Here is a 111,294-nt window from a genome sequence, read left to right as displayed (position 1 = left end):
CTCCTGATACACACCTTCATAGGCACGCGGCCAGGCGAAATCGGGCTTGGCTTCGCCGGCCCGCACCGCCGCCTGCAAGCCGCTGCGGAATCCCTGCAGGCTGGCGCCGCTGGCGATTTCGACTTTCCACGGCTGCGCATTGCACCAGGATGGCACGCGCTGGGCCATGGCCAGGATCCGCTCGATCACCGGGCGCGGCACCGGATCGGGCTTGAATGCGCGGCAGGAAAACCGCTCCGCCAGAATATCCTGCAATATGTCGGCCTTTGGCTGGCTGCTCACCGCGTTGCTCCCATTCGCATGTCTCTTCTTTCGGCCTAACCTATAGTGGTTTGCCCGCTGCTCGGAAGCCATGCGGATGTGGTGAATTTTTGTGCGGATTCTGCCGATTGAATGCATGGCACTTAACGAAATCAAGACTTTGCCCCTGGCACGCCGCTTGCTGATCCAATGACGGAAAAACACCGGATAGGTAAGCCATGCCGAGTATCGTAGCCGCGCCTTATGATTACAGCTTTCCGGCCGGCAAGCTGGCGCTGATCGTGATCGACATGCAGCGCGATTTCGTTGAGGAAGGCGGCTTCGGCTCTGCCTTGGGCAACGATGTGCGGCCCTTGCAGGCCATCGTGCCCACGGTGGCCAGGCTGATCGCCGGGTTTCGCGCCGCCGGCCTGCCGGTGATCCATACCCGCGAAGGCCACAAGCCCGACCTGTCGGATTGCCCGCCCTCCAAACGCGCGCGGGGGCAAATGCCGGGCAGCGGCAGCCTGACTATCGGCGATGCCGGGCCGATGGGACGCATCCTGGTGGATGGCGAGCCGGGCAACGACCTGGTGCCCGAACTGGCGGCCCTGCCCGGCGAGATCGTGTTGCTGAAGCCCGGCAAGGGCGCGTTCTATGCCACGCCGTTGCAGGAGATTCTGCAAAAGCTGGGCATCGGCCACCTGATCTTCGCCGGCGTGACCACTGAGGTCTGCGTGCAGACCACCATGCGCGAAGCCAATGATCGCGGCTATGAATGCCTGCTGGCGGAAGACGCCACCGAAAGCTATTTCCCGGAATTCAAGGCCGCCACGATTGCCATGATCCGCGCGCAAGGCGGCATCGTGGGCTGGACCGCGCCGGTGGAGGCCGTGCTGCGCGGGCTTGCTTAAGCCGCCGCCGCCTCACCGCGCGGCACCGGCCGCAACAGCGTTATGCGGGCCCGATCTGCCTGGCCCCGATCTGCCTGGCCCCGATCTGCGTGATCCCGATCTGCGTGGCGGGCATCCAATTGCCGCTCCAGATCGGCCATGGTGGCCTGCAATTCGGCGATGCCGGATTCAATCTCGTCGCGCTGCTTTTCCAGCGCCTGCAGCTTCTCGCGGCCCAATTGCAGCGACAGGCGCAACTGATGCCCAGCCCCAGGACCAGGCCCAGGACCAGGTCTGGAACCGGCTTCGTCCTGCGCTTCCAGCAGGGCGTGAATCTCGGTCAAGGTGAAACCCCAGCGCTTGCAGCGCAGGATCAGCCGCAACCGGGCGCGATCGGGCTTGGTATAGAGCCGTTCCAGCCCCTGACGAAACGGCGTCAGCAGGCCCTTTTCCTCGTAGAAACGCAAAGCACGGGGCGTGATGCCGAATTCCTCGGCCAGGGCCGCGATGGAATAGGTTTTCTGCCGCATGAAGAGTTCACGGGGGGTCGGAGCCCGGGTCATGGCCGCCTCAGATTGGTTTCCGATACGGCAAAGCTAAGGGCGGGCTTCCAATCAATCAAATGAATGTTTAGAATTATTAATATGAATAAGACTAATATACGACGTATCGATCTCAACCTTTTCACGGTGTTGCAGGCCATCCATGCCGAGGGCGGTGTAAGCCGCGCCGCCGCCCGGCTGAACCTGACCCAGCCGGCCATCAGCCATGCCCTGGCCCGGTTGCGCGATATCTACAACGATCCGCTTTTCGTGCGGCGTGGCCACCGGCTGGAGCCGACGCCGCTGACCCGCACCATCATCGAACCGGTGCAACGCTCGCTGCGGCTGCTGGAATTCACCTTGAGCGAGACGGCGCATTTCGATCCCGGCCAGACCCGCAAACGCTTCACCCTGGGCCTGCGCGACATCCTGGAATCCACCGTGCTGCCGCCCTTGCTGCATGGCCTGGAAGAAACCGCGCCGGGCATCGACATCGCGTCCATCCGGGTGGACCGTCGCGCGGTGGAATCCGGCCTCGCCGCAGGCAGCATCGATCTGGCCATCGACATCCTGCTGCCGCTATCGGAGGAGATTCAGCGCCAGCGCGTGGAGGCCGGGCGCCTGGCCGTGGTGGCGCGGCGCGATCATCCCACCGTGGGCCCCGATCTCGATCTCGCCACCTATCTGCGCCAGGACCATATCCTGGTTTCCTCGCGGCGCGGCGGCCCCGGCCTGGAAGACGTGGAACTCAACCGCCTCGGCCTGGAGCGCCGCATCCGCCTGCGCTGCCAGCATTACTTCGCCGCCACCCGCGTGGTGAGCCATAGCGACATGATCCTGACCATGCCGGAACGCTATGCCCGCCTGCTCAGCCGCAGTTTTGAAACCCAGGTGCTGCCGCTGCCGATCGATGCGCCCACGCTCGATCTCTATCTCTATTGGCATGCATCCATGCGCGAGGATCCGGCCAATCGCTGGCTGCGCACCCAGATGCTGCAAATCTTCGCGGAATAAAAAACCCGAGCAGCGGTCTCCCGATGCGCGGGTTTTCTGGACGTGAAGTTAAATCAGGCCGCCTGCTTCTTCAGGAAGCGGGCCGCTAGAACTTCGGCGATCTGCACGGCATTGAGCGCCGCGCCCTTGCGCAGGTTGTCGGAGACCACCCACAGCGACAGGCCGTTTTCAACGGTGATGTCCTCGCGGATGCGCGACACGAAGGTGTTGTAATCGCCGGCGCATTCAAGCGGCGTGATATAGCCGCCGTTTTCGCGGCGATCCAGCACCTGCACGCCCGGTGCTTCCGACAGGATTTCGCGCGCCTCATCGGCCGAAAGCGGCTGCTCGAATTCGATATTCACCGCTTCGGAATGGCCGATGAAAACCGGCACGCGCACGCAGGTGGCGGTCAGCTTGATCTTCGGGTCGAGAATCTTCTTGGTCTCCGCCATCATCTTCCATTCCTCCTTGGTGTAACCGTCGTCCATGAAGACGTCGATATGAGGAATGACGTTGAAGGCGATCTGCTTGGTGAACTTCTGCTTCTCCACCGGATCGTTGACGAAGATCGCCTTGGTCTGGCGTTCGAGTTCGGTCACGCCATCGTTGCCGGCGCCCGACACCGATTGATAGGTATCCACCACCACGCGCTTGATGCCGGCGCGGTCATGCAGCGGCTTCAAGGCCACCACCAGCTGCGCGGTCGAACAATTCGGATTGGCGATGATGCCCTTCTTGGTATAGCCGGCCACGGCATCGGCATTCACTTCCGGCACGATCAGCGGCACATCGGGGTCCATGCGCCATTGGCTGGAATTGTCGATCACCACCGCGCCGGCCGCCGCAACCTTGGGCGCCCATTCCTTCGAGGTGGCACCGCCGGCCGAAAACAGCGCGATATCCACGCCGCGGAAATCGTAATCGTCGAGCGCCTTCACCTTGATCTTCTGGTCGCCGAAATGGGCGTCCTTGCCCAGGCTGCGGCGCGAGGCCAGCGCGACGATCTCGGAAACCGGGAACTTGCGCTCATGCAGGATGTTGAGCATTTCGCGGCCCACCACACCGGTGGCGCCGACCACAGCTACCTTGTAGCCCATCTTTGTATGCCTTTCCAAAACACCCGGCGGATCGACATCCGGCAGGCCGATTGAGGGACTTCTGTTGCCCGGCAGGTCAGCACCCGGCGGACGGCGCGGAAATTAGGGCGGAATTTTACGCCCGTAAAGGGCTGAATTGTCGCGGTGCATTGCCTTGGGTTATGGATTGCGCTATTGTACCGTTCGGTACAATAAACCGGAGAAATCCCATGAGCCGCCCACCCCTGCCGCCCTTCACCGCCGAGACCGCCGCCCAGAAGGCCCGCCTGGCCGAAGATGCCTGGAACAGCCGCGATCCGGCCCGGGTGGCCCTGGCCTATACCGAGGATAGCCTTTGGCGGAATCGCGCCGAATTCTTCTCCGGCCGGGCGCTGATCGAAGAGTTTCTGGCGCGCAAATGGCAGCGCGAGCTGGATTACCGGCTGATCAAGGAGGTCTGGGCCTTTACCGAGAACCGCATCGCCGTGCGTTTCGCCTATGAATGGCACGACGATAGCGGCAACTGGTATCGCAGCCATGGCAACGAGCAATGGGAATTCGACGCCCACGGCCTGATGCGCCGCCGCGAGGCCAGCATCAACGATGTGCGCATCCCGGAAGGCGCGCGCAAATTCCACTGGCCCAGGCAGCAGGCCGGGGGCCGGCGCCCGGACGATCATCCGGGCTTGTCCGAACTCGGCTTGTAATGCCCGCCGCCAAACTCAGCCGTGCGGAGCTGATCCGCAAGCTGGCGGAAGTGTTCCGCCAGCATGGCTATGCCGGCGCCTCGCTGGAACGCATCACGGCTGCCACCGGCCTGGGCAAGGGCAGCCTGTATAATCACTTCCCCGGCGGCAAACAGCAGATGGCAGCCTGTGTGCTGGAGGAGATCGACGGCTGGTTCGAGCGCGAGATTTACGCGCCGTTGCGGCAAGCGCCAGATTGGCCCACGTTACATTGGCGCAGTGGCGTGGATGCCATGCTGGCGGCGACGGATGCGTATTTCCAAAGCGGCGGCCGTATCTGCCTGATGGGCGCTTTCGCGCTGGACGATACCCGCGACCTGTTCGCCGAACGCCTGCGCGGCTATTTCGCCGCCTGGATCGAAGCCCTGGCCGGCCTGCTGGCGCGCGGCGGCCTGCCGGATGCGCAAGTCAGGGCGGAAAGCCTGGTGGCCGGCATTCAGGGCGCACTCACCCTGGCGCGCGCGCTGCAAGACGACACGGCGTTTCCCCGGCTGTTGCGCAAACTGCGCGACCAACTAACATGATAAAAAACACCAGGAGGAAACCATGACAGCCAGCCAGCCCCGCATCGAAATGTTCTACGACGTATCGAGCCCCTGGACCTATCTGGGTTTCCACAATCTCCAGCCCCTGGCCAAGCGCCTGGGCGAACCGATCCAATGGCGGCCGATCCTGGTGGGCGGCGTGTTCAACGCGGCCAATCCCAGCATGTACATCATGCGGCAGAATCCAGTGCCCGCGAAGGATGCCTATATGCTGAAGGATCTGGGCGATTGGGCGCGCCAGGCCGGATTGAAGATCAAGTTTCCGCCCAGCGTGTTTCCGGTGAACAGCGTGAAGGCGATGCGCGGCTGCATCTGGGCCGACAGCCAGGCGCCCGACAGCGCCAAGCAGGTAGAGCTGGCCCGCGCGCTGTTCGAACTCTATTGGGGCGAAGACAAGGATATCAGCCAGGAAGCCGTGCTGCGCGAGGCCTGCGCCCGCACCGGCCTGGATGCCGATGCCATGCTGGCGGCCTGCAACGATCCCGCAATCAAGGCCGAATTGAAAACCAATACCGACGAACTGGTGCAGCGCGGCGGTTTCGGCAGCCCGACGATTTTCGTCGATGGCCACGACATGTATTTCGGCAACGACCGGCTGAGCCTGGTGGAAGCCGCGCTCAAAGCCTGACAGGAAAAGCCATGCAGATCGCCCAAATCCTGATCGTCGCGCTGATCGCGCTGCTGCATGTCTATATCCTGGTGCTGGAGATGTTTTTCTGGACCAAGCCGCTCGGCCTGCGCGCCTTCGGCCAGAAGCTGGAACAGGCCCAGGCCTCCGCCGTGCTGGCGGCCAATCAAGGTTTGTATAACGGCTTCCTCGCTGCCGGGCTGATCTTCGGCCTGCTCTATCCCGAGCCACTGGCCGGCAAGCATATCCAGAGCTTCTTCCTGGCCTGCATCCTGGTGGCCGGCCTCTATGGCGGCTTCACCGCCAATCGCCGGATCATCCGCATCCAGGCTGTGCCGGCGGCGTTTGCGCTGGGATTGCTGTGGCTGGTCTAGCCGCGCCTGAACAGCAAACTGCTGCCCGATTGCCATAAAGCCTGCAGGCCGAAGCCGATGAATAGCAGGCCTGAGGCGCGGGTGATGGCGAGTTGGTGCCGCATATAGATGCGCCGCACCGGGCCGGAGCCGATCAGCGCCACCAGAACGATATCGGCCAGCACGAAACCCACGAAGGCGGCGGCCAGCAATTGCGGAAACAGGCTCCAGCCCAATTCCTGCGCATGGCTGGCCAGCAAAGCGGTGAACATCGCCACACTGACCGGATAGCCTTTGGGATTGGTCAGCCCGAAAGCCAGGCCGCGCCGCAGCGGATGCTTCACCGCGTTATCCAGCCCGCCATCGGCGGCCGGCTTCGCCCGCAGCGCCTTCCAGCCCAGCCAGCCGAGATAGCAGCCGCAGACCAGGCCGAGCAGATCGAATACCAATGTGCCCAAGCTGGCCGAACCCACGATGGCGGTGATCGCCAGGCTGGCCCAGACCAGATCGCCGGCCAGGTGCCCGATCACGAAGCCCGCGCCGGCCCGGCGGCCCTGCGCCGCGCCGATGCCGAGCAAAGCCAGAAAGGCCGGGCCGGGCAGGATCACATAGGCAGCGCCCGCCAGCATGGTGGCGATGAAAAGCGAAATATCCATGGATTGAAGCTATGCATAGCGCATGGCCGGCTGCAAGCTGCGGCCATGCAGATCGCCATCATCCTCACCTTCGCCTGGGCCGAGAATGCCGCAAGCTGGCTTGATGCCATCCGCGCCCAGCACGATCCGCAGCATAAGGCCGTGCCGCCCCATGTGACCCTGCTGTTTCCCACCGATGCCGTGACGCCACAGGATGCCGCGGCGCGAGCGGAAAGGCTGTCTGCGATGACGCCAGCTTTCGCCGCGCATTTCGACCGGCTGGAGATTTTTTCGGTGCCGGGCGGCGGCAAATATCCGCATCTCGTCTATCTGCTGCCCGATGCGCAAACCGCCGCGCATTGCACGGCCTTGCATGACGCTTTGCCAGGCCCAAGCGCGCCAGACGGTGATCGCGCGCCGTTCGAACCGCATGTCACCATCGCCCGCTTCGGCGCGGTGTTTTCCGCCAAGGCGCTGCTGCGCCAGCATGGCCGCGATGTAACGCCGCCGCTGCAGGCCCGCTGCGATGGCCTGCGCCTGATCCATATCGAACAGGGCGCGATCCGGCTGGCTGCGGCATATCAGTTGGCCCCGCCCGATATATCGGATTCGCAATAGGCGCGGCGATAGACCGGATCAGCTTTCGGATTGGCGGGATCGCGCCAGATCAGCACGCATTTATTCACCAGCCCGGGAATGTCGACATACAGATCGGGCGCTCCACGATAGATGCAGAGCAGCCGAATCTTGCGTTGACGATCTGCAACATACCCCCCGACGCGATAGTCAAGCGCGCTATAATAATCGCCATTCTCAAGCCGATATTCTATTTCCGGCGCGAAATGTGTTTCCCCATCTTCCTGCCATTGCGCGCCGATCAATCGTGCATCGGAATTGAACGGGTGAAGGAGAGAACATTCTGTCTCAATGAATTGTGCATGCGCGGTTTTACCGCTTATGCCAAACAGCAACAGAACCAAAGAAAATTGCAATAATGATGGACGCATTCTCTACCACCCTATTTTTGAGGTAGAATAACGCTGAATGCTGGCCAGTGGATTTACTGAGTATAACTTCATGGCTATTGAGCGGCCCCGGAGATTTCGGATTCGCAATAAGCCGACAGGTAAATCGGATCGGCCTTCGGATTGGAGGGCTCGCGCCAGCGCATTTCGCATCGCTTTAATTGCCCGGGGACGGGTAAAGACAGATTAGGCCCCATACTGTACCGACATAGAAGTTTTGCATTTCGGAATATCGGCTCTCCCGGCAAGCCGTATTCATATACAGCGATCGATACTTCGCCCGGCGCATGAGGCGGATATTCCGGTAAATCATTCGACATGTCGCCTGTTTCATGCGGAACAGCCGTCTTCAATCGTCCTCCGGAAGCATCCGGGTGCTGCAAAGGACAGCGCGTTATCTTGATCTCCGCCGAAGCTTGTGTCGCAAAAACAATAATAAGAAACACAACACTCCGGCATAAAAGCGCGACACGCATATAATTCAGCCTTATTTCTGGGTTGAAATTTCACTGAAGGCTTCCGCGCGTCTCGATGCAGAGACTGACGCAGCAGGACGGCCAAAGGGAATAAATGTCTCTTTTGGCATGAAATCTCTTGCCTGATCCAACACCCGGATGCCGCCCTGACCTTCGGCATTCTTCCCATAGCCCAGGAAGATCGCAGTCTTTTACTCAGCCGCCCCAGAAACATCGGACTCGCAATAGGCACGGCGATAGATGGGATCAGCCTTCGGATCGGCTGGATCATGCCAGATCAAGACGCATTTATTCACCAGTCCAGGAATGTCGATGTAGAGATCGGGCGCGCCACGATAGCGGCACCAGAGGCGAACCCCGTATTTCCGGAAATCTCTGTAGTACTCTGGGTACCTGTAATCCAGCGCGGCATAGTAATTCCCATTTTCAAGCCTATACTCTATCTCGGGTACGAAATGTGTTTCCTGCCCCTCCTGCCATTGTGCAGAGTTGAGTTTGCCATTCGGAAACTGTGGATGTAAAAGCGGGCATTCCGTTTCAACAAACTGCGCTTTTGCCGGCAATGCCGGGATACATGCGGATATCATCTCGCACATGAACAAAACGCCTCTGCCAATAGCTCGCCTCATTTCCGAGTCTCGACCACGCTAAAAGCATTTCCTGTATTGGACGGGCTTGCTCCTACTGGTGGATTGAATTCGATCACTCGCTCACGCGGCTTGTTGTTTTTATCCTGGTCAAGCACGCGAATCCCATCCTTACCTCGGAGGCTCTTGCCATAACCCAGGAAGATCGCGGCATGATTGCCAGTGGGTTTATTGGGATAGCGGCCTTCCTTGTCGAAGGTGGCGATCGGCGTGCCAGGCTGCAAGGGCGGATCGTTCGGTCCCTTGATATCGGCCCCGCGACGCCAGTTGCGGGTGGGGCCGAGTTGCGGCAGCGCATGCTTGACCAACGCCACGCATTCGCGGCTTTCGCCCACCCATGTGCCGGCCTTGGCTATGGCATCGAGCTTTTCCTGGCTGGCGCGCGGCGCCTGTTGGCCCTGCCCTGGCAATGCACGCGTGTGATCGGATACTTGGACAAGCTGGCCATCCTGATGACGGCTATAGGCATCCACCTGCACACGACCGTCTGGCACGCGACCGCTTGAAGAATTCTCCTGTTGCAAACGTCCTTCGCGCGGCGGCATGCGGATCAGCCTGCCGGTCGCATCGCGCCGGGATTCGGGGTAGAGCAGGCGGAAACCCTGCTCGACGGTTTTCTGAAAAGCCGGGTCGCGCTGGGTAGGATGCCAATAGCGGCGGTCGCGCATCATGGCGGTGAGGCTGGCTTCGGTGAGCGGGTCAGGAAGCTGGGTCATGCTGCTGTATTCCTTGATCATGGTTTACTGAACATAACATGAACAATTCGACCCATCAAGAGCATAAAATTTAATACTACAACTTTTGCGTATTTTCAGGGGGTTTCCACCGGATGCGCCTTGAAAGCCGCCATGGCCTCGCAGGCATTGGTAAGTTTTTCCAGATGCGGATAAGCGCCATCGGCCAGCAGATCGGGCTGCATCACGCGCAGGAAGCTGATCGTCACCGCCAGGGTGATATCCGCCAGGCTGAATTCTTCGCCCAGCAGCCAGGGATGGGCCGGGCCGATCTGCGCGGCTGCGGCTTCCAGCGCCTTCAAGCCGCCATTGGCCTGATTGAGCAGATGCTGCCGCCAGGGTTCGTGCACTTTCTCGGCCGGGCGGCGGCGCACTTCGTAGACCGCGCCCACCGCCTTATCCAGCACGCCGCTGGCAATCGCCATCAGGCGCTGGCAATCGCGCCGCGCCTTGCCGCGCGCCGGGATCAGGCTTTTCGGCCCGGCCAGTTCCATCAGGTAATCCAGGATGGCGGCGGATTCGATCAGGGTTTCGTCCGGCGACAATTGCAAGGCCGGCACCCGGCCCACCGGGTTGATCTGCAGCCCACGCGCCGGATCGGTGGTGACGGAGAGATAGTCGCGCTCATGGGGGATATCGAGCAGCGTCATCGCGATGGCGACGCGCCGCGTATAGGGGGAGAGATTGCGACCGAACAATTTCAGGCTTGTCATGGCAATCTCTCCCGATCCCTTACGTCGGGAAGAGTGTAGCGGGAAGCGGTTTAGGCTGCCAGCTTGTCGAGTTCCCCGATCAGGGCATCGCCCATGCCCTTTGTGCCCACCTTGGCCGAGCCGCCGCCCAGATCGGCGGTGCGCACGCCGCTCTTCAGCACGTTTTCCGCCGCCTTGTCGATCAAGTCCGCATCGGCACCCAGATCATAGGCATAGCGCAGGGCCATGGAGAAGCTCTGGATGGTGGCCAACGGATTGGCCACGCCCTTGCCGGCGATATCCGGCGCCGAGCCATGCACCGGCTCGAACAGCGCCATGCGGCGGCCGGTGGCGGGATCGGCGGCGCCGATCGAGGCCGACGGCAGCATGCCCAGCGAACCGGTGAGCATGGCGGCTTCGTCGGACAGGATATCGCCGAACAGGTTGTCGGTCACCATCACGTCGAACTGCTTCGGGTTGCGCACCAGCTGCATGGCGCCGTTATCGGCATACATATGCTCGAGCTGCACATCCTTATACTTTTCCTGATGCAGCTTGGTGACTTCCTCGCGCCACAGCACGCCGGATTCCATCACATTGGCCTTCTCAAGCGAGGTGACCTTGTTGCCGCGCTTTTGCGCCAGCTCGAAGGCCACGGCGGCCACACGGCGGATTTCGCTGGTGGTATAGACTTGCGTGTTCACGCCGCGGCGCTCGCCATTCGGCAGCGTCTCGATGCCACGCGGCGAACCGAAATACACGCCGCCGGTGAGTTCGCGCACGATCATGATGTCGAGGCCGCGCACCAGTTCCGGCTTCAAGCTGCTGGCTTCCACCAGGGCATCGAAGCATTTCGCCGGGCGCAGATTGGCGAACAGGTCCATCTCCTTGCGCAGGCGCAGCAGGCCGCGCTCGGGCTTCTTGTCGAAAGGCAGGTTATCCCATTGCGGGCCGCCCACGGCGCCCAGCAGCACCACGCCGCAATCCAGCGCATCCTGCATGGTCTTGTCGGCCAGCGGCGCGCCATGCTTTTCATAGGCGCAGCCGCCCACCAGATCTTCCTTCACGTTGAAGGACACATGGCGGCGCTTGTCCATCCATTCGATGACTCGGCGAACCTCGCCCATCACTTCCGGGCCGATCCCGTCGCCGGGCAACATCAACATGGTACGATTAGACATGATTGCTCCTAACGCATCGTCATGCCCGGACTTGTTCCGGGCATCCACGCGCCGATAAAACGCGTGGAAAGTTGGCATGGACCCCCGGAACAAATCCGGGGGTGACGGATAATCGATTCAGCTCACGCGGCCTGCCTGGGCATAGCGCCAGGGCTGGGCGGCGCGCTGGCGGGTTTCGAAATCGTCGATGGATTTCTTCTTCTCCAGCGTGAGGCCGATATTGTCGAGCCCGTTGAGCAGGCAATGCTTCTTGTGCGGATCGATCTCGAACTTGATCGTGCCGCCATCCGGGCCGGTGATTTCCTGCTTTTCCAGATCGACGGTGATGCGAGCATTCTGGCCGCGCTTGGCATCGTCCATCAGCTTGTCCACATCGGCCTGCGGCAGCTTGATCGGCAGGATGCCGTTCTGGAAACAGTTATTGTAGAAGATGTCGGCGAAGCTGGTGGAGATCACGCATTTGATGCCGTAATCCAGCAGCGCCCAGGGGGCGTGCTCGCGCGACGAGCCGCAGCCGAAATTGTCGCCGGCCACCAGAATCTGCGCGCCTTTATATTGCGCCTGGTTCATGAAGAATTCCGGCACCGGCGCGCCATCCGGGGTCTGCCGCAATTCGAAGAACAGGCCGCGCGCCAGGCCGGTGCGCTCCACGGTTTTCAGAAACTGCTTGGGAATGATCATGTCGGTATCGACATTCAGCAGCGGCAGCGGAGCGGCGACGGCGGTCAGCGTGGTGAACTTATCCATGGCTTGCTTTCCTTATCTTCGCTTACGGGCGCTTACAGGCTGCGCACATCGGCCAGCTTGCCGGTGACGGCAGCGGCCACGGCCATGGCCGGGCTCATCAGATGGGTGCGGCCGCGCGGACCCTGGCGGCCCTCGAAATTGCGGTTCGAGGTGGAGGCGCAGCGCTCGCCGGGGCTGAGCCGGTCGGCATTCATCGCCAGGCACATCGAACAGCCCGGTTCGCGCCATTCGAAGCCGGCTTCGAGGAACACCTTGTCCAAGCCTTCTTCCTCGGCCTGATGCTTCACCAGGCCCGAGCCCGGCACCACGATGGCATTCACGCCGGCAGCCACCTTGCGGCCCTTGGCCACGGCGGCGGCGGCGCGCAGATCCTCGATGCGGCCATTGGTGCAAGACCCGATGAACACCCGCTGCACCGGCACGGTATCCAGCTTCTCGCCGGGCTTCAGGCCCATGTAATCCAGCGCGCGGATCAAAGCTGCGCGCTTGGCTTCGTCGGCCATATCGGCCGGGTTGGGTACAACGCCGGTGATCGGCGCCACATCCTGCGGGCTGGTGCCCCAGGTGATATGCGGCACGATATCCTCGGCCTTGAGGAATACTTCGGCGTCATACTTGGCGCCCGGATCGGACGGCAGGGTCTTCCACCAGGCCAGAGCCTGTTCCCAGGCCGCGCCCTTGGGGGCATGCGGGCGGCCCTTGAGATAGTCGAAGGTGATATCGTCCGGCGCGATCAGGCCGGCGCGGGCGCCCGCCTCGATGGTCATGTTGCAGACCGTCATGCGGCCTTCCATCGAAAGCCCACGGATGGCGCTGCCGGTATATTCGATCACATAGCCGGTGCCGCCGGCGGTGCCGATCTTGCCGATCACCGCCAGGATGATGTCTTTCGCGGTCACGCCCGGGCCGAGTTTGCCTTCCACGTCGATACGCATGTTCTTGGCGTATTTCTGCTGCAGGGTCTGGGTGGCCAGCACATGCTCCACTTCCGAGGTGCCAATGCCGAAGGCCAGGCTGCCGAAAGCGCCATGGGTGGCGGTGTGGCTGTCGCCGCAAACGATGGTCATGCCCGGCTGGGTATAGCCCTGTTCCGGCCCCACGATATGCACGATACCCTGGTTGATATCGTTCATCGGGTAGTAATTGACGCCGAATTCCTTGGCATTCCGATCCAGGGTTTCCACCTGGATGCGGGATTCCTCGTCGGCGATGATGCCCTTCAGGCGATCCGGCGTGGTGGGCACGTTATGATCGGGTACCGCCACGGTTGCATCCGGGCGATGCACCTTGCGACCGGCCGCGCGCAAGCCGGCAAAGGCTTGCGGGCTGGTCACTTCATGCACCAGATGCAGGTCGATATAGATCAGATCCTCGGCAACCAGATGGCTATCCCAGATCTTGTCGTAGAGCGTGCGGGGCGCGGTCATAGGGCGATATCCGTTGACTATCGTTGGAGCGTTTCCGAAAGTGGGGCCGGATTCTAGGGCGGATGCCCGCCACCGCAAGGGCTTAAACAGCCCCGAGGGCCGGAATCCGGTGGAATTAACATCAAGCGGAAATCGAGGAAAATTCATGGCCGCCGCCCCCACAGCCAGTGCCTTCAGCCGCCGGTTGCTGCCGCTGAACGCACTCAAGGCCTTCGAAGTGGCCGGCCGGCACCTGAATTTCACCGCCGCCGCCGAGGAGCTTTCGGTCACGCTTTCGGCCATCAGCCACCAGATCCGCCAGTTGGAGGAGATGCTGGGGGTGCCGCTGTTCCACCGCACGCGGCGCGGCCTGGTGCTGTCGCCCGAGGGCCAGGCCATCCTGCCCGATGTGCAGCGCGGCTTCGATTATCTGGCCCAGGCCCTGGCTAAGCTGGAAGCCCGGCGCACCGAGGGCACGCTCACCATCAGCATGTTCTCCACCGTGGCGATGCGCTGGTTCATCCCCCGGCTTTCCCGCTTCCAGGCCAAGCATCCCGATATCGACGTGCGCATCACCACCTCGATGAAACCCATCGACCTGGAGCGCGAGGGGCTGGATTGCGCCATCCGCTATGGCAATGGCGACTGGCCGGGCCTCACCGCCACCAAGCTGTTCACCGAAGAACTGGCGGTGGTGGCGCATCCCGACCTGGCCGGCAAGATCCATAAACCCGCCGATCTGGCCGGGCTGCGCCTGCTGCATTCGCAAAATCGCATCGAACATTGGCGGATCTGGCTGCAGGCGATGGGCGCCAATGATATAGATCCCACCGTGGGCCCGGTTTTCGAGACCCGCAGCTTCACCATCCAGGCCGCCCTGCAGGGCCTGGGCGTGGCGGTGATGGACCCGGCCTTCGTGGCCGAGGAGATCAAGGCCGGCCGGCTGGTGCGGTTGTTCGACCGCAGCTTTCCGGTGAGCGGGGCTTATTGGCTTGTCTGCCTCGACCATATGGCCGAGGCCCCGCGCATCAAGGCGATGCGCGATTGGTTGTTGGAGGAAACCGCGTCGTGAGTGGCTTACCCAAGGCAATATTGTTCGATCTGGACGACACCATCCTGTCCGCCTATGGCCAGCCGCATCTGGCCTGGACACGCATCGCCGCCGAACAGGCCGATAATCTGGGCGGACTGGATGTGCCGGCATTGATCGCCATGCTGGCGCAGGTGGGCCGCCGGTTCTGGAATGAAAGCACGCCGGAGGTGCAGAAATACTGGCGCCTGAACCTGCCCGAAGCGCGCCGCGCCGTGGTGCGCCGGGCTTTCGAGCATATGGCGGAAGCCGGCCATGCCATGCCCGCGCTGGAAGCCGCCGATGCCATGGCCGACCGTTTCACCGAAATGCGCCGCGAGGAGATGCATCTTTTTCCCGGCGCGCTGGAAACCATCGACGCGTTGCGCCAGACCGATGTGAAGCTGGCGCTGATCACCAATGGCGCGGCGCTGACCCAGCGCGCCAAGGTGGAGCGCTTCGATCTCGCGCATCGCTTCCACCATATCCAGATCGAAGGCGAGCATGGCTTCGGCAAACCCGAAGAGCAGGCCTACCGCCATGCCATGGAGGTTCTGGAAGTCTCTCCCGCACAGACATGGATGGTCGGCGACAATCTGGAATGGGAAGTGGTGGTACCGCAACGTTTGGGGATTCACGCCATCTGGTGCGATCCCTACCGCCAGGGCCTGCCCGCCGATTGCGGCATCCAGCCCGACCGCATCATCAACAGCCTGCCGGAATTGCTGGCCGGTGTGAAAAAAGCCGCATAGGCTGATGCCATGACGCATGACCATGACCATGACCACCACCACGATCACGATCACGATCATCATCACGACCATGATCATGGGCATGATCATGGGCATTCCGATATCCCGCCGGATCCCGCCCTGCGGGTGAAGGCGCTGGAAACCTTGCTCACCCGCAAGGGGCTGGTGGATGCGGCGGCCCTGGACGCCTATATCGACACCTACGAAACCAAGATCGGCCCGCGCAACGGCGCCCGTGTGGTGGCCCGCGCCTGGAGCGATCCTGATTATCTGGCCCGCCTGCGCCAGGATGCCACGGCAGCGATTGCCGAGCTTGGCTATGGCGGTCGCCAGGGCGAGCATATGGTGATCGTGGAGAATGCGCCGGGCAAGCATAACCTTGTCGTCTGCACGCTATGCTCCTGCTATCCGTGGAGCGTGCTGGGCCTGCCGCCGGTCTGGTATAAATCCGATGCCTATCGCGCGCGCGCGGTGATCGATCCGCGCGGCGTGCTGGCGGATTTCGGCGTGACGTTGCCGGAGAGCACCGAAATCAGCGTGTGGGATTCCACCGCCGAAGTGCGCTATCTGGTAATTCCCGAACGCCCCGCCGGCAGCGCAGGCCTGAGCGAGGAGCAGCTCGCCGATCTGGTGACGCGCGACAGCATGATCGGCACCGGTTTGGCGGCGCGCGCGCCCGGGACATCGCCATGAACGGCATCCACGATATGGGCGGCATGGATGGCTTCGGCCCGGTGAAGCCCGAAGCCGACGAACCGCTTTTCCATGCCGATTGGGAAAAGCGCGCGCTGGCCATCACGCTGGCCACCGGCAGCCTGGGGCAATGGAATATCGATGCCAGCCGCCATGCCCGCGAATTGACGCCGCCGGCGCTGTATCTGAATTCCAGCTATTACGAACGCTGGATGAGCGGCCTGGAGCGCCTGCTGGTGCAGCGCGGATTGCTGACCGAGGCGGAGCTGCAAAGCGGCGAGCCGAACGGCCAAGCACCGATCATGGCACCGATCAAGCCCGCCGTGACCGCCGATCAGGTGCCGGCCATCCTGGCGCGCGGCGGCCCCACCACGCGCAGCGAAGGCAAACCTGCCGGCCTGCGCATCGGCCAGCGCGTGCGTGCGATCAACATCAATCCGGCCGGCCATACCCGCCTGCCCCGCTATCTGCGCGGCAAGACCGGCGTGGTGATGATGGATCACGGCCTGCATGTCTTTGCCGACAGCAACGCGCATTTCAAAGGCGAGCAGCCGCAGCATCTCTACAATGTGGTATTCGAGGCCGATGAAGTCTGGGGCGCGGATGCGCGCTTCAAAGGCACGGTCCGCGCCGATCTGTGGGAGGCGCATCTTGAAGCCGTCTGACCTGCCGCTCGATCGGCTGGGTCCGCTGCCGCTGGACCAGGATGGCACACCGGTTTTCGCCGAGCCCTGGCAGGCCAGCGCCTTCGCCCTCACCCTGCGTCTGCATGAACTGGGCGCCTTCACCTGGGCCGAATGGGCCGACAGCCTGGGCGCGGAGCTTTCCTCGCAGCGTGCCGATTGCGGACCGAATGACGGCTCTGTGTATTACGAACGCTGGCTGGCGGCCTTGCAAACCCTGCTGGCCCGCAAGGGCATCGTTGCCGCCGACGAACTCTTGCAGATGCGCGATGCCTGGGCCGAGGCTTATGCCCATACGCCCCATGGCCAGCCGGTGAAGCTGCGCGCCTGAATCGCGCGCGTGAAATCGCACGCCTGAAACAAAAAAAAGCCACCCGGGTTTCGCCCGGATGGCCTTTTTCGCAACGATGCGGAAGTGTTACGCCTTGGCGCGGTTATCCAGCGCATAGGCGCCGGCGCCGAAGCCGACAAAGGCCAGCAGACCGCCGACAACCGCCAGGTTCTTGAAGAACAGCAGCTGCTGCATGAACGCCATCTGCGCATCCGGCACCGCCCAGAAGGCATGGAAGAAGAAGCTGGCCACCAGGGTGAACACCGCCAGGCCGAGCGCGGCATAGCGGGTCTTGAAACCGGCCAGCAAGGCCAGGCCGAGGCCCAGTTCGATCACGATGGCCAGCACGGCGCCAACCTGCGGCAGCGGCAGGCCCACCGAGGTGATATAGCCCACCGTGCCGCCGAAGCCGGTGATCTTGCTGATGCCGGCCGGCACGAACAGCAGAGCGATCAGGATGCGACCCAGCAGCGGGCCGAATTTTTCGAGAGCAGGCATTTTCTTTGTATCCCAAGTCTAGGGTTGATATCTGGGGTTGGTTGCAAAAATTGCATTGGTTACTTTATGGAACCAATGTCAAAAGAAAAGGGGGCCTAGGCAGGAAAAATGCCCAGACCCCCCGATTTTCACGCGGCTGTGACCACGATCACCTGCAAGCACACCCCCAGACGGGAGAAATGCTGGAGCAACCGCTCAGGCCGCCTTTTCGATTTCCGCCTGCGCCGCCTGCTCGCGCGCCATCGCCCGCTGCACGCTGGGCCGCGCCAGCATGCGCTCGAAATGCTTGGCGTAATTCGGATAGGCCGAGACATCCAGCTTGTGAAACTGCGCCCAGCGCCAGAACACGAAGAGATAGCCATCGGCGGCCGAAAAATCGCCGAACAGCCAATCCTTGCCAGCCTGCACCGTGTTAGCCAGCATCTTTTCGATCAGCGCGAAATTCTGCGCCGTGGGGCCGACAGCCAGCTTCTTCACATTGTCGGCGCTGTCGGGCAGGTCGCAGAAACGCTGCGGGCCGAACATGCGGGAAAACACCGGATGGATGCCGGCCGTGCACCAGGCCAGGAAAGACAGCACCTCGGCTTCCTGCAGCGCATCGCCGGTGGGCAGCAGCTTGGCCTGCGGAAAGGTTTTCGCCAGATAGCTGAGGATCGCCACGTTTTCGGTGAGCGGCTTGCCGTCGATCACCAGCAGCGGCACCTTGCCCTTGGGATTCATCGCCAGGTATTCCGGGGCCTGCTGTTCGCCCTTGCGCAGCGCCACCGCCTTGGCGGTGAACGGCGCGCCGGTTTCCTCCAGCGCGATATGGCTGGCCAGCGAGCAAGCGCCCGGACCAAAGAAGAAATTGAGCTGCGGCATGATTTCTCTCCCGGATGTTTTGCGTGGTGTTCAGGCTAACGGTGGTGTTTAGGCAAACGGTGGTGTTCAGACAAACGAAAGCCGCCCGCGATGCTGCCATCGCCGGCGGCTTGAAACTGGGCAGGCTGGCAAGCCAGCCAAGGCGATTACGCCTTGGCTTCGGCCGCGTGATCGCTGCGCTTCTCGGTGATACGGGCAGACTTGCCGGTACGGCCGCGCAGGTAATACAGCTTGGCGCGACGCACATCGCCGCGGCGCACCACCACGATGGATTCGATGCGCGGGCTGTAGAGCGGGAAGATACGCTCCACGCCTTCGCCATACGAAATCTTGCGCACGGTGAAATTGGAATTCACGCCGCGGTTGGAGCGCGCGATGCACACGCCCTCATAGGCCTGCACGCGTTCGCGGCCGCCTTCCGAAACCTTCACGTTCACGCGGAGCGTGTCGCCGGGGCCGAATTCGGGCACCGCGCGGGCCGCCGCCAGGGCTTGAATCTGCTCGGCTTCGAGCTGCTGCAGAATGTTCATGGCACTTCGCCTTTCCTCGTCAGAACCTAAAAACCATCAATCCGTTTTGCCGCGCCGGCCGCGCCGATCCTGGCTGGGCCGGGCGCGACGATACGCGTCCCACAGATCCGGTCGGCGCTCGGCGGTGATCGCCTCCGCCATGGCACGCCGCCAATCCGCAATCCTGGCGTGGTGGCCAGAGAGCAAAATCTCGGGGATGCTCCGGCCTTCCCACTCCATCGGCCGCGTATACTGGGGATATTCCAGCAACCCGGCCGAAAAACTTTCCTCGATGGCCGATTCCGCCTCGCCCATCACACCGGGCAGCAGCCGCACCACCGCATCCATCAAAGCCAGCGCCGCGATCTCGCCGCCCGAAAGCACGAAATCGCCGAGACTGACCTGCTCGATCGGGCGTGCTTCGAGCAACCGCTCGTCCACGCCCTCGAAGCGTCCGCACAGCATCACGGCGCCGCCGGCATCGGCCAGCTGCCGCACCAGCCCCTGATCCATCCGCCGCCCGCGCGGCGAAAAATAGATCAGCGGCTTGCCCGGCAAAGCAGCCACCGCATCGTCCACCGCCGCCGCCAGCACGTCGGCCCGCATCACCATGCCAGGCCCGCCGCCTGCGGGGGTGTCGTCCACGGAGCGGTGTTTATCGCGCGCGTAATCGCGAATGTCCACCGCCTGCAACGCCCACACACCGCGCTCCAACGCACGCCCGGCCAAACTCTGGCCAAGCGGCCCTGGAAACATTGCCGGATACAGGGTCAGAACCCTTGCCTGCCAGCAGGCATTGGGCCCCGCCGCATCCGGCATTACTCTTCCTTCGCCCGTTCGGCGGCGTCCCCGGCTTCCGACACGAGCCAGAAGCCCGGCGCCACCGTGAGCCGCCCAGCGGCAACATCCACCTCGGGCACCGCGTCGTCGTTGAACGGCACATAGACCGTGTCGCGTCCGCCGCGCCCGCCGACAGGCAATACTTCCAGCATGTCGCCGCCGCCGAAATTGCGCACCGCGACAACGCTGCCCAGGATCTGGCCACCCAGACCCTGACCATCGCCAGCAGCATGCACCGCCAGGCCGATCAGGTCTTCGTGGTAATACTCGCCATCCGCCTCCGCCGCCGGCGGCAAGGCCGCGCGATCGACGAAAAGCTGGATGCCGCGCAACGCTTCAGCCGCATTGCGATCCGTCACGCCCTGCACCGCCGCCACCAGCATCTCGCCCTTCGGCTGGCCACGCAGGCGCAGCTTGTAGACGCGGCCGGATTGGTCGGTCAGCGGGCCGTAATCCACAACGGCGCGCGGATCGGCAGTGAAGCTGCGCAGCTTCACTTCGCCCTTGATGCCATGCGCCGAAACGATCATGCCCAGACAGACCTTGCGTGTCATTGCGTGCGGATACGCAGCCTAGACCCTACCGATCAGCCGGCCGGCTGTTCGGCAGCGGCAGCGGCGGCTTCAGCAGCCTTCTGCGCTTCCATCTTGATGCGCTCTTGCGCCTTGGCCTTCGGCTTGGCCTTTTCCGGATTGTTGCCGTGTTCCCATTTCATCAGGCCGGCCTGAGTGAAAAAGCGGGCCACGCGATCAGACGGCTGCGCGCCCTGGCTCAGCCAATACTGCACGCGCTCGACATTGAGCTGCACGCGCTCGCGGTCCTTCGGCAGCATCGGATCGTAGGAACCGATCTTCTCGATGAAACGGCCATCGCGCGGGCTGCGGGAATCGGCCACCACGATGCGGTAATAGGGCCGCTTCTTGGCGCCGCCGCGGGTCATGCGGATCTTAACAGACATACCATTCGTCCTTTCACAGGTTGATCTTCAAATACGCGAATTACATTTTCGGCAGGCCGGGGAAACCCCCGCCCATGCCCGCCATGATGCTGCGCGCGAAGCCCTTCTGGCCCAGCTTCGACATGCGCTTCATCATGTCCGACATCTGCAGATGCTGTTTCAGCAGCTTGTTCACATCCTGCACGCTGGTGCCCGAGCCGGCGGCAATGCGCTTCTTGCGCGATGCATGGATGATCTTGGGATTCTTGCGTTCCTGGCGCGTCATGGAAGAGATGATGGCTTCCTGACGCTTGATCACGCTTTCATCGATATTGGCATTCGCCATCTGCTGCTTGATCTTGCCCACGCCGGGCAGCAGGTTCATCACGCCCGACATGCCGCCCATCTTGCGCAGTTGCTTGAGCTGGCTGGCCATGTCGTCGAGATCGAACTGGCCCTTCTGCACGCGGGCAGCCAGGCGCTCGGCCTCTTCCTTCTCGATGGTCTCGGCGGCTTTTTCCACCAGCGAGACGATGTCGCCCATGCCGAGGATGCGCTGGGCGATACGCTGCGGATGGAACGGCTCGATGGCATCGATCTTTTCGCCGACACCGATCAGCTTGATCGGCTTGCCGGTAACCGCGCGCATGCTCAGCGCGGCGCCGCCGCGGCCATCGCCATCCACGCGGGTGAGCACGATGCCGGTAACGCCCAGGCGCTCGTTGAAGGCCTTGGCAACGGTAACGGCATCCTGGCCGGTGAGGCTGTCGGCCACCAGCAGCACTTCATGCGGCTGGGCGACTTCGCGCACCGCGGCCACTTCCAGCATCAGCGCTTCATCCACATGCAGGCGGCCGGCGGTATCCAGCAGCAGCACATCGAAACCGCCCAGCTTGGCGGCCTGCACGGCGCGCTTGGCGATATCCACCGGCATCTGGCCGGGCACGATCGGCAGGCAGGCCACGCCGGTCTGCTCGCCGAGAATCTTCAACTGCTCTTGCGCGGCAGGGCGATGCACGTCGAGCGACGCCATCAACACCTTCTTGCGCTCCTTGTTGGTGAGGCGCAGCGCGATCTTGGCGGTGGAGGTGGTCTTGCCCGAACCCTGCAGACCCACCATCAGGATCGGCACCGGCGCCACGGCGGCGAGATCGATACCGGTGGCATCCTCGCCGGCTTCCACATTGCCGCCCAGCATGTCCACCAGGTGATCGAACACGATCTTGATCACCATCTGGCCCGGGGTTACCGAGCGCAGCACATCCTGGCCGACCGCCTTGGCGCGGACGGAATCGATGAAGCTCTTTACAACCGGCAAGGCCACGTCGGCCTCGAGCAAGGCCACGCGCACTTCGCGCAGGGCCTCGTTCACATCGCTTTCGCTCAGTGCGCCGCGCCGTTTCAGGCGCTCGAACACATCGCTTAGCTTGCCGCTCAGATTCTCGAACATGCGTCCGAAAGCTCCATCTACCGCTTCCCGGAACAGAACAACGAAAAACGCGCCCGTGCGCGACACTCGCGGACGGACGTCGATCCACGGATCTCAGGGTTGATCAACCGCAAGGGGGGTTGGTCAACCGCAAGGATCTTGGGACCGGGCGTTTTCCTTAAAAACCGGAAAGCGGGCGCAATAAACCCCCTCCGCCCCCCAAAGTCAAGCCACCTTGCCGCCAAGTCCATTTGGCCTTATATTAAGGTTCAAATGGAGATGCGTGATGGAGTTTCTTCAGGAAACTGTTGATATTCTGGGAGGGCGGACGGTGTTTCACCGCCGCTTCGACACCCCCCGGCAATTCGATCAAGCGGTGCGCCAGGGCCTGCCCGCCACCAGCATCGCCAGCCTGCAACTCGGTTATGGCATCCGGCCGCAATCCATTCTGCCGGATTCCACCTGGAAACGGCGGCAGAAAGCCGGCCGGCTAAGCCCCGATGAAAGCGACAAGGCGGTACGGATCGGCCATGTACTGGCGCTGGCTCGCCATGTGCTGGGCGACGATGCCATGGTGCGCAGCTTTCTAAACCACCCGCATCCCGAACTGGCTGGGGACCAGCCAGTGAATGCCATCCTGAGCGAGATCGGCGCCCGCGAGGTGGAAGCCATCCTCTGGCGTATCTTCTACGGATTGCCCGCCTGAAAGCCTATCGCATCGGCGACCGGCGGCACCCATTGCTGGATGGCACCGGCGCGGCGTTGCGTGGCGGGCGCTGGAACAGCCCCGGCCGGCGCATTATCTATGCCGCCGCCAGCTTGGCCGTGGCACGGCTGGAATTGCTGGTGCATCTGCCGTTCGGCGGCGTGCCGGCCAGTCAGGTATGGATCGAAATCGTCCTGCCCGATGCATCGGTCGAAAGCCTCGACGAACGGGCGCTGCCCGGCTGGAACGGCCATGATTATGCCGTTGCGCGCCGGGCCGGCGATGCCTGGGCCGATGAGCGGCGCAGCCTCTGCCTTTCCGTTCCTTCAGTGCCGGCAGGCGGCGAACGCAATCTGCTGATCAACCAGGATCACCCGGATTTTGCGCAAATCACCAGCACACAGCCGCAACCGCTGATTTGGGACGAGCGGCTGTTCCGGCGCTAATTGCTGCTGCTCTCGGGCGGATTCCAGGCCAGGCCTTCGATGGGGCGCAGCAGGGTGCGGCCATCCAGGGCAGCAGCCGAAATGAAACCATCCACCTCGCCCAGCATCCACTGGCTGCGCAGGCGCACCGGCAGCCAAATCCCTTCTGCCGGCAGCCGGGCCAGCCAGAATTCGGTCACCTCGTTTTCCAGCTTGCGGGTGTTTTCCATGTATTTGCGGGCATAGCCGGCAATCGGCTCCACTTTCACCGTGCATTTCAGGGCATCGCCGCTATAAGCCGAGCGGCGATAGGCCGGCAGCGCCTCCCAGCGCACCGGGCTGTAATGCAGGTTATAGCGCCGGCGGCCATCGAAGATCGGGTCGCTGCCCTGGCAGGGTTGGTCGCCGGCCACCAGGCTGCGGGCCAGGATGGCGGTGGTGGGGTCCAGCGTGTTGCGGGTGAGGTCCACCGGCACCGGGTCGCGGTCGTCCTGATCGGCGGGCGGCAGCAATTCGGTGCGCGGCAGGCCATCGGGGCCCCATACCATGGTGATCGAGCGGCGATTGAAACTGCCATCGCTTTCGCTGGCATACCGCAGCGGCTTGAGGCCATCCTGGCCCAGCCGCAAATCCAGATCGGCCTGCATCTGAAAGCGCAGGAAAACATTGGCCGCGCCGGTGCTGCGCATGGCCGAACTCACCGATAGCCGATGCGGCCCGGCGGCATTGCCCAGCCGGCCCGTATCGGGCCGCAGCGACAGATCCACATCGAAAACCTGGCCGCCAAGGGCATAGACGCCGAACTTCACATCGGCCTGCCTGGGGGCAGGCTGATCGGAAGCGGCGGCTGGCGCTGCCGGCAGCAGGGATGTTGGCAAGAGCAGAAATGCCAACAGCGCGACAGCGGAATAACGCGGAGCGTTCGGCATGGCCCTTAGTTTTGGCCATTCCGGCAGGATTTCAAGGGGTTTTTTACGGATGCGCCCAGAAGTGATCAGAAAACGCCGTTGAACTGGCGGCGCGCCGCAACCCGCAGGGCGTGCAGCAATTCGGCGCTGGAATCCACCTGGTCGATGCCGAGGCGGAACATCGCCCGGGCCGCCTCCAGCTCCAGGCTGAGCAGCTCCATATGGGCGGAATTGAGCGGTTCGGTGCGCTGCAATGTGGCCGACAACAGCGCCAGCAGATCGGCAATGCTGCGCAGGTTCAGCCGCAGGCAACCATCGCGCAGAACCTGCACGCCGCGCTCCACATCGGCCAGCACCATCAGGGCCGATAATGGTTCCTGGCGAGCTATCTCGAATGTCTCGCGCAGGGTTTCCAGCGCCCGCAGCAATTCGCCGCGATCCGGCGGCAGCGGGGCGCAAGGCGGTTCGTCCAAACCCGGAGGGGTGCCAGGAAGCGCATCGGGCAGGGCATCAGGCAGGGCATCGGAAGCCAGCGGACGTTCGATAAACGCCTCGGGCGGCGGCGGCGGCGGGGCGTCGGGCAATGCCATGCCCATATCGCCCATCATCGCCTGTAGCCGTTTTTCGCGCTTCTCGCGATCTAACGCATACAGATTCATGGATGCCTATCCATTGGACCAACCCCGCGAACGAAAGCACAGGGTGATTCGTTTCCGGAGAATCTTCTCATCCCAGGTTGAATCGGTCAAGCGCCCTTTGCCAGCGCCAGGCCGCCCGCACGATGCTGGCCAGTCCCGCAAGGCTTGGGTAAGGTCTGGCAATGGCAACTGAATCCGGCTTGCAGGTGAAACAGGAAGACTTGGCCGCGGGGGTGCTGGCCGGCAACCGCCGGGCCCTGGCGCGCGCCATCACCCTGGTTGAATCGCGCAACCCCGCGCACCAGCCGGCGGCCGATGCGCTGCTATCCAGCCTGCTGCCGGCTTCGGGCCGGGCGATCCGGCTGGGCATCACCGGCACGCCGGGCGTGGGCAAATCCAGCTTCATCGAACGGTTCGGCATGTTTCTGCTGGACCAGGGGCTGCGGGTGGCGGTGCTGGCCATCGACCCCTCCTCCAGTCTCTCGGGCGGTTCGATCCTGGGCGACAAGACCCGGATGGAAACGCTTTCCCGCGATATCCGCGCCTTCATCCGCCCCTCGCCCTCGGCCGGCTCGCTGGGCGGCGTGGCGCGCCGCACCCGCGAGGCGATGGTGCTGGTGGAGGCCGCCGGTTTCGACGTTGTGCTGGTGGAAACCGTGGGCGTGGGCCAATCGGAAACCACCGTGGCCGAGATGGTGGACATGTTCCTGCTGCTGCTGGCGCCGGGCGGCGGCGACGATCTGCAGGGCATCAAGCGCGGCATCATGGAACTGGCCGACCTGGTGATCGTGAACAAGGCCGATGGCGATCTGCTGAAAGCCGCCCGCCTGGCGCAATCGGATTACCGTGCGGCATTGCATCTGATGCGTCCGCGTCATCCGGAATGGCGGGCGCGGGTGGAGCTGGTATCGTCGTTGCGCGGCGAGGGCATTGCCGAAACCTGGGCCGCGATCAGCGAATTCCGCGCAGCGCTGGAGGCCACCGGCGCATTGGCGGCGCAGCGCCAGAAGCAGGCGCGCGGCTGGCTGAATCGCGAATTGCAGGATGGGCTGTGGGATTGGCTGCGCGCCGATGCGGCAGTGGCCCGCGCATTGCCCGAACTGGAAACCGCCGTGGGGGCGGGCGCAATCACCCCGGCAGCGGCCGCACGCCGTTTGCTCGCGGAGCGTTTCGGGCGTAGCCTGTAGGGCATTTCCCCTGTAGGGAATTTCCATTGGCCGGGTGGGCCATTGGCAGGGTGGGCATGGATAGTGTCGTTGCGGAACTGCCATTGATCCTGCGCGCGGCAGCCTTGCTGCTGCTGTTCCTTTTGCTGCTGTCGCAACATCGGCAGGTGGGCGCCGATCCCGGCTATGTGATGCTCTGTTCGGGCGTGGCCATCGTTGCCGCGGCCTCCTGGCTGGAAGTGCTGGCCAGCCTGCGCCAAGCGGAAAGCCATTGGCATATCGGCGCGGTAGCGCTTTACGTGCCCGGCCTGGGATTGGTGCTGGCCGGCGTGGCACGCTGGGCCGGATGGATGACCGCGCTGCGCCAGCGCGCCGATGAACGCGACAGCCTCTACGCCAAACTGGAACAGCAGCGCCTGCAATTGCTGCAAAGCCACCGCGTGGGCCGGCTGAGCTATTGGGTGGTGGATCCGATCCGCCGCGAAGTGCTGTCTTGGGGCGGCATGGCCGAGGGCGCGCCCGGCGAGGAGGAGCGCATCACCTGGGATGCCGCGCTGGATCTGCTGCATCCCGATGAACGCGCCGCCCACGAAGCCAAGGCCATCGAGGTGCTGCAAAGCGGCGAGCGCTATGAAAACCAGATCCGCCTGCGTGGGCGCGACGGGGAGTATCGCTGGTTCGATGTGGTGCTGATGGCCCAGCGCGATGCCGATGGCCATCCCCGGCTGTTTGGCGTGATGCGCAACGTAGACGCCGCCAAACGCGCCGAAATGGCCCTGGCGGAAATGGCCCAACTGATGCAGAACGTGATCGATGCGATCCCCTGCATGATCGTGGTGAAGGATGCCGACCTGCGCTATCGCTTCACCAATTCCTATGCACGCAAGCTGTTTCTGCCGCCCGACCATGCGCCCGGAGCCGATCTGGTGGGCAAGCGTTTCAGCGAAATCCGCCCCGGCCCGCTGGCGGAAGATACCGACGCCGAGGATGCCGCCGTGATGGCGGGCAAGGCATTGCCCTTCACCGAGGTGCACCGCACCTATGTCGATGGCGGGCCGCAGCATTGGTGGATTGCCAAGCTGCCGCTGCCCAACAACAGCGGCAGCAAGCCGGAATACATGCTCACCGTGGCCTTCGACATCAGCGCGCTGAAGGAAGTGGAGGCCGTGGCGCGGGCCGCGCAAACCGAAGTGAGCCAGCAGGCCCGCCAGCTAGAGAAACTGGCCGAACGCTATCGCCTGGAAAGCGAGCGCGCCATGGAGGCCAGCCGCGCCAAGTCGGATTTCCTCGCCTCGATGAGTCATGAATTGCGCACGCCGCTCAACGCGGTGATCGGGTTTTCGGAGATCATCACCAGCAAGCTGTTCGGCGAGATCGATGCCCGCTATCTGGAATGCGGCGAGGATATCCTGGCCAGCGGCCGCCATCTGCTCAGCCTGATCAACGACATTCTCGACATGGCCAAGATCGAGGCCGGACGCTACGACCTGGATATCCGCCATGCCGATGCCGCCGCGATCCTGGATGGCGCGATCCGCCTGGTGCGCGGCCGTGCGCTTACCCGCGGCCTCAGCCTGGAAAGCGAGATCGACGAAAGGCTCGACGACGTGGCGGTGGATGCCCAGGCACTCAAGCAGATTGCCATCAACCTGCTCACCAACGCCATCAAGTTCACCCCCAACGGCGGCAAGGTGACTCTCACCGCAGCCCCCGAAGCCGATGGCCTGCGCCTGATCGTGCGCGATACCGGCATCGGCATCCTGCCCGAACACCAGGAACGCATCTTCGAACCGTTCTGGCAGGTTGAAGGCCCGATGGCGCGGCGCCATGAAGGCAGCGGCCTGGGCCTGGCGATCACCCGCCAATTGGTGGAATTGCACCACGGCCGCATCATTGTGCGCAGCGCGCCCGATCAAGGCACAGAGATGATCGTGACGCTGTTTCCCGGCGCCTCGGCCATTGCATTATCCTCGCTCACCCGCGACGGCGAAACCGGCAGTGATATCTGAGCCACAGGCGACAGTGCTGCACGTGGTCCTCTGCAAGTGCGAATATAATCGCCTTTTTCATTTCCGCCGCCTTTGACTTTCCTATCGCGCCCCCAAAGGCTGGAAACACGTATCGTCCCAAAGCGAGATACGCGGATCGCCTTCACCCTTGGTGATGAGAAAAAGGCATTGTTTCCCGCGCGTGTAATTGAACCGGCAGTAAACCTGCCCTTGTGAGCATTTCTGCACTTCGATGATTCCGGCGCGATAATGAACATCCTCCATGCCGGCGCTGCGATTATATGGCGAGCCCGTTGGGTCCAGCTCATGCGACTCAAAAGGCTTCCATCCTTGCTTCAGCAAATCGCGCCGCGCATCCAGAAACGGCCGCCCTTCCCACAGGGCAGAGTTTGCCGGCTATGTTTCCGCCTCGGCCCCGATGCTGCTTGAATGCATCGCCATGAAAGCAAGAAGCAGCAGCATTCGAATTTTTAGATATCGCGCGCCGATCATTTTCGTCACTGCCTCTCCAAACCATCCAAACGCCTTCGATAGTCTTCCAGGATTGGATCCATCGAGCGTTTCTTGCCCCCAAGGCTTATTCCCGCGTCATCTTAAGGCTTATTCCCGCGTCATCTTTTGGAAAAAACATCCCATTTTTTCCAGCGGCCATGATGGCTGCTTTCAAGTTATTTTTATACAAAAAATCTATAACGCCCAGCTTACTCAACACATGCGCCGCAGCCGATCTTGCGAATCCTTTGATAAATCGTTCACATCAACTTCTTTGGCATTTCGATTCCATGTTTTATCTATAAATTGAAAGGCGCCAGCTGCAACATTTTTACTTGGATTGGCAATGAAAATCTCGGCTTGCATTCCCCCCTGCATCTGCCGCAGATTTGCATGAATCCATGAGGGAGAGCTTTATGCGTCGGCCTATCGGGTTATGCATCGGATTGTTGGTAATGTTGGCGGCGGGCGCGCTCTCAGCACAAGTAAAGCCGGGGCGAGTCACCGGTCCGGCGGCAAATATTGATCCAGAGAGTCTCATCAATAGCTGTGTAAACAAATACCGCCAGGAACTGGATAGCGGCGTTACCGGGCGAATGCGGGCCGGCTCCGCCGATATCATAGATTGTTTGAACGCTTTGATCCTGGATCAAGTGCGCGCAACGATGCCCAATCCGAATGAAGCCGCACAACGCTATCAGGCATATCTTCAACAACTCAGCCATTCTCACCAGAGAATCTGGTGGGAATTTTATAATGAGAATACATTCTGCCAGACCAACAGATGCGGCACCGATCTACATGTATTCCATCTCGGCCAGCATATTGGGTTGCTGAAAGATATTCTGCGCGGCATCATTACTCACCGCCAACGAGAAGGCTTCTGATCGAGGATCATATCCGAGGGCTATTGTCTCGCGTATTTCCCGAAATGCGCCACGCGATTGGCCCAACCATTACGATACTCTTCCTTTTTTGGTTCTGCCGCAATAACAGCTTCATAATGGCGCATGCGCTTCAACATCAAGTCGTTATGCACCTTGGCACGATCCCGCGGTGAAAGTGCATTGAGGGCCGCAATCGTTTTACTACCCATCACACCATCCTCGCCCAGCTTTTTCTGAGAGATGGTGTTTATCGATTGTTGCGCCCATAATGCCGCGCGTGCTGGGCCTGGATTCACCGTGATATCCAAAATATGCTCGGCCAGCCCCTCATCGATTATTTCGCCTGTGCGATATCGATCGAAAAACATTGTTCGGTAAATTTGCCTTGCATCTTTCTTTGATATTTTATCAACGTCTTTAGAAATGGTTTGATCTTTATATGCCGCGTGGTAGGCGGCCAATGTATCCGCCGTAATGCCGTAATTGGTCTCACCGCCTGTATCGCTTGCTCGATTTACATAACCTCCTTCATGCGCGAATAATTGGCCAAGGGCCCGATCAAACCGCCGATCCGCCTCTTGCTTCTCCAACCACGCTTTTGAAGTGTTGGGCGTATAGTTGGGCCGTTCCGCGCTTTCAGGCTCTTTTGCGTCGGCAGCTGATTGTGCATCTGTCTGTTGTCCAGCTTGCTCTTCCGGCTGCGCTGCCTGCTGTTCGTAGAAATTGCGCTCGCGTTCATCCATCTTGTCCCAGAGGGCCCAGGTTTTCGGATCGAACAGGTTGAGGCTGTAATCCTTCCTGGGGAGTTGCGGCTGCGGTTGCTGCGGTTGGTTCTTCACCGGGGCGTAGAGGGTCTGGAAAGCCTTGATGCTTTCGCCGCCAGGGCCGAGCCAGCCATCCTGCTTGAGGCCGTTTTCCTTCTGGAATTTTTCGATGGCCTCGTGGTCGTAGATGCCGAGGAAGCCGGTGGGGCCATCGGTCTTGTCGGCATCCAGCAAGCCTTCGCGATGCAGCAGGCTTTGCACCTTGAACACATCGCCGGGGCGGTTCTTGCCATTCTTGCCGACGGTATCTTCCAGCGTGAAGGCGCCACCGGGGCCGAACAGCGAATGCAGCGAGGCATCATTGCGCCAATCGGCGCGGGCGGCTTCCAGCTTGCCGTTCAGATCGGGCTGTTCCTCTTCCTGGTCCCAGAGATAGCTATCCCGGCCCAGAGGATCGCGGATGGCTTCGGACTCAGACGGATTGGCTTTCATGCGGCGGGGGCCGAACAGGGAGGCGTAGGGAGACGTTTTATATATTCTTGTGTTATAATTCCCCTTATAAGAGCATATCGGAACAAAATGTCAATATAATATTCCTATTATTTTCTATTATGTTCTTAATCGACTCTCCCAATCCTGCAAAATCAATCCCTTGCCCAGCCGCCATGGAACCTTGCTTGCGCGGCAGGACAGCGGCCGCGTGGTGGCGGTCGCTGCATGCCTTGCGGATACGGCTCTGCCTGCCGCCGCGTCATACCCCTGGCAGCGATTGACTTGCGCCGGGCGGGCCATCACCCTTGTTGCCAGCCTTTAAAAATCACATTGAGGAAACCGCCATGACCGCCTGCATCGTCGGCTGGAGCCACAGCAAATTCGGCAAGCTGGATGACAAGACCCAGGAAGACCTGATCACCGAAGTGGCCGCCCAGGCCATCAAGGATGCCGGCATCGAGGCCAAGGATGTGGATGCGATCTATCTGGGCACCTTCAATGGCGGCCTGGTGGATCAGGATTTTCCGGCCTCCCTGGTGCTGCAAGCCGATCCGGCTTTGCGCTTCAAGCCGGCCACCCGGCTGGAAAATGCCTGCGCCACCGGCACGGCGGCGGTGTTTCAGGGCCTGAACGCGATTGCCGCCCGCAAGGCGCGCTTCGTGCTGTGCGTGGGCGTGGAGAAAATGACCTCGGCGCCCAACGACGTGGTGGGCAACATCCTGCTCAAAGCCAGCTATCGCAAGGAAGAGCATTTCGGCCAGGGCGGTTTCGCCGCCGTGTTCGACAGCATCCAAAGCAAGTATTTCCAGAAATACGGCGACCAGTCGGATGCCACCGCGATGATCGCGGCGAAGAACCATAAAAACGGTTCGGTGAATCCGCTGGCGCATATGCAGCGCGATTTCGGCTATGATTTCTGCCGCACGGTATCGGACAAGAACCCCTATGTGGTGGGCGGCCTGAAGCGCACCGATTGTTCGATGGTTTCCGATGGCGCGGCCGCCCTGGTGCTCACCGATGTGCAGACCGCCTTGGGCATGAAGAAGGCCATCGCCTTCCGCGCCGCCCAGCATGTGCAGGATTTCCTGCCGATGTCGAAGCGCGACGTGATCGCCTTCGAAGGCCCGGCCAAGGCCTGGGCCGATGCGCTGGCGGAAGCCGGGTTGAATGTGTGGGATCTGTCGTTTGCCGAAAGCCACGATTGCTTCACCATCGCCGAATTGATCGAATACGAAGCGATGGGCCTGGTGCCGCCGGGTCAGGGCGCCCGCGCCATCAAGGAAGGCTGGACCCAGAAGGACGGCAAGCTGCCGATCAATCCTTCCGGCGGCCTGAAGGCGAAGGGCCATCCGATCGGCGCCACTGGCGTGTCGATGCATGTGATGGCGGCGATGCAGCTCAACAATTCGGCTGGCGCCTTGCAGGTGAAGGATGCCAAGATCGGCGGCGTGTTCAACATGGGCGGCGTCGCTGTCGCCAATTACGTGTCGATCCTCGAACCGATCCGGTGAAATAGATGAGCGGCGATTCCCAGTCAAAAACGTTCAGGGCCGTGCTGATAGAGGAGGTGGACGGCAAACCCAAAGCCGCCTTCAAGCAGATCGGCTTCGATGCCCTGCCCAAGCATGACGTGCTGGTGGAAATCGCCTATTCCACGCTGAACTACAAGGACGGCCTGGCGCTGACCGGCGGCCGCATCGCACGCAAGCTGCCCATGGTGGCGGGCATCGATCTGGCCGGCACGGTTGTGGAATCCACCGATCCGGAATGGAAAGTTGGCGACAAGGTGCTGGTGAACGGCCATGGCCTGTCGGAAACCCAATGGGGCGGCTACAGCAAATACCAGCGCCTGAAAGGCGAATGGCTGACCGCCGTGCCATCCGCTTTCACGCTGAGCCAGGCCATGGCGATCGGCACGGCGGGCTACACCGCCATGCTCTGCGTGATGGCGCTGGAAGACGCCGGGCTGGTGCCCGATGCGCGGCCCGAGGCCCTGCCCGTGCTGGTGACCGGCGCGGCCGGCGGCGTGGGCTCAGTGGCGGTGGCCTTGCTGGCCAAGCGCGGCTATCGCGTGCAGGCTTGCACCGGCCGCGCCGAGACCCATGATTATCTGAAAGACCTGGGCGCCGAGAGCTGCATCGACCGCGCCGAACTGACGCAGAAAACCCCGCCGCTGGCCAAGGAACGCTGGATCGCCGCCATCGACAGCGTGGGCAGCAGCACCCTGGCCAACCTGCTCAGCCAGATCAAATATGGCGGCTGGGTCGCGGCTTGTGGGCTTGCCGGGGGCGCCGATCTGCCGGCCAGCGTGCTGCCCTTCATCCTGCGCAATGTCAGCCTGCTGGGCATCGACAGCGTGATGGCCGAAGCCCATCGCCGCCGCCGCGCCTGGTGGCAGCTGGCCAAAGAATTGCCCATCGACAAACTGGATGCGATGACGGAACTCCGCCCGCTCTCCGATGTGTTCGCGCTGGCGCCGCAAATCCTGGCCGGCAAACAGCGCGGCCGCCTGGTGCTGGATGTAAACGCTTAAGGCGCGCGCCTAGCGGATCACTTTTTCCAGCACATCGACCACTTCGTTGTTGCGCTGGCGCAGCAGGATCACATCGTGGCCCACCACGGCGCGCACCAGGCCTTGCGGCAGGCGCGGCAGGTCGCGCAACAGCGGCGCGGGCAATTCATTGAGTTCGAAAGCCGGCAGCAGATCGCCCTTCTTGGGCGGTTCGCTGAGCCCGTTGGGCAGATCGCGCGGCATCATCGAGCGGCTGGCGCGGGCCCGAATCTGCTTGTCGCGGCGCAGTTCGAAATAGCGCGGGATGATCCATTTATCCGGCGACGTGAAACCCTGCACAGCCTCCGGATTGGCGGCATACTGGCCTTCATCGGGGGCATAGCGCAGCCGCGCCGGCATATTGATCGGCGGCGGTTCCTGCGGCGCGGCCTGCAGGGCCGGATCGGGCGCGAACACGAAATTGCTCTGCGCAGAGGCCGGCGCCGGAGCCGATACCGCCACCAGCAATGCAACGGCCGATGCTTTCGCCAGGCCGCTCATGCGCTCAGCCCCGCGGCCTGGGCCTGGGCCAGCGCGGTTTCCTTTGCCGCCTGCTCGCGCAGGATATCGGCCTTGCTGCGCTTCACGCTGGCGGATTTCAGCTGCCCGCAAGCGGCCATGATGTCGCGTCCGCGCGGCGTGCGCACCGGCGAGGAATAGCCGGCATTGAACACGATCTCGGAAAAATCGCGAATCGCCTTGTCGGATGAGCATTCGTAAGGCGCATCGGGCCAGGCGTTGAACGGGATCAGATTCACCTTGGCCGGAATGCCCTTCAGCAGCCGCACCAATTCGCGCGCGTCGGCCGGCGTATCGTTCACGCCCTTCAGCATCACATACTCGAACGTGATGCGCCGGGCATTCGACAGGCCGGGATAATTGGCGCAGGCGGCCAGCAGATCCTTGATCGGATATTTGCGGTTCAGCGGCACGATCACATCGCGGATATCGTCGCGCACCGCATGCAGCGAGATTGCGAGATTAACCCCCAGCTCGGCGCCGCAGCGCTCGATCATCGGCACCACGCCGGCGGTGGACAAGGTGATGCGGCGCTTGGAAATCGCAATGCCTTCGCCATCCATCACGATCTTCAAGGCTTTCGCCACATGATCGAAATTATACAGCGGCTCGCCCATGCCCATCATCACGATGTTGGACAGCATGCGACCATCGGGCGGCGAAGGCCATTCGCCCAGCGCATCGCGCGCCAGCATCACCTGGCCGACAATCTCGGCCGCATTCAGGTTGCGCACCAGCTTCATGGTGCCGGTATGGCAGAAGCGGCAGGTGAGCGTGCAGCCGACCTGCGAGGAAACGCACAGCGCGCCGCGATCCTCTTCGGGGATATGCACGCTTTCGGCTTCCTCGCCATCAGCGAAGCGCAGCAGCCATTTGCGGGTACCGTCGCTGCTTTGCAGATCGCGCGCCGCCAACGGCCGGCCGATATGGAAACGCTGCGCCAGGCGTTCGCGCAGATCCTTCGCCAAGGTGGTCATCTGGCTGAAATCGCGCTGGCCGCGATGATAGATCCAATGCCAGAGCTGGTTGGCGCGCATCTTGGCGCCTTTTTCAGCCTCGCCGGCAGCGATCAGCGCTTCGGCGATTTCGCCGCGCGTCAGGCCCAGCAATTCCACCCGGCCATCGGGCAGCGGCAGGGCCGGCTTGTCGGGCTTGGCGGCGATATCGGGAACGATTGCCTGCAAGGTCATGAGCTGGGCCCGCCGCAGGCTTTGTCGATGGTCTTCAAGGCATCGGAAAAACCGCTCAGATCGTAGGTATCGGTGGTCTTGGTGCCACGATCGGATTCGCCCTTCACCACCAGTTGGCGGCCGCGCTTGAAATTCTCCACCAGCTTGGCATCGGTTTCCGGGTCGCGCGCCCAGGCCGCCTGCTCATGGGTGAACAGCGACAGCGCATCCTTGTCGATCACCGCTTCCACGCTGGATTTGTCCTTCAGCGTATAGCCGAAGAAGATGCTCACCTCGTTGCGCACATTCTTCGCCGGCTTGTGGGTCACCAGCAGGTAGATTTCGCCGCGCCGCGCGCTGGCCGGTTCCTGCTTGGCGGGCAGGCCGTGCAGATAGCAGATGCGGCCATCCTTGCCATCCAGCTGATAGGCCTGCCAGGATTTGAAACTGCCCAGCCGCTTGGTTTCCGGCGGCGTGGCGGCGGCCTTCTTGGCCTGCGCCCAAGCTTGCGACCCGGCCAGCAGCCCGACCGGTGCCGCGACCAGCGCGAGCGACAAAACCGCACGCGGCGCTACAGCAGCGCAAAAGGATGTGAACTGTCGGATCATGGCCGGACCATAACCGCAAGCCCGGCCGATTTCCACCCCGTTGTTGGGCTGCCTGGCTTTAGTCATAAACATTTGATCCTACTTGCATAATCACCCGCATTGCCGCACCATGGCAAGGATCGCGGCAAGCCAACCGGCGACAGGATAATGGACAGGGCGCGGCAAGCCAGCCTGCTACATGCCATAGTCACGCAGAACGACCGCGAAGCCTTCGCGGCGCTCTACGATTATTTTGCGCCACGCCTGAAGGGCTTTCTGCAGCGCCAGGGCGTGGCCGAAGACGTGGCCGAGGATATCGCCCAGGACAGCCTGATCACCCTGTGGCGCCGGGCCGAAACCTTCGATCCGGCCCAGGCCAGCGTGGCCACCTGGCTGTTCACCATCGCCCGCAACAAGCGGATCGACCGTATCCGCCGCGAGGCGCGCCCGGAATTCGATCCGGCCGACCCGGCCTTCCAGCCCGATCCGGAACCCGCCCCCGACACTGGCATCGACCGCGCCCAGCAGGAAGACCGCCTGCGCGAGGCCCTGGCCGGGCTGCCGGCGGAACAGGCCAGCCTGCTGCGTCTGGCGTTTTTTCAGGATTTGTCTCACCGCGATATCGCCATGCGGGAAAACCTGCCGCTGGGTACGGTGAAATCCCGCATCCGGCTGGCACTGGCCAAGCTGAAAGCGCTGCTGGACACAAATTAGCGCGCGGCCACGCAAAATGGCCGCGGCGGTGGCCCAAATCCCCCATCTCGGCTATATTCTCCAATGACTTGCCATTATCTAGGAAAGCGCCCCGCATGCAGCGCGCCACCCGCATCGCCCCTTCCATCCTGTCGGCCGACTTCGCCAAGCTGGGCGAGGAAGTGGCCGCCATCGATGCCGCCGGGGCGGATTACATCCATATCGATGTGATGGACGGCCATTTCGTGCCCAACCTCACCATCGGCCCCGCCGTGGTGAAGGCGCTGCGCAAACACACCGCCAAGCCCTTCGATGTGCATCTGATGATTTCGCCGGTGGATGCCTTCGTGCCGCAATTCGCCGAGGCCGGCGCCGATATCATCACCGTGCATCCGGAAGCCGGCGCGCATGTGCACCGCACGCTGCAGCTGATCAAATCCCTGGGCAAGAAGGCCGGCCTGTCGCTCAATCCCGGCACCCCGGTGGAAACCGCGCTGGCGGTGCTGGACATGCTGGACCTGGTGCTGGTGATGAGCGTGAATCCCGGTTTCGGCGGCCAGGCCTTCATCCCCAGCCAGCTTGAGAAGGTGAAGCGCCTGCGCGCGGCGATCGATGCCACGGGCCGCGAGATCGACCTGGAAATCGACGGCGGCATCAATGCCGAAACCGCGAAACTGGCGGTGGCGGCCGGCGCCGATGTGCTGGTGGCCGGCACCGCCGGCTTTCAGGGCGGACCGCAGAATTATGCCGGCAATATCGCCAGGCTGAAGGCCTGAGGGTAAGGCCTTGCCCGACGGCCTGGCATATCGCCTGCACAAGCTGTTATTCGGCTCGCCGCTCTATGGCGCGCTGCTGCCGCGCCAGGCGCCGCTGGAATTTCCGCATCTGCCCGACAATCCCTGGCCGGGCCAGCCGGCGCGCGCCGACAAGCTGTTTCAGGGCCGCTTCGATTTCGCCGGGCTGGAAATCGTGTCGCCCCATGCAGCCCCCTGGGATATCGGCATCGAACGGCTGGATGCCGATGCCGAAAGCGCGGAAAGCTGGGCCGCCAATCTGCATGGCTTCACCTGGCTGGATGATTTTTTCGCCCAGGGCGGCGACATGGCGCGGCGGATGAGCCGCAGCCTGGTGCATAGCTGGATCAAGCATCATCATCACTGGGATGCCCGCGCCTGGGCGGCGCCGGTGCTGGGTCGCCGGCTGGTCAGCTGGCTGCGCAACGGGCATTTCCTGCTGGATGGCGCCGATGCGCATTTCGGCCACGACCTGCTGCTGAGCGTGGCGCGGCAAACCACCCATCTGGGCCGCGTGGCCAAGCTGGAACGCGATCCGCTGGCGCGCAGCGAGGCCTTGCTGGGCCTGGTGCATGCCGCCGCCAGCCTGCCTGAAGGCTGGAAAGCCTGGGGCGAACCCGCATTTCCGCTGCTGATCGAAGCCTGGCAGGCGCAGTTGCGCGGCGATGGCGGGCCGCGCGGCCGCAATCCCAGCCGGCTGCTGCGGCAATTCCGCGATATCGTGGGCCTGCATCAATATCTGGCGCTGCTGCAGGCGGAAACCTCAGGGCCCTTGCTGGCCTTGCAGGACCGCATGGCACCCATGCTGCGCTTCTTCCGCCACGGCGATGGCGGATTGGCGCTGTTCCATGGCGCCGAGGAAGAACCCCATGGCGCGGTGGATCGTGCGCTGGCACTGTCGGAAGCGCAATTGCAGGGCAAACATGGCAAGCCGCCGGCCAGCGCCGCCGCATCGGGTTTCGAACGCCTCACCGCCAAACGCGCCTTGCTGCTGCTGGATAGCGGCGCACCGCCTTTGAACGAACCCGGCAGCCGGCCCCATGCCGCACCGCTGGCGATGGAATTCTCCTGGGGCAAGGATCGCCTGCTGGTGAATTGCGGCGATACCCGCCGCGCCGGCGGCGATTGGCTGCGCGCCCTGGCCGGACCGGCCGCCCATAGCACGCTGTGTATCGACCAGGCGGTGCCGGCGGCGAATTTCACTGTGAAGGTGGAACGCAACGAACAGGATGGCCATACCTGGCTGGAAGCCGAACATGATGGCTGGCGCCCGGGCTTTGGTGCATTGCATCGCCGGCGGCTGTATCTGAATGCCAGTGGCGACGATCTGCGCGGCGAAGACAGCGTGGATGGCGGCAGCAGTGAACGCCCGTTCGGCGTGGCCCTGCGCTTTCATCTGCATCCCGGCGTGCAGGCCTCGGCGCTGGGCAATGGCGATACCGTGCTGCTGAAATCCGCATCCGGCCAGGGCTGGCGCTGGCGCGGCCAGGGCGGCGTGGTGCGGCTGGAGCATGGTGTGTATTTCGGCCAGAACGGTGAACAGCGCCGCAGCCAGCAGATCGTGATGGCAGGCTCGGTGGCCGGCGAACCGCTGGTGCTGAAATGGGCGCTCACCCGCGTGGCGGCATGAAGCTGCCCGGCATGAAGCTATTGCGGCAGGCCGAACAGCGTGCGCGGCCCTGGCGCAACGGCCTGGGCGTGACCTGGGATATCGCCAGCCAACCGCAGGATACAGCCGACGATGCCTTCCACTGGCGGGTGAGCCGCGCCGCCATCGTGCGCGATTCCGAATTCTCGGTCTTCGCCGGCTATGATCGCTGGATCACCTTGATTCAAGGCGAAGGCGGCGCGCTGCGTTTCCATGACGACGGCGAAACCGTGATGCTGCGCCGGCCTTTCCTGCCATTGCATTTCGATGGCGGGCGATTGCTGGATTTCAAACTCGCGGCCGGCGCCAGTACGGTGATCAACGTGATGCTGCGCCGCGATTGCGGCCTGGCCTGCGATGTATCGGTGGTGGCGCCCGACAGCGACGCACCGCCGGATTCCGGCGATGCCCTGCTGGACGACAGCCACGTATTGCTGCGCCTGGATGCCGCCCGCCTGCTGCGCGTGCGGTTTACGGCAACCTGACCATCGTCACGTCCACAACCCGTCATGCCCGCACTTGTTTTACGGGCATGACGAATAGCGGAACGACGACGATCTTGCCTTCGAATCAATACCGTTTGTAATCGAGGAATTTGCCGGTCATCACGATCTTCACGCGGTCGCCCTTGGGATCGGGCTGACGATCCATCGTCATGTTGAAATCGATGGCAGACATGATGCCGTCGCCGAATTCTTCCTGGATCAATTCCTTCCAGGTGGTGCCGTAAACCTGCACCAATTCGTAGAAGCGGTAGATCAGCGGATCGGTGGGCGGGCCCGGCGGCAGCGAGCCGCGATAGGGCGCTTCGGTGAGCAGAATCTCTTCCAGCTTGCCAAGGCCGAACAGCTTGGCGGTTTTCTTGGCCTGATCCGGGGTCAGTTTCATCTGGCCGAGCAGGCCGGCGGTGAGGAAGATTTCCGATTGCTTCGGATCGATCTTCTTGGCGATCTCCTTCCAGCTCAGGCCCTTCAGGCGCTTGGCATCGAGGATCTTTTCGGTCACTTCACTGCGCTTCATGGCGTTCTCTCCGTGGACGACACTTAATCAATCTGCGGCATCAACGATACCGCCCGCTTTGCCAGCCGTAACATGCGGCGGCTTGCGCGGATCGTAACCGGCAGGCGGCACGAAATTCTTCGAGCGCCGCACCAGGAAATCCAGCAGATGGTTGCGGATCGGATAATAGTCCGGCTGCTCGTGCAGGGTTTCGCGCTGGCGATCCTTCGGCAGCGTATTGACCAGCACTTCCGCCACCCGCGCATTCGGTCCGTTGGTCATCAGCACGATGCGGTCTGCCAGCAGGATCGCTTCATCCACATCATGGGTGATCATGAACACCGTGAGGTCGCTGCCGGCGCGGATGCGCAGCACTTCGTCTTGCAATGTCCCACGGGTGAGTGCATCCAAGGCCGAGAAGGGCTCATCCATCAGCAGCATCTTCGGCTCGATGCTGAGCGCGCGCGCGATGCCCACGCGCTGCTTCATGCCGCCCGATAGCTGCGCCGGCTTTTTCTTTTCCGCACCGGCCAAGCCCACCATGGCAATGTATTTATGCGCATGCTTGAGCGCCTCGGCATGCTTCAGCTTGGGCCAGCGCGACGAGACCGCGAAGGCGACATTCTCCTCCACGCTCATCCAGGGCATCAAGGCATGGCTTTGAAACACCACGGCACGATCCAGGCTGGGGCCATCCACCGGCTTGCCTTCCATCAGGATGGCGCCGGCCGATGATTGATCCAGCCCGGCCAGGATATTCAGCACGGTGGTTTTGCCGCAGCCGGAATGGCCGATGATGCAGACGAATTCGCCACGCTCGATGCCGAGCCAGAATTGCTCGAATACCGTTGTGCTGCCGCCATCCGGCGCGGGAAAGCGCCGGGCCAGATCCTGCATGGCGATGAAAGGCTGGGTCATGGCGGCCTATTCCGGATAGGTGACCAGCCGGGTAACCCAGCCGAGCAATTGATCCAGCGCCATGCCGATCACGCCGATGAACAGGATGGCGTTGATCACATTGGCAATCGAAAGATTGTTCCACTCGTTCCAGACGAAATAGCCGATGCCGGTGCCGCCCACGAGCATTTCGGCCGCCACGATCACCAGCCAGGCAATCGAGATCGAGATGCGCATACCGGTGAGGATGGTGGGCGCCGCTGCCGGCAGGATCACGCGGAAGATGCGCCGCAGCGTGCTCACTTCCAGGGTGCGCGCCACGTTGAGCCATTCCTTGCGCACATTGGCCACCGCAAACGCGGTGTTGGTGAGCATCGGCCAGACCGAGCAGATGAAAATCACGAAGATCGAGGAGATGCCGCTATCCTTGATGGTGTAAAGCGCCAGCGGCATCCAGGCTAAAGGCGAGACCGGACGCATCACCTGGATGAACGGGTCCAGCGCCTGGCGGAATAACGGCGACAGGCCGATCAGGAATCCCAGCGGCACCGCCACGATCACCGCCAGGAAAAAACCCAGCGCCACGCGGCCGATGGAATAGGCAAGCTGAATGCCGATGCCCTGATCGTTCGGGCCTTTCACATAAAAAGGATCGGCCAGGTGCTTCCACAGAATCTTGCCCACATCCAATGGGCCCGGCATGGCGGATTTGCCTTGCGTAGCCGTGAGGCCCATCAGCTTGGCATATTCGGGATCCATATCCGCCGCCGTGCCGCTGCCCATTGTGGCCACCTGCCAGGTCGCCAACATGGCAACCAGCAGGGCAACGGACAGAACCGCGGCGCGGAGGCGGAAGGACATCTTCATGCTGGGCGTGCCTCAGATCCGCTTGATGGCGAAGGAGTCGATATATTCCTTCGGCTTGGCGGGATCGAAGGTTTTGCCCATCACCTTGAACGATGAATAGGTGCTGGTGGGCGGGGCAAGCCCGACTTCCTTCATCAGCTTGGCGGCATCGGTGGCAAGGAAGACCTGCTCGGCCACCTTCTTGTAATCCACATCGCCCTTGAGCTGGCCCCAACGCTTCATCTGGGTGAGGATCCAGACCGCGAAGCTGTGCCAGGGGAAAGGTGCGAAGTCGATGCGGTCGGGCACCTTCTGCACCTTGCCCAAACCATCGGCGAATGTGCCGGTCAGCACCTGTTCCACCACCGTCACCGGCTGGTTGAGATAATTGGCCGGCGCGATGGCTTCGGCGATCTGCTTGCGATTCTCCGGCTTGGTCGCGTAAGCCGTGGCTTCGATGATCGCCTTCAGCAAGGCCTGATAGGTATTCGGCATGGTGGTGACGAATTCCTGGCTGGCAGCGAAAGCGCAGCAGGGATGGCCATCCCAGATTTCCTTCGACAGGATATGAATGAAGCCCACGCCGTCATACACCGCGCGCTGATTCACCGGATCGGGCGCCAGGAAGCCGTCGATATTGTCGGCGCGCAGATTGGCCACCATTTCCGGCGGCGGCACCGAACGGATCTGCACATCGGTATCGGGGTCGATGCCATGCTCCGCCAGGTAATAGCGCAGCAGATAATTATGCATCGAATAATCGAACGGCACGGCGAATTTGAAACCCTTCCAGGATTTCGGATCACGCTTGTCCTTATGCTTCATCGCCAGGGTGATGGCCTGGCCGTTGATATTCTCCACCGCCGGCATGGTGTAGGGGATCGGGTTCGAGCCGGTGCCGGTGGTGATCGCCAGCGGCATCGGCGACAGCATATGCGCGGCGTCGTATTCCTTGTTCAGCGCCTTGTCGCGCACCACCGCCCAGCCGGCGGTCTTGATCACTTCCACATTCAGACTATGCTTGGAATAGAAGCCCATGGGATGCGCCATGATGATCGGCGTGGCGCAGGTGATCGGGATGAAGCCGACCTTGAGATCGGTCTTTTCGATTTTGCCCGATTGCGCGAAAGCCTCGCGGGCATGGCCCAGCGGGAAGAATTGTTCGATGGCGGCCAGCAGGGTGCCGGCGCCGATGGCATGCAACACGCGGCGGCGGGTGGCATCGTTGGGCAGCAAGGCGCGCACCACGGCCTGGTCCACCGCATTGGTGAGGCGCTTTTCCTCGTCGGCGGCGGTGCGCAGTTGGGCTTCATGCTGCCAGGCCGCCACCGCGGCATCATGTTCGGACAGCGAATGGTGCTTGCCGCAGGGGCAGGCCGCCAATTCGGACTTGGCGTCGAAGGGATCCTGGAACAACGACATGCAGCTGCCTCCTTGTTTTTGGCCCGAAGACGTCTCTCCGGTTCTGCATGACATTCAGCAAGCATCGTGCCAGCCCATGCTCTGGCGCGTTTATCGCGGCAGGCCGGCGATTTGCCGGAAACATGCGGGAAAACACGTATTACGAAATTTCGTACTTTACGAAGTTTCGTAATTGCGATTACGATGTTTCGTAGATTGTGAGGCCATTCTCCGGGGGAACAGGCATGCCCGAAATCGCCCAGGAAGCCAGCCGCTTCGGGCCCGCCTTCGAGGCCCATACCGAGGCCATGCTGGTGCTGGACCCGATGGCCGACCGCATCCTGGATGCCAATCCGGCGGCCTGCCGGTTGCTGGGCTATCACCGCTCGGCCTTGCGCGACAGCCGGCTGAGCCTGCTGCATCCCGAGCAGATGCCGGCCTTGATCGTGTTCACCGAGGCGGCGCTGAATCTGGGCGGGCATTGGACCCGCGACCTCACCCCCAAACATGCCAGCGGCAAGACGCTGAAGCTGGAATACAGCGCAGCCCCGCTGCCGCGCCGCGCCGGCGAACCGGAAATGCTGCTCTTCACCCTCTCCGATCTGGAAGAGCGCCGCCGCCGCAGCGTGGATGCCGAGGCCGATGCCTATCTGCGCGACGGCATCGCCGAATGGCAGCGGGTGGAACGGTTTTTCCGCGACATGGAGCGCGAGAATCAACTCATCCTCAGCGCTGCCGGCGAAGGCATCTATGGCGTGAACGCGGAAGGCAAGACCACCTTCGTCAACCCGGCCGCAGAGCGCCTGCTCGGCTGGTCGGCGGAAGACTTGGTGGGCCACAACATCCATTCGCGCGTGCATCACACGCGGCACGACGGCAATCCCTATCCCGGCCATGATTGCCCGATCTATGCCGCCTTCCGCGACGGCGAAGTGCATACGGTGGACGACGAAGTATTCTGGCGCCGCGATGGCAAGCCGATCTGGGTGGAATACACCTCCACGCCGATCCGCGACCGCGGCGCCGTGGTGGGCGCGGTGGTGGTGTTCCGCGACGTGACCCACAAACGCGAGGCGGAAGAAAAACTGCGCGCGGCTTTGGAGGAAGTGGAAAGCCTGCGCCAGCGCCTGGAACTGGAAAACGCCTATCTGCAGGAAGAGATCAAGCTGGAAGCCAAGCATCGCGGCATCATCGGCGGCTCGGCGGCAATCCAGAATATCCTGCGGCAGATCGAACTGGTGGCACCCACCGATGCCACCGTGCTGATCAGCGGCGAGAGCGGCACCGGCAAGGAATTGATCGCCCGCGCCATCCACGAAGCCAGCAAACGCTCGGACCGCCCGCTGATCCGGGTGAATTGCGCCGCCATCCCGCGCGAATTGTTCGAGAGCGAATTCTTCGGCCATGTGCGCGGCGCCTTCACCGGCGCGCTGCGGGATCGCATCGGCCGCTTCGAGCTGGCCGATGGCGGCACGCTGTTCCTGGATGAAGTGGGCGAGATTCCGCTGGAATTGCAGGGCAAATTGCTACGTGTGCTGCAGGAGGGCCAATTCGAACGCGTGGGCGAGGAACGCACCCGCAATGTGGATGTGAGGGTGATCGCCGCCACCAACCGCGACCTGCGCGAGGAAGTGCGGCGCGGCCGTTTCCGCGAGGATTTGTATTTCCGCCTCAACGTCGTGCCGATCCAGAGCGTACCCTTGCGCGAGCGGCGCGAGGATATTCCGCTGCTGGCCCTGCATTTCCTGCGCGGCGCGCATCGCAAGCTGGACAGCGCCGACCTGCGCCTCACCGAAGGCGATATCCGGCGGCTGACGCGCTATGACTGGCCGGGCAATGTGCGTGAATTGGAAAACGTGATCGAACGCGCCGCGATTCTGGCGCGCCAGGGCCGACTGCGTATCGACCTGCCGGATACGGAAGCGCCGGAACCGCCCAATCCGCGCAACGATACCGCCCAGCGCAATGGGCAATGGGCGGAACCGGATTGGCTGACCGAGAGCGAGCGCCGCCGCCGCGACCGCGACCATATCCGCGCGGCCCTGGATGCCTGCGGCGGCAAGATATTCGGCCCCGGCGGCGCGGCGGAATTGCTCGGCGTGAAACCCACCACGCTGGCCTCGCGCATCAAAACCCTGGGCCTGCGCCGGCAACGCGCCGACACGATACCCAGCGCGCCGATCGTGCCGTAACGCGATATGGCCTTAGCGAAAGCCGCGCAAGCCGTCACCCCTGCGGCGGGGTTTCCACGCTGCGCACCGGGGCGGCGAAGCTGTAGCCCACGCCATACACCATCTTGATCGGCACATCGCCGCCGGCCACTTCGGCGATCTTGCGGCGCAGGCGGCGCACCAGGGCGTCGATCGAGCGGTCTTCGATCCGCAGGCTGGGACGGGCCAGCATGCGCACGATTTCGTCGCGCGGGCAGGGCTTGCCGGCGCGTTCGATCAGCGCGGTGAGGAAGGCCACTTCGCTGCCGGTCAGCTTCACGACGGCACCGCCCGGGGTGAGCAATTGCCACAGCACCGGCTGGAACTGCCAGGTATCGGCGGCCGGTTCGGCGACAGCGGCTGGGCGGGTGCTTTCCAGCCGGCGCTGCACCGAGCGCAGCGTGGCATCGATTTCGCGCAGCGAGGCATGCTTCACCAGATAGGCATCGGCGCCGCTTTCCAGGCCTTCCACCCGGTCGTCGGCGGCCGAACGCATGGTCAGCATCACAATGCCGCAGGTGGAGCGCGCGCGCAGATCGCGGGCCAGGTCGAAGCCATTGCCATCGGGCAGGTTCACATCCAGCAGCACGATATCCGGGGTGCCCTGTTCGGCCAGGCTGGCGCGGAATTCAGCCGCGCTGGCGCAGCCGAAGGCAGCGTAGTTATGGGCCTCCAGATAATCGACCAAATCCACCCGCAGCGAAGGCTCATCCTCCACCACGCAGATGCGGATACGCGGCTCGGCCGAGGGCTGGGTTGGCGGTTGGGTTTTTGCGATCATGGCATCACTATAGGAAAAACCGTCGGCAATATCGAGACTGTGCACTGATAACCCCCCCGCATTTCCGCCGATCTGCCGTCAAATATCACAGCCGGCGGTGTTGGCGCCATCCAGTTTGATGCCCGAACGCTTGGCATGGCTCAGCCGGCTGCCGCGCAGATCGGCCCGGCTCAGGTCGGCATTGCTCAGATTGGCCGGCCAGGACCGGCCGGTGGATTTGCCGGCGGGATCGCGCAGCGGCACCGGCTCGAACTTGGTGCCGCGCAGCTTGGCGTTGCTGAGATTGGCACCGCTGAAATTGGCGCCATCGGCCACTGCGCCATCCAGGATTGCCTTCATCATCTGGGCGTCCGACAGGTCGGCCAGGGTGAGGTCGGCATCGGCCAGGATGGCATCGCGCAGATCGGCGGCGCGCAGCATGGCGGCCCGCAGGTCGGCGGCACCAAGATCCAGCCCGATCAGCGAGCGGCCGCCCAGATCCAGCCGCTGGCCGCTCTGGCCCGAAGTGTTGATCCACAGGCTATGGGCCTCGATCAGCGGCTTCAGCCATTCCGGCAGCGAGGCGCTGGTGCGGCGGCGGATCGCCCCGTTGAGATTGGCGCCGAAAATATTCGCCTGGCTGAGATCGACATTGCGCAGATTGGCGCCCGAGAGATCGCAGCCCTCGAAATTGGCGCCCGCCACCACCGCGCCGGTCAGCGTAACCTCGCGCAGCTTGGCGCCGGCGAAATCCGCGCCGCTCAGATCCGCCCCGGCGAGATTGACCGCGAACAGGTTGGCACGGGTGAATTTGGCATCGCGCGCCGAAGACAGCTTCATGTTCGCCTGCGACAGATCGGCGCCGCTGAAATCGGCGCGATCGATCTGCACATTCGACAGGTTGGTGACGCGGTCTTCGTTCTGCTCGCGGCCATCCTTCCAGCGCACGATCTGGCCCGGCCGCAGATCGGCATCGCGCAGCACCGCATCGGTGAGTTTCACGCTCATCAGGTTGGCGCCGCGCAGATCGGCGCGCACCAGGCTCACGCCGGCTAGGTCGCTGTTCTGGAAATCGGTGCCGAACAGATCGGCGGCATCGCAGCGGCAGCCGCGCAGCATGGCATTGGTGAGCATGCTGCCGGCCAGCACGGCGCCGCGCAGATCGAGATTCTGCGCCGAAAGCCCATTGAGATCGGTGGAGCGCAGAATCATGCGCTGCGCCTTGGGCAGATTCGCGGTGAAGCGGGCATGCAAAGCCGCGGCCTGCAGGAAAGCGCGGATACTGGGATTGGCATTCAGCGTTTCGGCGGCACCCGTATCCGGGCCCGTATTCCCGCCATGCTGCGCCTTGCCGTCCATCGACATACGATTCCGCCGTAAGTTGCAGCTTTGCAGCCTAAGTCGCTACGGAGCAGACGCATTTTTTGCGCCCCTACTGCTACAAGAGATAGAATTAGAACCTATCCACCGCAAGAGAGAATGCTCGCTTCGGTGTCGATTATCACACCGATAGAATGGCTTTGCCGGCAATTCGCCGGGTCCGCGCCTGAATTCGCGCGCTTCCGTAATATTTTATCAAAATTGACCCGGCATATAGCGCATAGGAAGCTGCGCTTCGCGCCTGGATCAATGCGCCGGTCTGGGCAACCAGAGGATTATCTTCTGGCTGCCATCGGCATTGGCGCGCACCGAGAAACGACCTTTCTGCGCCTGCATCAGCCGCGCCGCGCTGGACAGTTGGAAACGCCCCGCCTCGGCATCGCGCAGATCGAAGCTGAGGGTGAGGCCGCCGGCTTCCGGCGCGATTTCGATCCGTGCCGGCGGACCGCGCCAGCTATCGGGCGACAACGCCAGATCCACCGCATAGGCCAGCGCCGGCCGCAGCAATTCGGGATCGCCCAAGACACGCGGCGGCGGCTCGATGAAAGGCAGCGCTGCCATCATCTCGAGATCCTCGGGCGGCAATTCGCGCAGGATCTGGCGCAGGAAATCCAGCGGCGCCAACACTTCCTGGCGCGGCACGCTGTCGCCGCGCAGCAAGCGCTCCTCGGTGAGAAAGCCATCGATCAACAGCCGCAGGCGACGCACCGCGCTGCGCATGATACGCAAGGTGCGGCGCGGCGGCGCGGTGGCGGGGCGCATCTCGGGCGGCAGTTTCATCACCATCAATTCTGCGGCGCGGTCCACGATGGCCAACGGCGTGCGGAATTCATGGCCCACCATGTCGAGGAAGTCGCGCTGCTCGCGCCGTGCCGTGCTTTCCTGCGCCAGTGCCACGGTAAGTTCGTTCTGCAACCGCCCGCGCAGCGCGGCTTCCTCCTGCAATGTTTCGTATTGCTCGGTCAGTTCGATGCCGATACGGGCGCCGATCAGACCGATCACGCCGATGAAAAAGAAGATCGCGTAGAGAATCAGTTCCAGGAACCACAGGCCTTGCAGCGGCGCGGGCACCAACGGCGTGCCGCGCAGCAGCATCGCCAGGCCATCGCAACCGCGCAGGGCCTGCACCAGACAATGAAATATGTTGAGGCCGCCAAGCTGCCAGACCACCGCGCGCTGCACGTTCTTGGCGCGCAGGCAGTCGCGTGCCATCACAAAAGCGAAATAGCCGCTGAACAACCCGGCCAGCAGCGACAGCATGCCGCCCTGATCCAGCGGCAGCAGCATATATAGCGGCCAGACCGGCAGCGCCGCCAGAAAGCCCGCCTGGGGCAGCCATGGCCGGGTTTTCTGCCCCAGCATGGCCGACAGCGCCAGGCTGGATAGCGCCAGCCCGCCGATGCCGAGATAATTCGACAGCACCACCGAATACCAGCCGCTCCATTCGCCGCGCGTGGAAACCAGCGCCATCGCCGGCAACAGCAGCAGCGAACCCGATACCGCCAGCCTTATGCCCGGCAGGCGCGGCAGCATGCGCCAGATCAACAGCCAGCCCATCACCTGCAACAACAGCATGCAGCCGAGCACCACCACCAACGTGCGGGTATCCACCAGATTGCTCATGCCGCGCCATCCAGGTCTGCAAGCGCCGATAGCAGCGGCAGGCGCACGGTGATGCGGGTGCCTTCATTGGGCTTGCTCTGGATATCGAAATGGCCACCATGCAGTTGGATCTGCCGGCCGGCGCCATACAGGCCCAGGCCGGTGCCCGGCACGCCGGCGGCATTGCTGGCACGATAGAACCGGCGCCCCACCGCACTGAGTTCGCGTTCGGGAATGCCGATGCCATGATCGCGCACCGTCACCACCGCCTCGTCGCCCTCGCGCCGCAGCGTTACATCCACCGCGCGGTCGGTGGGCGAATATTTCAGCGCATTGTCGAACAGGTTGCCGAACACCACGCCCAGCATGGCGGCATCGCCAGCCACCACCAGATCGGGTTCGGCCAGGCTGAGTTGCAGCCGCTGTTCCGCCCGCGGTTGCGCCTGGCTGGTCGCCTGCTGCCGCAGCAGCGCGCCGATCGCCACGGCATCCTGGCGGATTTCCATAGTGCCGCTGGCGAGTTTTTCATCCAGCAGGAAGGTATCGATCAACAGCCGCAGGCGGCGCACCGCATCGGCCACCGCATCCAGGCGCGGCTGGATCACCGGCTGCTCGCCGATCTGGCCGCGCAATTCCTGCCCGGCATCGGAAATCGTCTGCAATGGCCGCTGGAATTCGCGGCCGATCAAGCCGATGAATTGCCGCTGTTCGCGCCGCATGCCGGATTCGCGCATCAGCGCTTCCGACAGCGTTTGCTGCAAGTGCCGGCGGTCGGCCACTTCCTCCGCCAGTTTAAGATTGCGTTCGGCCAGATCCACCGCCAGCCGCCCGCCCAGCAACACCGAGAAAGACACCGCCACCGCGATGCCGGCGAGCAGAATTTCCAGCACCCAGAAGGATTGCCCGCTGCTGGAGGCCATGAAATCGCCGAACACCGGTTCATGCGCCGTCATCACCGCACGCACCAGCGACAAACCGGCATGGATGCCATACACCGTCGATAGCGGGCCGCGCACCGCCAGGGTAAGCCGGTCGGCCCCCAGGATCACCCAGCACATGGCGCTGTATTGTATGGTGGACATGCAGGAGGAAACGGTGACGCGCAAGCCCAGATTGGTGGGATCGGTGGCCATCCAGTAGCTCCACAGCACCGCCACCAGCGGCACCGGAAACCAGGCCATGAAAAGCGGGCGCGGGCGTTCCAGCAGATCGGCAATCCCCATGATCATGAAGGCATGGCCCAGCACCACGCCGACATTGCCCACCGTGATCGACAGCATGTCGGGGATCGTGCCGCGCAGGATGTAAAGCAGGAAGGCAGCCGCCAATATGTAGATGCCGCAGGTCCATAGCCCGAGGCCGGGAATGGAGCGGTTGCTGCGCCACATCAGCATCCAGGCAATCGCCTGCACCACCGTGACCACGAAGGTGATCACGAACAGCGTGCGGATATCCAGCAGGGCGAACAGCGATGCCTCCGATCGCTCTACAACGGCGCGGTCTTGGCGAAGGATGGCGGGCGTTTCTCGCGATGCGAGGCCAGGCCTTCGCGCACATCGGGCCCGCGGAAGCCGAGCATTTCCAGCGCCAGCGAGGTATCGAAGCCCGGGCCGGCCATGCGCAGCCAGCTGTTGAGCGCATATTTGGTCCAGCGCAGCGCGGTGGGCGAACCATTGGCCAGCCGGGTGGCAACCTCCAGCGCCTTGGGCCGCAGATCGGCCTCCTCGGTGCAGAGCGCCACCAGGCCGATACGCTCGGCTTCCTCGCCGCTCACCGGCTCGCAGAGCAGCAGATGGTATTTCGCCTTCGCCATGCCGCAGAGCAGCGGCCAGATGATGGCGGCATGATCGCCGGCCGCCACGCCCAGCCTGGTATGGCCATCGATGATGCGGGCGCTTTTCGCCGCGATGGGAATATCCGCCAGCAGACCGGCCACCAGGCCGGCGCCCACCGCCGGGCCATGCATGGCGGATACGATCGGCTTGGAGCAGTTGATCACGTTGTAAACCAGATCGCGGGCTTCCTTCCAAACCCGGGTGAGGGCATCGAAATCCTGTGTCATATCCTCGATCAGCGAAAAATCGCCGCCGGCCGAGAAGCCCTTGCCGGCGCCGCGCAGGATCACCGCCGCCACATCGGGATCGGCATCGATATCGCGCCACACCTCGGCCAGTTCGCGGTGCAGGTCATGGCCGGCGGTGCTCAGGCGGCCATCGTCGCGGCCCATGATCACTTCCAACACGCGGTCGGCCGGGCGTTCGAAACGCAGGCTGCCATAAGCGGCGTAACGGTCGGTCATGATGTTACACCTTATCGGCAGCGGCAGCCGGGGCGGCAACCGGTGCAGCAACCGGGGCCAGCAGATCGGCGGCTTCCACGGCGCGGGCGGAATAAACCAGCGCGGCGCCGGCATTCACTGCAATCGCCACGCCCAGGGCTTCGGCGATTTCGCCTTCGGTGGCGCCGGCTTTACGCGCAGCGGCGGTATGCACCGCGATGCAGCCATCGCAGCGCGCGGTAACCGCAACGCCCAGCGCAATCAATTCGCGCACCTTCTCGCCCAGATTGCCGGTCTGCTTGCCGGATTTGGCCAAGGCACGATAGGCGGCCATCATCTCCGGGTTCATTTCGCCCAGCTTGCCCACCGCCGTGCCCAGGCCCTTACGATAGGCTGTCCAATCCTGCATGCTCATCGCCGTCTCCCTTGCCTTATGCTTGTTCAATCCGGGTGCGGGAGTGTGGCAGACAGGCCGGGCTCTGGTCTATGCCCCAATGCTTGGCTAGATTGCGCCGGGCCGGCCCGGACACGAGGTTTGAACGGGCCGCCATTGCCGCCTGCCTCATCAGATGAAAATCCCAATCGGAAAAAACCATGGAACACATGCTGGAACGCGTGATCTTCGCCAGCCGCTGGCTGCTGGCCCCCTTCTATCTGGGGCTCTGCCTGGCATTGGTTCTGCTGCTGGTGAAGTTCGGCCAGGAATTGCTGCATGTGGCGCCCGCCGTGCTGACCATGAGCGAGAGCGACGTGGTGCTGTCGATCCTGGCATTGATCGACCTGTCGCTGGCCGGCAATCTGCTGTTGCTGGTGATCTTCTCCGGCTATGAGAATTTCGTTTCCAAGATCGATGTGGGCAACCACAAGGATCGGCCCGACTGGATGGGCAAGGTGGATTATTCCGGCCTCAAGCTGAAGCTGCTGGCTTCCATCGTGGCGATTTCGGCGATCCAGCTGTTGCGCGCCTTCATGAACATCAAGTCGATGACCAACGAAGAACTGGCCTGGCTGGTGGGCATCCATATGTGCTTCGTGCTGTCGGGCGTGCTGCTGGCGCTGATGGACCGGCTGACCGAATCCAGCCACAAGCCTGCCAAAGCGGAAAAACACTAAAAGCCATGCGGCGCGCCGGATCCTTTGCCATCTGGCCGCGATCCGCATTGGTCCTGCCGTTGCTGCTGCTGCCGTTGCTGCTGCTGCTGGTGCTGGCCGGCTGCGCCACGCCGCCGGCGCCGCCGCCCTGGCGCGACAGCCCGGCGGCTGTTGCCGACCAGCATCGCAACGGCCTGCCCCATACCGACCGGCTGGGCCAACCGCGCCGGCAGCTCGATCCGGTGCGCTCGTTTTTTCCGCTGATCCTCGACAATGCCATGGTGGATTACAGCCGCGGCCTGCGCTTCGGTTTCGCCGCCGCCTATGAAGCCGGCTTCAACGCCGTGTCGCCATGGTCTGGCCAGCCGCGCAACGCAGCCCTTGCTGCCGCCGCCGGATCGCGGCTGCTGCTGGCGCTGAATCCCGAGGAAGCCGCTGCCGCACGCGCGGAAGACGGCGCCGACCTGCAAGCCCTGCTGGATGCCCGCACGGTGCGGCTGGTGCGCATCATGCCGTTCAGCGCGCGCGGCCCGGAAGCGTCCAGCCCCGCCGATATCGCCAGCCCGGCCGATATAGACAGCGCCCTGAACGCCTTGCGCCAGGCAGTGGCGCAACGGCCCAACGATCCGGCCTGGAGCGTATTGCAGGCCTTTGCCGCGCCGGCCATCGGCCTGCGGCTGCCCAGCAGCGCCGAGGCCCGGGCGCTGGCTTATGGTGCACTGATCGGTGGCGCCAGCGGGCTGATCTGGCTGGGCGAGGATTCCTATGTTTCGCGCAGCGGCGGCGCCCTGGGCATCGGACCGGCGCTGCCGCTGGATTACGGCGTGCAATTGCCGGAATCCGAGCAAGGCCCGCCCTTCAAGCCCGAGCCGGCGCAGGTGGGCCAGGCCCGCGCGCTGTGGCAGACCGTGGCACGGCTGAACCGCGAGATCGAGCGGCTGAGCCCGGCTTTGCTGAGCCCGACAGCCCAGACTCCACCCCGGGCAGAGCTTTTGCCCCTGGATGACGGCCCGCCCCTGGCGGAGGGCGAAACCCCGATCCGCCTGCTGCTGAAACAGCAGGACGGAGTGCAGCCCGGGGGACAGATCGGGGGGCAGATCGGGGGGCAGATCGGGGGGCATCTCACCCTACTGGCGGCCAATCTGAGCCACCGGCCCTGGCGGCTGCGTATCAGCCTGCCAGGCGGCATAAAGCGCCTGGAACGCTGGTTCGATACCGACCCGGCGCCGGCGCTAAATGCCGGAAACCGGCAATTTGAAGAGGATTTTCCGCCACTTGGGGTGCGCGTCTACCGCCTGACGCCATAATTCATGTCCCTTGCTTTTCCGGCCGCTTGGACGCATGTTCTGGCCCCGGATCGACCCAATCCCGATAAATCGCATACCAAAGAGGCCGAATGGCGAAGGAAGAATTATTGGAGTTTCCCGGCGTGGTGCACGAATTGCTGCCCAACGCGCATTTCCGCGTGACGCTGGAGAATGGCCACGAAGTGTTGGCGCATACCTCGGGCAAGATGCGCAAGAACCGTATCCGCGTGCTGGCTGGCGACAAGGTGATGGTGGAGATGACTCCCTACGACCTCACCAAGGGCCGCATCACTTTCCGCTTCAAGTAAGCCCTCGCGGGCCTGGCTGATGACGGGCGCGCCCGGATTGTTGCCTGAACTGATCCTGGCCTCAGCTTCGCCGCGCCGCCTGGCCCTGCTGCAGCAGATCGGCCTGCAGCCGACCCGACTCCTCGCCACCGATATCGACGAAACGCCCTTGAAGGGCGAGTTGCCGGCTGCGCTGGCCAAGCGCCTGGCCGCCGGCAAGGCGCACGCTGCCGCCGGTACGACCCTGGCTGCCGCCGGCACGCCGGAGATCGCTGCCGCCAGCCTGATCCTGGCCGCCGATACCGTGGTGGCGCTGGGCCGCCGCATCCTGCCGAAAGCCGAAACCGCCGCCGAAGTGGTGCAATGCCTGAGCCTGCTTTCGGGCCGCCGGCATCGGGTGATCACCGGGCTATGCCTGCTGGGCCCGGCCGATGCCACGGGCCGCCGCAAGCCGCATCAGCGCCTGGTGATCAGCCAATTGCGCTTCAAACGCCTTACCAAGGCCGAGATCGCCGCCTATGCCGCCTGCGGCGAGGGCCAGGGCAAGGCCGGCGGCTATGCCATCCAGGGCCGTGCCGCGCAATTCGTGGCCTGGCTGCAGGGCAGCCATTCCAACGTGGTGGGCCTGCCGCTGTTCGAAACCGCCGCCTTGCTGGCCGGCATCGGTTATCCCTTATGGCAACCGACTGAATCTGCGGTTATATAGAACCGTATGGCGAATGAATTGCTGATCGATGTCGGCCTCACCGAAACCCGCGTTGCGCTGGTGGAGAATGACCGGCTGGTGCATCTGGACCTGGAACGCCCCAACCGCGACACCGCGCTGGGCGCCATTTTCCTGGGCCGGGTGCGGCTGATCGAGCCGGGTTTGCAGGCCGCCTATATCGATATCGGCCTGACGCGCGACGGTTTCCTCAATACATCCGACCTGCCGCCGGATCCGCTGGCCGGTCCCGACAATCCGAAAGGCCGCCCGATCGAGCAGCGCCTGCATGAAGGCGAAGCCATCCTGGTGCAGGTGATCCGCGACCCGGTGGGCGAAAAGGGCGTGAAACTCACCGGCCAGCCCAACCTGCCCGGCCGTTTCATTTCGCTGACCCCCTGGGACAGCCGGGTGCGGGTTTCGCGCCGCATCGCCGAGGATGCCGAACGCATGCGGCTGGCCGCCATCATGCAGAGCCTGCTGGCATTGACCGACAAGCTGCCGGTGCAGGTGACCACGCGGGTGCAGCGCCGCCTGGGTGATCGCAGGGAGGGCGAACGCCGGGTGGGCAATGTAGCCGTGGCGCTGGATCGCCGCGATGGCAAGAAGGGCAAGCCGATGGGCTGCCTGGTGGATTACGCCGCCGAGGGCGCCGACCAGGAGGTGCTGGCCGCCGACCTGGACCGCCTGCGGGCACGCTGGATCGCCATCGAGGAACGCCGCGCCAAGGCCACGGCGCCGGCCGAGCTGTGGCGCGAAATGGGCCCGGTGGGCCGCGCCCTGCGCAACCATGTGGGCGCCAAGCTGGACTATATCCGGGTGAATGACGCGCGCGGCTTCGCCGAGGCGCGGGCCTGGCTGTTCGAGCATGCGCCCGAACTGGTGGCCAGGCTGGAACGCCATGATCCGCCCGAGCCTTTGTTCGACCTGTTCGAGATCGAACACGATATCGACCGCGCGCTGTCGAAACGCGTGGCCCTGCCCTCTGGCGGCGCCATCGTGTTCGGCGAAACCGAGGCATTGACCGCCATCGATGTGGATGCCGGTTCGGCAGCCCGCAATCGCGGCGATTTCGACGAGATGGCGATCAAGGTGAACCTGGAAGCCGCAGAGGAAATCGCGCGCCAATTGCGGCTGCGCGGCATCGGCGGCATCGTGGTGATCGACTTCCTGCATATGGACAGCGCCGCCTTCCGCGCCCGCGCGGTGAATGCCCTGCGCAAGGCGCTGGCCGACGATCCGGCGCCGGTGAAGGTGCTGGGCATGTCGGCATTGGGCCTGGTGGAGATGACCCGCAAGCGCATCGGCGAACCGCTGGGCACGCGGCTGTTCGATCCCTGCCCCTCATGCGATGGCGATGGCCGCATCCCCTCGCTGCCCAGCGTGCAGGCCGAATTGCTGCGCCGGGCGCAATCCGAGGTGAATTCCAGCCCGCGCGGCACCGCATTCCGCATCACCTGCGCCCCCGATGTGGCCGCCCTGTTCGATGCCGTGTTGCTGGATCAGTTGCAACGCCGGCTGGGCGCCCGTTTCAGCGTGCAGGCCGAGGCCGGCCGCAAGCGCGAGGCCTTCAGTATCGACCGCCAGCAGGCTTGAGGGCGCTCCGCATGGCCAAACTTTGCCCGATCTGCGCCAAGCCGCTGGACCTTAAGAATTCCGGGGCCGGCGAATCAGCCCCGTTCTGCTCGCGCCGCTGTGCCGATGTGGACCTGCACCGCTGGTTGTCGGAAAGCTACGCCATTCCCGTCGTTGAACATGAAGACGAGGATGGCGACAACCCCGCTCTGGCGAGCCCTCCTTCACCCGGCCGGAAGGCCGACCCGGCGCTGCATTAAGCTCCCCCGAAAGAGGGATAAGCAGCGGAAAATGTGTTGCTTTTTTGCACCATACAGGGCAAAAAGCGGCAGGCTTCCACCGCCGCCATGGCTCTGCATGCAAGGCTGCGGTAATTTCCCCTGCACGATTTCGGCTTGCCAGCCCCCGGTAGCCGCCGGGTAAGCTTGAGGGCCGCAGCTTAGTGATGCTGCTGAGTACGAGTAATACTGCCCGCGTAGAACAGTACCGCCCGCGTAGAACAGTACCGCCCGCGTAGAACAAAGAGGTTTCAGCCCCATGAACGGCGTGTCCCGAGTTTCCGGCTGGAAGAGCCTGGGCGTTGCCTGCCTGTTGTCCGTCGGTCTGCTGGCCGGTTGCGCCTCCGCGCCGGCCGATCCGCAGGCCCGCGCCGCTGCCGAGGCGATCAACGATCCGCTCGAGCCGTTCAACCGCGCGATGCTGGAATTCAACAAGATCGTCGATCATTTCGTGCTCAAGCCGGTGATGCTGGTCTACCAGATCGTGCCGCCGCCGGTGCGCGATGGTGTGCATAGCGCGCTGGAAAACCTGCGCAGCCCGGTGGTTCTGGCCAACGACCTGCTGCAGGGCGAGACCGAGCGTGCCGGCAACACCGTCAGCCGCTTCGCGATCAATTCCACCGTGGGCCTGCTGGGCTTCTGGGATGCCGCCGACAAGTGGTTCGGCATCCAGGGCCATTCGGAAGATTTCGGCCAGACCCTGGCCAGCTGGGGCGTGGCTGAAGGCCCCTATCTGGTGCTGCCGCTGGTCGGCCCGTCCAATCCGCGCGATGCCTTCGGCCTGGCGGTGGATTCGGCCGCCGATCCGCTGAACTGGTATCTGCGCAACATCGACGAGGATGAGTGGATTTACACCCGCCTCGGCCTCACCGTGATCGACAGCCGCACCGAGGTGGGCGACACCCTGGATGCGCTGGAACGCACTTCGCTGGATTTCTACGCCTCGCTGCGCACCATCTATCGCCAGCGCCGCGCCGATGAAATCCGCAACCGTACGCCGACCCAGAAGCCGGTGGCGCCGAGCATCAGCATGGCCGCCAAGCCGGACAACGAGATCGAGAAAAAGGCTGCACAGTAAGCCTTCCGAACTCATCGCCTTGCAAAAGCCCGGTAGCGATACCGGGCTTTTTCTTTGCCCGCATCGCCCTCCAAGCGTCATACCCCGCCGTCATGCCCGGACTTGTTCCGGGCATCCATGGTTCAGCTGCCCACTCATTCGCCGGGCAGTGTGAGCCAGCTTGCATCGGCCTGTTGTGCCAGGGCCTGGATGGCCGGGCGGCGCATGCGGTAAGGCAGCCAGGATTGCCGTTCGTCTTTCATATGGGTGATATCGAGGCGGTGATAGAAATCCCGCGTGGGATTCCAATCCAGCACATTCAGATCCACGCGCGGGCAGCCGCGTTTCTCCGCGATGGCAGCGATGGCGGTGATCAGCTTGCGCCCCAGGCCGTGGCCGCGTGCATCGGGCAGCACGAACAGGTCTTCGATGAACAGGCCGGCGCGGCCTTCCCAGGTGGAGTAATTGTAGAGATAGAGCGCAAAGCCCACCGGCCGGCCATCCAGCTCTGCGATCAGCGCCTCGAAGCGGCGTTCGGGGCCGAAGCCATCGCGCAGCACATCGGCCTCGGTGATCTTCACGCTGCTCATCGGCTCGTGTTCGTATTCGGCCAGGCCACGCACCAGGGCAACGATGGTGGCGGCATCTTCCGCCGAAGCCGGGCGCACGGTTGCTTGCATGATCTTCATCCTTCGGTTTTTTGAATCTTCTGTTTGCTCATCGCCGCCAGCAAGGCCTCGCCGAACAGCTTGAACTCGCTAGCACGCTGGGTGCCGGCACGCCAGGCCAGGCCGATGGTGCGCGACGGCGGATTCTTCGCCGCCGGCTCGACCAGCGGCCGCGTCACCACATTGGTGCCGCGCAGGATGCCGGCATCCAGCGCCAGATCTGGCAGCAGGGTTACGCCCAGGCCGTTATCCACCATCTGCACCAGGGTGTGCAGGCTGGTGGCGGCCAGGCTTTCCGGCTTGGCCGGGCGCGGCAGATGGCAGGCATCCAGCGCATGGTCGCGCAGGCAATGGCCATCTTCCAACAGCAGCAGGCTTTCCTGCGCCAGCGCCGGCAGCGCCACCTTGCCGCGCCCGGCCAATGGATGCTCCTTGCGGCAGGCAAAGCGGAAAGCATCGGGAAACAGCGGCCAGGTTTGCACCGCCGCCGCCTCGATCGGCAACGCCAACAACAGCAGATCCAGCTTGCCGGCCTGCAATTGCTCGACCAGCCGTTCGGTCAGGTCTTCCCGCAGATACAGCTTCAGCTTGGGCAACTTGCGCCGCAAAGCCGGCAGCACGCGCGGCAGCAGGAACGGGCTGACCGTGGGGATCACGCCAAGATGCAGCGGTCCGGCCAGCGGCTCGGACTGGGTGCGCGCCAGCAGCACCATCTCCTCGGCCTGGCGCAGCAGATCGGCGGCCTTGGCGGCCATGGCCTGGCCCAGCGGGGTCAGCACGGTCTTGCGCCGCGTGCGATCCACCAAGGCCGCGCCGAGCAGGCTTTCCAGCTCCTGGATGCCGGCCGACAGCGTGGATTGCGTGACATTGCAGGCCAGCGCCGCGCGGCCGAAATGCCGGCTTTCGGCCAGGGCGGTGAGATAGCGCAATTGCCGGGGGGTGGGGAGATTTATCATCGATTTTATCGATTAGAGTGACAGGAATTATCCGTTTGATCGATTAGATAACGCTGCCTATCTTGCCGGTCAAGGGAGTTGATCCCCCAGCCCCAGACCGAAAAAAACCCTGATCAGGAGATGAGACTTATGCTTACCATTGGCGACGCTTTCCCGGCCTTCAACCTCAAGGCCGTGGTATCCACCGATCCGGCCAAGGCTTTCACCGATATTTCCAATGCCTCCAATGCCGGCAAATGGAAGGTCGTGTTCTTCTGGCCGAAGGACTTCACCTTCGTCTGCCCGACCGAGATTGCCGCTTTCGGCAAGCTGAACGGCGATTTCAACGACCGCGACACCGTGGTCTATGGCGTTTCCACCGACAGCGAATTCGTGCATCTGGCCTGGCGCCAGAATCATGCCGACCTGAAGGATCTGCCCTTCCCGATGCTGGCCGATATCAAGCGCGAGCTGAGCCAGAATCTGGGCGTGCTGGACAAGAATGAAGGCGTGGCCCTGCGCGCCACCTTCATCGTCGATCCGGAAGGCGTGATCCGCTTCGTGTCGGTGAACGATCTTTCGGTGGGCCGCAACCCGGCCGAAGTGCTGCGTGTGCTCGACGCGCTGCAGACCGACGAACTCTGCCCCTGCAACTGGCAGAAGGGCGATGCCGTTCTGAAGGCCGCTTAAGCCGCAACCAGCGGTGCCTGCCCCGCGCCATTCATGGCCGGGGCAGGAATCCGCCCAGCGCGATTTCCGGAGGATTATCATGTCGCTTGAGACTTTGAAGAATGCCCTGCCCGACTATGCCCGCGATCTGAAGCTGAACCTGTCCAGCCTGGCCACCGAAGCCAGCCTGACCCAGCAGCAGCGCGCCGGCACTTTCGTGGCCAGCGCACTCGCCTCGCGCAATGCCGCCACCATCCAGGCGATCGTTGCCGAATTCGGCCCGCAGCTTTCCGCCGAGGCGCTGACCGCCGCCAAGGCCGCCGCCGCCATCATGGGCATGAACAACATCTATTACCGCTTCGTGCATCTGATGGGCGACAGCAGCTACAAGACCATGCCGGCCAAGCTGCGCATGAACGTGATCGGCAAGCCCGGCGTGGAAAAGGCCGATTTCGAATTGTGGTCGCTGGCCGTATCCGCTGTGAATGGCTGCGGCATGTGCATCGAGGCGCATGAGCATGAATTGCGCAAGGCAGACCTGAGCGCCGATGCGATCCAGGCCGCCATCCGCATCGCCGCCACCGTGCATGCGGTGGCCGCCACCGTTGAAGGCGAAGCGGCGCTTGCCGGCGTGGAAATCGCACAAGTCGCGGCTTGATCTCCGTCTATTCAACCACAACGCAACCGCCGCCCTCGGATTCAATCCGCGGCGGCGGTTTTTTTGCTGCCTGGTTCGTCTGCTTGTTTTTATGACGAGACCGTGATCGCAAAACCCCCGGTCCGCACCACCGCCCTGGCTTGACGGGCCAAGCCGCGCTGGCCCCAATACGCCCATGAGCATAACGCCACAGGATAGCGGCTCACAAAATCGGGATGCTGAGCCGGGACCGCTTTTCCACCCTGCCGTAGACATGTTGTTCTGCGACAGGCCCGAGAACGTGGATGCGCTGATCGGCTTGCCCAACCTGCGGCGCCTGCTGGCCGAATGGCTGCACCACCGCAACAGCCTGGGGCGCATTCCCGGCCGCGCGCAATTTCCGCCGGAGGCGCTGCGCTATATCCTGGGCAATCTGTTTCTGATGGAAATCGAAGGCGAAGGCGAGGCGGCGCGTTATCGCTATCGCATCTTCGGCAGCAACTTCATCGACGGGCGCGGCTACGATCTCACCGGCCGCTATCTGGATGAGCATCCCGACGAACATGCCGCGCTGCATGCCCGCCACGCCTATCGCATCATGCAGCACAAGCCCTATGCCATGCTGGGGCGCCGCACCATCCTCGACACATACGGCCTGCCGCTGCAATTGGAAGTGCTGGTGCTGCCGCTGGCCGATGAGCAGGGCCGCATCCGCTATTTTCTCGGCGGGCAATATCATTCCCGCATCCCGGTGGATCAAGCCAATCAGCGACGCGGCGAGGCCAGCTATGCCTGCGCCCCGGCAGCCATCCTGCTGGAGGAATGCGCCAGCGATCCCGATTTGCGCCGCTTGCTGATGGATTGGGAAAACTGGCGCGGCGACCGCCATATGCCATCGCGCAACGATTTCCGGCCCGAGACGCTGGGCTATCTGCTGGGTCGGCTGATGCTGCTGGATCTGGAACCGGGCGAGCCGCCGCGTCTGCGCTTTCGCCTGGTGGGCAGCGACATCGTGCAGAATCGCGGCTTCGATCTCACCGGCCGGTTGCTTGAGGAGCATCCCGATCCCGCTTTCGCCAAAACCGCGCCGGCCATCTATGCCCAGGTGCTGGCAACCCGCCAGCCGCTCTGGGTCAGCCTCAACCTGGCCAGCGAGATCGGCCTGCCCTATCGGCTGGAAGCGCTGATCCTCCCGCTATCCAGCGATGGCGAAACCATCGACAAGGTGTTGAGCGCGCAGGTGAGCTACAGCCCCTGATCGGGCTTGATTCCGCCGGCGTTTGACGCCATATCAAAACCAGCCGGGACGACCCGGCTGCTCCCCCCTATTCCCCGGCCGGGACGACCCGGTCATCACTCGATTGCGGAGGCACGCGATGGCGTGGCTGATTCTGTTCGTGGCCGGTCTGGCCGAAACCGGCTGGGCCGTGGGCCTGAAATACACCGAGGGCTTTTCCAGACTCTGGCCCAGCGTTTTCACCGTGGCGGCAATGATCGTCAGCTTCTGGCTGCTGGCCTGGGCGCTGAAAACCCTGCCGCTGGGCACCGCCTATGCGGTGTGGACCGGCATCGGCACCATCGGCACGGTGATCCTGGGCATCGCGCTGTTCGGCGAAAGCGCCGACTGGCTGCGGCTCGGCTGCATCGCGCTGATCGTGGCCGGCATTGCCGGGCTGAAACTGGCTACGCCGGCCTGATGATCAAGACAGCCTGACGATCAAACCGGCCTGACGATCAACAGCGCGCCCTCGGCGGCTTCCACCACCACGTTGCTGCCGGCGGGCAGATCGGGGCCGCTGACCGGCCAGACCGTGTCGCCCAGCCGCATCTCGCCACGACCGTTGCGCAGGTCGGTTTCCAGCACGCCGCGCTGGCCGATCAGCCGCGCGCTGCCGATATTCACCGGCGCATCGGCTTCGTCCTTGGGGCGGCGGCGGCGCCAGATCATCGCGGCGGCCAGCCAGGCTGCGCCCAGCCCGGCGAAGATCAACACCTGCCAACCTTCCGCCAGACCGGGCAGCAGAAACAGCAGCCCGGCCATGCAGGCCGCCGACAGCGCGAACCAGATCAGCACCGCGCCGGGCACGATGATTTCAAGCACGCCCAGGATGGCCGCCAGAACCAGCCAATGCCAGGGTTGCAGATCGGGCAGGGTCATCGTTTCATTCTCCGGGCGCTCACTCGGCCTTGTTGCCCCAGGGGCCGGTCTTCTTCGCGGCCGCCTGCGCATCCTTGGCCAATTCGGCAATGCCGGCCAGCGAGGAAATCACGCCGGTGGCTTCCATCGGCATCAGCACCAGTTTCTGGTTCGGGCTGGCGGCCAGGGTGCCGAAAGCCTCCACGTATTTCTGCGCCACGAAATAATTCAGCGCCGCCACATTGCCCTCGCCGATCGCCGCACTCACCACCGCCGTGGCCTTGGCTTCCGCTTCCGCCAGGCGCTCGCGCGCTTCGGCATCGCGCTTGGCGGCTTCCAGCCGGCCTTCGGCATCCAGCACGGCAGCCTGCTTCTCGCCCTCGGCGCGCAGGATGGCGGATTGCTTGGCGCCTTCGGCAGTGAGGATTTCCGCGCGCTTTTCGCGTTCGGCGGTCATCTGCTTGGCCATCGCATCGAGCAGATGCTGCGGCGGCTGGATATTGCGCAATTCGATGCGCGTGGCCTTGATGCCCCAGGCCAACGTGGCCTGATCCACCACGCTGAGCAGGCGGCGATTGATCTGGTCGCGCTGCGACAGCACTTCGTCCAGGTCCATCGCGCCGATCACCGAACGCACATTGGTCATCGCCAGGCTGGACAAGGCGAAAACCAGATTCTCCACTTCATAGGCCGCCTTCACCGGTTCCAGCACCTGGAAGAACACCACGCCGTCGGCGGTGACGGTGGCGTTGTCGCGGGTGATGACTTCCTGGCTGGGAATATCCAGCACGGTTTCCATCAGCGACAGCTTGCGGCCGATGCGGTCGATATAGGGGATGATGACGGAAAGCCCCGGCGTGAGGGTGCGGACATATTTGCCCAGGCGTTCCACGGTCCATTGCTGGCCCTGCGGCACGGTTTTCACGCCGGCGAATATCGTGGCCAGCACAATGGCCAGAATGACCAAGGATATAATCAGACCAACCGACATGCCCGCCTCCCCGCAATGGCTGTTTCAAGCATCACATTGCTATGGCCGCATGAAAATACAACGGCCGGCCATGAATAATTCGATCTACCAGGTATCCACGAAGCGCCGCGTGCCGCCTTGCAAGGCATCGGGCGGCAGCGCGCGCAGGCCACGGATAATCCAGCTGCGGCTTTCGGCCGGGTCGATCACCGCGTCGATCTCCAGGAAAGACGCCATGCTGGTGGCCTTGCCCTGTTCGTATTGCTTCTCCAGCAATTTCCGGTACAGCGCTTCGCGCGCCGCATCGTCAGGCGCGGCTTCCAGTTCCTTGCGATAGCCCAGCCGCACCGCGCCTTCCAGGCCCATGCCGCCGAATTCGCCGGTGGGCCAGCTTGCGGTGAAAACCGAGGCATGGAACCCGCCGCCGGTCATCGCCATGGCGCCCAGCCCATAGCCCTTGCGCAGCACCAGCGCGAAGATCGGCACATCGATATTGGCGCCCACCACGAACATGCGGCTGACATGGCGCACCTGTGCCTTGGTTTCGATCTCCGGCCCCACCATGAAGCCGGGCGTATCGCAGAGCGACAGGATCGGCAGGCCATGCATGGCGCAAAGCTGCAGGAAGCGCGCTGCCTTGTCGGCTGCGTCGGCATCGATGGCGCCGCCCAGATGGCGCGGATCGTTGGCGATCAGGCCCATCGGCCGGCCTTCGATGCGGATCAGCGCCGTAACCATGCCACAGCCGAAATCGCGGCGCAGTTCCAGCACCGAATCCGTATCCGCCAGAGCATCGATCACCGCGCGGATATCGTATACCCGCAGGCGGTTTTCCGGGATCAGGCCGCGCAGCAGGCGCGGGTCGCCGGCCTGCCAGTCGCTGCGCGCACCCTGGAAATAGCTCAGATATTTTTTGGCCACGCTGACCGCCTCGGCCTCGTCGCGCACCGCGATATCCACCACGCCATTCTTGCGCTGCACGGAAACCGGGCCCACTGCCTCGGGCGGATACACGCCAAGCCCACCGCCTTCGATCATCGCCGGGCCGCCCATGCCGATATTGGCATCTTGCGTGGCGATGATGGTGTCGCAGCAACCCAGCAAGGCCGCGTTGCCGGCAAAGCAGCGCCCGGCCACGATGCCGAGCAACGGCACATCGCCGCTCAATTGCGCGAAGCGGCGAAAGCTGTGCAAATCCAGCCCGGCCGGCGTATTGGCATCGGTATCGCCGGGCCTGCCGCCGCCGCCTTCCGCGAACAGCACCGTGGGCAGGCGCAAATGCAGAGCCACATCCAACATGCGATCCAGCTTCTTGTGGCCCATCATGCCCTGGGTGCCGGCCAGTACGGTGAAATCATAGGCCATCACCGCGCAGCGGGCCGCCTGTTCAGGGTAGGCATCGCCATTCACCGCGCCGATGCCGCAGATGAAGCCATCGGCCGGCGTGTTGCGCATCAGGTCGTCGAGGTCTCGCCGCCGGCGCTGCGCCGCCACGGCCAGCGCGCCGTATTCGATGAAACTGCCCTCGTCGCACAAGGCTGCGATATTTTCGCGTGCCGTGCGCATATCCTTGCCATGGCGCCGCGCCACGGCTTCTGGCCGCGCGGCATCCGATGTGAGCGCATGGCGTGCGATCACCTCGCTCAGATCGGGCCGGATATGATCGGGATCGAAACCGGCCGCTGCCGCATCGGCGGCTGCGGCAGATTCATCCACCGCGATCAGCAGCACGGCTTCGCCCTCGCGCGCTACATCGCCGGACTGCAACAGAATCGCGCGCAGCACGCCGCCCTGGCTTGCCGTGAGCGCATGCTCCATCTTCATGGCTTCCAGCACCGCCACCACCTGGCCCTTGGCCACGGGCTGGCCGGCTGCGATCGGCAAGGCTGCCAGCTTGCCCTGCAATGGCGCCAGCACGGCGATGCAGCCATCGGGGATGCAGCCATCGGGGATGGCAATGTTTTGCAGCGGCGCGGTGTCCTCGGCCTGCGGTATTGCCGCCAGCGCTGCATGCAGCGGCGCTGGATCCGGCGCGGTCAGCAACGCGGCCAGATGGCGCTCCACGAAACCGGTATCCATGCCGCCGGCCAGGATGCGCGGGTGGCGCAGCAAGGCGCCGAGCAATGCCATGTTATGCGCCACGCCTGCGATGCGGGTTTCGCGCAAGGCCCGCAAAGCCTTGGCGGCCAGCGCGGAAAAATCCTCGGCATCGCTATGCACGATCAGCTTGGCCAGCAGCGAATCATACGCGCCGCTCACCCGATAGCCGGCATGGGCGGCGCTGTCCACGCGGATGCCGCGCCCGGCCGCCGGCTCGAACACGCCGATCCGCCCGGCCGCCGGCTTGATGCCGCCATCGGGCAGCAGGGTTTCGGCATTGATGCGCAGCTGCATCGCCATGCCGCGCGGAATCACCGCCTGCTGCGGCGCCAAACCGAGATCGGCAAGGCTGGCGCCGGCGGCGATATGCAGTTGCAGCGCCACCAGATCGAGTCCGGTGATGGCTTCGGTCACCGTATGCTCCACCTGCAGGCGCGGATTGGCCTCGATGAAAGCATGGCTGCCATCGGCGCCGACCAGGAATTCAACCGTGCCCAGGCCGCGATAGCGCAGCGCGGCGGCCATGGTGAGGGCATCTTCGATCAGCCGGGCGCGCAAGGCCGGGTCCAATCCAGGGGCCGGCGCGATCTCGATCAGCTTCTGGCGCTGGCGCTGCAGGCTGCATTCGCGCTCCCACAGATGATTCACCGCGCCGCTGCCATCGCCCAGCACCTGCACTTCTATATGGCGCGCACCCGGCATCAGGCGTTCCACATACAGCGCGCCATCGCCGAACGCCTTGCGCGCTTCAGCGGCGCACAGGATATAAGCCGGCTCCAGTTCGGCCACGCCATATACCGGCCGCATGCCGCGCCCGCCGCCGCCGGCCCGCGCCTTCACCATCACGGCGCCGCCCGGCCCGAGCGATTCCAGAAACAGCAAGGCTTCCGCAAGGCTGGTGCCCTGCGGTGTGTCGCCTGCGGTGCCGGCCAGCAGCGGCACGCCGCATTGCTGCGCCAGCAAGCGGGCGCGCGCCTTGTCGCCGAGGATATCCAACTGCTCCGGCGCAGGACCGACGAAGATCAGCCCCGCCGCCGCGCAGGCCCGCGCGAAGCCGGCATGTTCGGACAGAAAACCATAGCCCGGATGCACCGCCTGGGCGCCCGCAGCCTTGGCCGCCGCGATGATTGCCGCGCTATCCAGATAGGCGCTAACGCCGTTGCCCGGCAATGCAACGGCGCGATCGGCCTTCAATGCGTGATTGGGACGCTGGCCGCCCTCGGCCTCGTCGGCGGCATGGATGGCAATGCTTTCGATCCCCAATTCGGCGGCGCTGCGCGCGATGCGGATGGCAATCTCGCCGCGATTGGCAATCAGCAGGGTTCTGAACATGCATCCTCCCGGGTCTTGCGCCGATTGTCGTGGAGCGTGGCAGGCATGGTCAATGCCCCTGGCATATTGCCGTGGCGGCAAGCGCCGGTTCGCCAAGAGACTTGCCTTACCGCCATCGCTGTGGGCATGACTAATCCCAGGCAGCAGCAGCGGGATGGCGGAGATGACGGATACGACACGGCTGGTGGTTCTGGCGCGCCGCCCGGATGGCGCCCCCAGGCCTGACGATTTCCGCATCGAGACGCGGCCATTGCCGCCGCTGGGCGAAGGCATGGTGCTGGTGGCGGCCCGCTTCATTCCGGTCAGTCCGGCCTTGCGGACACGGCTGGATGGCAATGCCAGTTTCGCGCCGCCATTGGCGCCCGATGATCCCATCGAGGGCAACGGCGTGGGCATAGTGCTGGCGTCGCGCAGCCCGGATTTCGCCGCTGGCGATTGGGTGAGCGGCAATCTCGGCTGGCGCGAGGCGCATGCGCTGCCGGCGGCGGCGCTGCGCAAGCTGAATGTGTCTCGCCTGGCACCGGAATTATATGCCGGCATCCTCGGCAGCGCGGGACTGACCGCGTATTTCGGCCTCACCGCTTATGGCGACGTGAAACCGAATGAAACCGTGCTGATCTCATCGGCGGCCGGCGGCGTTGGTTCGGCGGCGGGGCAGATTGCCGGCATTCTCGGTGCGCGCGCCATCGGCATTGCCGGCGGCGCGGAAAAATGCGCATGGCTGACCGGCGATCTCGGCTTTGCCGGCGCCATCGACCACACGCGTGAAGCCGATCTCACCGCGGCCATCCGTGGGCTCTGCCCCGATGGGATCGACATAATGTTCGATAATGTGGGCAATGCGCTGATCGATGCCGTGCTGCCCTGCATGCGCATGAATGGCCGCGTGCTGCTTTGCGGCCAGGTGGGCGACTATAATCTCGCGCCCGGCATGCGTCATGGAATCACGCAAACCGGATTCGTGATCACGCGCCGGTTGCGCTTGCTTGGCGTTGCCTCGCATGCGCATCATGGCGAATATGACAAAGCGATTACACAGCTTGGCGATTGGATTTTGCAGGGCCGTTTGAAACATCGCGAGGATATGCGCGACGGCCTGGAAGCATTGCCCACGGCTTTCGCCGATTTGTTCGCACACAGCAACAGGATCGGACGCATTATCGCACGGATACATTGAATAACGTGCGGTTTATGGAGCCTTCTTTATGTGGTTTGCATAATTACTACGCGGTCGGGACAATTTCATTGTCTTGCCATGTTTATTGATTACACTATGCGCATTCCACGTATCAGAAACACATCGCACGTATCAGAAATACATTTTGCGGAGGAAGCTGGAGCATGCGCTGCATGCCGATATTGCGCGCTATGTCTGTCGTTGTTTTTGTCGCGCTGTCGCTTCCGGCTTTTGCGCTTGATATCCGCTTTGGGTATGGCGACCACGATGTTTCTCCGTATTTCCTCGGCAACGGGCCGGAACTGCCGGAGAAGCCTGGCCTGTCGGTGGAGTTGGTGCGCGATTGCACCATAGCCGTGGGTGCGAAGCCGGTTTTCATCCGCTTGCCGGTGCGCCGTCTGCATGAGGAAGTGCGCGCCGGCCAGCTCGATGCCATGCTTGGCCTCACCTTCACGCCCGAGCGTACCGAATATCTGGCCTATCCGATGCAGGATGGCAAACCCGATGCCAGCCGGCGCGGCGCCACGATCAGCTACATGCTGTATCGCCTGCGCGGCAATCCCGTGGCCTGGAACGGCAAAAGCATCACCGGCCTGAATGGCCCGCTGGGCGTGAATTCCGGTTTCGTGATGGCCAATACCTTGCGCGCGCGCGGCGTGGATGTTGAAGAGGTGCAATACGACCGCCAGCTTTTCCCCATGTTGGAGCGCGGCCGTGTGGGCGCCGTGGCCACGCTGGAGAATATCGGCGACTATTACATCGAACGCAGCAACAGCAGCGGACGGATCGAAAAGCTGCAGCCGCCGTTGGCCACCGGCGATTACTACATCGCCACCTCGCGGCAATTCTTCGAGGCCAATGGCCCGCTGGTGAACCGTTTCTGGGATTGCCTGGCGCGCGAACGCGAGCGGCTCTATGCCGCGCTGGCATCGAAATACCTCGATTGATCACTTGCTGCGGCGAAATGCCGCGGCACGTTTCCACCCAACGTATAAATTCTTCTTTTGATTGTGATGCGATGCCGCCTCACGATTCGAGGGGTTGTGTCTAAAATTCTTCTGAAATGAACAATTTAACCGGATTGCAGATTGTCTCGCCGGCGGTTTGACGCAATGCAGCACGCCTTTTTGTTGTAGGAGCGCAAATCAATAAGAGTATTTCTATTTTTCCAAACCACTTACTGACGATGCCAATAAGTGTCATCAAATTCACCTTCTGGTATAGGGCGCGGGCTGTTACAGCGCCGTGACAACGGGATTACCGCAGCCGCACCCGGCAGCTAACTCTTTGTGCACTCTTTCCCTTTTAGGTTTGCCTCGTGGCCTGCGCAGAACCCGCAGGCCTTGGCTGGGTAGTATCACGAAGAGGGATTCAGAGATGCGCGAACAAATTATGCTCGTAGTAAGCGATAAGTTCTCGGCATTCTGTGCCGGAAAAGACGCGATCACCATTTCGCAATTGCGGCAATGGCTGAGCGGAGAACAGACCCCGCTTTTCAGCCAGGGCCGCATGGTGCTGGTGCCGGGCCAGGGGTTGGGCGACGACATGGTGGCGGAGATTCTGGATATGGCGCCCCGGGCGCCCAATGCCGGGCTGTATGATTTCGGCCCCTGGTATAACCGCCCGAAGCGCGCCAGCAGCCATCTGAGCCACAAGCAGGATCCGCATAACACGCTGATCTCGGAACCCCGGCAAATCGCCGAGGATGTATTCGAGATGCATCTGATGATCGACGAGCGCGGCGAATTGATGCGCGACCATCAAAGCGGCCAGCATGTGCAGGGCATGATCCTGATCGAGGCGGCCCGCCAGGGCCCGATGGCGGTGACGGAAGCCTTCTACCTGCCGAAGGACCGCAAGTTCTCCTTCGTCTTCAACGATATGAACATCAAGTATAACCGCTTCGCCTTCCCGCTGGATGCGCGGCTGCGCTACACCGTGCGCGAAAAGGAAACCCGCAAGGGCAGCCGCTTCCGCTTTGCCGGCGATCTCGCGGTGGAGCAGACCGGCGTGCAGGCTGCCTTCTTCAGCTTTTCCTTCTCGATCTTCGAGGCCGGGCTGGTCAGCCGCCAGGAAGGCATGCAGGCGATGGAAGCCCTGCAGGGCGGCCTGGCCGCACAGCGCGGCGCGGAAGCCGGCGATCTGGCCGCAGTAGCTTAAGCAGTGGCTTGAATCGCAGCTTAAGATAAAAGCTAAAGCGTATCGCGCAGCATCCTGCCGGCGGCTTCCAGCGTCGCCGGCAGTTTTTCCACCGGTTGCGGACGGCCAAGCAGAAAGCCTTGCGCCATCTCGCAGCCGCGTCGGCGCAGGAAGTTGAGCTGTTCGGCGGTTTCCACGCCTTCCGCCACCGCATCCAGGCCAAGCCCGCGTGCCATCGCCAGCACCGCCTCCACCAGGCGCGCCGCATTGGCATCGCGCGGCGCGGCATTCACGAACGAGCGGTCGATCTTCAGCGCCTTGAATGGATAGCGCCGCAGATAGGCCAGCGATGAATAGCCGGTGCCGAAATCATCCACCACCAGGCGGATGCCGATCTCGTTCAGCCGCCGCAGATTGGCTTCGGCTTCCGAGGCATCGTCCATCAGCACGCTTTCGGTGATTTCCAGTTCCAGCCGTTCGGCCGGCAGGCCATGTTCGGCCAGCAATTCGCCCATCCGGTCGGCAAACCCCGCCACGCGCAATTGCCGCGGCGATACATTCAACGCCACGCGCGGAATCTCCGGCCGGTCGCGCAGCAATTCGCAGGCCTTGCGCGCCGCCCAGTCGCCGATTTCGCGGATCAGCCCGATCTCTTCCGCCACCGGCACGAATTGATCGGGCGGCACGCTGATGCCATCGGCCGTTATCCAGCGCAGCAAGGCTTCCAGGGCAATCGCCTGGCCATTGCGCAAATCCATGATCGGCTGGAAATGCAGATGCAATTCCTGCCGCCGCAGCGCATTGCGCAGCCGCGCCTCCAGCGCCAGCCGCTCCTGCATGCGGATATTGATATCGGCGGTGAAGAACTGATAGCCGTTGCGGCCCAGTTCCTTGGCCTTGTACATCGCCAGATCGGCATTGCGCAGCAGCAATTGCCGTTCCACGCCATCATCGGGAAACAGTGCGATGCCGATGCTGGCGGTAACGAAATGCTCCTGCCCTTCCAGGCCGAAAGGCAAGGCGAAGGCATCCACCACGCGCTGCGCCACGCGTTGCGCGCCCACCGAACCATCCACGCCGGGCAGCAGCAGCACGAATTCATCGCCGGCCAGCCGCGCGATGGTGTCGCTTTCCCGCGCGCAACCGGCCAGGCGGTTGGCGGCCTCCTTCAACAGCGCGTCGCCGGCGGCATGGCCCAGCGTGTCGTTCACATGCTTGAAGCGGTCGAGATCCACGCAAAGCACCGCCGCCTTGCCGCGATTGCGCTGTGCCTGCACGATGGCCTGATCCACCCGGTCCAGCAGCAGCATGCGGTTGGGCAGCCCGGTGAGCGGATCGAAATGCGCCTGCCGCCGCAGATATTCCTCATACGAGCGGCGCACGGTGATATCCTCTTTCACCGCCACGAAATGCGTGACCGCGCCGAGCGCGTTCTTCAGCGGCGACACCGTGATGTATTCCCAGAAAATCTGCCCATCGGCGCGCTGGTTGCAGCATTCGCCGCGCCATTCCACACCGCTGCGCACGGTGGCCCAGAGATCCTGATAGGGATTTTCCTCCTGCTGGTCGAAGCGGATGAAATCCAGCCGCTGGCCCAGCGCCTCGTCGGAGCGATAGCCGCTCACTTCCTCGAATTTCGGATTCACATAGCTGATGATGCCGTTGCGATCGGTGATCATCACGCTGATCGGGCTTTGCTGTACGGCCAGCGAGAGGATGCGCAATTCCTCTTCCGCGCGGCGGCGCTGGCGGCGTTCCTTGGCCTCGCGCAATTCGCGCTCCAATGCCGGGATCAGCCGCGCCAGCGAATCCTTGTTGAGGAAATCATGCGCGCCGCGCTTGAGCAATTGCACGGCTTCCTCGGCGCCCACCACGCCAGACAGGATGATGAAAGGCAAATCCTTGCCGCTTTCATGCAGGATGGCCAGCGCCTGTTCGGCGCCGAAGCCGGGCAGTCGGAAATCCGACAGCACGGCATCCCATTCGGTTTCCTCCAGCGCGGCGCGCAGCGCGGCAGCGGATTCCACGCGGCGGAAGCTGGGCGAATAGCCGCTACGCACCAGCTCCATCACAACCAATTCGGCGTCGTCCTCCGAATCTTCCACAAGCAACAAAGAAATCGGCACTTTCATACCTGAACCCTACACCCCAAGCCACGCAGATCAGGCATTGCGCCCATTTTCCCAGAACGTGAAATGAAACGCCGCGCCCTGGCCCGGCACGGCTTCGGCCCAAACCCGGCCGCCATGGCGCGCGAGAATGCGCTGCACAGTGGCCAGGCCGATGCCGGTGCCCTCGAATTCTTCGCCGCCATGCAGGCGGGTGAACGGGGTGAACAGCAGATCGGCCTGTTCCATGTCGAAACCGGCGCCGTTGTCGCGCACCGTATAGACCATGCGGCCATCCATCGGGCCGGCCGAAAAACTCACCGCCGCCGCCTCGGTGTCGCGGGTATATTTCCAGGCATTCTCGAACAGGTTTTCCAAAAGCGCGGTGAGCAGGCGGCGGTCGCCTTCCACGCTCAGCCCGGTCATCACGCTCACCGCCACGCGGCGCTGTGGGTCTTTTTCCTGCTGCTTCTCGGCGGCCAGGCGGGCCAGGCGCGAGAGATCGACGCTTTCGATGGTGAGCGAGCCGGCGGCAGCGCGCGACAGCCGCAGGAAGCTATCCACCATCTCGGTCATGTCGCGCGCAGCATTGCGGATGCGCGAGAGATAATGCCGGCCGCGTTCATCCAGCGCCGGCCCGCCGTCTTCCTCCAGCGCCTTGCCGAAACCCTCGATGCGGCGCAGCGGCGCGCGCAGATCGTGGGATACCGAATAGCTGAAGGCGGCCAATTCGCGATTGGCGGCTTCCAGTTCGGCGGTGCGTTGCTGCACGCGGGTTTCCAGCGCTTCGTTCAGCCGCGTCACTTCGGCTTCCGCGGCGCGGCGCGCTTCGATATCGCGCTCCAGTTCGGCATGCGCCTCCTGCAAACTCATATAGGCTTGGCGCAGAGTCTCGCACATGGCATTGAAGCTGGAAACCATCCGGTCCAGCTCGTCTGGCGGATTGCGCGGCGGCCGGCGCAATTCCAGCAACGGCTGCGGGAATTCGATCTTGAAGCTATCCACATAGCGCGCGATATCGGCCAGATGCCGCGTTACCAGCCGATGCACGATGAACAGGATGAACAGCGAAACCAGAAACGTCTTCACGCCCTGGGTGGCGAGAATCACCACCGCTTTGTCTGCCAGGCGGCGATACACGCCATCCAGCGTGGCTTCCACCCGCAGATGGCCGATCAGGCGCTGTTGCCCGCGATCGGTATGATGGATCGCCATCTCGCGCAGGATGCGAGACGACGGGCTGGCCTGCGTATCGGGTTCGCCCAGGCTGATCAGATTGCGCTGCCGGCCATCGCCGGAAATTTCATCCAATTGCAGGGCCCGCATATCGGGCAGCCGCAACATGCCTTCAAGCTGCAAGCGCAATTGGGTCTGTTCCAGGCGCCACAGGCCATCGGCGAGGCTGACCAGGCTGGAGCGTTCGATATCGTCCAGACGGGTCTGGATCATCGCCACATCGCTGCGGTAATCGAGATAGAGTTGCAGCCCGGTGGCCAGCAATGTGGCTGCCGAGGAAACCAGCAGGATCAGCGCCAGCAGGCGTATGCCGATGCCTTGGCGAATCTCGCGCAGGCGCGATGGCTCAGCTTCCGCCATGCCTAATGCGCCCCCCGGATCCGCCGCAGATATCGCTGCATTCAGTCGCCCCCGTTCAACCGGCGGGCATTATTCTTCTCCCGGGGCGGAAAAGCCAGCCCCGTGCAATCGCCGCTTTCGTCAGGCGGCGAGGAAATCCAGCAGCAAACTGGTATAGGCGTCGCGGGCCTCTACATTTCCGATATGCGCACACGGCAATTCGGCTGTCTTCGCATCGGCGATACCGGCTGCGATGGCGTGTCCCATGGCCGGCGGGGTGGCCAGATCGTGCTGGCCGATCACCACCAGGCTGGGCGCGGAGATATCCTTCAGCCGCGCGCGCAGATCCATATCCCGCACCGCCGCGCAGGCCGCCGCATAGCCGGCCGGATTCTGCCCGCCCAGCATGGCGCGAAACCGCGCCAGCGTGGCCGGTGCGGCGGCATGGAATTGCGGCGTGAACCAACGCGCCAGCACGCCATCCAGCAAGGGCTGCATGCCCTGGCTTTCGGCCGTTGCGATACGCTGGTTCCAGATTTCCGGCATGCCGATATGGGCCGAGGTAAAGCTGGGCAGGATCCGGCCCACTTTCGCCGGCGCATTGGCGGCCAGCCACAGCGCCGTCATGCCGCCCAGCGAAACGCCGGCCACATGCACGCGTTCGATGCCCAGGCCTTCGATCAGCATCAGCGCATCGCCGCCCAGTTGATCCATCGTGTAGGGCCCGGGCGTTACCAGCGAGCCGCCATGCCCGCGGGTATCGTAGCGCAGCACGCGGAAATGCCCGAGCAGCGCCTCGATCTGCGGTTCCCACATGGTCATGTCGGTGCCCAGCGAATTGCTCAGCAGCAGCACCGGCTTGCCGGCATCGCCTTCCAGGCGATAGTGCAGAGAGCCATCGGGCAGATTGAAACGATCCATGCCGGTTATCCTTTGTCGGCCAGGCTGCGGCGGATGAATGCCTCGCTCATGCCGGTATAGCGCGCCGGATCGAACAGCCTATCCAGCGCGGATTTATCCAGATGCCTGGTGACTGCGGGATTTTCCGCCAGCACTTCGCGCAGACCGCGCCGCTGCGCCACGGCCTGTTTGCTGGCGGCTTCCACGATGCCATGGGCGGCTGCCTTGCCGATGAAACGCGCCAGGCCCAGCGACACCGCTTCGGCCATGATCAGGCCATCGGTGATATCCAGATTGCGCCGCATGCGCCGGGTATCCACCTCCAGGCCTTCGGCGATCTCGCGCATCTGGCCCAGCGCACCGGCGGTCAGCTTGCACAGCATGGGCAGGCTTTGCCATTCCGCCTGCCAGCCGCCCAGGCCGCGTTCATGTTCCAGCGCCATGCCGCCATACAGCCCGGCCAGCAATCCCGGCACCTGCGCATGCGCCGCCAGCACCGCCGCGCAGCCCACCGGATTGCGCTTATGCGGCATGGTGGAAGACCCGCCCTTGCCGGCGCCGGCCGGTTCATACACCTCGCCCAGTTCGGTCTGCATCAGCAGCGAGATATCCCGCGCCATCTTGGCCAGATTGCCGGTGAGCAAGCCGAGCCAGCCGGCGATTTCCACCATGCGGTCGCGCTGGCCATGCCAGGGCTGCGGCGGCAGGCCAAGCTGCAATTCCTTCGCCAGTGCCGCACTGACCTTGAGGCCCGCATCGCCCAGGCTGGCCAGGCTGCCCACCGCGCCGCCGAATTGCAGCACCAGCAGGCGCGGCTTGATCTGGCGCAGCCGCGCGCGGTCGCGCCGGATCGCGCCCAGCCAGCCGCCGAGCTTGAGGCCGAACGGAATCGGCGCGGCCTGCTGCAACCATGTGCGGCCGGCCATCAGGGTTTTTTTATGCCGCCGCGCCAAGCCGGCCAGCGCACGATCCAAGCCGGCCAGATCGACCTCGATCAGCAGCAACGCCTGGCGCAGTTGCAACAGCAGGCCGGTATCGATGATATCCTGGCTGGTGGCGCCCCAATGCACATAGCGCGCGGCCTGGCTGTCGCGCCGGGCCACTTCGGCGGTGAGTGCCTTCACCATCGGTATCGCCAGATTGCCGGCCAGCCGTGCGGCCTGGCCCAGGGCGGCAAGATCGTAGCGCGCGGCATCGCAGGCCCTGGCAATCGGCGCGGCGGCGCGTTTGGGGATGATGCCGCATTTCGCTTCGGCCCGCGCCAGGGCCGCTTCCACATCCAGCATGGCCTGCAAGCCGGCCTCGGGCGTGAACAACGCCTCCATCGCCGCGCTGCCGAACATCGCGGCCAGTGGTGAGGCAGGCAGTGTCAGGGTTGGCAGTGTCAGGGTTGGCGGTGTCATCGCGGCTGCCATCCGCCCAAGCCAAACGCCATGGCCCTAATCATCTCATGCATCGGCCCTATCTCATGCATCGACTGGCCCTTCGCCGGTTGGTTGACGATGCCTACATTCATCCCAACCCGCGGCGCGATCAAGCGCATCCGGATGCTACACATCCAGAAACACCGTTTCGCCATCGCCCTGCAAGCGGATATCGAAACGGTAGACGATGGTGCCATCGCGGGCCTCGCGCGGCGCGATCAGGGTTTGCCGCCGGCTATCCTGTTCGATCAGCCGCAGCAGCGGATCGGCGGCATTGGCGGCGCTTTCATCGGCGAAATACATCCGGGTCTGCAAGCCGATATTGATGCCGCGCGCGGTGATCCAGAAATTCACATGCGGCGCCTGCATGCGGCCATCCAGCATGGGCAATGCGCCGGGCTTGATGGTATCGAAGTGATACAGCGCGGTGCGGAAATCCGTGCCGCCCCTGCCCCAGCCACGGAAATTCGGATCCAGCGGCGCATCCGGGGAAGCCTTATCCTCCGGATGATTGTAGCGGCCGGCGGCATTGGCCTGCCAGATTTCCAGCAACGCATCGCGGATCGGCGCGCCGGTGCCATCGATCACATAGCCCTCGATGCGGATACGCTCGCCCTTGGTTTCGGCACCGGCCAGTTGGTTGCTGAAATTGTTCTGGAAGATATCGAAGCCGGCCTGCGCGGGGATCAACCCGATATGCACATAGGGGCCGGCGGTCTGCGAAGCGGTTTCGTCGAGATAGCTGCTCATGATGTCCTCCCGCCTTACTGACCATTCTCGAAATACGTGCCGCGCCGACCGCGCAACACGATATCGAAGCGATAGGCCAGGCTATCCAGCGGGATCGAGGCATTCAGATCCAGCGGCGCGATCAGCCGCTGGCGTGCGCCGTCATCGGGAATGCCGTTCAGCATCGGGCAATGGCGGATCAGCGGATCGCCTTCGAAATACATCTGGGTGATCAGGCGCTGGCTGAAGCCATGGCCGAAGATCGAGAAATGGATATGCGCCGGGCGCCAATCGTTCAGCCGGTTGCGCCAGGGATAGGGGCCGGGCTTGATGCTGCGGAAGGTGTAGAAGCCATTGGCATCGGTGAGCGCGCGGCCGCAGCCGCCGAAATTCGGATCGATAGCGGCCTTGTAGGTGTCGTTCACATGGCGGTATTTGCCGCTGGCATTGGCCTGCCAGAATTCCACCAGCACGCCGGCCAGCGGCCTGGCATCCTGATCCAGCACCCGGCCATGCACGATCATGCGTTCGCCGATCGGCTCGCCGGTCTTGGCGTAATTGCGCAGCAGATCGTTATCCAGCAGGCCGATCTCGTCGGCGCCGAAAACCGGCCCGGTGATATCCGACAGCGATTGCTCCACCGACAGCAAGGCCAGCCGGGGCGACCGCAGCACGCTGGTCTTGTAGCCCGGCGTATAGGCGGGCGGGTGGATCAGGCGGTCGCGCTGATAATATTGTCCGGTTTTTTCCATGTTACTACCTGCCTCAGGATTCTTCTACGCAGGATGCTCTGCGTCAGGATTGTTCTACGCAGGATGCTCTGCGTCAGGGCTGTTTGATGCCGGCCTGGCTTTCGCCGGCGCGGATTCCGTCATAGGTCTGCTTGATGATCTTGATGGCGTGATTGGCAACCGGCACGCCGGCATACACCGCCACATGCAGCATCGCCTCGCGCAGGTCGTCTTCGGTGGCGCCGGTATTGCGGGTGGCCCGCACATGCATGGCCAATTCCTCGTCCTGGCCCAGGGCGGCCAACAAGGTGATGGTGATGATCGACCGCTGCCGCGCCGGCCAATGCGGCCGCGCCCAGAGCGAGCCCCAGGCGGTTTCGGTGATGAAGGTTTGAAAATCCCGGTCGAAATCGGTTTTGGCCGCTTCGGCACGATCCACATGGGCATCGCCCAGCACCTTGCGGCGCACCGCCATGCCGGATTCGTATTTGCTCGGATTCTCCGCCATGGCTTCCCTGCCGACTGCTATTTCCACCCGGCGCGATCTCACACTTATCCATATGGAATGTAAAATGATATTCTGTGATATATTCATATCGAAATAGATATATATTAACCCGATGCTCGATAGCCGAATCAAGCTGCGCCATCTTTCCTGCTTCCTGGAGGTTTCGGCCCAACGCAGCTTCGGCCAGGCCGCCGGGCGGCTTGGGCTGAGCCAGCCGGCGGTATCCAAGGCGATTGCCGAGCTGGAGGAGATTCTGGGCGGCAGCCTGCTGCAGCGCAGCCGGGCCGGGGTTTTTCTCACACCGGCCGGCGAGGCCTTCCGCCGCTATGCCGAAACCGGCATGGCCGCCTTGCGCGAGGGCTTTGCCAGTATCGGCCAGACGGCCCGGGGCGAAGGCGGCTTTCTGGCCATCGGCGCGCTGCCCACGGTGGCAACCCGGCTGGTGCCGGCGGCCTTGCTGCATGCCAAGCGCCCAGGACAGGGGGGCCAAGAAAATCAGGGCCTGAATGCCACCATCCGCGTGCTGACCGGGCCCAATGATTATCTGCTCGGCCTGCTCAATGGCGGCCAGCTGGATATCGTTGTGGGCCGGCTATCCGAACCCAAGCTGATGCAGGGGCTGAGCTTCGAGCCGCTTTATACCGACGAGATCGTTTTCGTGGTGCGGCCGCAGCATCCGCTGATCCAGGCCCTGGCACGATCCGGCGCGCGCAGCCTCACTTTACACGATATCGCGGCCTACACCGTGTTGTTTCCCATGCCCGGTGCGATCATCCGCCCCGATGTGGAGCGGCTGATGCTGGGCCAGGGCGTGACCGGGTTTGCCGATGTGATCGAAACCGTCTCGCCCAGCTTCGGCCGGCGCTATACGCGGATTTCCGATGCGGTTTGGATCATCTCGCGCGGCGTGGTGGCCGACGACCTGGAACAGGCCATGCTGGCGGCATTGCCGCTGCGCATCGACCGGCCCACCGGTGCGGTTGGCATGACCACCCGGGCCGACCGGCCGGCCTCGCCGGCGCTCAACCGCCTGCGCGACGCCTTGCGCCATATGGCCGAGGATTTGCGCTGAGCGGCCTGGCTGCCGGCCTCGCCGCTCCCTGGACTATTGCTGGACTATTGCTGCTGGTCCGATCCCGCCTCGCCGGGCGCACGCACGCGCTCGCGGTTCATATGGCCTTCCAGGGATTGGATATTCTGCTCGCAATCGACGATCTTGTTATAGATCTGCTGGCGGTCCAGCCGGTTCATCGTGGCGAGGTGGTTGTTCAGGCAGTCGCGCCGATCCATCACGCCGCCATTGCTGCCGGAGCGGTAGTGGATCTGGGCTTCCTGTTGGGCCTTGTAGCTCGACACCGCGGTGGCGCCGATCACGCCGGCTACCGCAATGACGCCCAGCACAACGCCCCCAAGAATGGCGGCCCGCTGTAGATCGGTCATAGCCACGTCGCACCTGCGAAAATCAATCAGCAGTTATGCGCGTGATAGCGGATTTAACGCCGCCCTGGCAAGCGGATTCATGCGGGTTTTATTGCGGTTTGCGGCTGCAGCGCGCGGCTGGCGCAATCGGGGTCCAGATCGCAGATCGCGTCATACTGGCTGAGATACACCTTTCCGCTGAAATGCGCGAAAAAATCCGAACGCCGCAGCCGGTCCATCACCGGGCCCTTCACCTCGGAGAGATGCAGCGTGATGCCGCCATCGCGCAAACGGGCATCGATCGCTTCCAGGCTTTCCAGCGCGCTGGCGTCGATCATGTTCACCGCCGGGCACATCAGCACCACATGGCGCAGCTTGGGCCGCGCGGCCGCTTCGGCCAGAATCCAATCCTCCATCTGCCGGGCATTGGCGAAATACAGGCTTTCATCGATGCGCAGGCTCAGCACATGCGGGCTGGTGGCCACCTCGTGGCGACGGATATTGCGGAAATGCTGGCTGCCCGGCACCTGGCCCACAATCGCCATATGCGGCCGCGCGATGCGCGCCAGCAGCATCAGCAGCGACAGCGCCACGCCGGCCGCGATGCCGGTTTCCACGCCCACGCCCAGCACCAGCAGCATGGTGGCCGCCATGGCCATGAAATCGCCCTTGGAATAGCGCCAGACCCGCTTCAACGCGCCGAGATCCACCAGCGACAGCACCGCCACGATGATGGTGGCAGCCAGCACGGCGCGCGGCAATTCCTGAAACAGCGGGGTGAAAAACAACGTTGCCACGGCGATGCCGATGGCGGTGAAGCCGCCGGCCAGCGGCGTGGCGGCACCGGCATCGAAATTCACCACCGAACGGGCGAACCCGCCGGTGACCGGAAAGCCGCCGGTGAAGGCCGCCGCGATATTGGCGCTGCCCAGGCCCACCAATTCCTGATTGGGCAGGATGCGCTGGCGCTTCTTGGCCGCCAGGGTTTGCGCCACCGAAACCGATTCCACGAACCCCACCAGCGCGATCAGCAAAGCCGCCGGCAGCAATTGCAGCCACAATTGCGGCGCCCAATCCGGCAATGTGAAGGGCGGCAGGCCGGCCGGTATCGCACCCACCAGTTTCACGCCGGCCTGTGCCAGATCGAACGCCTTCACCGCCAGGATGCTGCCGATCACCGCCAGGATCGGGCCGGCCTTGGCCAGCATATCGGCCAGCAACGGCTTACAGCCCAGCCGCAGCAGCAGCGGCTTCATGCGCTTGCGGGCCCAGAACAGAAAGCCCAATGCCAGCCCGCCGATCAGCAGGGTGGGCAGGTTGATCTGCTGCAGACGCGGCAACAGCGCCTGCAACATCTGCGGCAAGGTTTCGCCGCCGGCATCGATGCCCAGCAGATGCTTCAACTGGCTGAAGGCGATCAGGATGCCGGATGCGCTGATGAAGCCCGAGATCACCGGATGGCTGAGAAAATTCGCCAGGAAGCCCAACCGCAACGCCGCCATCACCAGCAGCACCAGGCCAGACAGCAGCGCCAGCGCCAGCGCCGCCTGCACGAAGGCCGCACTGCCCGGTTCGGCCACCGCGCCGGCGGCAGAGGCCGTCATCAGCGACACCACCGCCACCGGCCCCACCGCCAGTGCGCGGCTGCCGCCGAAAATCGTATAGGCCACCAGCGGCGCGATGGACGCATACAATCCGATATGCGGCGGCAGACCGGCAAGCATGGCATAGGCCAGGCTTTGCGGGATCAGCATGATGGTGACGATCACCGCCGCCAGCAGATCGCTGATGGCCTGCGCACGATCATAACGACGGCCCCAATCCAGGATCGGGAACAGGCCGCGCAGGCCGCTCATATCGAAACGCATAGGTTAAAGCGCATCCACCGGAATTTTCAGATAGCGCACGCCATTGGCTTCCGGCGGCGGCATATGGCCCGCACGCATGTTCACCTGCACGCTGGGCAGAATCAGCCGCGGCATGCTGAGCGTGGCATCGCGCGCCTGGCGCATGGCCACGAATTGCGCTTCCGAAATGCCGTCATGCACATGCACATTGCCGGCCTTTTCGGCCGCCACGGTGGTTTCCCAGCGGTATTCGTCGCGCCCCGGCGCCTTGTAATCATGACACATGAACAGCCGGGTTTGCGGCGGCAGCGCGAAGATGCGCTGGATCGACCGATAAAGCTGCGCTGCATCGCCGCCGGGAAAATCGCAGCGCGCGGTGCCGTAATCGGGCATGAACAATGTATCGCCCACGAAGGCGGCATCATTGATCACATAGGTCATGCAGGCCGGCGTATGGCCGGGCGTGTGCAGAACCTGCGCTTTCAGGCCGCCGATGGAAAAGCTTTCGCCATCCTTGAACAGATGATCGAACTGGCTGCCATCGCGGGCGAAGCCGGCTTCCGCATTGAACAGCTTGCCGAAGCCCTGCTGCACCTGCACCACGCTGCCGCCGATGCCGATCCGGCCGCCCAGCTTTTGGCGCAAGTAAGGCGCCGCCGAAAGATGATCGGCATGCACATGGGTTTCCAGGATCCAATCCACGGTGAGGCCGCGCGCCTGCACATCCTTGATCAGCGCATCGGCGGATGCGGTTTTGGTGCGACCGGAAGCCGGATCGTAATCCAGCACCGAATCCACCAATGCGGCGCGCTTGCTGGCCGGATCGACCACCACATACGACACCGTGAAAGTATCGGGATCGAAAAAGCCTTTTACGTCTGGTTGGATAGTCTCTGACGTCTGCATGTTCCTACTCCCCGATTGTTAAATGCCGAGCGCCCGGCGGTTCCACGGCATAACCGCCAACACCCGCGCCATGCCGCAAAAGCCGGTGACGCCGGCAAAGGCCAGCCCCGCGCCGATGAAGCCAGACAGCAGGATGAAACGCGGATCCACGAACCAGGCCAGCACGGCACCGATCAGCGCCAGTCCGCCCGCCGTGATCTGCACCTGACGCTGCAAATCGATCGGTGCCTTGGGATTGAAATGCACCGGCAGGCCGGCGGCCTTCCAGGCATCCAACCCGCCCTGCAAAGCATAGGCTTCCTTGAAACCCTTGGCCAGCAGGCGCGCCGCATGCATGGCGGTGCGATTGCCAGAGCGGCAGGTAAATACCGCCACGCGGTTGCGTTCGGCATCGAAGTCATGACTGTCGATGGCATTCAGCGGCACCAGGCGGGCGCCCTGGATATGCTCGCGGGCATATTCCGATGGCTCGCGGATATCGATCAGCAGCGGCGCATCGCCCTGCTGCAGGCGCGCCTGCAATTCGGCCGGGGTGATTTTGTTGATCTGGCTCATGATGCTGTTCCTGTCTTTTTAAACTTTGCAGAAGGTGTCGTAGAGCACGCGGATCAGTTTTTTCACGCGTGGATCGGCAATGCGGTAATAGATGGTCTGGCCATCGCGCCGGGTTTCCACCAGGCCATCCTTGCGCAGACGGGTGAGATGCTGCGACAGCGCCGATTGGCTCAGGCCCACCGCCTCGGCCAGTTCGCCCACCGAGGATTCCGCCTCCATCAGACGGCACAGCGTCAGCAGCCGCTTTTCGTTGGCCAGGTTGCTGAGGAATTCGCTGGCCGCAGATGCGCTGGCCTGCATGCGGTCAAGATCGACGGCCTTCATCGCCGCGCACTCCATATATTAGATAAATCTAATTTAGTAATTTCTAATATAAATGTCAACAAGGGATATGCGGATTATTGTCGCAGCCGGAATCAGGCGAAAGCGGCTTCGATCTTTTCGCAGATATAGTGATACAGGCAGATATGCACCTGCTGGATCAGCGGGGTGTGGCGCGAGGGCGCGGCCAGCAGGATATCGCTATGGGCGGCCAGCTTGCCGCCGCCTTCGCCGGTGAGCGACAGCACCGTCATGCCCATCGCGCGGGCGGCCTGGGCGGCATTCACCACATTGGCCGAATTGCCCGAGGTGGAGATCCCCCAAAACACCCCGCCGGCCTGGCCATAGGCCTGCACCTGGCGGGCGAATGCCGTGTCGTAGCTGTAATCGTTGGACCAGGCGGTGAGGATGGCGGCGTTATCCGACAGGCAGATGCAGCGCAGCGCCGGGCGCTCCTTGAGGAAGCGACCCACCAGCTCGCCGGCGATATGCATGGCATCGGCGGCCGAACCGCCATTGCCGCAAACCAGCAGCGGCTTGTCGGCCTTCAGCGCCGCAACGATGGCCGCCACCGCTTGCTCCGCGCCCTGCGCCAATGCCGGATTGGCAGCCTGGCGCAAGATATCGGCAGAAAGGGTGAGATAGTCGTTTAATCCGCTCATGGCGCCTTGATCCCATGGCCGGGGCCGGGCTGTAAAGCCTCGGGCAGGCTTTTGGGCAAAAGCCGGCCGGCCACCTGCGGGCGCATCACGAAAGCGCGCTGCCTGGCGCGCTGCGGTTTCAGCGGCGTAACGCCATAGACCTGTTTTTCCGCTTCCAGCAGCAGCACGCCGGAAAACCGCGACCACAGCCATTCGCCGGTGCGTTCCCAGGCCGCGGCGGCGCGCAGCACGAAGCCGCGATCCCAGGGCGGCAGCCATAGCGCCGATTGGGTTTGCAGCGGCGAGAAACCGGAATCCCGCATCAGACTGGTCAATTGCGGCGGCGTATAGGGCCGGCCATAGCCGAACGGCGTGGTTTCGATATGCGCCCACAGGCCGCGCCGGTTGGGCACCACCACCAGGATGCGGCCCTGGGGCGTGAGCACGCGCCACACTTCCTGCAGCAATTGCCGTACCGCATCGGAATTTTCCAGCGCATGCACCAGCAGGATGCGATCCACCGAGGCATCGGGCAGCGGCAGGTCGCCTTCGTCCACCAGCATCACCCGACCGGGTTTGCCACGCGGCCAGCGCGACACGCCCTGCTGGGCCGGCATGGCGGCCAGCACACGCTCGGTCTCGGTTTCGAAAATCCGCAGATAGGGCGTGGCATAGCCCAGGCCCAGCACCCGCAGGCCATGCAGATCGGGCCATATCGCGCGCAACCGCAGCCGCAGCATGCGGCGCACCGCCATGCCGAGGCGGCCGTTGTAGAATTCGCGCAGGTCGATCACATCCGGGCGCAGCATGGCGATAGTCTAGCACATCGGCTAAACTGCCAGCCATGCCCCTGGAAATCGTACAAATCCCCGTCCTGTCCGACAATTACATCTATCTGCTGCACGATCCGGCGGAAAACCGCACGGCCGTGGTGGATCCCGCCGTGCATGAGCCGGTGCTGGCCGAATTGCAGCGCCGCGGCTGGCGGCTCGATCATATTTTCAACACGCATCACCATCCCGACCATGTGGGCGGCAACCGCGCCTTGATGGAAGCCACCGGCTGCGACGTGATCGGCCCGCGCAACGAAGCCGCCAGGATTCCCGGCCTGCGGCGTGCGGTGGGCGATGGCGACAGCGTGGCACTGGGCGGCGCGGTGGCGCAGGTATTCGATGTGCCGGGCCATACCGCCGGGCATATCGCCTATTGGTTTGCCCAGGATGCCGCGCTGTTTTGCGGCGACACGCTGTTTTCGCTGGGCTGCGGCCGGTTGTTCGAGGGCACGGCGGCGCAGATGTGGGCCTCGCTGTCCAAGCTGGCCGCGCTGCCCGGCGAAACCCGCATCTATTGCGCCCATGAATATACCGAAAGCAATGCGCGCTTCGCGCTGAGCCTGGAACCCGGCAATGCCGCCCTGCAACAGCGTTGGCAGGATATCCAGGTCCTGCGCGGCGCCGGCAAACCCACCGTGCCCTCGCGGCTGGATCAGGAGCGCGCCTGCAATCCCTTCCTGCGCCCGATGAGCGCCGAGATCCGCGCCAGCCTTTCGGCTGCCGGAATTGCCGCCGGCGCCGACGACACGGCGGTGTTTGCCGCCGCGCGCAAGGCGAAGGATAGCTTCAAGGGTTAGCGTTCAGGCCGGGCGCGCCGGCAGGCCTTTCAGCGCCGCCACCACGCCTTCCGCCGCTTCATAGCCGAGCAGGCGTTCGATGGCATCGGTATCCTCCAGCAGCGGGGTAAGCCCGCGGCCCTGGAAATTGCGCACCCCGCCCTCGATGCCGGCGATCACCGCCTGCGAATTGTCGCAATGGCAGAAAATCGCCTTGTCGAGAATCGCCGCGCGCTTTTCGGCGGGCAAAGCCTGCAAGGCTTCGACCTGACGCACCGCCAGCGCACCGGCCGCATCCAGTTTCAGAAAACCGGCAGCGGCGATTTCCGCATCGCTCAGCCCGGCCAGCACATCGGGCAGGATGCCATCCAGCGCCAGCCGGATGCCATGCTGCTTGAGGATGCGCAACGCGGCCTGGCTGAGCGTGCTGTTCACCCGCCATTCCAGCAGCGGCACTTCCACCAACAGCTTTTCCACATCGGCCACCGGCTTGTCTTGCAGCAGCTTGCGGAACGTGGCGCCGATCAGCGTGGTGAGATGCAGGTTGATCGACAGCGGCAGAGTCAGCATCGCCGTATCGGACAGGAAATGCGACAGCACGCGCTGATCCAGCAATTCGGTGGCCTTGGCCAGCAGCCAGATATCGTTGCCGAGCGGAATCCCGGTGGCGCGCTCGATGGCGGCAATCGAAATCCAGACTTCCTCGGCCAGGATTTTCGGCGCCGTATCGCGCACCAGCTGCCAGATCGCCTGGCGCCGGGTCTGGTTCGACAGATCGGCCTGCCAGAGAATCCGATGCAGGGTGATCACATCGGTCAGCGCATCGGCGCTGGGCGGCGCCTCGTCGCGCACCGGGATGCTGCGCTCGGAGCCCGGCGCCGGCGCCTGCTCCATCAACCGCCGGGCGGTATCGGTGAAACGCGCCGCCTGCTTGTCGAGATCGAAGCTGCGCAGGCCCAGAGCGCCATGGCGATCTTCCTGCAATTGCTGGTTCAGCTTTTCCAGCTTGGCCAGAATGCGCTGCGCCACCGCATGCGGCGCCATCAGCACCAGGATATTGCGTGCCAGCGGCAATGCGTCGATCGGTTCATCGATGGTGCGTTCCTCGATGAAGCGGGCGAAGCTGCGAAACATGATGCGGTTATGAATTGCCGGAACCGCCGACAGATCCACCAGGATGGCGGTGTTGCCGGCATGCTGCTGGCTCAGCCGCATGGCCAGGCGTTGCAGCGATATGGTTTTGGCGGAATCGGAGGTCATGCCACGGTATCCTTGCGCTTCAGCGCTGATCTTCCACAACCAGCGTCACGCGGCGATTCTGCGCCCGGCTGGCTTCGTCGTTGCCGCGCGCCACGGGGCGCGAATCGCCATAGCCGATGGCACGCAGGCGGTTTGCCGGCAGGCCGGTTTCGGCCAATGCGCGCACCACGGCGGCGGCGCGCCCGGCCGACAATTCCCAGTTCGACGGATAACGCTCGGTCTGGATCGGCACGGTATCGGTATGGCCTTCCACCGATATGGTGCCCGGCATGTCGCGCAGCAGGCTGGCCAGCCGGCGGATCACCGATTGCCCGGCATCCTGGATATCGCTTTGGCCAGAGCCGAACAGCAGCCGGTCGCGGATGGCGATGCTCACGCGGTTTTCCTGCACCTGCAACTGTACCTGCTGGTCCAGCCCGTTCTGACGGATCGCCTGCACCCAATGATCCACCGCCATCTGCGTGCCGGGGCTGATCGTTGCATAGGGCGGCAGGTTCGCCGCCTGTTGCTGTGCCGGCTGCTGCTGGGCGGCCTGTTGCTGCGGAAACGGCGCCGGTATCGCCGCATCGGAAAAATCCTGGCGCGGCATTTGGCCGGTTTCGATCTGCAGCACATTCACCACGGTGGGGCGGGTTTTCTTATCCACCCACAGCATGCCCACCAGGGTGAGGAACACGATCATCAGCAGGGTGACCATGTCCATATAGCTGATCACCCAATCCTCGGCCTCATCGGCGATCCGGGCCGGCCCGGCATAGCCGTTATCCTGCGACACGGCATAGCCGCTATCCTGCGATAGCGCGCGGCGCGACAGGCCGCTATGGCCGCTGCGGTCGCCGGCCTTCTGCGCCGCGCGCCGTTGCAACGCCTGGCGTATCTCGAAGGCGCTGGTTCCCGGCCCGTGTTCAGACATCGGAAATCTCGTCGCGGGTTTCGTTCAGGAAAGCTTCCATCGCATCGCTCACCACGCCGGCCGAGCGGCCCAGCGATACCAGCAGAATGCCTTCCAGCAGAATGTTCAGCATCGCCACGCGGCGCTGGGTGCGCTGTTCGATCTTGATCGCAATGGGCTTGAAGATCAGGTTGGACAACACAACGCCATACAGCGTGGCCAGCATCGCCACCGCCATACCGCTGCCCACCCGCTCGATATCGCCATTGCCCAATTCGCGCAGCATCGCCACCATGCCAGCCAGCGTGCCGAGCAGGCCGAAGCCGGGCGCCAGGGTGGCCAGCGTGCGGAAAAACCGCGCCTGGGCGGATTCGATCTCGGCCATCTTGCGGATGCGCCAGTTCATGATGTGCATCAGGTCGTCCACCGGCGTGCCGTCGATCACCAGTTGCAGGCCCAGTTTGAGAAACGGGCTGGTGATGCGCGCGATGCGCTCTTCCGCCTGATGGATATTCCGGCCGCTCAACTGGCGCGCCACTTCCACCAGTTCGGCGATTTCGGTGCGGATGCCGGCATCGCGGCTGAAAATGGCGCCGAAGGCCCGCAGGGCGGCCATGATCTCGCGCCCCTGGAAGGCAATCAGCGCGCCGACGCAAACGCCGCCGAACACGATGATGAAACCCACCAGGTTGAGATAGTTGAAGATATCGCCTTCATGAATGGCCACGAAGCCGAGCAGCAGCAGCGCCCCCAGCAGGCCCACCACGGTGGTGACATTCACCCCGCCGCTGGCGGTTTTACGGGGTCTGGGCGCATGGCGTTCGGTCGGCCGGCGGACAGCGGCGGTCGTGGTCTGCTCAGGGGCCATGGGAGAAGCGTAGCCTTGGTTTTGCGGGGCCAGGGAGGGGAATCAGGTTTCTCCCCTGTATGTTATAGCAACCAGCGGTAAAACAAGGCCGGGATTCTTACTTTTAGCTAATTCCCGGCCGGCCTATGGCAGCGCCTCCAGCCAATCGGCGCATTCCTGAAACAGCAGCGCCTCGTTGCTTTCGCCGAACAGGAAATGCCCCATGCCGGGCAATTCGCGATACACCGCGCGGCCGGGGTAATGGCGTGCGATGGCGCGGCAGGAGGATGGCGGGGTTACCCGGTCATCCTCGCCCACCAGGATCAGCAGCGGGCATTTCAGGTCGTGGAATTTCACATGCGAAGCGGCCTGCCAATCCAGCCACCACATCAGGGATTCAAACAGCGCGCGGCCGGATTCCGGCACCAGGCGGTTGAGCGCATCGCGCTGCAACGAGGGCGGCAGATGCGCCATGGCATAATCCAGCGCGAGCTGCCGATCCGGCGGCAGCGCCTTGTTCCAGAAGGTGCCGCCCTTCCACATCAGACCCAATCCCTGCATCAATGGGCCGCCGGCCATCTCCTGCCAGCTATGGGGCAGCACACCCCCCAGCACGCCCCACGGCGCCACCGGCGCCAACAGGATCGCCGCGCGGCACAGCTCGCGCGCCGCCAATTGCTGGGCCAGCAGGCCGCCCAGGGAATGGCCGATCAACACCGGCTTGCCATTCAGCTTGGCGATTTCGGCCTTCATCGCGCGGCGATAATCGCGCAGGCCAAGCTCGGCCAAGCGTGGATCGGGTGGCTGCCCATTGGCATCCCTGGCGGCATGATCGGGGCCATGGAATGGCAGGTCGGGCGCATGGGTGCGCCAGCCGCGATGGCTGAGATGGCCGCGCAGGCGTTCGAACACCCAGCCACCCACGAAAGCGCCATGCAGCAGAAGGATGTCGCCCCTGCTCATGGCCGACCGCTCAGCTGGTGCGCACGCGGCCGGCGAATTCGGCCACGATGGCTTGATAGATCGGCCGCTTGAACGGCACGATCAGGTTGGGCAGATCGCCGAAGCGCGCCCAGCGCCAGGCATCGAATTCAGGATGTTCGGTGGCGATGTTGATCGCGCTTTCATCGGCCAGCAGGCGGGCCAGATACCATTTCTGCTTCTGCCCGCGATAGCGGCCCTTCCACACCTTGTCGGCCAGATCGGCGGGCAGGTCATAGCTCAGCCAGTCGCGGCTTTCGGCCAGCATCTCGGTCTGGCCCGGCTTCACGCCGATCTCTTCCTCCAATTCGCGGAAGGCGGCGGCGCGCGGATCTTCGCCCTCGTCGATGCCACCCTGCGGCATCTGCCAGGCTTCGGCGGTCTGGTCGATGCGGCGGGCGACAAACACCATGTCGTCGGCATTCAGCAGGGCCACGCCCACGCCCAAACGATAGGGGCGCTGTTCAAAATCCATGGCGGTCATTCGGATTGCGATCACTCGAGCGGTTGACGATTGACGAGGGCGGAAACCGGCGCCAGCGCGAAGCTTTTGCCGGCCAGCGATTTGCTCCACTGCACCAGACGATCCAGCGTGATCGGATAGGGCGTGGCGAAGCCCACCGCCACGCCGCCGCCGCGCGCCAGGCGCTCCAGTTCGTCGAGGCGGGATTCGATCACCGGGCCGGTGGGCTGCTGGTCGATCCAGCGATTGCCGATGGCATACACACCGCCGTTTTCCTGCACCAGGCGGGCGCCCACGCTGCGCGGCGCGGTGCGCGCATCCACGAACATCAAACCGCGCTGCTTCAACTGCTGGGCCAGAAACCGCATATGCTCGGGCGAGGAGGTGAATTTCGCGCCCATCAGATTGGTGAACCCGACATAACCCGGCGCGCGCGACAGCAGCCAATCCAGCCGCCGCAGATTTTCCTGTTCGGTCAGGCTGGTCAGCAATGTGTTGGGGCCGGGATCGCTCATCGGATAATCGAACGGCTCCATCGGCAATTGCAGCAGCACCTCGTGGCCCAGCATGCGCGCATTCTCGATCTGCGCACGCAGATTGGGGGCATAGGGATTGAAGGCGAAGGTGATGGCCGGCGGCAGCAATTCGGCGGCCTTGGCAGTGAGGCTTTCATTCAGCCCCAGATTGGTGAGCACGATGGCCATGCGCGGGCGGTCGGCGGGCTCGTCATAGGGCCGCGCATAGGCGCGCCAGGGCTGGCGGCCATCGCTGCCGATCTTCGGCATCTGACCGATGGCACTGGATTCCACCAATGCCGGATCCGGCGCCATCAGCAGGCCGCTGGGATAGCGGCCGATGCCCTCAACGGTTTTCTGTGCCTGCTCGGCGCGCTTCTGATCGCCTTCCAGCTTGGCTTCCGGCGGCAGCGCCAGCTTGGATACGCCGATCACCACTTCCGATCCCGGCAGCACGGTGAGCGACTGGCCGGTGACCGCGATATAGCCGCCGCCGCCGATCAGCGCCAGCAACAGCAGCAGCCAGGCCGGCGCCAGCAACCGGCGCCCCAAAGTGGAAAGATTGCCGCGCAGGAAGGGCGGCCACAGCACCAGACCCAGCAGATACAAAACGCCCAGCAGCTTATGCTTGAAGCCCATACGGCGGGGTTCGTAATCCTGGCCGCCGGCATCCTGCCCGGCAAAATCGCCGGCGCGATCCTCGCCAGGCCGGTCTTCACCGACCTGGTCCTCGCCGCCATCAAGGCCAGCAGCCCCGTGATCCGGCCCGTGATCAGCCGCATCATCATGCGGCGCGGTTTTTTTGCGCCGGCGCAGGCGGGCCAACGGACCCAGCAGACGCGCCATCATGCCGGCGCGACCGGCCGGTGCGGCAATCCTGTCTTCGGGATCGGCTTGCAGCGTCGACATGCGGCGCTGCTATCCGCTGATCGGTGGCATGCCCGACGCTTACTTCTTCGCGGTCGGTTTGGGCTGGGCGCGCAACACGTCCATCGCGGCCTGCAACACCACATCGGGGCCTTCCGCCGCCGGCTTGGGCGCGGCCGAGCTGTTGTTGTCGGGCGTAGCAGCCGGGTTAGTACCAGCCGGGTTAGTACCAGCCGGGGGAGTGGGCGTTGCGGCCGGAGTCTTGGGCGCCTCCTCCTCCTCGGTGTCGCGATGGCCGGTCATCTCGCGCCGCGCCTTCAGCGCCGCGGCGATCTGGCGATCGCGGTCGCTCCACACTTCCACATCCGGGGTTACGCCGGTCTTGTCGATCGAGCGGCCAGACGGCGTGAAATAGCCCGCCGTGGTCAGCTTCATGCCGCCGAATTCGCCCAGCGGAATCATGGTCTGCACCAGGCCCTTGCCGAACGTGGTGTTGCCCACCAGCACGGCGCGGCGATGATCCTGCAACGCGCCGGCCACGATCTCGGAGGCCGAAGCCGAGCCGCCATTGATCAGCACCGCCATCGGCTTGCCATCGGCCACATCGCCGGGCCGCGCATTGAAGCGCTGGCCTTCATCGGCATTGGGGCGCAGCGAGCGGGTGGACACGATCTCGCCCTGGTTCAGGAAGGAGTCGGACACCTTGATCGCCTGATCCAGCAGGCCGCCGGGATTGTCGCGCAGATCGATGATATAGCCGGCGAGCTGCGGGCCGATCTCGGCCTTCAGCTTCTGGATCGCCGCCACCATGTCCTGCTCGGTATGCTCGTTGAACGACGAGATGCGCAGATAGGCGAAGTCGCCTTCGCGGCGGCTGCGCACCACGCGGGTCTTGATCACCGCGCGGGTGATCTTCACATCGAACGGCTTGGCCGCCGGATCGCTGCCGCGGCGGATGGTGAGGGTGAGATCGGTATTGGGCGCGCCGCGCATCTTCTCGATGGATTCCTGCAGGGTCTTGCCCAGCACCGCGTCGCCATCCAGATGGGTGATCAGATCGCCCGGCAGCAGGCCGGCGCGCTGGGCCGGCGTGTCGTCGATCGGCGACACCACCTTCACCAGGCCGTTTTCCTGGGTCACTTCCAGGCCGAGGCCGCCGAATTCGCCGCGCGTCTGCACGCGGGCCTCCTGGAAGCTGCGCGGCGGCATGTAGACCGAATAGGGATCGAGCGCGGAGAGCATGCCGTTGATGGCATTCTCCATCAGGTCGGCATCCTTGGTCTCTTTGTAATAATCGTTGCGCACCCGCTCGAAGATCTCGCCGAAGAGATCGAGCTGCTTGTAGGTGTCCGAGGTTTGCAACGCGCTTACCCGGTTGGGGGCGGCGAACAGGGCCACCGAACCCATCAGGGCAAAAGCACACACACCGCCGAGGAGGAAATTGCGCATGTCAGCCGCTCACCTTTCTGTCGCCTGCGGCCAGCCAGGGCAACGGATTCACCGTGTCGCCTCTGCGCCGCAATTCAAGATATAGGACGGGTTTTCCCGAAGTCCCGCTCTTTTCCGAAGTATCGGTGGCCATCAGGCCGACAGGCTCGCCTGCCAGCACATATTGCCCGACCGCCCGGTCGATCCGTCCAAATCCCGCGAGCAACGAATGATATCCGCCGCCATGCGCGATGATCAAGAGTTGACCGTAGCCCTTGAACGGGCCGGCAAACATCACTTTGCCGTCAGCCGGCGCCACAACCTGGCCGCCCGAGCGGGTTTCGATGCGGATACCGCGCAGCGGCGCGCCGTTTTCATCGGATTCACCATACCGGCCCACCACCCGGCCGCGCGCCGGCAGGGCGCCGCTACCCTCCAGGGCAGCATAATCCTGCGGCGGATGGCGCCCAGCGCTGCCGCCACCACTGCCACCGCCACTGCCACTGGCCGAACCCGTGCCAGCCGTGCCGCCGCGCCTTTCGGCTTCGCGGCGGGCCAGTTCGCGAGCCTGGGCCTCGCGTTCGCGGCGTTCCTGCTCCAGCAGGCGATCCAGCAGGGCGCGCAAATCCTTGGCCTGTTCGGCCAGCTTCACCGACCGGCCGCGTTCGGCCTCGCGTTCTTCCTTGGTCTGCGCCATGGCCTGGGCGGTTTCGGCCTGCAGCATTTCCAGGTCGCGGCGTTCGCCATCCAGGGCGGCGATGGCCCGGCCGAGCTTTTCCTGCTCCTGGGCGATGCCGCGGCGCAATCCGCTCAGCCGTTCCAGTTCCTGCTTCAGCGCGGCGGCGCGCTGTTCGATCTCGGGCACCAGGGCGGCGATCAACTGGCTGGCGCGCACCATGTCCAGCGCCGAACCGGGCGCCAGCACCATGGCTTCGGGCGGCTGCCGGCTCAGCTTGGCCAGGCTGGCCAGGGTGGCCGACAATTCGGCGCGCCGGGCATCCAGTTGCTTCGTCGCCTCGCCTTCATCCTGGATCAGACGGGCAAGCTGCTCTTCGCTTTTGCTGACCAGGTCTTCCTGGGCCTGCAATTTGCGCGCGGCCTGCACCAGGCGGCGCTGCAGATCCTGCTGCTTGCGGGTGAGCTGCGCCGCCTCGCGGGCCAGATCGCGTTCGCGCGACTGGCTTTCGCGCAATTGCTTCTGCACGTCTTCCAATTGCTGCCGCTGGCTGGCGCTGTCATTCGCCCGCAGGTCGGCCGACAGCAGGCTGCCGGGCAGCAAAACCGCTGCCGTCAGCAGATATGCCGATGCCTTACGCAAGGCGCCGATCGGCATGTGCATCGGCGGCGGCGGCAAGCTGCGCCAGGCTATGGCCGGTCATCTCGGCGGGCTGCGGCAATTGCAGGAAATACAGCAGGGTGGGCGCGATATCGCACAGCCGGCCATCGCTGAGGCGATAGTTTTCCGCGCCCGGTCCGGTCAGCACCAGCGGCACCGGATTGGTGGTATGCTGGGTATGGGCCTGATGGGTGGCGGGGTCGCGCATCTGTTCCAGATTGCCGTGATCGGCGGTGATCAGCAGGATGCCGCCGGCTTTTTCCACCGCCGCTTCCAGCCGGCCGAGGCAGGCATCCACCGCTTCCGCAGCCTTCACCGCCGCCGGCAACGAGCCGCTATGGCCCACCATATCGGGGTTGGCGAAATTCACGATGGCCAGATCGTATTGCCCCGACAGAACGGCAGCGGTGAGTTTGTCGGTCACTTCGGCGGCCGACATTTCCGGCTGCAGATCGTAGGTGGCAACCTTGGGGCTGGGCACCAGGATACGGTCTTCGCCCGCATTGGGGGTTTCTTCGCCGCCATTCATGAAGAATGTCACATGGGCGTATTTCTCGGTCTCGGCGATGCGCAATTGCGTGCGGCCATGCTTGGCCAGCCATTCGCCCAGCGTATTGGGATAGCGCATGGGCGGAAACGCCGTGGCCATGAATTCGTTCAACTGCGTGGAATATTCCGTCACACCTAAAGCCGCCGCGAATTTCGGCAGGCTGGGGCGCGGAAAGCCGTCGAAATGCGGATCCAGCAGGCCGAGCAGGATTTCGCGCGCGCGGTCGGCACGGAAATTCGCCATCAGCAGGCCATCGCCGTCTTGCATGCCGGGATAATCCTGCAGCACGCTGGGCAGGATGAACTCATCCGACAATTCGGCGCCATAACCCTGCTGCACGGCGGCTTCCGCGCTGGCGGCTTGCTCGCCTTCGGCCAGCACCAGGGCGGCATAGGCGCGCGCCACGCGATCCCAGCGCTTGTCGCGGTCCATGGCATAGAAGCGGCCGCTGAGCGTGCCGAAGCGCACCCGCGTGGTGCCGGCGATGTCGGCGCGGAATTGCGCCAGGTATTCCAGCGCCGAACGCGGCGGCGTATCGCGGCCATCGGTGAAGGCATGCACCCACACCGTGATGCCTTCGGCATCCATGATGCGGGCCAGGGCGGCCATGTGATCCTGATGCGAATGCACGCCGCCGGGCGACAGCAGGCCCAGCAGATGCAGCGCGCCGCCGGATGCCTTCAGCTTGGCGATGAAAGCCTTGAGCGCCGGATTATCCTTGAGCGAGCCATCGGCCACGGCGTTATCCAACCGGCCGAGATCGGGCACGGCGATGCGGCCGGCGCCGATATTCATGTGGCCTACCTCGGAATTGCCCATCTGGCCATCGGGTAGCCCGACATCGCGGCCAGAGGTGCCCACCTTGGCAAACGGCCGGCTGCCGATCAGACGGCGCCAATTGGGCAGCCGGGCCTGGGCGATGGCATTGTCGGTCGGGTCGTCGCGCAAGCCCCAGCCATCCAGGATGCAGAGAACGACAGGTTTCGGAATGCGTTTGGCTTCGGTCATGGCAGGTCAAAACGGGAAAAAGTTGCGGGATTCCAGGATTACATAGCGCAGGGACGCGGCTTAGTCACGATGCCGGCTGGATCAATCCCGGTGATAGGGATGGTTATTCAGCAGGCTCCAGGCACGATAAAGCTGTTCCAGCAGCAGCATCCTGGCCAGCAAATGCGGCCAAGTCATGGCGCCGAAGGCGATTTTCAAGCGGGTTTCGGCCAAAAGCCCGGCATCCAGGCCATCGGCGCCGCCGATCACGAAACCGATGCCGCCCGAGCCTTCATCGCGCCAGGCACCGATCTGGCCGGCGAAATCCCGGCTGCTGAGGTTTTTGCCATGCTCGTCCAGCGCCACGATGGGGGCGCCGGGCGGCAGGCCGGTCCCGCCATGGGCCTGCAGGGCAGCGCGCAACAGCGTGGCCTCACGGGCCTTCTTTTCCGCCACGCTGCCTGGCCGCTTGTCTTCCACCTCGCGGATATCCACCGGCCAGGGCAGCCGGCTGCGATACTCCTCGATCAGGCTGGCCACCGCATCATGCTTGGCCCGGCCGGCCTTGCCCACACAGGCAACGATGATGCGCACGGCGCCTCAGGCCGCCGGTTCGCCGATCTCGATATCGGGAATATCGGTGCCCCACATCTTTTCCAGCTTGTAGAAGCCGCGCACTTCCGGCCGGAAGATATGCACCACGATATCGCCGGCATCGATCAGCACCCAGTCGCCCACGCCCTTGCCTTCCACCCGCGCCTTGTGGCCGGTGGCCTGGGCCACGCGCTGCACCAGATGCTCGGCGATGGCGGAAACCTGGCGCGAGGAGCGGCCCGAGGCCACCACGATGTAATCCGCCACCGAGGATTTGCCGGCCAGCGGGATCGACACCACCTCTTCGGCCTTGTCGTCGTCCAGCGATTTCAGGATCAGTTGATGCAGCTTTTCGACCGCGCCGAGCGGCGCTGCGGCCTTCGCCTTCTTGGCCGCCGCCTGCTTGAGAACCGGCTTCTTGGCCTTGGCAATGGCCGGTGTCCTGGCTACCGGTGCCCTGGCTGCCAGTTTCTTGGCTGCCGGTTTCTTGGCTACTGGCTTTTTCGCGGCAGGTTTTTTCGCGGCAGGCTTCTTTGCGGCGGTCTTTTTCGGTGCAGTGTTTTTCGATGCGGTGTTTTTCGATGCGGTAGCGATGGCGCGGCCCTCCTGATGACGGGCCTAGGCCATGATCTGAAAGCATGCGGCCCGAATCGGTGTCACACTACTCCGATTCGGGCCATTTCTCAATTCGGCTTGCGCCGCCTTAAACGAAGCGTCACAGAAAGAAAAACACCGTCACCAGCGCAAAGACCGGCAGCAGGATCGGCACCGACCAGGCCATATAGCCGAAAAAGCTGGGCATCTTGATGCCGGATTGCTCGGCAATCGCCTTCACCATGAAATTCGGCGCGTTGCCGATATAGCTGAGCGCACCGAAAAACACCGCGCCGGCCGAAATCGCCAGCAGGGTATCGGCCAGCGGGCCCATCAATCGCTGCGCATCGCCGCCCGCCATGTTGAAGAACACCAGATAGGTGGGGGCGTTGTCGAGGAAGGCCGACAAGATGCCGGTGAGCCAGAAATACATCGCGTTATGCGGGCTGCCATCGGGCTGGGTGACCAGGCGGATGATCTCGGCCAATTGCCCCTGTTCGCCGGCACGCAGGATGGCGATCACCGGCACGATGGTGAGGAAAATGCCGGCAAACAGCTTGGCCACTTCCAGGATCGGCTCCCAGGAAAAGCCGTTGGCCTGGCGCGATTCCGTGCGGGTGAGCAGCATCGAGGCCACCGCCAGGCCCACCAGGATCACATCGCGCGCCACATTCTGCGGCGCCACCGATACGCCGAACAGGCTCCATTCGAAACCCGGCTTCCAGGTGCCAGACATCAGCACGGCGGCCACCACGCCGCCCAGCAGCGGAATGTTGATGCCGCCTTCCAGGCCGATATTGGAATCCGGCGACTTGTCGGGCGTGCGGCCTTCCTTGTTGTAGTAATGCAGATCCAGGAAATAGAACATCGCCAGCAGAATCATGCTGATCAGCAGCATCGGCAGCAGCATCGCCTCCGCCGTCCAGAAAAAGCGCACGCCGAGCAGGAAGCCGAGAAACAGCGGCGGATCGCCCAGCGGCGTGAGCGCACCGCCCACATTGCCCACCAGGAAGATGAAGAACACGATCACATGCACATTATGCGGCCGGTCGTCGTTGGCGCGGATCAGCGGCCGGATCAACAGCATCGCCGCACCCGTGGTGCCCATCCAACTCGCCAGCACCGTGCCGGCGGCCAGCAGGCCAGTATTCAGGCTGGGCGAACCATGCAGGTTGCCGACTAAGCGCACGCCGCCGGCGATGGTGAACAGCGCGCCGAGCAGGATCACGAAGGGGATATATTCATGCAAAGCCACGCTGAGCACGGCAGTCGCGGCCGTGGCGATATCGGCATAAAGCGCGAAGGGCAGCAGGAAGGCCAGCGCCCAGAAGGCCGCCACCTTGCCGTAATGGTGATGCCAGAAATCCGGCACCAGCAGCGGCATTAGCGCGATCGAGAGCAGGATGCCCATGAAAGGCAAACCCCAGAGCAGCGACAGCGAGGCGCCATCGATATCGGCGGCAAAGGCCGGCGCTCCGAGCAGACACAGATATCCAACCAATGCCGCGCCAGCCGCTGCGGCGCGGATTTTTCCCATATGCATTGCCATCCCCGTTATTTACCAAAATATCCGGGTTAAATGGCAATCGGCGGCGGAGATTGCAACCCCGCCCGTGGCCGATCTCAGCGGAAAAACACGATTGTGACCAGCGCGAAGCAGGGCAGCAGGATCAGGCAGCTCCAGGCCATGTAGCCGAAAAAGCTGGGCATCTTCACCTGCATTTCCTCGGCAATCGCCTTCACCATGAAATTCGGCGCGTTGCCGATATAGGTGTTGGCGCCCATGAACACCGCGCCGGCCGATACCGCCAGCAGCGTGGTGCCCAGCTGCCCCATCATGGTGGCGGCATCGCCGCTGGCCATGTTGAAGAACACCAGATAGGTGGGCGCGTTATCCAGGAAGCTGGACAATCCGCCGGCGAGCCAGAAATACATCGCGTTGTTGGGGCTGCCATCGGCATTCGAGGCCAGCATCACCAGGCCGCTGAGCGCGCCATCCTGGCCGGCGCGCAGGATGGCGATGGCGGGAATGATGGTGACGAAGATGCCGGCGAACAGCTTGGCCACTTCCACGATCGGGCCCCAGGAGAACCCGTTGCCATCGCGGCTTTCCTTGGCGGTCAGCTTCAGCGACAGCCCGGTGATGACCAGCAGCAGCAGATCGCGCGCCAGATTCTGCAATTCCACGGCAATGCCGAAAACCGACAGGGTGACGCCCGGCTTCCACATGCCAGACATCAGCACCGCCAGGATGATCGCCACCAGCAGCACCAGGTTGATGCCGCCCTCCATGCCGATCGGGCTGTCGGGCGAGGGATCGGACGGCGTGATGCCTTCCTTGCGGTAATAGTAGCTGTCGATGGCATAGAACAGGCCCAGCAGGATCACCGCCACCAGCAGGGTGGGCGCGAACAGATGCTGCGTGGTCCAGAAGAAATCCACACCCTTCAGGAAGCCCAGGAAAAGCGGCGGGTCGCCCAGCGGCGTGAGCGCGCCGCCGATATTGGAAACCAGGAAGATGAAGAACACCACCACATGCACATTATGCTTGCGGTTGTCGTTGGCGCGGATCAGCGGGCGGATCAGCAGCATCGAAGCGCCGGTGGTGCCCATCCAGCTTGCGATCACCGTGCCGATCAGCAGCAGCGTGGTGTTGAGGCTGGGCGAACCATGCAGGTTGCCGAGCAGACGCACGCCGCCGGCAACCGTGAACAGCGCCAGCAAAAGGATGATGAAGGGGATATATTCATGCAAGGCCACTTCCAACAGCGCATGGGCGGCATTGCCGGCGCCATGGCTGGCGGCGAAAGGCAGCAGGAAGGCCAGCGCCCAGGCCGCCGTGATCTTGCCGTAATGATGATGCCACACAGCCGGCGCCAGCAGCGGCAGCAAAGCGATCGACAGCAGGATGCCGGCGAATGGCAGCGCCCAGAGGATGCCGAGTTCCGCGCCGTTGATGGAGGCCGCGAAGGCAGGCGGTGCGATCATCGCACCCAGCAAAGCGAAAACGAAACCGGCAATCACGCGCATGGGCCAAGCATCCTGTTATGATCCCGTTACGACGGGGAGTGTTTCGTGTCGTCTGAACGCTGCGTGCCGGATACCACGCTATCGGGCACGATCTGGTCGGGGCCGGGATCTTCATGGATGATGATATCGGCATCGGGATAACGCAGTTTAAGCACGTTCAACACATCCACCGCGATGCGATGGGCGGCGCGCAACGTGATATCGGGATCGAGTTCGAGATGGAACTGGATGAAGATATGCGTGCCCGAGCGCCGGGTGCGCAGATCGTGCATGCCGCGCACATCGGGCTGCGCCAGCACGGTCTTGCGGATGTCGTCCTGTTCGCCATCGGCGAGTTCGCGGTCCATCAACTGATTGAAGGAATGCCGCAGGATATCCACCGCACCTTTCAGGATGATCAGCGCCACCGCCAGGCCGCCCAACGGATCCAGCCAGAGCGGACCGCCCAGCCAGGCGCCCACCAAGGCCAGGATCACCACCATGTTGCTGAGCAGGTCGCCCAGGTAATGCAGCCGGTCGGCGGTGATCGCCACCGAACGCGTGCGCGCCACCACATGGCGCTGGAACAGCACCAGCGCCAGGGTGAGGGCAATCGAAATGCCCATCACGCCCAATGCGATGGGGCCGCCTTCCAGCGGTTGCGGCTGGATCAGGCGATGGATCGCCTCGAAGCCCAGAAACAGCGCCGATCCGAATACGAAAGCCGATTGCCCCAGCCCGGCCAGCGCCTCGGCCTTGCCATGGCCGAAACGGTGATCGGAATCCGCCGGCACCAGGGCATGGCGCACCGCCAGCAGATTGAGCAGCGAGGCGAAGGCATCCAGGGTCGAATCGATCAGGCTGGCCAGCAGGGCCACGGAATCCGAATACAGCCAGGCGCCCAGCTTGGTCACGATCAGCACGCCGGCCACCGCCACCGAGGCATAGGTGGCCTGGCGCATCAGCCGTTCGGTGTCGGCGGTGGCCATCGGGCTGCTTACGGATACAGCCGCTCGGTGGTCCAGCCGCCATCCTGGCTGCGGCTGTAGACCAGGCGGTCATGCAGGCGGAACGGCCGGTCGGCCCAGAATTCGATGCTCTGCGGCGCGATGCGGAAGCCAGACCAATGCGGCGGCCGCGGCACCTCGCCGATGGCGTATTTGGCGGCGTATTTCGCCACGCTGGCTTCCAGCTCGAAACGGCCCTGCAGCGGCCGCGATTGCGCCGAGGCCCAGGCGCCGATCCGGCTGTCGCGCGGGCGCGAAGCGAAATAGGCATCGGCTTCGGCGTCGCTCACCTGGCTCACCGGGCCGCGGATACGCACCTGGCGGCGCAGGCTTTTCCAGTGGAACAGCGCCGCCGTCTTGGGATGGCTCAGCAATTCGCGGCCCTTGGCGCTTTCGAAATTGGTGTAGAACACGAAGCCGTCGCCGTCATGGCCCTTCAGCAGCACCATGCGCAGATTGGGCAGGCCATCGCCGTCCACCGTGGCAATGGCCATGGCATTGGGGTCGTTGGGCTCGGTCCGGCTCGCCTCGGCAAACCAGGCCTCGAAATGCGCGAAGGGGTCTGAATAGGCATCCATTGGCGGATATCTTTACCATGTTAACGGCGGAAATACCGTAACGGCGGGTATACATCATGCCCCCATAATTCCCAACCCTTGCCGCATTCCCGCCCTATTCGCCGCCCATCCTTTCACCATGGCCGAACGGGCGATGCGCCTTTTCCGCTGCTTCTTCCCTCTCCCCTCCCCCGGGAGACTTCCCCCAAGTCCTGTGGGCGGAAGCGCGGATCGGGAGCATCGCCCGGGACGCCAAACCGTTTGATCCCAGACCCTTTGGTCCAGGTTTCTTAACCTTAGGAGCCGCCAGAATGCGCGCCATCACGCTTCCTGCCAGTCCCGCCAAATCCTTCCGGTCGGGCCAGGCCTTCAAAGCAGGCCGTGCCCCGCTGCTGGCGGTGGCGGCATTGGCGCTCGGGCTGACCGCCTGCGCCGAGCAGGGCCCGAAGCAGAATGTGGGCACCGTTCTGGGCGGTGTCGGCGGCGCCGTGGCCGGCGCGCAATTCGGCAAGGGCACCGGCCAGCTCGTGGGCGTGGCCGCCGGCACCCTGCTGGGCGCCCTGCTGGGCTCGGAAGCCGGCAAGTCGCTCGATCGTGCCGACCAGCAATATGCAGCCCGCGCCAACCAGCAGGCTTTTGAAACCGCGCGCTCCGGCACCGCCGTGAGCTGGCGCAACCCCGATAGCGGCAATGCCGGCACCGTGGTGCCGCAGCCCGCCTACCAGGCACCCAGCGGCCAGTATTGCCGCGAATTCCAGCAGACCATCATCGTGCAGGGCAAGAGCGAACAGGCCTTCGGCACCGCCTGCCGCCAGCCCGATGGCAGCTGGAAGATCCAGTCTTAAGCTCCGCGACTTTTTAAGTCCCGGTCGTCTTTTAAGTCCCGTGCGTATCGTTGGTTGACGTTTAGTTTCGTTTAGTTGCGTTCCTCTTTTTTGGTTCCCCCAGCCTCGGCGTGGTACGGTTTTACCGGCCACGCCATTTTTTTATGGCTGGCTGCAATATTTTAACAAATCGGCTATAGTTTCGGCATGACGCGGGCCAGAAGGCTCGCGACGTTCGATATCGAACCCGATCATATCGAACCCAATCCGATGGAGGCCAGAATGGTCACGAACATCGCAGCCGGCGGCAATCCGCATCTGCCCGCCATGCAAACGGCCTTGGAAAAGCTGCGCAAGCCGCGCGAAAAAACCGAGGCGGAAACCAAGCTCGACGAAGTGCTCAGCGCGATGAAGCGGTCAGCCGAGAATGGCGGCGCCGAAGCCGCGCGGCAAAAGCTGGAGCGCATCAAGGCCAAGCTGAAAATGCTGGAACTGGCGGCTGGTTCGGCCGCCGCCAGCGGCGATGCCAAGGCCGCCCGCGCCGTGGCGCGGCAGATTCAGCAGGCCGCCAAGGAGATGGCCGATGCCCTGCGGGGCGCCGGGAGCGGCTCCGGGGGCGCAGGCAGCGCCAATATTACCCCGGGCGTCGGCGATGCTTCTGCGCAATCCTCCCAGCTTGCCGCCATCAAGGAAATGGATGCCGATAACCCCGACCATGTGGCGCAGCTCAATGGCGGCACCCTGGCGGAAGGCCGCAAGGCCGATGCGGAAGGCCGTGCCACCGCGCTGCTGAAAATCAAGCAGGCGGAAACCGCTCTGCAGGCCGCGCCGCAAAAGGCCGAGGAGAAAGACAAGGCGGAAGCCGCCAAGGGCGCGGACGATTTGAAGGGCGAGGCGCGCAGCCTGCTGGCGCAGATGCGCAAGATTCTCGAACAGGCGCGTTTGGCACTGTATAATCCGCTGGCCAAAAAGCAGGATGCCGCCAACGCTCACGACGATTTCCGCCAGGCCGAGCAGGCGCTGGCCGGCCTGAACGCGGCCTCGCTCGGCGCGACCGGTATCGATGTCAGCGTCTAGCGCCCGAACCCATTCCGGACCCATTGGGGATAGCCCCCTGGCGCAAGCGCCTATTCCGCCGGCTGCGCGGTTTCCTGCGGCAGGCTTTGCAGCAGGCCAGTGAGCAGATAGGGCATGCCGGTGGTATCGCGCTTGGCCTCGCCGGACAGGCGCAGGCTGTGCCAGGCATCCTTGCCGCGCGCGATCCGGAAGGTCAGGGCCGGCGCTTCGCCCTTTTCGCGCATCCGATCGAAATAGGCCTGCACATTGGCACGGTCATCGGGATGGCAGGCATCCAGCAGCACCGGCAATTCCGCCGGTGCATTCACCGGCGACAGGCCGAGCAGGCGGAACATGTTGTCGGACCAGGTTTGCGCATCGTCGTTGAGATGCCACATCCAGCTGCCGGTGCCGGCCAGCCGTTCCGCCACGTTGGATCGCATCATGCGTGCCGCCAGCAATTGTTCGGTTTGCACCAGGCTGTTGCTGGCTTCGGCGCGCGCCTTGTCCATACCGGCAACCAATTCGGCATTGCGCAGCCGCAGCGCGATGGCCAGCCGCTCGTTATGGTTGGCCACATGGGCGCGGCGGGCCAGCGCAACGGTGAGCACGAAGCCGAATAGCAGCATGAAATACGTGGCCCGATCGGCAATCACCAGGCCGCGCGCCAGCAACAGCAGCGACATCGGCAGCTGGAAGGCGTAATACGACACCAGATGCGGCGCGCGGGTATTCAGATTGGCCAGCGAAAGCCCGGACCAGGCCACCGCCAGCGCCGCCTGCAATTCATGATTGCCCTCGACGCCGAACAGCCAGAACATCACGCCCCAGGTGGTGCCGGTGATCGCCGAGCCGATGGCGAAACGGTTGGCCCAGAATACCGAATTCTCCAGCCGGCTATCGTCTTCCGCAAACCCTTTGCGCTGGCGGTCCAGCCAAGCGGTGCCGGCGGTATAGGCAACGGTGAGCGCGATGATCTCGAACCAGTTGGTATACGGGAAGAACAGCGCGCAGGCGCCGAACAGCACCATGTATGGAATATGGCGCGAGGGAATGCTGTATTGATACAGCCGCTCGATCAGCATGCCTTCGGCAATCGGCGAGCGATTGTCGAGAAGGCTTTCGTCTTCTTCCGCCAGCCGCGCCACCAGGGCTGCCGACTTGCCATCGCCAATACTCATTCGCAATCCTCTAGGGCCATGATCCACGCAGGCCCAATCCCCCGGCAGGTTTATCGCTTGGCGGAAAAATAGCCGGTCTTGTGCAAGGGCGGTATTCAAATCATGCCCGAACGATAAAAAACCATGGCGAATTGGCAATGCGGATGCACGCGTGAGGATTGCCATGCCGGCCTGCGGCAGCGATCCCTAACGCGGATTGCCCTGCAGGTAATGCTTCACGATGTGATGCGCCAGGCCGATCGGCGGCGGCAGCCGCAGCGGCGCGTTCAGGTCGGTACTGGCGGCCAGCATCTTCTCGGCCTGCTCGCGCGAGAACCAGCGCGCATCTTCCAGTTCGTGGCGATCCACCGCAATCGTGGGATCGGTCACCTCGGCGATGCAGCCGATCATCAGCGAGGAGGGAAACGGCCAGGGCTGCGAGGCGATATAGCGCACATCGCCCACCCGCACGCCGGCTTCTTCATGCAATTCGCGGCGCACGGCTTCTTCGATGCTTTCGCCCGGCTCCATGAAGCCGGCCAGGGCGGAATACATGCCGGGCATGAATTGCGGCTGCCGGCCCAGCAGCAGATTGCCGTCATGCACCGCCAGCATGATCACCACCGGATCGGTGCGCGGAAAATGCTGCGCCTTGCAGGCCTCGTTGCCGCAGCGCCGGCTATAGCCGGCATCTTCCATGGCAGACCGGCTGCCGCATTGCGCGCAGAAGCCATGGCGCTTGTGCCAGTCGATCATGCTGCGCGCCTGGGCCAACACGGCCGCCTCGCCGGGCGCAAGCTGCGGCGCGATGGAGCGCACGTCGATGAATTTATGCGTCTCGTCCGCCAGGCCGGCGATGCCCTCCAGGCCATCGGCATCCAGCGCGAAATAGGTAGCCCCATCCACCTGGCCCAGCAGCACGCAAGGCGCATCCGCCAGGGCATTGGTATCCTGGGCGCCGGCGGTGACGAATTGCGCCGGAAACCAGACCAGCGCGGCGCCCGCTTCCGTCAGTTTCACCAGCGGCTTCAATTCATGCAACAGCAGATAGCGGGTGCTTGCATCCTGGCGCCGGGCGGCCAGCCAGGCGGCATCGCGGCGATGGTTGCCGAGGCGATCCAAGGGCGAGCCGGAAAAGGTGATGCCGGAAAACTGCGGGGAAATGCCAAGCATGGCGGAAAGCTGGCATATTCTGTCGCTATCGGCAATTGCCAGGCTGTGGTTTCCTGGCCGCTCTGCCGGTTGCAACGGCCGGCGCGATAGGGGATAACTCGCCCCGGGAGGTTGGCGGCGGACGGACGCCTCGCCAACCCGGTCAGGTCCGGAAGGAAGCAGCCGCAACGAGATCCCGTTCGGGTCGTTGTCCAGCCTCCCACCTCATTCCATCCTTGGCGGATAATCGGGGGATCGTACGCCGCAGATGACAGACCTGTTCCAATGACAGATCAAGCTTCTGCCCCCGGCACACCCTATCGCGTACTGGCGCGCAAATACCGTCCGCGCGACTTCGCCGAGGTGATCGGCCAGGATGCCCTGGTCCGCACGCTGTCCAACGCCATCGCCACCGGGCGCATCGCCCAGGCCTTCATCCTCACCGGCGTGCGCGGCGTGGGCAAAACCACCACCGCCCGCATCATCGCCCGCGCGCTGAACTGCACCGGGCCCGATGGCAAGGGCGGCCCGACCGTCACACCCTGCGGGGTGTGCGACAATTGCCGCGCCATCGCCGAAGACCGCCATCCCGATATCCTGGAAATGGACGCCGCCTCGCGCACCGGCATCAGCGATATCCGCGAGATCATCGAAGCGGTGCGCTACGCCCCGGCCATGGCGCGCTACAAGGTTTATATCATCGACGAAGTGCACATGCTCTCCACGGCGGCCTTCAACGGCCTGCTGAAGACTTTGGAGGAGCCGCCGCCGCATGTGAAATTCGTGTTCGCCACCACCGAAATCCGCAAGGTGCCGGTGACGGTGCTGTCGCGCTGCCAGCGTTTCGATCTCAAGCGCGTGGAAATCGCCACGCTGACCGCGCATTTCAAAAATATCGCCGCCAAGGAAGACGCGCAGATCGACGATGAAGCGCTCACGCTCATCGCCCGCGCCGCCGAAGGCTCGGTGCGCGATGGCCTGAGCCTGCTGGATCAGGCGCTGGCGCATGGCGCCGGCCGCGCCGATGCGGCTTTGGTGCGCGACATGCTGGGCCTGGCCGATCGCGGCCGGGTGTTTGCGCTGCTGGAGCAATTGCTGCATGGCAAGCTGCCCGAGGCGCTGGATAACCTGGCCGAACAATATGCGCTGGGCGCCGATCCGGCCGTGGTGCTGCAAGACCTGCTGGAACTCAGCCATTGGCTCACGCGCTTGAAGGTCGTCGGCGACCGCGCCGACGATCCGACATTGCCTGAAGAACAACGCGCACGTGGCAAGGAGCTGGCCGCCAAGCTGAGCATGCCGGTGCTGGCGCGCTGCTGGCAGATGCTGCTGAAGGGCCTGAACGAAGTGCGCGGCGCACCGATTCCGCTGGCGGCGGCCGAGATGGTGCTGGTGCGCCTGGGCTATGCCGCCGACCTGCCGCCGCCGGGCGACCTGGTGCGCGAATGGCGCGACCAGAATAGCGGCGGCAATGCGGGTGGCAATGCGGGTGGCAATCCTGGCGGCGGCGGCAATGCCGCGGTGGCGCGCGGCCCTGCCAATGCCGGCAATCCTGGCGGTGGCGCGACAGCTTTCGCCATGGCGCAGCCTGCTGCCATTGCGATGAACCAGCCGGTGGCGCAAGGCGTTACCCAGGCTGTTACCCTGGCTGCCGATCCGATCAATTTTCCCGGCCTGGTGAAATTGTTCAAGGATATGCGCGAGGGCCAGATCGCCGCCGATTTGGAGAATTACGTGCATGCGGTGGCCTTCCAGGTCGGCCGTATCGAATGGCGCCAGCAACCCGATGCGGCGCGCGACCTGCCGATTGCCGTGGCGGCGAAATTGCGCCAATGGACCGGCAAGCTGTGGACCATCGCTTTGTCCAAGCTGCCGGGCGAGCCCACTTTGGCCGAACAGGCCGAACAAGCGGTATCGGCGCGCTTTGCCGAGGCCCAGGCCGATCCGCTGGTGCAGGCCATCCTGCGCGCTTTCCCCGATGCCAAGCTGGACAAGGTGCATGAAGCCGCGCCGATCCTGGACGAGCTGGAAACCGAGGACGGCCCCGCCTATATGAGCGACGACGATATCGATCCGCTCGATGAGCTGGATTAAGCGAACGCGATTAAGGACAGCCCATGAAGAATCTCGGCCAGATGCTGAAACAGGCGCAGGAAATGCAGGAACGCATGGCCACGATACAGGCCGAGCTGGAACAGCATGAAGTGCAGGGCAGCGCCGGCGGCGGCATGGTCATCGTCACGCTCAACGGCAAGGGCGATCTACGCGGCCTGCGCATGGATCCCAGCCTGCTTGCGCCCAGCGAGGCCGAAGTGCTGGAAGACCTGATCAAGGCCGCCCATGCCGATGCCAAGGCGAAGGCAGCGCGCGAATCTCAGGAAAAGATGCAAAGCCTCACCGCCGGGCTGCCGCTGCCGCCGGGCTTCAAGCTGCCGTTCTGATATCGCACCGCGATCATGGCTGGCAGCGAAATCGAGCGGGTGATCCAGTTGCTGGCGCGGCTGCCGGGCCTCGGCCCGCGCTCCGCCCGCCGCGCCGCCCTGCATCTGCTGAAAAAGCGCGATGCGCTGCTGCTGCCGCTGGCCGATGCCTTGGCCACCATGGGCCGCGATGTGAAGGCCTGTTCGGTCTGCGGCAATCTCGACAGCCAATCGCCCTGCGCGATCTGCGCCGATCCCAAACGCGATGCCGGGCAGATCTGCGTGGTGGAAACCGTGGCCGATCTCTGGGCACTGGAACGCAGCGGCGTGTTCAAGGGCCGCTATCATGTGCTGGGTGGCAGCCTCTCGGCACTGGATGGGCGCGGCCCCGCCGATCTCAATCTCGATGGATTGCTCGCCCGCGCCAGTGACGCGCGTGAAATCATCATCGCCACCAATGCCACGGTGGAAGGCCAGACCACGGCGCATTACATCACCGACCGCCTGCGCGCCGCTTCTCCTGCCGGCCTCACGGTTTCCCGCTTGGCCCATGGCGTGCCGGTGGGCGGCGAACTGGATTACCTCGACGACGGCACGCTGGGCGCCGCGCTGAAGGCCAGGCGGCTGCTTTAAATCCCGGATTTCATCGGCAACCAGCCATAGACAGGGCCAGGCTGCACTGCCGCCGGACCACACGGGGTGGGACCGGACTGGGCGGGACCGGCCTGGGCGGGACCGGCCTGCTTGAGGCGGGCAGGTCCGCTCGCACGGCGCACAGCTTTGCAGCGCTTTTCCATGGCGAAAAATACTCATAGTTGCTCTTTTTTCGTTGACATGTTCTCTAATTGATCACATTCAATTGCGAGTAGTGGCGCGGCTTTATGCGCGCAATATAATAATTCTCAGCAGGGCGTTATTACATGACGATTGACCCCGTTCCCGATCTGAAAGGCTCGTCTGAGCCGAAAACTCCAGAGCAACGACCCAAACGGCGCCTGCTGCGCCGGCTGGGCGGCGGCTTGCTGGCTTTGCTTCTGCTCTGTGCCAGCGGGGCCGGGCTTTATGCCGAAAGCTATTTCCGCAGTCTGCGCGATCCATTCTCCCGGCCGCCGCTTTTCTTTGTCGATCACTGGCGTTCGCAGCCGACGCCCCGGCCTTACGTGGTGGAAGGCCAGAAATTCGCCATTCCGCGCAACATGGTCTATCCGGTCTGGCTCAGCCGGCCACCCGGGCATGTGGAAATGCTGTTGTTCGATGTGGTCTGGCCGGATTTGCAGGGCTGGTCGCTCGACACCTGGCCGCGCTTCATGAATGAGAGCGTCGACGCCGATGGCAAGCGTAGATCGCTCGATACACCGAAGCAACTTATCAACATCGTGCTTGAACGTGCCAGCAGTTACGGGCGGCCCGAACGTATCGCCGCCTATATCCGCGCGTTGGAAGGCCTGGGCGTGTGCCGCGACGGCGAATTGCCCGGCTGGCGCATCTGTCCACTGAACAAGCGCAGCGATTGGCTCTCCGTCAGCACGGATTTGTATTTGTACAATCCAGCTCGCAGCGATTTGTTGGGCAGTGGCATTATCTGCAAAGCATATCTGCATGAGCCGGAGGACGGCACATCAACACCACATTGCAGACCATCCATTCAATTGACAGATGATTTGCACGCCAAAATTTCCTTTGATCGCCGCCGCTTGAATGAGGCGGAAAGCATCATCGCCAAAACGACGGACCTTATTTGCGGCTTCTATCTCGGCCCTGCCGATGGCGCGCCTAAGCCGCCATGCCCGCAAGAATCATCCCGTATTCAGCTATAGCGGCAGCGAGGTTTTGATATGTCGCCAGATCAATCCCCACCCAAGCCACCCGGCTACATCCGCCGTCAGTGGCATGCGCTCGGCACCAACCGCGCCGGCCGCCTGCTGCGCCTCGCCATCGTCGCGGTGGCCGGCTGGACTGCGGTGGAGAGTGTCAGTTTTGTCATCAAGGTTATGATTACAGAGAGCAAGTCTGACGTTCAAAGTGCCATTCTGTGGTCGATGAAATACTCAACGGGTATTCGCATTCAAACCGAGGATGATGTCTCCGCGCTTGCGCATGAGCCAGTCTATCCCCTGCCACCGCGCTGCTTGGAAGCGGCCCGGAACAAAAAATTCGCCACCGGAAATAGTCTGATCGATTTCTGCCTTGGTGCTTATGGCTTCGAGCCTTTTTCCGGCACCTGTACCGGCGAGATTCTTTGGGCAGCGCCTTGCCGTCGTTATGTCTTCAACATTGACCTGTTTCATGATCCGCACAGCCTTGAACGTCTGATCTCAGGCATCACCGAGCCCTGCCGCTACCTGCCATCGCCCGAGCGGATCGCGCGCTCACCCAAGACGGGTGATTCTAACGTGGAATCGCTGTTGCGATCCTGGCGGATCGCCGGCTGCGACGGCAAAAGCCAAATCCCGGAATATAGGTTCGAGTTGGTTTTTTTAAGCTTCGGAAAAACCCCGGCTGATGCCTCCAAAGGCATCAACAGGATCATCCTGATGGTGCCGACCCGATAATCACTCCGCGCAAAACTGCAAAACCTCAACAACGAAAAAGCGAGCAACCCCATGGCTGAAGAATATAATTCCGGCTTTTCCTTTCGTATCCACTCCTATGCCACAGGAGGCAAAGCGGAAGACGGTTCCAGTTCGGTTGGGCATTTCAGCATCGAATTGATGCGGCCGGATGGGAAATCCACTCATTATGGATTTTATCCTGAAAAAGAAGGGCTAGGCATGCTGTTCGGTACCAACGCCGAAATTAGAGAAGATGACAAAATCAAAGCCAATTTTTCAGATCAGCAGATTTCCAAGCCTGTCCCCATCACAGCCGAACAGGCTGAGAAGATGGGGCAGCATATGGAAAAGATGAAAGACAAGCCCGGCCAATATTCGTTGTTCGGACGCAACTGCGAAGAGTTCGTGCAAGAGGTGATCGACGCCTCTGGCGTCAAGGCAAAGACACGCGACTTCATGACGGGCGAGCAACACGAGCAATTCAACCTCGCCAAATTTACAATGGTTGATCCTATCGAGCGCGATCTCGATACAGCCGGCAGCATGGAATACGAGGGTTTTCACAGCGCATTTGATTTGGAACAAAAGCAGCCCGCACCAGATCAACCTGGGCCGGATCAACGCAGCGATGCCGGCGATGCTTCACAGCAGCAGCAATTCGCCGACGCCAATGCTGACACCGGCATCGACACTGGCGGCATCGACACTGGCGGCATCGACACAGGCACTATCGACACCGGCGGCGGCAACAATGGCCGCAACTATGCCGCTGAACTGGCCGCCCTCCCATTGGGCCGCGAAGTCAGCCTCAACTGGCTGTTGGAGAAATCGCCCGATCAATGGACGCAGCCGGAGCTGGACGGCGCCCAGGCCTCCGATGCCTATTGGAACAGCCGCAATCTCCGCCATGCGGATGTGCAGA

At 63.6% G+C, this 111,294-nt stretch carries 121 protein-coding genes and 1 other RNA gene; 51 read left to right on the top strand and 71 right to left on the bottom strand.

What is annotated here, in order from left to right; all coding sequences use genetic code 11:
* The coding region (locus KF827_RS05365; protein ID WP_291001428.1) for a nitroreductase family protein at positions 1-282 on the bottom strand (282 nt) is incomplete at its 3' end.
* Between the two features lie 197 nt (positions 283-479).
* Between KF827_RS05365 and KF827_RS05360 the strand changes: the two genes are divergently transcribed.
* Positions 480-1,154 (top strand): cysteine hydrolase, encoded by a 675-nt coding sequence (locus tag KF827_RS05360; RefSeq protein WP_291001424.1) that lies wholly within the window; start codon positions 480-482, stop codon positions 1,152-1,154.
* On the opposite strand, the gene KF827_RS05355 is transcribed toward KF827_RS05360, so the two are convergent.
* Positions 1,151-1,696, bottom strand: coding sequence for a MerR family DNA-binding transcriptional regulator (locus KF827_RS05355; protein WP_291001421.1), 546 nt, complete (start codon positions 1,694-1,696; stop codon positions 1,151-1,153). The two genes, KF827_RS05360 and KF827_RS05355, sit on opposite strands and share 4 nt — an antisense overlap.
* An 81-nt stretch (positions 1,697-1,777) precedes the next feature.
* Here KF827_RS05355 and KF827_RS05350 point away from each other — a divergent pair, with 81 nt between their 5' ends.
* On the top strand, positions 1,778-2,689 hold the full coding sequence (locus KF827_RS05350; protein ID WP_291001418.1) for a LysR family transcriptional regulator: 912 nt from the start codon (positions 1,778-1,780) through the stop codon (positions 2,687-2,689).
* A 53-nt stretch (positions 2,690-2,742) separates the two neighbouring features.
* Here the strand turns inward: KF827_RS05350 and KF827_RS05345 are convergent, their stop codons facing one another.
* Entirely contained in the window at positions 2,743-3,768 is a 1,026-nt protein-coding gene (locus KF827_RS05345; RefSeq protein ID WP_291001415.1) for an aspartate-semialdehyde dehydrogenase, read from the bottom strand.
* 209 nt (positions 3,769-3,977) lie between these two features.
* On the opposite strand from KF827_RS05345, the gene KF827_RS05340 reads away from it, so the two are divergent.
* Genes KF827_RS05340 through KF827_RS05325 form a run of 4 tightly spaced genes read left to right on the top strand, consistent with a single transcriptional unit; the run spans position 3,978 to position 6,040 of the window.
* Entirely contained in the window at positions 3,978-4,454 is a 477-nt protein-coding gene (locus tag KF827_RS05340; protein WP_291001412.1) for a nuclear transport factor 2 family protein, read from the top strand.
* A complete protein-coding gene (locus KF827_RS05335; RefSeq protein WP_291001410.1) occupies positions 4,454-5,017 on the top strand; it encodes a TetR/AcrR family transcriptional regulator in 564 nt (187 codons plus the stop codon). Before KF827_RS05340 ends, KF827_RS05335 begins: the two co-directional genes overlap by 1 nt.
* Before the next feature lie 22 nt (positions 5,018-5,039).
* Positions 5,040-5,666 (top strand): 2-hydroxychromene-2-carboxylate isomerase, encoded by a 627-nt coding sequence (locus KF827_RS05330; protein WP_291001407.1) that lies wholly within the window; start codon positions 5,040-5,042, stop codon positions 5,664-5,666.
* Positions 5,667-5,677: 11 nt separating this feature from the next.
* Positions 5,678-6,040 carry a DUF1304 domain-containing protein gene (locus KF827_RS05325; RefSeq protein ID WP_291001404.1) on the top strand — a complete coding sequence of 121 codons (363 nt, stop codon included), beginning with the start codon at positions 5,678-5,680 and terminating at the stop codon, positions 6,038-6,040.
* On the opposite strand, the gene KF827_RS05320 is transcribed toward KF827_RS05325, so the two are convergent.
* On the bottom strand, positions 6,037-6,675 hold the full coding sequence (locus KF827_RS05320; RefSeq protein ID WP_291001401.1) for a LysE family translocator: 639 nt from the start codon (positions 6,673-6,675) through the stop codon (positions 6,037-6,039). The genes KF827_RS05325 and KF827_RS05320 overlap by 4 nt on opposite strands.
* 45 nt (positions 6,676-6,720) lie before the next feature.
* Between KF827_RS05320 and KF827_RS05315 the strand changes: the two genes are divergently transcribed.
* Positions 6,721-7,272 carry a 2'-5' RNA ligase family protein gene (locus tag KF827_RS05315; protein WP_291001399.1) on the top strand — a complete coding sequence of 184 codons (552 nt, stop codon included), beginning with the start codon at positions 6,721-6,723 and terminating at the stop codon, positions 7,270-7,272.
* Here the strand turns inward: KF827_RS05315 and KF827_RS05310 are convergent.
* The 8 genes from KF827_RS05310 to leuC all read right to left on the bottom strand — a co-directional run bounded on the left by KF827_RS05310 (position 7,236) and on the right by leuC (position 13,583).
* The gene (locus KF827_RS05310; protein WP_291001396.1) at positions 7,236-7,661 is read right to left on the bottom strand and encodes a hypothetical protein; all 426 of its coding nucleotides are present in this window, start codon (positions 7,659-7,661) and stop codon (positions 7,236-7,238) included. The two genes, KF827_RS05315 and KF827_RS05310, sit on opposite strands and share 37 nt — an antisense overlap.
* A gap of 74 nt (positions 7,662-7,735) precedes the next feature.
* The gene (locus tag KF827_RS05305; protein WP_291001393.1) at positions 7,736-8,155 is read right to left on the bottom strand and encodes a hypothetical protein; all 420 of its coding nucleotides are present in this window, start codon (positions 8,153-8,155) and stop codon (positions 7,736-7,738) included.
* 191 nt (positions 8,156-8,346) lie between these two features.
* Positions 8,347-8,751 carry a hypothetical protein gene (locus KF827_RS05300; protein ID WP_291001390.1) on the bottom strand — a complete coding sequence of 135 codons (405 nt, stop codon included), beginning with the start codon at positions 8,749-8,751 and terminating at the stop codon, positions 8,347-8,349.
* A 29-nt stretch (positions 8,752-8,780) separates the two neighbouring features.
* On the bottom strand, positions 8,781-9,518 hold the full coding sequence (locus KF827_RS05295) for a BPSL0067 family protein (RefSeq protein ID WP_291001388.1): 738 nt from the start codon (positions 9,516-9,518) through the stop codon (positions 8,781-8,783).
* Positions 9,519-9,613: 95 nt separating this feature from the next.
* Positions 9,614-10,249, bottom strand: coding sequence for a glutathione S-transferase family protein (locus tag KF827_RS05290; protein WP_291001385.1), 636 nt, complete (start codon positions 10,247-10,249; stop codon positions 9,614-9,616).
* A 50-nt stretch (positions 10,250-10,299) separates the two neighbouring features.
* Entirely contained in the window at positions 10,300-11,412 is a 1,113-nt protein-coding gene (gene leuB, locus KF827_RS05285; RefSeq protein WP_291001439.1) for a 3-isopropylmalate dehydrogenase, read from the bottom strand.
* 114 nt (positions 11,413-11,526) lie between these two features.
* Positions 11,527-12,156 carry a 3-isopropylmalate dehydratase small subunit gene (leuD, locus tag KF827_RS05280; RefSeq protein WP_291001382.1) on the bottom strand — a complete coding sequence of 210 codons (630 nt, stop codon included), beginning with the start codon at positions 12,154-12,156 and terminating at the stop codon, positions 11,527-11,529.
* Between the two features lie 32 nt (positions 12,157-12,188).
* Positions 12,189-13,583 (bottom strand): 3-isopropylmalate dehydratase large subunit, encoded by a 1,395-nt coding sequence (gene leuC, locus KF827_RS05275; protein WP_291001377.1) that lies wholly within the window; start codon positions 13,581-13,583, stop codon positions 12,189-12,191.
* Positions 13,584-13,728: 145 nt separating this feature from the next.
* On the opposite strand from leuC, the gene gcvA reads away from it, so the two are divergent.
* From gcvA to KF827_RS05250, 5 genes are read left to right on the top strand one after another with little or no spacing between them, the layout of a single operon-like run.
* Positions 13,729-14,634 carry a transcriptional regulator GcvA gene (gene gcvA / locus KF827_RS05270; RefSeq protein WP_291001373.1) on the top strand — a complete coding sequence of 302 codons (906 nt, stop codon included), beginning with the start codon at positions 13,729-13,731 and terminating at the stop codon, positions 14,632-14,634.
* Positions 14,631-15,383, top strand: coding sequence for an HAD family hydrolase (locus KF827_RS05265; protein WP_291001370.1), 753 nt, complete (start codon positions 14,631-14,633; stop codon positions 15,381-15,383). The genes gcvA and KF827_RS05265 overlap by 4 nt, the downstream gene beginning before the upstream one ends.
* A 9-nt stretch (positions 15,384-15,392) precedes the next feature.
* Positions 15,393-16,076 (top strand): nitrile hydratase subunit alpha, encoded by a 684-nt coding sequence (nthA, locus tag KF827_RS05260; RefSeq protein ID WP_291001367.1) that lies wholly within the window; start codon positions 15,393-15,395, stop codon positions 16,074-16,076.
* Entirely contained in the window at positions 16,073-16,741 is a 669-nt protein-coding gene (nthB, locus tag KF827_RS05255) for a nitrile hydratase subunit beta (RefSeq protein WP_291001364.1), read from the top strand. The genes nthA and nthB overlap by 4 nt, the downstream gene beginning before the upstream one ends.
* Complete coding sequence (locus KF827_RS05250) at positions 16,728-17,090, top strand: nitrile hydratase accessory protein (RefSeq protein WP_291001361.1); 363 nt, start codon at positions 16,728-16,730, stop codon at positions 17,088-17,090. Before nthB ends, KF827_RS05250 begins: the two co-directional genes overlap by 14 nt.
* 87 nt (positions 17,091-17,177) lie before the next feature.
* On the opposite strand, the gene KF827_RS05245 is transcribed toward KF827_RS05250, so the two are convergent.
* From KF827_RS05245 to ffh, 7 genes are all read right to left on the bottom strand, one after another.
* On the bottom strand, positions 17,178-17,588 hold the full coding sequence (locus tag KF827_RS05245; RefSeq protein ID WP_291001358.1) for a DoxX family protein: 411 nt from the start codon (positions 17,586-17,588) through the stop codon (positions 17,178-17,180).
* Between the two features lie 195 nt (positions 17,589-17,783).
* Complete coding sequence (locus KF827_RS05240; protein ID WP_291001355.1) at positions 17,784-18,449, bottom strand: glutathione S-transferase N-terminal domain-containing protein; 666 nt, start codon at positions 18,447-18,449, stop codon at positions 17,784-17,786.
* Positions 18,450-18,595: 146 nt separating this feature from the next.
* Positions 18,596-18,979, bottom strand: coding sequence for a 50S ribosomal protein L19 (gene rplS, locus KF827_RS05235; protein ID WP_291001352.1), 384 nt, complete (start codon positions 18,977-18,979; stop codon positions 18,596-18,598).
* A gap of 36 nt (positions 18,980-19,015) precedes the next feature.
* Complete coding sequence (trmD, locus tag KF827_RS05230) at positions 19,016-19,777, bottom strand: tRNA (guanosine(37)-N1)-methyltransferase TrmD (RefSeq protein ID WP_291001349.1); 762 nt, start codon at positions 19,775-19,777, stop codon at positions 19,016-19,018.
* Positions 19,777-20,352: a ribosome maturation factor RimM gene (gene rimM / locus KF827_RS05225; protein ID WP_291001346.1), complete on the bottom strand. Its 576-nt coding sequence runs from the start codon at positions 20,350-20,352 to the stop codon at positions 19,777-19,779. Before rimM ends, trmD begins: the two co-directional genes overlap by 1 nt.
* 32 nt (positions 20,353-20,384) lie before the next feature.
* A complete protein-coding gene (gene rpsP, locus KF827_RS05220) occupies positions 20,385-20,756 on the bottom strand; it encodes a 30S ribosomal protein S16 (protein ID WP_291001342.1) in 372 nt (123 codons plus the stop codon).
* A 40-nt stretch (positions 20,757-20,796) separates the two neighbouring features.
* Complete coding sequence (ffh, locus tag KF827_RS05215) at positions 20,797-22,185, bottom strand: signal recognition particle protein (RefSeq protein WP_291001337.1); 1,389 nt, start codon at positions 22,183-22,185, stop codon at positions 20,797-20,799.
* A gap of 310 nt (positions 22,186-22,495) precedes the next feature.
* On the opposite strand from ffh, the gene KF827_RS05210 reads away from it, so the two are divergent.
* Together KF827_RS05210 and KF827_RS05205 are read left to right on the top strand one after the other, a co-directional pair.
* A complete protein-coding gene (locus KF827_RS05210; protein WP_291001334.1) occupies positions 22,496-22,870 on the top strand; it encodes an antitoxin Xre/MbcA/ParS toxin-binding domain-containing protein in 375 nt (124 codons plus the stop codon).
* On the top strand, positions 22,840-23,316 hold the full coding sequence (locus KF827_RS05205; RefSeq protein ID WP_367273120.1) for an RES family NAD+ phosphorylase: 477 nt from the start codon (positions 22,840-22,842) through the stop codon (positions 23,314-23,316). The genes KF827_RS05210 and KF827_RS05205 overlap by 31 nt, the downstream gene beginning before the upstream one ends.
* Here KF827_RS05205 and KF827_RS05200 read toward each other — a convergent pair.
* A complete protein-coding gene (locus KF827_RS05200) occupies positions 23,313-24,173 on the bottom strand; it encodes a DUF3108 domain-containing protein (protein ID WP_291001331.1) in 861 nt (286 codons plus the stop codon). The genes KF827_RS05205 and KF827_RS05200 overlap by 4 nt on opposite strands.
* 116 nt (positions 24,174-24,289) lie before the next feature.
* Complete coding sequence (locus KF827_RS05195; protein ID WP_291001329.1) at positions 24,290-24,862, bottom strand: hypothetical protein; 573 nt, start codon at positions 24,860-24,862, stop codon at positions 24,290-24,292.
* Between the two features lie 161 nt (positions 24,863-25,023).
* Here KF827_RS05195 and meaB point away from each other — a divergent pair, with 161 nt between their 5' ends.
* From meaB to KF827_RS05175, 4 genes are all read left to right on the top strand, one after another.
* Positions 25,024-26,028 (top strand): methylmalonyl Co-A mutase-associated GTPase MeaB, encoded by a 1,005-nt coding sequence (gene meaB, locus KF827_RS05190; protein WP_291001326.1) that lies wholly within the window; start codon positions 25,024-25,026, stop codon positions 26,026-26,028.
* A 56-nt stretch (positions 26,029-26,084) separates the two neighbouring features.
* Complete coding sequence (locus tag KF827_RS05185) at positions 26,085-28,016, top strand: ATP-binding protein (RefSeq protein WP_291001323.1); 1,932 nt, start codon at positions 26,085-26,087, stop codon at positions 28,014-28,016.
* Positions 28,017-28,278: 262 nt separating this feature from the next.
* Complete coding sequence (locus tag KF827_RS05180; RefSeq protein WP_291001320.1) at positions 28,279-28,818, top strand: hypothetical protein; 540 nt, start codon at positions 28,279-28,281, stop codon at positions 28,816-28,818.
* 106 nt (positions 28,819-28,924) lie between these two features.
* Positions 28,925-29,395, top strand: a complete 471-nt coding sequence (locus KF827_RS05175) for a hypothetical protein (protein WP_291001317.1) — start codon at positions 28,925-28,927, stop codon at positions 29,393-29,395.
* Positions 29,396-29,415: 20 nt separating this feature from the next.
* On the opposite strand, the gene KF827_RS05170 is transcribed toward KF827_RS05175, so the two are convergent.
* On the bottom strand, positions 29,416-30,651 hold the full coding sequence (locus KF827_RS05170) for a glycosyl hydrolase 108 family protein (protein WP_291001315.1): 1,236 nt from the start codon (positions 30,649-30,651) through the stop codon (positions 29,416-29,418).
* A gap of 344 nt (positions 30,652-30,995) precedes the next feature.
* On the opposite strand from KF827_RS05170, the gene KF827_RS05165 reads away from it, so the two are divergent.
* Together KF827_RS05165 and KF827_RS05160 are read left to right on the top strand one after the other, a co-directional pair.
* Positions 30,996-32,162 (top strand): acetyl-CoA acetyltransferase, encoded by a 1,167-nt coding sequence (locus tag KF827_RS05165; RefSeq protein ID WP_291001313.1) that lies wholly within the window; start codon positions 30,996-30,998, stop codon positions 32,160-32,162.
* Positions 32,163-32,167: 5 nt separating this feature from the next.
* Complete coding sequence (locus tag KF827_RS05160) at positions 32,168-33,184, top strand: MDR family oxidoreductase (protein ID WP_291001310.1); 1,017 nt, start codon at positions 32,168-32,170, stop codon at positions 33,182-33,184.
* A gap of 9 nt (positions 33,185-33,193) precedes the next feature.
* Here the strand turns inward: KF827_RS05160 and KF827_RS05155 are convergent, their stop codons facing one another.
* The 3 genes from KF827_RS05155 to KF827_RS05145 are packed head-to-tail and all read right to left on the bottom strand — an operon-like array spanning position 33,194 to position 35,564.
* Complete coding sequence (locus tag KF827_RS05155; protein ID WP_291001307.1) at positions 33,194-33,703, bottom strand: hypothetical protein; 510 nt, start codon at positions 33,701-33,703, stop codon at positions 33,194-33,196.
* A complete protein-coding gene (gene rlmN / locus KF827_RS05150) occupies positions 33,700-34,911 on the bottom strand; it encodes a 23S rRNA (adenine(2503)-C(2))-methyltransferase RlmN (RefSeq protein WP_291001304.1) in 1,212 nt (403 codons plus the stop codon). The genes KF827_RS05155 and rlmN overlap by 4 nt, the downstream gene beginning before the upstream one ends.
* Positions 34,908-35,564, bottom strand: a complete 657-nt coding sequence (locus KF827_RS05145) for an invasion associated locus B family protein (RefSeq protein ID WP_291001301.1) — start codon at positions 35,562-35,564, stop codon at positions 34,908-34,910. The genes rlmN and KF827_RS05145 overlap by 4 nt, the downstream gene beginning before the upstream one ends.
* Positions 35,565-35,645: 81 nt before the next feature.
* On the opposite strand from KF827_RS05145, the gene KF827_RS05140 reads away from it, so the two are divergent.
* The 4 genes from KF827_RS05140 (at position 35,646) to KF827_RS05125 (ending at position 39,097) form a co-directional block, all read left to right on the top strand.
* Positions 35,646-36,191 (top strand): sigma-70 family RNA polymerase sigma factor, encoded by a 546-nt coding sequence (locus KF827_RS05140; protein WP_291001298.1) that lies wholly within the window; start codon positions 35,646-35,648, stop codon positions 36,189-36,191.
* Between the two features lie 95 nt (positions 36,192-36,286).
* On the top strand, positions 36,287-36,946 hold the full coding sequence (rpe, locus tag KF827_RS05135) for a ribulose-phosphate 3-epimerase (protein ID WP_291001295.1): 660 nt from the start codon (positions 36,287-36,289) through the stop codon (positions 36,944-36,946).
* 10 nt (positions 36,947-36,956) lie between these two features.
* On the top strand, positions 36,957-38,594 hold the full coding sequence (locus tag KF827_RS05130) for a heparinase II/III family protein (RefSeq protein WP_291001292.1): 1,638 nt from the start codon (positions 36,957-36,959) through the stop codon (positions 38,592-38,594).
* Positions 38,567-39,097: a HutD family protein gene (locus tag KF827_RS05125; RefSeq protein WP_291001289.1), complete on the top strand. Its 531-nt coding sequence runs from the start codon at positions 38,567-38,569 to the stop codon at positions 39,095-39,097. The genes KF827_RS05130 and KF827_RS05125 overlap by 28 nt, the downstream gene beginning before the upstream one ends.
* An 85-nt stretch (positions 39,098-39,182) precedes the next feature.
* Here the strand turns inward: KF827_RS05125 and cynS are convergent, their stop codons facing one another.
* From cynS to KF827_RS05105, 4 genes are read right to left on the bottom strand one after another with little or no spacing between them, the layout of a single operon-like run.
* Complete coding sequence (gene cynS, locus KF827_RS05120; protein ID WP_291001286.1) at positions 39,183-39,632, bottom strand: cyanase; 450 nt, start codon at positions 39,630-39,632, stop codon at positions 39,183-39,185.
* Between the two features lie 27 nt (positions 39,633-39,659).
* Entirely contained in the window at positions 39,660-40,529 is an 870-nt protein-coding gene (locus KF827_RS05115) for an ABC transporter ATP-binding protein (protein ID WP_291001283.1), read from the bottom strand.
* 6 nt (positions 40,530-40,535) lie between these two features.
* The gene (ntrB, locus tag KF827_RS05110) at positions 40,536-41,375 is read right to left on the bottom strand and encodes a nitrate ABC transporter permease (RefSeq protein ID WP_291001280.1); all 840 of its coding nucleotides are present in this window, start codon (positions 41,373-41,375) and stop codon (positions 40,536-40,538) included.
* 12 nt (positions 41,376-41,387) lie between these two features.
* Complete coding sequence (locus KF827_RS05105) at positions 41,388-42,776, bottom strand: CmpA/NrtA family ABC transporter substrate-binding protein (RefSeq protein WP_291001275.1); 1,389 nt, start codon at positions 42,774-42,776, stop codon at positions 41,388-41,390.
* Positions 42,777-43,000: 224 nt separating this feature from the next.
* Here KF827_RS05105 and KF827_RS05100 point away from each other — a divergent pair, with 224 nt between their 5' ends.
* A complete protein-coding gene (locus KF827_RS05100) occupies positions 43,001-44,947 on the top strand; it encodes a sigma 54-interacting transcriptional regulator (RefSeq protein ID WP_291001272.1) in 1,947 nt (648 codons plus the stop codon).
* Positions 44,948-44,981: 34 nt separating this feature from the next.
* Here KF827_RS05100 and KF827_RS05095 read toward each other — a convergent pair whose 3' ends face one another.
* From KF827_RS05095 to KF827_RS05070, 6 genes are all read right to left on the bottom strand, one after another.
* On the bottom strand, positions 44,982-45,791 hold the full coding sequence (locus KF827_RS05095; protein WP_291001269.1) for a response regulator transcription factor: 810 nt from the start codon (positions 45,789-45,791) through the stop codon (positions 44,982-44,984).
* Positions 45,792-45,824: 33 nt separating this feature from the next.
* Positions 45,825-47,090 carry a pentapeptide repeat-containing protein gene (locus KF827_RS05090; protein WP_291001266.1) on the bottom strand — a complete coding sequence of 422 codons (1,266 nt, stop codon included), beginning with the start codon at positions 47,088-47,090 and terminating at the stop codon, positions 45,825-45,827.
* A 261-nt stretch (positions 47,091-47,351) separates the two neighbouring features.
* Positions 47,352-48,728, bottom strand: a complete 1,377-nt coding sequence (locus KF827_RS05085; RefSeq protein ID WP_291001263.1) for a HAMP domain-containing sensor histidine kinase — start codon at positions 48,726-48,728, stop codon at positions 47,352-47,354.
* Positions 48,725-50,143 (bottom strand): HAMP domain-containing sensor histidine kinase, encoded by a 1,419-nt coding sequence (locus KF827_RS05080; RefSeq protein WP_291001260.1) that lies wholly within the window; start codon positions 50,141-50,143, stop codon positions 48,725-48,727. The genes KF827_RS05085 and KF827_RS05080 overlap by 4 nt, the downstream gene beginning before the upstream one ends.
* A gap of 50 nt (positions 50,144-50,193) precedes the next feature.
* Positions 50,194-51,006 carry an enoyl-CoA hydratase/isomerase family protein gene (locus tag KF827_RS05075; RefSeq protein WP_291001257.1) on the bottom strand — a complete coding sequence of 271 codons (813 nt, stop codon included), beginning with the start codon at positions 51,004-51,006 and terminating at the stop codon, positions 50,194-50,196.
* Between the two features lie 4 nt (positions 51,007-51,010).
* A complete protein-coding gene (locus tag KF827_RS05070; RefSeq protein ID WP_367273119.1) occupies positions 51,011-51,334 on the bottom strand; it encodes a carboxymuconolactone decarboxylase family protein in 324 nt (107 codons plus the stop codon).
* Positions 51,335-51,579: 245 nt separating this feature from the next.
* On the opposite strand from KF827_RS05070, the gene KF827_RS05065 reads away from it, so the two are divergent.
* From KF827_RS05065 to KF827_RS05035, 7 genes are all read left to right on the top strand, one after another.
* Positions 51,580-52,098, top strand: coding sequence for a TIGR00645 family protein (locus tag KF827_RS05065; RefSeq protein WP_291001254.1), 519 nt, complete (start codon positions 51,580-51,582; stop codon positions 52,096-52,098).
* A 5-nt stretch (positions 52,099-52,103) separates the two neighbouring features.
* Positions 52,104-53,384, top strand: coding sequence for a hypothetical protein (locus KF827_RS05060; protein ID WP_291001251.1), 1,281 nt, complete (start codon positions 52,104-52,106; stop codon positions 53,382-53,384).
* Between the two features lie 89 nt (positions 53,385-53,473).
* A complete protein-coding gene (gene infA / locus KF827_RS05055) occupies positions 53,474-53,692 on the top strand; it encodes a translation initiation factor IF-1 (RefSeq protein WP_291001248.1) in 219 nt (72 codons plus the stop codon).
* Between the two features lie 19 nt (positions 53,693-53,711).
* Positions 53,712-54,377: a Maf family nucleotide pyrophosphatase gene (locus KF827_RS05050; protein ID WP_291001245.1), complete on the top strand. Its 666-nt coding sequence runs from the start codon at positions 53,712-53,714 to the stop codon at positions 54,375-54,377.
* A gap of 6 nt (positions 54,378-54,383) precedes the next feature.
* Positions 54,384-55,970, top strand: coding sequence for a ribonuclease E/G (locus tag KF827_RS05045; protein WP_291001242.1), 1,587 nt, complete (start codon positions 54,384-54,386; stop codon positions 55,968-55,970).
* Positions 55,971-55,981: 11 nt separating this feature from the next.
* The gene (locus KF827_RS05040; protein WP_291001239.1) at positions 55,982-56,209 is read left to right on the top strand and encodes a DNA gyrase inhibitor YacG; all 228 of its coding nucleotides are present in this window, start codon (positions 55,982-55,984) and stop codon (positions 56,207-56,209) included.
* 277 nt (positions 56,210-56,486) lie between these two features.
* Complete coding sequence (locus KF827_RS05035; RefSeq protein ID WP_291001235.1) at positions 56,487-57,305, top strand: VacJ family lipoprotein; 819 nt, start codon at positions 56,487-56,489, stop codon at positions 57,303-57,305.
* A 134-nt stretch (positions 57,306-57,439) separates the two neighbouring features.
* Here KF827_RS05035 and KF827_RS05030 read toward each other — a convergent pair whose 3' ends face one another.
* Positions 57,440-57,964 (bottom strand): GNAT family N-acetyltransferase, encoded by a 525-nt coding sequence (locus tag KF827_RS05030; protein WP_291001230.1) that lies wholly within the window; start codon positions 57,962-57,964, stop codon positions 57,440-57,442.
* Positions 57,965-57,969: 5 nt separating this feature from the next.
* Positions 57,970-58,908: a hydrogen peroxide-inducible genes activator gene (locus KF827_RS05025; protein ID WP_291001226.1), complete on the bottom strand. Its 939-nt coding sequence runs from the start codon at positions 58,906-58,908 to the stop codon at positions 57,970-57,972.
* A gap of 129 nt (positions 58,909-59,037) precedes the next feature.
* On the opposite strand from KF827_RS05025, the gene KF827_RS05020 reads away from it, so the two are divergent.
* The 4 genes from KF827_RS05020 to sugE all read left to right on the top strand — a co-directional run bounded on the left by KF827_RS05020 (position 59,038) and on the right by sugE (position 61,890).
* Positions 59,038-59,577: a peroxiredoxin gene (locus KF827_RS05020; protein ID WP_291001224.1), complete on the top strand. Its 540-nt coding sequence runs from the start codon at positions 59,038-59,040 to the stop codon at positions 59,575-59,577.
* Between the two features lie 79 nt (positions 59,578-59,656).
* Positions 59,657-60,214 carry a carboxymuconolactone decarboxylase family protein gene (locus tag KF827_RS05015; RefSeq protein WP_291001221.1) on the top strand — a complete coding sequence of 186 codons (558 nt, stop codon included), beginning with the start codon at positions 59,657-59,659 and terminating at the stop codon, positions 60,212-60,214.
* A gap of 253 nt (positions 60,215-60,467) precedes the next feature.
* Positions 60,468-61,451 carry a PAS domain-containing protein gene (locus tag KF827_RS05010; RefSeq protein ID WP_291001219.1) on the top strand — a complete coding sequence of 328 codons (984 nt, stop codon included), beginning with the start codon at positions 60,468-60,470 and terminating at the stop codon, positions 61,449-61,451.
* Positions 61,452-61,569: 118 nt separating this feature from the next.
* Entirely contained in the window at positions 61,570-61,890 is a 321-nt protein-coding gene (gene sugE / locus KF827_RS05005) for a quaternary ammonium compound efflux SMR transporter SugE (protein ID WP_291001216.1), read from the top strand.
* A 20-nt stretch (positions 61,891-61,910) separates the two neighbouring features.
* Here sugE and KF827_RS05000 read toward each other — a convergent pair whose 3' ends face one another.
* The 3 genes from KF827_RS05000 to KF827_RS04990 all read right to left on the bottom strand — a co-directional run bounded on the left by KF827_RS05000 (position 61,911) and on the right by KF827_RS04990 (position 66,732).
* On the bottom strand, positions 61,911-62,351 hold the full coding sequence (locus KF827_RS05000) for an NfeD family protein (protein ID WP_291001211.1): 441 nt from the start codon (positions 62,349-62,351) through the stop codon (positions 61,911-61,913).
* A 19-nt stretch (positions 62,352-62,370) separates the two neighbouring features.
* The gene (locus KF827_RS04995; protein WP_291001208.1) at positions 62,371-63,321 is read right to left on the bottom strand and encodes an SPFH domain-containing protein; all 951 of its coding nucleotides are present in this window, start codon (positions 63,319-63,321) and stop codon (positions 62,371-62,373) included.
* Positions 63,322-63,405: 84 nt separating this feature from the next.
* Positions 63,406-66,732, bottom strand: coding sequence for a carboxyl transferase domain-containing protein (locus KF827_RS04990; RefSeq protein WP_291001205.1), 3,327 nt, complete (start codon positions 66,730-66,732; stop codon positions 63,406-63,408).
* Between the two features lie 163 nt (positions 66,733-66,895).
* Between KF827_RS04990 and KF827_RS04985 the strand changes: the two genes are divergently transcribed.
* From KF827_RS04985 to KF827_RS04975, 3 genes are all read left to right on the top strand, one after another.
* Positions 66,896-67,909: an NADP-dependent oxidoreductase gene (locus KF827_RS04985; protein ID WP_291001201.1), complete on the top strand. Its 1,014-nt coding sequence runs from the start codon at positions 66,896-66,898 to the stop codon at positions 67,907-67,909.
* Positions 67,910-68,082: 173 nt separating this feature from the next.
* The gene (locus KF827_RS04980) at positions 68,083-68,856 is read left to right on the top strand and encodes an ABC transporter substrate-binding protein (protein ID WP_291001199.1); all 774 of its coding nucleotides are present in this window, start codon (positions 68,083-68,085) and stop codon (positions 68,854-68,856) included.
* 430 nt (positions 68,857-69,286) lie between these two features.
* On the top strand, positions 69,287-70,069 hold the full coding sequence (locus KF827_RS04975; protein WP_291001197.1) for an AfsA-related hotdog domain-containing protein: 783 nt from the start codon (positions 69,287-69,289) through the stop codon (positions 70,067-70,069).
* 32 nt (positions 70,070-70,101) lie between these two features.
* Here KF827_RS04975 and KF827_RS04970 read toward each other — a convergent pair whose 3' ends face one another.
* The 7 genes from KF827_RS04970 to pcaC form a co-directional block, all read right to left on the bottom strand.
* The gene (locus tag KF827_RS04970; RefSeq protein WP_291001192.1) at positions 70,102-72,180 is read right to left on the bottom strand and encodes an EAL domain-containing protein; all 2,079 of its coding nucleotides are present in this window, start codon (positions 72,178-72,180) and stop codon (positions 70,102-70,104) included.
* A 30-nt stretch (positions 72,181-72,210) separates the two neighbouring features.
* The gene (locus KF827_RS04965) at positions 72,211-73,752 is read right to left on the bottom strand and encodes an ATP-binding protein (protein WP_291001188.1); all 1,542 of its coding nucleotides are present in this window, start codon (positions 73,750-73,752) and stop codon (positions 72,211-72,213) included.
* A 120-nt stretch (positions 73,753-73,872) separates the two neighbouring features.
* A complete protein-coding gene (gene pcaD, locus KF827_RS04960) occupies positions 73,873-74,652 on the bottom strand; it encodes a 3-oxoadipate enol-lactonase (protein WP_291001185.1) in 780 nt (259 codons plus the stop codon).
* 5 nt (positions 74,653-74,657) lie between these two features.
* Entirely contained in the window at positions 74,658-76,034 is a 1,377-nt protein-coding gene (locus KF827_RS04955; RefSeq protein ID WP_291001182.1) for a 3-carboxy-cis,cis-muconate cycloisomerase, read from the bottom strand.
* Between the two features lie 147 nt (positions 76,035-76,181).
* Positions 76,182-76,805 (bottom strand): protocatechuate 3,4-dioxygenase subunit alpha, encoded by a 624-nt coding sequence (pcaG, locus tag KF827_RS04950; protein ID WP_291001179.1) that lies wholly within the window; start codon positions 76,803-76,805, stop codon positions 76,182-76,184.
* A 14-nt stretch (positions 76,806-76,819) separates the two neighbouring features.
* The gene (gene pcaH, locus KF827_RS04945; protein ID WP_291001176.1) at positions 76,820-77,536 is read right to left on the bottom strand and encodes a protocatechuate 3,4-dioxygenase subunit beta; all 717 of its coding nucleotides are present in this window, start codon (positions 77,534-77,536) and stop codon (positions 76,820-76,822) included.
* A 73-nt stretch (positions 77,537-77,609) separates the two neighbouring features.
* Positions 77,610-78,023, bottom strand: coding sequence for a 4-carboxymuconolactone decarboxylase (gene pcaC / locus KF827_RS04940; protein ID WP_291001173.1), 414 nt, complete (start codon positions 78,021-78,023; stop codon positions 77,610-77,612).
* Between the two features lie 112 nt (positions 78,024-78,135).
* Between pcaC and pcaQ the strand changes: the two genes are divergently transcribed.
* Positions 78,136-79,095, top strand: a complete 960-nt coding sequence (gene pcaQ, locus KF827_RS04935) for a pca operon transcription factor PcaQ (protein ID WP_291001171.1) — start codon at positions 78,136-78,138, stop codon at positions 79,093-79,095.
* Positions 79,096-79,139: 44 nt separating this feature from the next.
* On the opposite strand, the gene KF827_RS04930 is transcribed toward pcaQ, so the two are convergent.
* The 7 genes from KF827_RS04930 to KF827_RS04900 form a co-directional block, all read right to left on the bottom strand.
* Positions 79,140-79,463, bottom strand: a complete 324-nt coding sequence (locus KF827_RS04930) for a hypothetical protein (RefSeq protein ID WP_291001169.1) — start codon at positions 79,461-79,463, stop codon at positions 79,140-79,142.
* A gap of 77 nt (positions 79,464-79,540) precedes the next feature.
* The gene (locus tag KF827_RS04925; RefSeq protein ID WP_291001167.1) at positions 79,541-81,310 is read right to left on the bottom strand and encodes a sulfate permease; all 1,770 of its coding nucleotides are present in this window, start codon (positions 81,308-81,310) and stop codon (positions 79,541-79,543) included.
* A gap of 3 nt (positions 81,311-81,313) precedes the next feature.
* Positions 81,314-82,195 (bottom strand): MBL fold metallo-hydrolase, encoded by an 882-nt coding sequence (locus tag KF827_RS04920; RefSeq protein WP_291001164.1) that lies wholly within the window; start codon positions 82,193-82,195, stop codon positions 81,314-81,316.
* Positions 82,196-82,213: 18 nt separating this feature from the next.
* Positions 82,214-82,750, bottom strand: a complete 537-nt coding sequence (locus KF827_RS04915; RefSeq protein WP_291001157.1) for a rhodanese family protein — start codon at positions 82,748-82,750, stop codon at positions 82,214-82,216.
* A gap of 18 nt (positions 82,751-82,768) precedes the next feature.
* Entirely contained in the window at positions 82,769-83,074 is a 306-nt protein-coding gene (locus KF827_RS04910; RefSeq protein ID WP_291001154.1) for a metalloregulator ArsR/SmtB family transcription factor, read from the bottom strand.
* 92 nt (positions 83,075-83,166) lie between these two features.
* Positions 83,167-83,733, bottom strand: coding sequence for an SIS domain-containing protein (locus KF827_RS04905; RefSeq protein WP_291001151.1), 567 nt, complete (start codon positions 83,731-83,733; stop codon positions 83,167-83,169).
* Entirely contained in the window at positions 83,730-84,521 is a 792-nt protein-coding gene (locus KF827_RS04900) for a class I SAM-dependent methyltransferase (protein WP_291001142.1), read from the bottom strand. Before KF827_RS04900 ends, KF827_RS04905 begins: the two co-directional genes overlap by 4 nt.
* 35 nt (positions 84,522-84,556) lie before the next feature.
* Between KF827_RS04900 and gloB the strand changes: the two genes are divergently transcribed.
* Positions 84,557-85,342, top strand: coding sequence for a hydroxyacylglutathione hydrolase (gene gloB / locus KF827_RS04895; RefSeq protein WP_291001139.1), 786 nt, complete (start codon positions 84,557-84,559; stop codon positions 85,340-85,342).
* A 3-nt stretch (positions 85,343-85,345) separates the two neighbouring features.
* Here gloB and KF827_RS04890 read toward each other — a convergent pair whose 3' ends face one another.
* The 11 genes from KF827_RS04890 to rsfS form a co-directional block, all read right to left on the bottom strand.
* Positions 85,346-86,581: a hypothetical protein gene (locus tag KF827_RS04890; RefSeq protein ID WP_291001135.1), complete on the bottom strand. Its 1,236-nt coding sequence runs from the start codon at positions 86,579-86,581 to the stop codon at positions 85,346-85,348.
* Positions 86,582-86,600: 19 nt separating this feature from the next.
* Entirely contained in the window at positions 86,601-87,494 is an 894-nt protein-coding gene (locus tag KF827_RS04885) for an OmpA family protein (protein ID WP_291001132.1), read from the bottom strand.
* Complete coding sequence (locus KF827_RS04880) at positions 87,487-88,341, bottom strand: MotA/TolQ/ExbB proton channel family protein (RefSeq protein WP_291001128.1); 855 nt, start codon at positions 88,339-88,341, stop codon at positions 87,487-87,489. The genes KF827_RS04885 and KF827_RS04880 overlap by 8 nt, the downstream gene beginning before the upstream one ends.
* 123 nt (positions 88,342-88,464) lie before the next feature.
* Entirely contained in the window at positions 88,465-89,283 is an 819-nt protein-coding gene (locus KF827_RS04875) for an alpha/beta hydrolase (RefSeq protein WP_291001124.1), read from the bottom strand.
* A gap of 10 nt (positions 89,284-89,293) precedes the next feature.
* The gene (locus KF827_RS04870; protein ID WP_291001119.1) at positions 89,294-89,785 is read right to left on the bottom strand and encodes an RNA pyrophosphohydrolase; all 492 of its coding nucleotides are present in this window, start codon (positions 89,783-89,785) and stop codon (positions 89,294-89,296) included.
* A gap of 11 nt (positions 89,786-89,796) precedes the next feature.
* Positions 89,797-91,188 (bottom strand): divergent polysaccharide deacetylase family protein, encoded by a 1,392-nt coding sequence (locus tag KF827_RS04865; RefSeq protein WP_291001113.1) that lies wholly within the window; start codon positions 91,186-91,188, stop codon positions 89,797-89,799.
* Positions 91,189-91,227: 39 nt separating this feature from the next.
* Entirely contained in the window at positions 91,228-92,595 is a 1,368-nt protein-coding gene (locus tag KF827_RS04860; RefSeq protein ID WP_291001109.1) for a S41 family peptidase, read from the bottom strand.
* Position 92,596: 1 nt separating this feature from the next.
* Entirely contained in the window at positions 92,597-93,907 is a 1,311-nt protein-coding gene (locus KF827_RS04855) for a peptidoglycan DD-metalloendopeptidase family protein (protein WP_291001103.1), read from the bottom strand.
* Entirely contained in the window at positions 93,885-95,468 is a 1,584-nt protein-coding gene (gene gpmI / locus KF827_RS04850) for a 2,3-bisphosphoglycerate-independent phosphoglycerate mutase (protein WP_291001100.1), read from the bottom strand. The genes KF827_RS04855 and gpmI overlap by 23 nt, the downstream gene beginning before the upstream one ends.
* A gap of 81 nt (positions 95,469-95,549) precedes the next feature.
* Positions 95,550-96,041: a 23S rRNA (pseudouridine(1915)-N(3))-methyltransferase RlmH gene (locus KF827_RS04845; protein ID WP_291001097.1), complete on the bottom strand. Its 492-nt coding sequence runs from the start codon at positions 96,039-96,041 to the stop codon at positions 95,550-95,552.
* A gap of 6 nt (positions 96,042-96,047) precedes the next feature.
* The gene (rsfS, locus tag KF827_RS04840; protein ID WP_291001431.1) at positions 96,048-96,374 is read right to left on the bottom strand and encodes a ribosome silencing factor; all 327 of its coding nucleotides are present in this window, start codon (positions 96,372-96,374) and stop codon (positions 96,048-96,050) included.
* A gap of 55 nt (positions 96,375-96,429) precedes the next feature.
* Here rsfS and KF827_RS04835 point away from each other — a divergent pair, with 55 nt between their 5' ends.
* The gene (locus tag KF827_RS04835; protein WP_291001094.1) at positions 96,430-96,651 is read left to right on the top strand and encodes a hypothetical protein; all 222 of its coding nucleotides are present in this window, start codon (positions 96,430-96,432) and stop codon (positions 96,649-96,651) included.
* Between the two features lie 105 nt (positions 96,652-96,756).
* Here the strand turns inward: KF827_RS04835 and KF827_RS04830 are convergent, their stop codons facing one another.
* The 4 genes from KF827_RS04830 to pdxH all read right to left on the bottom strand — a co-directional run bounded on the left by KF827_RS04830 (position 96,757) and on the right by pdxH (position 101,229).
* Positions 96,757-98,178, bottom strand: a complete 1,422-nt coding sequence (locus KF827_RS04830; RefSeq protein WP_291001090.1) for a sodium:proton antiporter — start codon at positions 98,176-98,178, stop codon at positions 96,757-96,759.
* A gap of 80 nt (positions 98,179-98,258) precedes the next feature.
* Complete coding sequence (locus tag KF827_RS04825) at positions 98,259-99,665, bottom strand: sodium:proton antiporter (protein WP_291001083.1); 1,407 nt, start codon at positions 99,663-99,665, stop codon at positions 98,259-98,261.
* A 26-nt stretch (positions 99,666-99,691) separates the two neighbouring features.
* On the bottom strand, positions 99,692-100,633 hold the full coding sequence (locus KF827_RS04820) for a cation diffusion facilitator family transporter (protein WP_291001080.1): 942 nt from the start codon (positions 100,631-100,633) through the stop codon (positions 99,692-99,694).
* Between the two features lie 8 nt (positions 100,634-100,641).
* Positions 100,642-101,229 (bottom strand): pyridoxamine 5'-phosphate oxidase, encoded by a 588-nt coding sequence (gene pdxH / locus KF827_RS04815; RefSeq protein WP_291001077.1) that lies wholly within the window; start codon positions 101,227-101,229, stop codon positions 100,642-100,644.
* A 290-nt stretch (positions 101,230-101,519) separates the two neighbouring features.
* Here pdxH and KF827_RS04810 point away from each other — a divergent pair, with 290 nt between their 5' ends.
* Both KF827_RS04810 and KF827_RS04805 read left to right on the top strand, forming a co-directional pair.
* Positions 101,520-102,053: an RT0821/Lpp0805 family surface protein gene (locus KF827_RS04810; protein ID WP_291001074.1), complete on the top strand. Its 534-nt coding sequence runs from the start codon at positions 101,520-101,522 to the stop codon at positions 102,051-102,053.
* A gap of 261 nt (positions 102,054-102,314) precedes the next feature.
* Positions 102,315-103,109 carry a hypothetical protein gene (locus KF827_RS04805; protein WP_291001071.1) on the top strand — a complete coding sequence of 265 codons (795 nt, stop codon included), beginning with the start codon at positions 102,315-102,317 and terminating at the stop codon, positions 103,107-103,109.
* A gap of 50 nt (positions 103,110-103,159) precedes the next feature.
* Here the strand turns inward: KF827_RS04805 and KF827_RS04800 are convergent, their stop codons facing one another.
* Positions 103,160-104,269: a PAS domain-containing protein gene (locus KF827_RS04800; protein ID WP_291001066.1), complete on the bottom strand. Its 1,110-nt coding sequence runs from the start codon at positions 104,267-104,269 to the stop codon at positions 103,160-103,162.
* 186 nt (positions 104,270-104,455) lie between these two features.
* Positions 104,456-105,421, bottom strand: a complete 966-nt coding sequence (gene nudC, locus KF827_RS04795; protein WP_291001063.1) for an NAD(+) diphosphatase — start codon at positions 105,419-105,421, stop codon at positions 104,456-104,458.
* A gap of 105 nt (positions 105,422-105,526) precedes the next feature.
* On the opposite strand from nudC, the gene ffs reads away from it, so the two are divergent.
* The 7 genes from ffs to KF827_RS04760 form a co-directional block, all read left to right on the top strand.
* Positions 105,527-105,625, top strand: an RNA gene (gene ffs / locus KF827_RS04790) — signal recognition particle sRNA small type.
* 60 nt (positions 105,626-105,685) lie between these two features.
* On the top strand, positions 105,686-107,494 hold the full coding sequence (locus KF827_RS04785) for a DNA polymerase III subunit gamma/tau (RefSeq protein ID WP_291001060.1): 1,809 nt from the start codon (positions 105,686-105,688) through the stop codon (positions 107,492-107,494).
* Between the two features lie 23 nt (positions 107,495-107,517).
* The gene (locus KF827_RS04780) at positions 107,518-107,841 is read left to right on the top strand and encodes a YbaB/EbfC family nucleoid-associated protein (protein ID WP_291001057.1); all 324 of its coding nucleotides are present in this window, start codon (positions 107,518-107,520) and stop codon (positions 107,839-107,841) included.
* A gap of 15 nt (positions 107,842-107,856) precedes the next feature.
* A complete protein-coding gene (gene recR / locus KF827_RS04775; protein ID WP_291001054.1) occupies positions 107,857-108,453 on the top strand; it encodes a recombination mediator RecR in 597 nt (198 codons plus the stop codon).
* Between the two features lie 386 nt (positions 108,454-108,839).
* Positions 108,840-109,637 carry a hypothetical protein gene (locus KF827_RS04770; protein ID WP_291001051.1) on the top strand — a complete coding sequence of 266 codons (798 nt, stop codon included), beginning with the start codon at positions 108,840-108,842 and terminating at the stop codon, positions 109,635-109,637.
* A gap of 18 nt (positions 109,638-109,655) precedes the next feature.
* Positions 109,656-110,372 carry a hypothetical protein gene (locus KF827_RS04765; protein WP_291001046.1) on the top strand — a complete coding sequence of 239 codons (717 nt, stop codon included), beginning with the start codon at positions 109,656-109,658 and terminating at the stop codon, positions 110,370-110,372.
* Between the two features lie 51 nt (positions 110,373-110,423).
* The coding region (locus tag KF827_RS04760) for a hypothetical protein (protein WP_291001043.1) at positions 110,424-111,294 on the top strand (871 nt) is incomplete at its 3' end.

This window comes from Ferrovibrio sp., assembly GCF_019636075.1.
Lineage (GTDB): Bacteria > Pseudomonadota > Alphaproteobacteria > Ferrovibrionales > Ferrovibrionaceae > Ferrovibrio.
The sequence above is the reverse complement of the archived record's forward strand: the minus strand, read 5'-3'. Positions and strand labels throughout refer to the sequence as shown.

Bases quoted from the DNA above. Each gene is read 5' to 3' on its own strand.
- KF827_RS05360 (WP_291001424.1), top strand. From the start codon at position 480: ATGCCGAGTATCGTAGCCGCGCCTTATGATTACAGCTTTCCGGCCGGC.
- KF827_RS05355 (WP_291001421.1), bottom strand. From the start codon at position 1,696: ATGACCCGGGCTCCGACCCCCCGTGAACTCTTCATGCGGCAGAAAACC.
- KF827_RS05350 (WP_291001418.1), top strand. From the start codon at position 1,778: ATGAATAAGACTAATATACGACGTATCGATCTCAACCTTTTCACGGTG.
- KF827_RS05345 (WP_291001415.1), bottom strand. From the start codon at position 3,768: ATGGGCTACAAGGTAGCTGTGGTCGGCGCCACCGGTGTGGTGGGCCGC.
- KF827_RS05340 (WP_291001412.1), top strand. From the start codon at position 3,978: ATGAGCCGCCCACCCCTGCCGCCCTTCACCGCCGAGACCGCCGCCCAG.
- KF827_RS05335 (WP_291001410.1), top strand. From the start codon at position 4,454: ATGCCCGCCGCCAAACTCAGCCGTGCGGAGCTGATCCGCAAGCTGGCG.
- KF827_RS05330 (WP_291001407.1), top strand. From the start codon at position 5,040: ATGACAGCCAGCCAGCCCCGCATCGAAATGTTCTACGACGTATCGAGC.
- KF827_RS05325 (WP_291001404.1), top strand. From the start codon at position 5,678: ATGCAGATCGCCCAAATCCTGATCGTCGCGCTGATCGCGCTGCTGCAT.
- KF827_RS05320 (WP_291001401.1), bottom strand. From the start codon at position 6,675: ATGGATATTTCGCTTTTCATCGCCACCATGCTGGCGGGCGCTGCCTAT.
- KF827_RS05315 (WP_291001399.1), top strand. From the start codon at position 6,721: ATGCAGATCGCCATCATCCTCACCTTCGCCTGGGCCGAGAATGCCGCA.
- KF827_RS05310 (WP_291001396.1), bottom strand. From the start codon at position 7,661: ATGCGTCCATCATTATTGCAATTTTCTTTGGTTCTGTTGCTGTTTGGC.
- KF827_RS05305 (WP_291001393.1), bottom strand. From the start codon at position 8,155: ATGCGTGTCGCGCTTTTATGCCGGAGTGTTGTGTTTCTTATTATTGTT.
- KF827_RS05300 (WP_291001390.1), bottom strand. From the start codon at position 8,751: ATGTGCGAGATGATATCCGCATGTATCCCGGCATTGCCGGCAAAAGCG.
- KF827_RS05295 (WP_291001388.1), bottom strand. From the start codon at position 9,518: ATGACCCAGCTTCCTGACCCGCTCACCGAAGCCAGCCTCACCGCCATG.
- KF827_RS05290 (WP_291001385.1), bottom strand. From the start codon at position 10,249: ATGACAAGCCTGAAATTGTTCGGTCGCAATCTCTCCCCCTATACGCGG.
- leuD (WP_291001382.1), bottom strand. From the start codon at position 12,156: ATGGATAAGTTCACCACGCTGACCGCCGTCGCCGCTCCGCTGCCGCTG.
- leuC (WP_291001377.1), bottom strand. From the start codon at position 13,583: ATGACCGCGCCCCGCACGCTCTACGACAAGATCTGGGATAGCCATCTG.
- gcvA (WP_291001373.1), top strand. From the start codon at position 13,729: ATGGCCGCCGCCCCCACAGCCAGTGCCTTCAGCCGCCGGTTGCTGCCG.
- nthA (WP_291001367.1), top strand. From the start codon at position 15,393: ATGACGCATGACCATGACCATGACCACCACCACGATCACGATCACGAT.
- nthB (WP_291001364.1), top strand. From the start codon at position 16,073: ATGAACGGCATCCACGATATGGGCGGCATGGATGGCTTCGGCCCGGTG.
- KF827_RS05245 (WP_291001358.1), bottom strand. From the start codon at position 17,588: ATGCCTGCTCTCGAAAAATTCGGCCCGCTGCTGGGTCGCATCCTGATC.
- KF827_RS05240 (WP_291001355.1), bottom strand. From the start codon at position 18,449: ATGCCGCAGCTCAATTTCTTCTTTGGTCCGGGCGCTTGCTCGCTGGCC.
- rplS (WP_291001352.1), bottom strand. From the start codon at position 18,979: ATGAACATTCTGCAGCAGCTCGAAGCCGAGCAGATTCAAGCCCTGGCG.
- trmD (WP_291001349.1), bottom strand. From the start codon at position 19,777: ATGCCGGATGCGGCGGGGCCCAATGCCTGCTGGCAGGCAAGGGTTCTG.
- rimM (WP_291001346.1), bottom strand. From the start codon at position 20,352: ATGACACGCAAGGTCTGTCTGGGCATGATCGTTTCGGCGCATGGCATC.
- rpsP (WP_291001342.1), bottom strand. From the start codon at position 20,756: ATGTCTGTTAAGATCCGCATGACCCGCGGCGGCGCCAAGAAGCGGCCC.
- ffh (WP_291001337.1), bottom strand. From the start codon at position 22,185: ATGTTCGAGAATCTGAGCGGCAAGCTAAGCGATGTGTTCGAGCGCCTG.
- KF827_RS05195 (WP_291001329.1), bottom strand. From the start codon at position 24,862: ATGAATCTGTATGCGTTAGATCGCGAGAAGCGCGAAAAACGGCTACAG.
- meaB (WP_291001326.1), top strand. From the start codon at position 25,024: ATGGCAACTGAATCCGGCTTGCAGGTGAAACAGGAAGACTTGGCCGCG.
- KF827_RS05185 (WP_291001323.1), top strand. From the start codon at position 26,085: ATGGATAGTGTCGTTGCGGAACTGCCATTGATCCTGCGCGCGGCAGCC.
- KF827_RS05180 (WP_291001320.1), top strand. From the start codon at position 28,279: ATGCCGGCGCTGCGATTATATGGCGAGCCCGTTGGGTCCAGCTCATGC.
- KF827_RS05175 (WP_291001317.1), top strand. From the start codon at position 28,925: ATGCGTCGGCCTATCGGGTTATGCATCGGATTGTTGGTAATGTTGGCG.
- KF827_RS05170 (WP_291001315.1), bottom strand. From the start codon at position 30,651: ATGAAAGCCAATCCGTCTGAGTCCGAAGCCATCCGCGATCCTCTGGGC.
- KF827_RS05165 (WP_291001313.1), top strand. From the start codon at position 30,996: ATGACCGCCTGCATCGTCGGCTGGAGCCACAGCAAATTCGGCAAGCTG.
- KF827_RS05160 (WP_291001310.1), top strand. From the start codon at position 32,168: ATGAGCGGCGATTCCCAGTCAAAAACGTTCAGGGCCGTGCTGATAGAG.
- KF827_RS05155 (WP_291001307.1), bottom strand. From the start codon at position 33,703: ATGAGCGGCCTGGCGAAAGCATCGGCCGTTGCATTGCTGGTGGCGGTA.
- rlmN (WP_291001304.1), bottom strand. From the start codon at position 34,911: ATGACCTTGCAGGCAATCGTTCCCGATATCGCCGCCAAGCCCGACAAG.
- KF827_RS05145 (WP_291001301.1), bottom strand. From the start codon at position 35,564: ATGACTAAAGCCAGGCAGCCCAACAACGGGGTGGAAATCGGCCGGGCT.
- KF827_RS05140 (WP_291001298.1), top strand. From the start codon at position 35,646: ATGGACAGGGCGCGGCAAGCCAGCCTGCTACATGCCATAGTCACGCAG.
- rpe (WP_291001295.1), top strand. From the start codon at position 36,287: ATGCAGCGCGCCACCCGCATCGCCCCTTCCATCCTGTCGGCCGACTTC.
- KF827_RS05125 (WP_291001289.1), top strand. From the start codon at position 38,567: ATGGGCGCTCACCCGCGTGGCGGCATGAAGCTGCCCGGCATGAAGCTA.
- cynS (WP_291001286.1), bottom strand. From the start codon at position 39,632: ATGAAGCGCAGTGAAGTGACCGAAAAGATCCTCGATGCCAAGCGCCTG.
- KF827_RS05115 (WP_291001283.1), bottom strand. From the start codon at position 40,529: ATGACCCAGCCTTTCATCGCCATGCAGGATCTGGCCCGGCGCTTTCCC.
- ntrB (WP_291001280.1), bottom strand. From the start codon at position 41,375: ATGAAGATGTCCTTCCGCCTCCGCGCCGCGGTTCTGTCCGTTGCCCTG.
- KF827_RS05105 (WP_291001275.1), bottom strand. From the start codon at position 42,776: ATGTCGTTGTTCCAGGATCCCTTCGACGCCAAGTCCGAATTGGCGGCC.
- KF827_RS05100 (WP_291001272.1), top strand. From the start codon at position 43,001: ATGCCCGAAATCGCCCAGGAAGCCAGCCGCTTCGGGCCCGCCTTCGAG.
- KF827_RS05090 (WP_291001266.1), bottom strand. From the start codon at position 47,090: ATGTCGATGGACGGCAAGGCGCAGCATGGCGGGAATACGGGCCCGGAT.
- KF827_RS05085 (WP_291001263.1), bottom strand. From the start codon at position 48,728: ATGAGCAATCTGGTGGATACCCGCACGTTGGTGGTGGTGCTCGGCTGC.
- KF827_RS05075 (WP_291001257.1), bottom strand. From the start codon at position 51,006: ATGACCGACCGTTACGCCGCTTATGGCAGCCTGCGTTTCGAACGCCCG.
- KF827_RS05070 (WP_367273119.1), bottom strand. From the start codon at position 51,334: ATGAACCCGGAGATGATGGCCGCCTATCGTGCCTTGGCCAAATCCGGC.
- KF827_RS05065 (WP_291001254.1), top strand. From the start codon at position 51,580: ATGGAACACATGCTGGAACGCGTGATCTTCGCCAGCCGCTGGCTGCTG.
- KF827_RS05060 (WP_291001251.1), top strand. From the start codon at position 52,104: ATGCGGCGCGCCGGATCCTTTGCCATCTGGCCGCGATCCGCATTGGTC.
- infA (WP_291001248.1), top strand. From the start codon at position 53,474: ATGGCGAAGGAAGAATTATTGGAGTTTCCCGGCGTGGTGCACGAATTG.
- KF827_RS05050 (WP_291001245.1), top strand. From the start codon at position 53,712: ATGACGGGCGCGCCCGGATTGTTGCCTGAACTGATCCTGGCCTCAGCT.
- KF827_RS05045 (WP_291001242.1), top strand. From the start codon at position 54,384: ATGGCGAATGAATTGCTGATCGATGTCGGCCTCACCGAAACCCGCGTT.
- KF827_RS05040 (WP_291001239.1), top strand. From the start codon at position 55,982: ATGGCCAAACTTTGCCCGATCTGCGCCAAGCCGCTGGACCTTAAGAAT.
- KF827_RS05035 (WP_291001235.1), top strand. From the start codon at position 56,487: ATGAACGGCGTGTCCCGAGTTTCCGGCTGGAAGAGCCTGGGCGTTGCC.
- KF827_RS05030 (WP_291001230.1), bottom strand. From the start codon at position 57,964: ATGCAAGCAACCGTGCGCCCGGCTTCGGCGGAAGATGCCGCCACCATC.
- KF827_RS05025 (WP_291001226.1), bottom strand. From the start codon at position 58,908: ATGATAAATCTCCCCACCCCCCGGCAATTGCGCTATCTCACCGCCCTG.
- KF827_RS05020 (WP_291001224.1), top strand. From the start codon at position 59,038: ATGCTTACCATTGGCGACGCTTTCCCGGCCTTCAACCTCAAGGCCGTG.
- KF827_RS05015 (WP_291001221.1), top strand. From the start codon at position 59,657: ATGTCGCTTGAGACTTTGAAGAATGCCCTGCCCGACTATGCCCGCGAT.
- KF827_RS05010 (WP_291001219.1), top strand. From the start codon at position 60,468: ATGTTGTTCTGCGACAGGCCCGAGAACGTGGATGCGCTGATCGGCTTG.
- sugE (WP_291001216.1), top strand. From the start codon at position 61,570: ATGGCGTGGCTGATTCTGTTCGTGGCCGGTCTGGCCGAAACCGGCTGG.
- KF827_RS05000 (WP_291001211.1), bottom strand. From the start codon at position 62,351: ATGACCCTGCCCGATCTGCAACCCTGGCATTGGCTGGTTCTGGCGGCC.
- KF827_RS04995 (WP_291001208.1), bottom strand. From the start codon at position 63,321: ATGTCGGTTGGTCTGATTATATCCTTGGTCATTCTGGCCATTGTGCTG.
- KF827_RS04990 (WP_291001205.1), bottom strand. From the start codon at position 66,732: ATGTTCAGAACCCTGCTGATTGCCAATCGCGGCGAGATTGCCATCCGC.
- KF827_RS04985 (WP_291001201.1), top strand. From the start codon at position 66,896: ATGACGGATACGACACGGCTGGTGGTTCTGGCGCGCCGCCCGGATGGC.
- KF827_RS04980 (WP_291001199.1), top strand. From the start codon at position 68,083: ATGCCGATATTGCGCGCTATGTCTGTCGTTGTTTTTGTCGCGCTGTCG.
- KF827_RS04975 (WP_291001197.1), top strand. From the start codon at position 69,287: ATGCGCGAACAAATTATGCTCGTAGTAAGCGATAAGTTCTCGGCATTC.
- KF827_RS04970 (WP_291001192.1), bottom strand. From the start codon at position 72,180: ATGAAAGTGCCGATTTCTTTGTTGCTTGTGGAAGATTCGGAGGACGAC.
- KF827_RS04965 (WP_291001188.1), bottom strand. From the start codon at position 73,752: ATGGCGGAAGCTGAGCCATCGCGCCTGCGCGAGATTCGCCAAGGCATC.
- pcaD (WP_291001185.1), bottom strand. From the start codon at position 74,652: ATGGATCGTTTCAATCTGCCCGATGGCTCTCTGCACTATCGCCTGGAA.
- KF827_RS04955 (WP_291001182.1), bottom strand. From the start codon at position 76,034: ATGACACCGCCAACCCTGACACTGCCAACCCTGACACTGCCTGCCTCA.
- pcaG (WP_291001179.1), bottom strand. From the start codon at position 76,805: ATGAGCAGCTATCTCGACGAAACCGCTTCGCAGACCGCCGGCCCCTAT.
- pcaH (WP_291001176.1), bottom strand. From the start codon at position 77,536: ATGGAAAAAACCGGACAATATTATCAGCGCGACCGCCTGATCCACCCG.
- pcaC (WP_291001173.1), bottom strand. From the start codon at position 78,023: ATGGCGGAGAATCCGAGCAAATACGAATCCGGCATGGCGGTGCGCCGC.
- pcaQ (WP_291001171.1), top strand. From the start codon at position 78,136: ATGCTCGATAGCCGAATCAAGCTGCGCCATCTTTCCTGCTTCCTGGAG.
- KF827_RS04930 (WP_291001169.1), bottom strand. From the start codon at position 79,463: ATGACCGATCTACAGCGGGCCGCCATTCTTGGGGGCGTTGTGCTGGGC.
- KF827_RS04925 (WP_291001167.1), bottom strand. From the start codon at position 81,310: ATGCGTTTCGATATGAGCGGCCTGCGCGGCCTGTTCCCGATCCTGGAT.
- KF827_RS04920 (WP_291001164.1), bottom strand. From the start codon at position 82,195: ATGCAGACGTCAGAGACTATCCAACCAGACGTAAAAGGCTTTTTCGAT.
- KF827_RS04915 (WP_291001157.1), bottom strand. From the start codon at position 82,750: ATGAGCCAGATCAACAAAATCACCCCGGCCGAATTGCAGGCGCGCCTG.
- KF827_RS04910 (WP_291001154.1), bottom strand. From the start codon at position 83,074: ATGAAGGCCGTCGATCTTGACCGCATGCAGGCCAGCGCATCTGCGGCC.
- KF827_RS04905 (WP_291001151.1), bottom strand. From the start codon at position 83,733: ATGAGCGGATTAAACGACTATCTCACCCTTTCTGCCGATATCTTGCGC.
- KF827_RS04900 (WP_291001142.1), bottom strand. From the start codon at position 84,521: ATGCTGCGCCCGGATGTGATCGACCTGCGCGAATTCTACAACGGCCGC.
- gloB (WP_291001139.1), top strand. From the start codon at position 84,557: ATGCCCCTGGAAATCGTACAAATCCCCGTCCTGTCCGACAATTACATC.
- KF827_RS04890 (WP_291001135.1), bottom strand. From the start codon at position 86,581: ATGACCTCCGATTCCGCCAAAACCATATCGCTGCAACGCCTGGCCATG.
- KF827_RS04885 (WP_291001132.1), bottom strand. From the start codon at position 87,494: ATGTCTGAACACGGGCCGGGAACCAGCGCCTTCGAGATACGCCAGGCG.
- KF827_RS04880 (WP_291001128.1), bottom strand. From the start codon at position 88,341: ATGGCCCCTGAGCAGACCACGACCGCCGCTGTCCGCCGGCCGACCGAA.
- KF827_RS04875 (WP_291001124.1), bottom strand. From the start codon at position 89,283: ATGAGCAGGGGCGACATCCTTCTGCTGCATGGCGCTTTCGTGGGTGGC.
- KF827_RS04870 (WP_291001119.1), bottom strand. From the start codon at position 89,785: ATGACCGCCATGGATTTTGAACAGCGCCCCTATCGTTTGGGCGTGGGC.
- KF827_RS04865 (WP_291001113.1), bottom strand. From the start codon at position 91,188: ATGTCGACGCTGCAAGCCGATCCCGAAGACAGGATTGCCGCACCGGCC.
- KF827_RS04860 (WP_291001109.1), bottom strand. From the start codon at position 92,595: ATGCGCAATTTCCTCCTCGGCGGTGTGTGTGCTTTTGCCCTGATGGGT.
- KF827_RS04855 (WP_291001103.1), bottom strand. From the start codon at position 93,907: ATGCCGATCGGCGCCTTGCGTAAGGCATCGGCATATCTGCTGACGGCA.
- gpmI (WP_291001100.1), bottom strand. From the start codon at position 95,468: ATGACCGAAGCCAAACGCATTCCGAAACCTGTCGTTCTCTGCATCCTG.
- KF827_RS04830 (WP_291001090.1), bottom strand. From the start codon at position 98,178: ATGCATATGGGAAAAATCCGCGCCGCAGCGGCTGGCGCGGCATTGGTT.
- KF827_RS04825 (WP_291001083.1), bottom strand. From the start codon at position 99,665: ATGCGCGTGATTGCCGGTTTCGTTTTCGCTTTGCTGGGTGCGATGATC.
- KF827_RS04820 (WP_291001080.1), bottom strand. From the start codon at position 100,633: ATGGCCACCGCCGACACCGAACGGCTGATGCGCCAGGCCACCTATGCC.
- pdxH (WP_291001077.1), bottom strand. From the start codon at position 101,229: ATGGATGCCTATTCAGACCCCTTCGCGCATTTCGAGGCCTGGTTTGCC.
- KF827_RS04810 (WP_291001074.1), top strand. From the start codon at position 101,520: ATGCGCGCCATCACGCTTCCTGCCAGTCCCGCCAAATCCTTCCGGTCG.
- KF827_RS04805 (WP_291001071.1), top strand. From the start codon at position 102,315: ATGGTCACGAACATCGCAGCCGGCGGCAATCCGCATCTGCCCGCCATG.
- KF827_RS04800 (WP_291001066.1), bottom strand. From the start codon at position 104,269: ATGAGTATTGGCGATGGCAAGTCGGCAGCCCTGGTGGCGCGGCTGGCG.
- nudC (WP_291001063.1), bottom strand. From the start codon at position 105,421: ATGCTTGGCATTTCCCCGCAGTTTTCCGGCATCACCTTTTCCGGCTCG.
- KF827_RS04785 (WP_291001060.1), top strand. From the start codon at position 105,686: ATGACAGATCAAGCTTCTGCCCCCGGCACACCCTATCGCGTACTGGCG.
- KF827_RS04780 (WP_291001057.1), top strand. From the start codon at position 107,518: ATGAAGAATCTCGGCCAGATGCTGAAACAGGCGCAGGAAATGCAGGAA.
- recR (WP_291001054.1), top strand. From the start codon at position 107,857: ATGGCTGGCAGCGAAATCGAGCGGGTGATCCAGTTGCTGGCGCGGCTG.
- KF827_RS04765 (WP_291001046.1), top strand. From the start codon at position 109,656: ATGTCGCCAGATCAATCCCCACCCAAGCCACCCGGCTACATCCGCCGT.